Below are 115343 nucleotides of genomic sequence, written 5' to 3'. Positions count from 1 at the left end.
TATTGCCATCATTAACCACGTTAGCACTATTTATGATTGCGGAAATTGATGTTCCCGGAGAAGGTATGATCCACGTAACACCGGATGATTTAATTATGCTACAGGAGTTTTTATTTAGAGATGGGGCTTGGCTGGGAAAGTAGGGTAACCGCAAACAACTCCCCACTCGCAAATTTGCGATGGGGAGTCTTACCTTAGCGAACTATAATGCCTAATAAAATTCCGATTGCGCCAAAGTCAGCGTCACTGAATGTCGTATTAGCAATACCAATATCCCCAAGAACAGGTAATAGGAATACAGGTAGGAAGGTAATTAGTAATCCTTGAGCAAATGCACCCAAGATAGCCCCACGACGACCGCCTGTTGCATTACCAAAAACACCTGCAGCAGCACCCACGAAGAAATGCGGTACAACGCCTGGAATAATCACCGTCATATTTAATGCATACAGAACGAACATTCCCAAAACACCAGCAGCGAAACTACTTAAAAAACCGACTAACACCGCGTTTGGTGCATATGGGAAGACAACTGGGCAGTCTAAAGCCGGTTTTGCGTTAGGGACTAATTTGTCAGAGATACCTTTAAACGCAGGAACAATTTCTGCAATAACCATGCGCACACCTTGCAGAATAATATATACACCGGCAGCAAATGTAATGGATTGCATCAATGAGAACATGAACCAATTCTTGCCACCACTGACTTCGCGAACGAAATCACCGCCGGCAAATAAGCATGTAATGATAAAAATAATGAACATGGTGAAAGAGATAGCGACAGGAGTATCTCTTAAAAACAGCAAGCTTTTCGGGACATTCATATCTTCTGTTGAATGTTCTTTGTTACCGAACTTGCTACCAATGAACCCAGCTAAAACATAAGAAATCGTTGAGAAATGACCAATCGCAACGTCATCTGAACCCGTCACTTTTTTCATATAAGGGTGGGCAATTGCAGGGAAAAATACCATACAAAAGCCAACAATTAATGAACCAACAGTCACTAATAGGGTTCCTTCCATTCCTGCGGTAGCTAAGATAACCGCAATCATCATGGACATGAATAAAGTATGGTGCCCTGTAAGGAAAATAAATTTCCAGGGTGTTAAGCGAGCAATCAAGATATTGATTAGCATCGCAAAGAACATAATCATTGCCATTTCACGGCCGAAGCTTTTTTGTGCGATAGACACGATAGCTTCGTTATTTGGAACAACGCCGTTAATACCAAAGGCATGTTGGAAAATGGCTGAGAAATCGCCTAGCGAGCTGACGACTAAGCCTGCGCCAGCACCTAAGATCACAAAACCCATGATGGTTTTGATGGTGCCTTTAATACATTCAGTTACCGGTTTTTTCTGCGCGATCAAACCAATAAGTGCGATTAGGCCCACAAGAATGGCTGGCTCAGATAAAACATCCTGCATCAGAAAACGAAAAAATGACATAGTGCCTCCGCTTACATCGCACCAAGTTTTTGTAAAGCAACAGTCAGGCGCTCTTTCATTGCAACTTTATCAATCATATTTTCCAGAGCAACGATTTCACCACCAACTTGTTGAGCAACTAATTGTTCTGCAATATCGCTTGTACCAACAAAGATATCGCTTACGGTGCCTTTTGCGGAACCTAAATCTACATGGTCAACATCTGCACTGACTTGTAGATCTTTTAAAATATTCTTAATGCTCATTTCCATCATTAAGCTTGTGCCCAAGCCATTTCCACAAACAACAGTGATTTTCATAATATTTACCTTAATATCTAATTATTCATATTTAGCGATGATTTTAAGAATGTCATCTACGTTTTCTGATTGCATGATGCTGTCAATATCTTCTTGATTATCAAAAAGTTCAGCTAATTTTGCGATGGCGCCGATATGGCTATTGCTATCGGTTGCTGCGAGTACAATTAATAATTTGATTGGGTCATTGCCCTCAGAACCAAATTCAACCCCTTGTTTAAGAACGGTTAAACCAAGGGATAATTGGTTCACGCCATCTTCAGGGCGTGCGTGAGGCATGGCAATTCCTGGACCTAATACATAATAAGGACCGATTTTTTCGTGCGATTGAATTATTGCATCAACATATCTCGGTTCAATGAGTTTATTATTAATTAATGGGTTACAGGCGATTTTTATCGCTTCTTGCCAATCACTGGCTCTGTCGACGACTTGAATGACGTTAGGGGTCAGTAATGTCGTTAGCATCGGGTTGCTCCTGGTAGAGTGAAATTATTATCTTTGTAATGGTTGAATGAATAGTAGTGTTCTATGGTAGCGCTATCTAGCTGAATCTTTCATTTTCGTGATAGCGCTATCATTTTAAGAAAATATAGCGAACAAAAACAAAATGAGTACACTTGTCGGCTGATTAACAAATTCAACCTGTGGTAAGTTAATCTGAGCTGGTGATTTTTAGTGTTTCTTTAGATTTCAGAGAACCATATTGGCTATTTTTAGCTCATTTAATCTAGAACACGAAAAAAGCAAAAAAACACGCTTGATTCGAATGAAAATTGTCCATTGAAGATCAACAACCTTAGGGTTAATAATGAGTTTAGGCTAAGTAAAAGTATTACATGCAAAAAATACGAAAAAGAAAAAATACAGGGCGAGTCACGTTGCAGGATGTCGCAAAATTTGCAGGCGTTGGGTCCATGACGGTCTCTCGAGCTCTGCGTACACCTGAATTAGTATCCGACAAATTACGTGAAAAAATTAATGCTGCGGTTGAAGAACTTGGTTATATACCTAATTCTGCGGCAGGTATTTTGGCTTCTGGTCAAAGCCGTACTGTTGCTGTTTTAATTCCGTCTCTGCGTGATAATGCCAGTTCAGTTTTTCTGCAATCTTTACAAGAAGCGCTGAACAAAAATAGTTATCAAGTTGTTATTGGTAGCCATGATTACCAGCAAAAAAAAGAGTCTGAAGTTTTATCGACACTATTACAGAGTAACCCCGCGGCATTGATTATTTTTGGGGCAATAAATTCAGAAAGTGTGTCTAATTATCTAAAGAATTTAGATATTCCAGTTGTCAGTGTTGCAGGGGAGTCGAACCATCCAGTCACGTTGAATATCAAGAGTAACGTTGGTGATGCGGTTAATTTTTTAACTAACTATATGTTACAAAATGGGTATAAGAAGATAGGCTATATTGGCGCTCAAATGGACAGTAAAATGCAAAGCCAACAATTAAGTGGCTGGAACCGAGCGATGCTGACGTATAACCAAAGTGCAGATCAAAGTATTACAACGCCGTATGTTGCAACGATGGATTTTGGTCGTCAGGCAATTAGTGAGATGTTGACTCGCCAACCTGAGCTTGAAGCTGTGATTTGCAGCCATGAAATGATTGCGCTTGGCGTCATTTTTGAGTGCCAGAGACGTTTAATTCAGATACCTAAAATGTTAGCAATTGCTTGTGTTGAAGGTTCTTCAAATTGTGATCACATTCATCCATCACTGACTTCCGTGCGGATTGATTACAGTAAAATGGCTCGAGAAACAGCGAAAAGACTACAAAAATGGCTTGCTGATGTCGATTGTGATTTTGTTGAACGTAAAGAAGGAGTTGTTTTTCCGTATAAATTTGAAGCAAGACAAAGTGCGTAAAATTTAATTTATTGTTATTAATCACGTTTTATTGAATATCTTGCTTGTCCTTAGTGAATAATAGTGCGGTAACTCACTATTTTGTATAAACAATGGTGGTTTTTTTTTCTCTCGAAATAAGATTGTCGACTTGGTCACTACATCTTTTTTATTCTCTGTTAATGTATGAAAACTGCAAGTTAATGAATTCAGCTTAGCTAGAATTTTATTCAACACTTGCACTATTTTGTCATATTAGATATTCACAGGGGAAAAACAATGAAATTACTAAAAACAGTTATTTCCACTACAATTTTAGTTTCTTGCGGTGCGATGGCATCGATGACGGGTTCTGAAGTTTTAAAAGTACAGGATGGAGGAACGCCGAATAAAGCTTACACTTCAAACAAACCGACAATTAAAGTTGCAACCTATAACATTGGTAAAAATGAGTTGGCATCAGATGTCAGTAATCTCGATGGATTGAATAAGGCGATTGCGAAAATAGATGCTGATGTGATTGTTTTAACAGAAATTGATAATAAAACAGCCCGCAGTAAAAAAGTTCACCAGTTAGAAGAAATAGCTAAAGCCAATAAGATGGATTTTGCTTTTGGTAAGGCATTGGATTTTGATGGTGGAGAATATGGTGTAGGAATTTTATCAAAATATAAAATCGATAAATCTAAAGTAATTAATTTACCTTCGGGTGATGCTGAACAACGTGTTGTATTAATATCCCAGATATCAAAACCAGGTTTTGATGCGCCAATTATAGTGATGGGAACGCACCTTGATTGGCAGAAAGATCCAACCATTCGCATTGGACAGGTTCGCCATATTTTAGATGCAAGTATTGGGGATACGGATACGGGATTTGATAATATTGCGGCATCAATAAAAATATTAGCAGGGGATTTTAATTCAACAGCGAATGAACAGCCTATCCAAGAAATTCGTTATATGTGGAACCCAGTTGAATTTAAAGGTATTGATTACCGTAGCTGGCCAGCGGTAAACCCAGCGATAGATATTGACCATATTTTTACATTTAAAGGCCAAGTTTGGGATGTGAAAAATATGGAAATCCCAACAGATAGCAAAGAGTTTCAATGGTCAAGTGTTAGCGACCACCTACCTATAATTGCTGAATTAGAGCTACAAGAGCAATAGAAGTTTAACAGAAAAATTATCGATAAAAGGCCTCATTTAGTTTGTAGGCCTTTTCAACTGTAAATGCTAACTTAATTGGCTAGCAATTTTTTCCTTTCAATATACCGTTTTTCGGCTACTTCCAAATAAGACTCAACTGTTGAGTATATTTGCTGACTCTGTTCGGCTAATTGTTGCGATGCATCTAATGTTGCATCTGTCTGCTGCTTAAATACGGTAAGAAAATCTTGAATGCTATCGAAATGGCCTGCGACGTTAGCATAGTAAAATTGGTATACATAAGACTCCTGAGAGTGGCTTAGCTCTGTGTTGTTTTTGATGTTATTAGTTGCAAGTAATAGTAATTGAATATTTGTCATGGTTTACCCTTTTCTTTGGAAAACAATGCTACATGAGATAAAAAAAATATTTTGTCAAATTTGGCCGGATAATTTTATGTATTGGCTAAAAGAAGCAATTTTTACTAGGAATATTCTGTAATTTAGGTTGGTGGTATATATCAAAAATTGGATAAAAGAAGATATATCGAGAAGTTTAATAGTAAATTACTATATGGATATTGTTAAATATTCTTATGCATTTTGAGGTTGACTATTGATGTTAACTGTTTGGTATCATAACATTAACATTTCATTAATTAACTCTTTGTTTGTTTTTATCTTATTAATCAATTTGTTGTGCGTTATTGCGCTTAAGGTGGAAGCGATAACTCGGCTAATTTAGTTTGAAAAAAGAGATTAATGAACAATAGGTTAAAAATTAAGATGGCAAATGGCATGAATTAATGTATTTTTTATATCAAATTGAATTTTAAATATTTTTTGTTTTTTAATGGTGAGATCTAGCAAGGATGGCTTATTTGAAAATAACGAATATATTATAATTTAATTTTAATTTACGCTTATATTGAGTTTAAATACTCACAAAGTGAGTTAATTAACATTTAGACATGGCTATTATTAAATTGAATTGTTTTATTACATATTTGGGTTTATTTTTGTTAAGCTATGATGAACAATTAAGGCTTATTATTGTTTCTGTGTTTTGGTAAATGAAACTTCTCTAGTTCAAAAAATACAAATTGAAACAGTTAATGTTTCAAGTACTATTTATATTCTTAGTTTAATACTGGTATACTTACTCATGTGATGTGTAAAATAAAGTATAAATACGAACAGACTTTATAAATTTAATTGTGTTTATTTGCTCTGTTTGTGATGGTTATCGGAGATAGTAATTAGAAAAAACAAGCTATCTAATAAGGTATTCTTATATAGATAAGGCTGGATATTATTAAAATAATTATTATTTACTTACAATTGGCTAATGATAACTACTTAAGTGTATTTTTGGGCGGGGTGATTAGGTCATCCAGGTCAATTGGCTTGTTATTGAATAAATGAGAGCTTAAGAATATGAATATTATAAAGTTGCTCACAATTTTATTGTTAACTGGGGGCTCTTTTATTTTAGGGGTGACATTGAACTATTCCCCTACACCTGATCTTGTGAAAATGGCAAAAAGTAGTGTTGAAGACTATTTATCTTTCCCTGAATCCGCTTCATTTAAAAATGTGAAATATAATTTTATTCGCCAAACTGCGGATAAGGGTGATTTAGGCTACGTTTGTGGTGAAGTGTTTCGGGTTAAGAATGCAAGATTAGAAGGGTATAAAAAATTCATTGTGAAAGCCTATAGTGATAAACAAGGGAAGGTATCCTTGTCAATTCCTATGGTTGAGGGAGATTACGATTTAATGCCAAAAGAAATGGTTGATTCGTTATGGGCAAGATATTGTTTTTAAAACTGAGTGATAGCGTATGCCTTTTATTAAATTAAACGCAATAGGTAATACGAATCCTAAATAAAGAAAGCCGTAAGCCGGCTTTCTTTAGTATAAATATGACTCAACGTCATATTAGCGTGATTAGCCTTTTAATTCTCTAGCACATTGCTGTAAATGCAAGAAAGAGGTAAATCTTGTATCGTGGCGTGCTTTATAAGCTTCATTGGCTTGGTAGGTGAGGTCAATTGCACTAAATTGGTCCATGGCTTGTGCAACATCGTCACAGACTTTTCCTGCAACTGCACCGAGGATAGCTGAACCGAGTAAAACAGGCTCACTGGCTTGTGTTGAAATCACAGGGACACCGCACGCATCCGCAAGTAATTGGCGGATCAACGGGTGTTGGCCAGCACCTCCACTGACGACAATATTTTCAATAGCTGCACCGGATTTTGCTTGTGCTTCAATGATTTGTCGTAACCCATAGCCAATGCCACACACACCAGCAACATAGAAAGAAAGTAAATTTTCCATGCTGTTATCCATGGTTAAGCCAGCAATGACGGCTCTGGCATGAGGGTCAGCAAAAGGTGCTCGATTTCCTAAAAACTCAGGGACAACATGTATTTTTTCAGCTAGCTCAACAGACTGCGATGGTGACGATGCTTTTTCTAATACTAAATCCGCTAACATAACAGGCAAGGGTTTACCTTGTTCTTTTGCAGTGAGTTTTGCTTGTGCTGAAGCGGGGTGCAAGGAAAGTAACTGGTCAATTGCAGCACCTGCCGCACTTTGGCCACCTTCATTTAGCCACATACCTGGCACCATTGCACTGAAATAAGGCCCCCATACACCGGGTATAAATACGGGTTCTTTGGTGGTCGTCATCGTGCATGAAGATGTACCAAATACGTAGGCCATATTAGCGGTTGCATCGCCATTAACACCAACGGTACCAATACCGCCAGCATGAGCATCTATCATACCTGCGGCGACAGGAGTTCCTGCTAGTAAGCCCATTTGCTGAGCTGCGGTTTCCGTCAAGCCTTCACCACAAGGCGTTCCTGGCTCGACAATAAGCTGCCCAATACGCGCGAAATTTTCATCTGCGAGTTCAGATAACCCAATTTGTTGAAAGTAATCTGCATCCCAGCGCTTTTCATGGGCTAGATATGTCCACTTACAGGTTACCGTACAGGTTGAACGAGCCAAAGAATTAGTCGATTTCCAAGTTAAAAAATCGGCTAAATCAAAAAATTGCCATGCATTATCATAGGATTGACGTAAATTTTCTTTTAGCCATAAAATCTTAGGCGTTTCCATTTCAGGCGAAATTTTACCGCCAACATAGTTTAAAACCGGATGTTTTAATTGATTAATACGTTCAGCTTGCTCTGTCGCGCGGTGATCCATCCACACAATAATATTGCGCTCAGGGTCATTCGATGGGCTAACTGTAATTGGTTGTGTATCTGTTCCGATGACAACTAGTGAACAGGTTGCATCAAAACCAATACCAGTCACTTGTTGTGGTTTTGCTTTTGATGATGCCATTGCGTGTTTGACACAATAACAAACCGCTTCCCAAATTTCGTTACTTGATTGCTCCGCGAAATTGGCGTTGTCACGAAATAGTGTAATATCATGTTTGGCAGACGCTAACATATTGCCAGACATATCAAAGACACCTGCGCGTGCACTACCTGTACCAACATCGATACCAATAACGACTTTATCGTTATCTTTTAATGGTGCATGTGAATTATTCATTTTCCCTCCAAGGTGCTAACTGCAATGAATTGCGAGATGACAAGTTAGAGATCAACACTGTTAGGCACAATAACAAGGTCACGAATAGTGACATTACGTGGGCGAGTTAACATAAATAATACCGCTTCAGCCACTTCAATTGGTTGCATTAAGCTACCATTTGCTAAGGCTTCTTCCATTTTTTCTTTTGGCCAATCATCAAGTAAGGCAGTAACCACAGGGCCGGGTAATACCGCACCAACACGCACACCATGCTCAGAGACTTGACGGCGTGTTGAATGGACGAAGGCTTGAACAGCAAATTTTGATGCGGTGTAAATCGGTTCCCAAATCACAGGAACAACACCTGCAATTGAACTGGTGAATAACACATCGCCTGATTTTTGAGCAATAAAATGAGGTAATACCGCGCGAACACAACGGAAAGCTGCATTAATATTTAAATTTAAAACTTTATCCCATACATCAGGGTCACCTTCAGCAACGGGGCCGCCAATATAGGCACCAGCGTTAGCATGGAAAATGTCTAAACCGCCTGCTTTTTGTAAAATGGCATCTAACATTCCATCAACTTGTTCCGGTTTCATTAAATCGATAACTAATGGAATTGCATTTTCACCTAATTCTTCAACAAGTTGGTTTAATCGCTCTTCTGCGCGGTCAATTAGAACGACTTTTGCACCTGCTTTGATCAGTGTGCGTGCACATTCAAGCCCAATACCTGAGGCAGCTCCGGTAATTGCTGCGACTTTGTTTTCAATAGAAATGGCCATAATTTACTCCAATCGGATATTTTAGCGAAATGTAAGAATGAAAAGCGCCTGAAATTAATGAAACAGCAATGAGTCACGGGGATGGATAGGTGGCTACATGCGATGGGTTGATAGTATTTATTTTGCAGTATATCAACTCATGCATCATCAATTTCAATATTGCTCAATCGATGTAGCAGTATTGCGACTTTTCGACTTTGGTGTCAAGCTAGTAAAAAATGGAGATGAGAATCTGTGACAAAGATCAGACAAAATAAGAAAACAACGATCTATGACCTTGCCGAATTAGCAGGGGTTTCAGCGAGTGCAGTGAGTGCAATACTCAATGGTAATTGGCAAAAAAGGCGAATTAGCGCACAACTTGCTGAAAAAGTGATCCGCATCGCCGAAGAACAAAATTATGCAGTCAATAAGCAAGCCAGCTTATTGCGCAGTAATAAATCCAAAATAATCGGTATGTTAGTTCCGAAGTATGACAACCGCTATTTTGGTTCTATTGTCGAACATTTTGAGGAAATGGCGCGTGAAAGAGGGTTATTTCCTATCATTACCTGCACGCGGCGTGACCCTGAATTAGAAATAGAAGCCGCACGTGCAATGATTTCTTATCAGGTTGATTGGTTGGTTTCAACAGGGGCAACCAATCCGGATAAAATCACTGAAATTTGCCAAGCTTCCGGTGTCTCAACCTTGAATTTAGACTTACCAGGCTTGTTGGCGCCTTCTGTTATTTCAGACAACTATCTTGGTGCAAAAAACTTAACACAACGTATTTTAAGCAAAAATAACCCCCAGACATCAACAAATGAAGCCTTAATTTTTATTGGTGGCCGTGAACATGACCACAATACACGGGAACGTATTCGTGGTTTTATTGATGCACATAATGAAAAAGGGATCACAGTTCCACAAGAAAATATCTTGGCCTGTGGTTATGCTCCCGAAAAAGCGGAAAAAGCACTTTCACGATTTTTTGAACAGAATAACGAAGATCCACAGAAAATAGTGAAATGTGGTTTATTTATTAATTCAACTATTTCATTAGAAGGGGTTATTGATTGGTTAGGTAAAAAAGGCTATATCGGTTCGCGTCAACCTCATTTAGGCTGTTTTGACTGGGACCCTTTTGTTGCACTATTAGGTAATGACATCGAAATGGTTAAACAGGATGTGCCAACGATGCTAAATCATATTTTTAAGTTGATAGATAATGAAAATAGCAAAGCACAGTTAATTGAAGTATTACCTGTGGGCGTGGTTAAAGAGTGATGTTAAGTAAGTGCCGCTTATCGTTGATGATAAATAAGCGGCGGAAGGTTATTATTTATTCAGTGTGGTAACCAATAATTGATGGCGTTGGTTATAGAATTTTGTATAAGTCATATACCCAGCCAGTATGGTTGAAAGGCTTGCGGTACCTAACAGCATAAAAGTCACCATAATCTGGTATTTAACTGCTTGTAACGGGTCAACTCCAGCAAAAATCAGGCCAGACATCATACCCGGTAAGCTGACAATTCCTACTGTTTTGGCTGAATCCACCGTTGGGATTAATGATGCTCGGATACTGTCGCGAATAATAGCAGCAGAAGCAATTTTTGGGGTTGCCCCTAAACTTAACATTTCTTGAATTTGTTGTTGTTGGCTTGAAAACCGTTGGCCGAGGTTATTAAAGCATAATCCTACTGCAATCATGGCATTACCTGCAATCATTCCAGTGATAGGAATTACCTGCATGGGTGTAAATGCGATGGCGTTAGTTAATATTAAGATTAACAATGTAAGAAATGTACCAGAGGTAATGGCAATTAATGCGGTAACATAAATTTTATCAATATATTTGCTTCTTTTCTTAGCGTTCCAGGCGGCATTGACGCAAATAAACATCACCAAGGCAATCGTGAGCAATTCGTGATCAACATTAAAAATATATTTTAGAATGTAGCCAGCGATCAATAGTTGAATAATCGCTCGGCAAGTACTCCAGATAATATCTTTTTCAAGGGACAGTTTTTCTTTATGACTAATAAAAATAGCCACAAGGACTAACAGGATAGAAAAGGTTAATGATTCATTGGAAATAGTTGGTTGATGCACAGTGATATCCTATGATTCGTTGTGATGAACAGGAAGGGTAATAACTTCATTGGTATGAGCGATTTCATCTTGATCATGGGTTACCCATAACACGCCTATTTTTTTGTCACTCGTTAAATGATGGATAAATTCATTCACTATAATTTTGTTTTCTTCATCTAGGGCACTGGTGATTTCATCTAACAGTAAGACTTGTGGAAGAAATTGTAAGTTTCTAATAAGAGAAATACGCTGTTTTTCTCCACCGGAGAGTTCGTTGATCCCTTTATCTAAAATAGATTCATGCAGAGAAAATTGATGCAAATCACTGATGACTTTCTCTTTATTAAGCGGCAATTTTCGAATTTGATAGGGAAAAACGAGGTTGTCATACACGGTTTGTCCAAATAAGGTGGGCGTTTGAGTGCAGTATGAAACTTGCTGCCGATAAGTTTCTGGTGAGATGGTATTGATATCTTTCCCTTGAAACTGAATAGTTCCTTGAGTTGGTGAAATTAACGAGGCGATTATTTTTAATAAAGTACTTTTACCGCAGCCAGAAGGTCCTGTAATCAGTTTGAAGTCACCTGCCTGTAAGTTAATCTGCACATTATCAAGAATTGTTTTTTCCTCAATGCTATACCCAATGTTATTAAGTTGTAGTAGTAAGTTACTTTCTTCCATATTATCAATAACCTATAAATTAAATGTGCAGTATTTAGTGTGAATGATATTCATTTCAATATCTTACTCAATAACCCAGTGCTGATATTGTTTAATATCAATTTAGATATAACTAATATTATGCGCCAATTAACCGAAAATTTATAGGGGAATGAAAAAATGTATTTTTACGGAGCAGTTACAACATAGAGGGGTTTTTAGAAGATTTTTACAGTTAAAGATAAAGTACAAATATTCATTTAGATTATTATTTTGAACATATGCCCATTCGGAATTTAGTGAGGTATTTAATTTGAGAGATATCTCTTTTTTTTACATGAATAATATAGAACTTAATCGGCAATAAGATTATATTAATAATACCAAGTAATTTAATCTTCGTTTAATATTTTGCTGTCTCTCTAAGACAGCACTATATTTATTTCATCTATATATTCAATATCACATCATGATGTTAAGGAATTAAAATGAAAAAATTTAGTGGCTATAACACCAACTTTTCACTTGATGGTAAGGTCGCTTTAATTACCGGGGGAGCAGCAGGTATTGGGTTGGCGATTGCTCAACTGTATGTTGAAAAAGGGGCTAAAGTTGCCCTAATCGATAAGTCAGATAACGTAATAACGACTGCAGAGAAATTAGGCAATTCAATTGGTATTCAATGTGATATCACAAATTCTACGGCGGTTTCTCAGATGGTAGAACATGTCATTGAGCATTATGGTCGGCTAGATATTGTCGTCAATAGTGCTGGAATTGTAGCACTGGCTCCCGCTGAAAATTTAAGTGAATCCGATTGGGACTTAACCATGAACGTGAACTTAAAAGGGACTTTTTTGGTTTGCCAAGCTGCGGGTAATGTTATGATTAATAATGGAAAAGGAAAAATTATTAATATGGCATCTCAAGCGGGGGTGATTGCCTTAGACCAGCATGCGGCCTATTGTGCGAGTAAAGCGGCAATTATTGGTTTAACCCAAGTATTAGCACTGGAGTGGAGCCCGAAAGGCATACAAACTAACGCCATTTCACCAACCATTGTCATGACAGAATTAGGTAAAAAAGCGTGGGAAGGTGAAAAAGGAGATGAAATGAAAGGAAAAATCCCTGCAAGACGCTTTGCCGAACCTTCTGAAATTGCGGCATGTGCACTATTTTTGGCCAGCGATGCATCCGATATGATTACAGGTCATAATTTAGTGATTGATGGTGGCTACAGCATCCAATAATGATATTAAATCAATAATAAAAAAAGCGAGTATAATTAGATATTCGCTTTTTTATTGTTTCATGATTATTATTTAAATAAAAAATAAGCCAAATAACATAGGTATTATTTGGCTTGTAATAGGAAATTACAAAGTAGGATAACAGATATTAATTATTGCTATATCAATTAATCATTAGGTTTTAATAATGAAAGCGACATAGTAATAAGCTTTTCTACGGTGAAACCGAAATGTTTAAATAATTGGTCCGCAGGAGCCGACTCACCAAAGCTATTCATACCCATAACTAACCCATCAATTCCTACGTATTTACGCCAGTAATCACTAATACTGGCTTCTATCGCAATGCGATAGCGAACGTGATTGGGTAAAACACGCTGCTGGTATTCTAAGGGTTGTTGGTCGAAGGTATCTGTTGATGGCATCGAAATGACATTCACATTAAAACCTTGTTCTGTCAGTTGTTTCCATGCTTCAACCGCTAACGTGACTTCAGAGCCTGTCGCAATTAATAGTAATTCAGGGGCTTCACTATTACTGCGTAAAATATATCCGCCTCGAGCGATATTGGTGAGCTGTTCGGGGGTGCGCGAATACTGTATTAGGTTTTGACGGGATAACACAAGTGCTGTTGGGTTCTGTTGATGAATGATAGCCTGCTTCCAAGCCACGGCGGTTTCTACTTGGCAACAAGGGCGCCATACTGACAAATTAGGTGTTGCACGTAGTGACATAAGTTGCTCAACAGGTTGATGTGTTGGGCCATCTTCACCTAAGCCAATTGAATCATGGGTATAAATAAGCACTTGCGGTAATTTCATTAATGAGGCCATTCTCACGGCATTTTGTGCATATTCCGAGAACATCAAAAAGGTTGCCGTGTAAGGGCGGAAACCGCCGTGTAATGAAATCCCATTTGCGATGGCGGTCATACCGAATTCTCTGACACCATAATGAATATAGTTGCCAGCAGGTTGTTTATTAATCGGCAGTGAACCAGACCAATAGGTAAGATTGCTTGGGGCTAAGTCTGCGGAACCCCCGATTAACTCAGGTAAAATAGGGCCAATAATATTTAAGGTATTTTGTGATGCTTTACGTGTAGCTATCGTTGCAGGGTTATCATTTAATTTTTGAATAAAATTATCAATGATATCTGTAAATTTTTCAGGGAGTTGATTAGATAATCGTTGAGTTAGCTGCTCAGCGAGTTCTGGGTATTGTTTTGTGTATTCTCGTAATGCTTGTTCCCAACGTAATTGTTGCTCAGCACCACGTTCTAGGGCATTCCAAGGTTCATATATGTCATCAGGGATCACAAAAGGAGGGTACTCCCAACCCAGTTGTTGGCGAGTCAGAGCTATTTCATCTTGTCCGAGTGGCGCGCCATGAGAATCCGCTGTACCTGCTTTATTAGGAGAACCATAACCAATTGTGGTTCTACAGATAATGAGTGTTGGTTTCGTAGTTTGTTGGTGAGATTGTTCAATGGCCGCTTTGATTGCGGGTCTAGAATGGCCATCGACTTGGCGAATAACATGCCAACCATAGGCTTCAAAACGCTTTGCTGTATTATCAGTAAACCAACCTTGCGTGTTACCATCAATAGAAATGCGGTTATCATCATAAAATGCAATGAGCTTATTGAGTTTTAACGTTCCCGCTAATGAGCACACTTCATGGGAAATCCCTTCCATTAAACAGCCATCACCTAAAAATGTGTAGGTATAGTGGTCGACAACGGGGAAACCAGAGCGATTAAATGTAGCTGCTAGGGTTTTTTCTGCGATTGCCATACCAACCGCATTGGCGATGCCTTGCCCCAGCGGGCCTGTCGTGGTTTCAACACCGGGGGTATAGCCTAATTCGGGGTGACCCGGTGTTTTGGAATGGAGTTGTCGGAATTGTTTTAAATCATCAATGGATAACTCATAGCCTGTTAAATGAAGCAAGCTATAGAGCAGCATTGAGGCATGGCCGTTTGATAATACAAAGCGGTCACGGTTAGGCCAATGCGGGTCCGCGGGGTTGTGCTGTAAATAATCTCGCCAAAGAACTTCAGCAATATCAGCCATTCCCATTGGGGCTCCGGGGTGGCCTGAATTAGCTTGTTGTACGGCATCTATTGAAAGAAATCGAATGGCATTGGCTAATTTATTTTGTGGTTGAGTGGACATTACAAAGCTCCCAAAGTAAAAGCGCCTAAAGTAAAACTAACGTTCCCCATTTTCATACTCACTGATTCGAGCCACTTTTGGTGCCGAACGTCCTCCTTCATAATGGGAAGCCAGCCATGTATCAATAATGCTTTTTGCTAATTCAGGGCCAATTACTCGTGCACCAAAGGTAATAATTTGTGCGTCATTGCTTTTTTGAGCTCGTTCAGCGGAGTATGTGTCATGGCACAGTGCTGCACGAATTCCCGTGACTTTATTGGCAACAATGGACATACCAATTCCGGTACCACAAATTAAAATACCGCGCTGGTGCTTGCCTTGTACGATCGCAGTGGCAACCGCATGGGCAACATCAGGGTACATTTCGTCTGCAACCCCAGTGTTTAAACAGTAATCAGTCACTTCAATGTTTAGTTCTGCTAAGTGAGCTTTAATCAAATCTTTCATTTCAAATGCAGCGTCATCCGCGCCAATAGCAATAGATAGCATGATAGAGATCCTTATTGTTGAACAAAAGTTCATAAATCAATCAAATGTACTATTTAGAAAATAGGATCTTATGAACAAATAATCAATAGCTGAACATATGTTTTTATTTTTATGATGATGAATTTTGTGATCTACAGCTTTAAATTTAATTTTTTTTGCAAAAAAGGTAAAAAACAGTCGTTTTAAGGCGATTTTATGAGAATTTTTGCACTGAATCACACTTTGACACTCTCACTATGGGCAAGGATGAAGAAAAGAAGGTATGGTTAATTTGTATCTTCATTGAACTTATGTTCATTTTACAAACCGCCGAGGATAGAACTATGTGTGAACACTGTGATTCAAAAGCAACGATGAGCGCAGGCATTCCAGAAAAAATGAAAGCCGTGGTTGCTTATGCACCAAAAGACTACCGTTTAGAAACTGTCGATGTCCCTAAAATTAGTGAAGAAGAAATTTTGGTTCGCGTAGAGGCTTGTGGCATCTGTGCGGGTGATGTGAAAGCTTTTGAGGGTGCCCCTAGTTTTTGGGGAGATGCAGAACAGCCCGCTTATATCAAGGCGCCAATGATCCCTGGGCACGAATTTATTGGCCATGTCGTAGGCTTTGGGTCAAAAGTGGAAGGTTTTGCATTAGGTGATCGTGTTATTTCTGAACAAATCGTACCTTGTTGGGAATGCCGTTTCTGTAAACGCGGCGAATACTGGATGTGTGAAAAACATGACTTGTATGGCTTCCAAAACAATGTAAATGGCGGTATGGCGCAATATATGAAATTCACCAAAGAAGCCATCAACTACCATGTGCCTGTCGAGATGCCAATTGAAGACGCTATTTTGATTGAACCTTACGCCTGTTCTTTACATGCCGTGCAGCGTGCCAATGTCAAATTGGGGGATGTCGTTGTGCTTTCTGGCGCAGGAACATTAGGCCTAGGCATGATTGGGGCAATTAAAAAATCCGGTGCTGGTAAGTTAGTCGTTCTGGATTTATTTGATAAACGCCTTGAATTAGCGAAAGAATTTGGTGCTGATATCGTATTAAACCCGAAACGTGATGATGTCGACAAAATTGTCAAAGAGATGACTGAAGGTTATGGCTGTGACATTTACATTGAAGCAACGGGGGCGCCTAAATCGGTTGAGCAAGGCCTGAAGATGATCCGTAAGTTGGGTACTTTTGTCGAGTTTTCTGTATTTAAAGACCCAGTGACAGTGGACTGGAGCATTATCAGTGACCGTAAAGAACTGGATTTATTAGGTTCTCATCTTGGCCCATATTGTTATCCACTAGTGATTGAAGGTATTGGTAATGGTGATTTCCCAACCAAAGGCGTGGTGACGGATATTTTACCTTTAGATAAGTTTGCGGAAGGTTTTTCAATGATGGCGAAAGGCGACCCGCACATTAAAGTGGTTCTCGACCCGAACCTGTAGAGCTGTCGTGGGTTGAAAAAAAGACGAAATTAAAAATATAACGATAAAAATTGGACCTGAATAAATGTCACCCTACCAAGGCTTGTTATTCAGGTCCTAACCCAGCGAATAAGCACTGAGGTCAACAATATGATAATCAATAAACTGTCTAAAGTAACGGGGTTTTCACCAAAGTTACTACTTGGCTATTTTGGCGTCCTGATCTTTATGATGGGGGAAGGCCTAGAACAAGGCTGGCTGTCACCTTTTATAATTAGCCGTGGAATGAGTATTGAAGAATCTTCATTACTATTTAGTGTGTATGGTTTTTTTGCTGCTGTGGCCGCGTGGTTATCCGGCGTATTAGCTGAAATTTATACCGCTCGTCGTGTGATGATTTTTGGTTTTGTGATGTTTGTGATTGGCTCGGTTATTTTCTTATCTGTTGGCTTACCGAGTAACAGCCTGTCAATCATGATCCCGACCTATGCACTGCGTGGTTTTGGTTATCCCATGTTTGCCTACGGCTTCTTAGTTTGGGTAGCCTATGAGGCACCAATTAAAAAATTGGGCTCTGCTGTCGGGATCTTCTGGTTCGTTTATAGCGGCGGGCTGGGTGTTTTAGGGGTGATGTATTCGAGTTATGCGCTGCCAGTGTTAGGTGAAATGGCAACGTTATGGAGTGGACTGATTTTTGTCACTATCGGGGCATTTATTGCTATTGCACTTAACCGCAACAAAGCGGGAGATACACCAGAGGCACCGAAAGAAAAAGTATCGCTCAGCTATGTATTCAAAGGGATCACTATTGCGTTTGAGAACCCAAAAATTGGTTTAGGTGGCATTGTTCGTACCATTAATACCTCGGCAGCATATGGTTTTGTGATCTTTATGCCAATGTTTCTTGCTGACTTTGGTTTTTCCCGCACAGAGTGGTTACATATCTACGCAGCACTTTGGACAGTGAACATTGCTTTTAATCTGATCTTTGGTGTTGTCAGTGACCGCATCGGTTGGCGCAATATTGTAATTTGGTTTGGTTGTGTCGGCTGTATGCTTTGTACCTTAATGTTTTACTACGTGCCTTATTATTTTGGGCACAGTTATACCCTGATGATGATAGCCGCTGGCTTATTTGGTGCGTGCCTCGCAGGATACGTACCACTTTCAGCCATCATGCCGAGTTTAGCGCCTGAAAATAAAGGTGCTGCCATGTCAGTCCTTAATTTAGGCGCCGGTTTAAGTACGTTTGTCGGGCCTGCACTTGTTGGGCTCTTTATTAGTAGCGTAGGTGCGTTTGGCGTGATTTGGATTTTCTCGGGGCTCTATTTATTTAGTGCGATATTGATGAAATTTATTACTGTGCCGGAAGAATTACTTGAACAGTCGGCAAAGATGCAGCTAACACCAGAAAATAAGTAAAAGAGGGAATTATGAACAGAATCATTAATGAACCTGATCTTGTTGTTGAAGATGCAATTCAAGGCTATTTGAAAGCGCACCCTGAATATTTTGCACAAACAGATAACGCGCGGGTTCTAAAATACCCAAAAGCACCAATACAAGGGAAAGTGGGCATTGTCACTGGTGGTGGTTCAGGTCATGAACCTGCGTTTTTAGGCTACGTAGGTGAAAATATGCTAGATGCGGTGGCGATTGGCGAAATTTTCTCCTCGCCAACGGCTGGGGCATTTTTAGATGCGTTCAAAGCCGCAGACAGTGGGGCAGGCGTTGCTTGCTTATATGGTAATTACGCGGGCGATAACATGAACGTTAAGATGGCGATGAAAAAAGCCGAAAAAGCGGGTATGCAAGTCAAAACCGTGGTCGCTACCGATGACGTCGCTTCAGCACCTGCCAGTGAAAAAGAAAAGCGTCGCGGCGTTGCGGGTGAAATTCTTATGTGGAAAGTGGGTTCTGCCGCAGCAAGTAAAGGCTATGATTTAGACGGTGTGATTAATGCGGCACAAAAAGCGATTAATAACTGCCACTCTATTGGTGTTGGGCTAACGTCTTGTACCATACCTGCGGTGGGTCATCCCAATTTTCATATTGAAGATGGGATGATGGAGCTCGGTATTGGTCATCATGGTGAACCAGGCATTGAAATTATGCCAATTCAATCCGCAGCGCAAATGGCAAAAACCATGTTAACGCCAATTTTAGATGATATGCAGGCAAAGCAAGGTGATGAAGTTGTCGTATTAGTTTCAGGGTTAGGTGCCACTCCCGTGATGGAGCTGTACATCTACTATGCAGAGGTTGAAAAACAACTCAGTGAGAAAGGTGTGCGTATTGTTCGTAACTATGTTGGTAACTACTTTACCTCATTAGAAATGATGGGGGTAACACTGACATTAATGAAAGTGGATGATGAATTGAAAACGTTGATGGATGTTCCTGCGTATTCATTGGGTTTAACACAGGTCAAATAAGGAGACAACTATGCAAGTTATTTCAACGGGCAACGGTAAGGAAATTACCCTTGATTTAGTGAACATTATTGTTTCTAACCGTGAATATCTAAGCGAAATTGATGGTGCAATAGGGGATGGAGACCATGGCATCAATATGGCGAAAGGCTTCAACTTATGTGCTAAAGCAATTGCAGACCGTGAATTATCACTCAGTGAAGGGTTTGAAGAAATTTCTGATGCGTTGATGGAAGGCATTGGTGGTTCAATGGGGCCACTTTATGGCAGCTTCTTTATGGGGATGTCAGACAGCATTTCAGGGAAAAATGCGTTATCACAACAAGATTTCCTCGCTATGTTAAAAAATGGGTTATCTGAACTGCAAGATATCAGTAGCGCGACAGTGGGGGACAAGTGCTTAATGGATACATTGATCCCCGCAGTTAATGCTTTTGAAGAGGCAACAAAAGCAGGAAAAAACTTTAAACAAGCGCTTGATGCGATGCAGGCCGCCGCCGTTGCAGGCCGTGATTCCACGGTAGATTTAGTGGCTAAAATTGGCCGTGCAAGCCGCCTTGGTGAGCGTTCAAGGGGCGTGTTAGATGCAGGCGCGACTTCTTGTTGTTTATTATTATGTCAATTAGCGCAAAGTGTTGAAAAACAGAGCGCATTAACCAATGCATAATTGTTTTATATAACTCTTTTCGTGGATATATAGACAAAAACTATTGCTATATATCCACTCTCTTTTATAACTCACTTATTAATTGCCACTAGAAACGCTATACTAAAACCTTATCATCCTTGTTGCGATTAACACCAATAAAGAGGAAACCACTATCTTATGGATAGATCACAAACATCTTCCGAAATCGAGCTACTGACTGAAATTGCGATAGCTTATTATCGTGATGAAATTACTCAGGAAGAGATCGCCAATAAGTTTGGTATATCGCGAATTAAGGTAGGGCGCTTACTTAAGCGAGCAAAAGAAGAAGGGATTGTTGAGATCAATGTTCGCTATCACCCTATTTTTAGCACTCAGCTAGAGCAACAGCTACTTTCTCGCTTCCCGATTTCCCGTGCGTTGATTGCCCTCGACCATCCCGATGAAGAAGAACAACGCTACCAAGTTGGCACATTAGTCGCTAATTATTTATCAACAACATTACGAGACAACATGATAGTCACGGTCGGCCAAGGCCGCAATGTTGCGGTAGTGGCTGATAGCGGTGGGGCAGTTCCTGAAAAAGATTGCCGTTTTATTTGCGGAATTGGCGGAACCCACCGGCCGGGAGATTCCATCAATGCGGACCATATCAGCCGCCGCTTAGCGAAGAAATTTGGTGGAACCAGTGAAACTTTATACGCGCCTGCCTATGTTGAAAATAATGAATTAAAACAATCATTTATGAAAAACGGCACCATTAAGGAAACGCTCGATCGCGCCCGTAAAGCGGATATAGCCCTAATTGGTATTGGCGATATGAATGAAGACAGCTATATGGTCAAACTAGGTTGGTTTACACCGCGTGAAATTGTTGATGCGAGTTTAAATCAAGGGGTAATTGGCGATATTGCCGGTTATGATTTTTTTAATGCGCAAGGGCAGCATGTTGATACAGTGATGAATGACAGAGTGATTGGCCTAAGCATAGACGAACTCAAGAAAATCCCTTGTGTAATAGCGATTGCTTCCGAATCCTCTAAGGCTATGGCCATTATGGGGGCACTGCGTACGGGAGCGATTGATATTATCGCAACGAGTGCGAGTAATGTGCGGACGATTTTGAAGATGTCCCAATAGCTCGTCATACTTCAAGCTGTCGCGTTGTTGACTACGCTCATTCGCATTAGTCACATACTTGTGTATGCTCCTAACGACTCATTCACTTGTGTAATTAGAATCATTCATGCCATCTATTATAAAATGGGTTTACATAACCTAATGAGTTACCTTATTATTTTAAAATATATATGGGAGATGGCATTCCTCCATTTTACAAAACCGCCCGTAGAGGGCTAATGATGCCTACGTTAACCTATTGATTAGATAGGGTACGTAGGTATTATGTGCCCTAATTTAGGGCATAAATGATCTATACTCGTCATACTTCGAGTATAACTGGGAGACTTTCCTTTCATTTATCCCGCCAAACATTAAAGGAAGTTTCTATGTATGCCTCATTATTTGCAATAGCGATTGGTTCAGTGCTTGGCGGATGGCTAAGATGGTTTGTTAGCTTAAGACTCAATCACCTTTACCCAAACATTCCACTAGGCACTGTCGCGGTCAATTTGCTTGGTGGCTTTGTCATTGGCTTTGCCATTTCGTATTTTGCCAATGCAAATATTAGTCCTGCCTATAAATTATTCATTGTGACGGGTTTCTGTGGTGCATTTACCACCTTTTCGACCTTTTCACTCGAAGTGCTGGTGCTAATCCAAGAAGGTAAATTGGGCTTCGCCATTAGTACCATCGCCATCCACGTAATTGGGGCGTTGATTTTTACCTTACTCGGTATGCTGTGCCATAACTGGCTGACACAGGGATAATTTATTTATTTGCTAATAATTGATGTGCAGTGGCTTCATCGGTCACTAAGCCTGTTACCCAACTGCCATTCATAACAGCTTGAATTGCTTTTGTTTTGTGCGCGCCACCCGCAAATGCGATCACAGGCTTATTCGGGGAGGGGAACAGTGGTACACTGGTGTGAGTGTCATCCAAAGTTGTAGAAAGTCGCTCGCCATTAGCTTGGATAAAATGCCCCAATAACTCCGCGGCTACTCCTTTTTCTAATAGCATTTCCAATTGTTCATCTGTGACAAAACCTTCGGAATTGAGTGGACAGCCTTTGCCGACTTCACCAATACCAATAAAGGTAATATCTGCATTCAGGGCTTTTTCCGTGACTTCCTTATACACGCGATGTTGGCACCACATTGCTTTATCTTCTGGGCTATCGGCGTACAGTGGCGCAGGTAGAATATAGTGTCGGCATTGTAATTTTTCTGCAAAACGTAATGGAATATCATAGCGTGTTGCTGAGCTATCACGGGCAATAGCGCCTATTAATGAAACACATTGGTGCTGGGAGGTTTCTAGGTAAGGAAGGGCATCAATAATACTGCGTAATGTTCTACCTGAACCAATACCAATAATTTGAGGCTTATCGGGGTCGATTAATTGTTCCATGAGCTCAGCACCGGCCACTGAAATCATATCGAGCGTCGCTTCTGTATCAAGTTGCCCTGACGGGACAACAAAGCAATGTGTTAGGTGATACTTTTGCTGGATTTCATTAGCGAGTCTTAAACACTCCGTAATAGGGTGCGTGATTTGCACCTGAACCATACCTTGTTCTTTTGCTAGAGAAATAAGGCGTTGGGCGACTTGTCTCGATAGCCCAAGTTCATGTGCAATTTCCTGTTGTGTTTTGCCTGCCACAAAATATAGCCATGCCGCACGTGCAGCTTGTTCCATTTTTTTTAATTCTTTCTGCATGGACATTCTCCTGCTGGTTTCGCTTATTGTAATTCTGGGCAATTGTTTATTAAAAGGGCAAAAGTCAATACTGTGAGCATTATCGCAGTAATTGTGATCAGATTGAAACTAAAATATAACAAACGGGCATATGCCCAAAAAAATAGCAATTATTTAATTTTAGGTTAAGGAGTCACAATGCTAAAGCAGAAATCAGTGTGGATGCACATCGGTGCTGGGTCATTTCATCGTGCTCACCAAGCGTGGTATTTGCACCGTTTGATTCAACAAGGGGATGATAGTTGGTCAATTGCCTTAGGGAATATTCGCAATGATGCGAATGCATTGCTTGATAACTTAACCAAGCAAAATGGGGAATATACCCTTGAAACAGTCTCACCTGAAGGTGAGCGTCATTATGAAAAAATTACTTCAGTGCGCAAAGTATTACATTGGGATGAGAATTTAAGCCAATTAGTGGAACAAGGCTGTGATAAAGCAACACGTGTTATTGCTTTCACGGTCACGGAGGCGGGCTATTATTTAACCCCACAGCATGAATTAGATGCAGAACAGCCAGACATTAAAGCCGATTTAACGGGCAGAATGAGCACAATATACGGTGCATTAACACAAATTTTACGCGCACGTTTAGCGGCTCATGGTGAACCTGTCACTTTGTTAAACTGTGATAATTTGCGCCACAATGGCGAACGGTTTAGACACGGCTTTTTATCGTTTCTACAATTAAAAGGTGAAACTGAGCTATACCAATGGGTGAAAGAAAATACGCGTTCGCCGAACACTATGGTTGATAGGATCACGCCTCGCCCAACACCAGATGTTGCTGAGCGTGTTAAACAGCAAACGGGTTGGGATGATAAAGCACCTATCATGGGAGAAGCATTCATTCAGTGGGTGATTGAAGATGACTTTATTAATGGACGTCCTGCATTAGAAAATGTCGATGTAGAAATGGTTGAGTCCGTTTTACCGTGGGAAGAAGCGAAAATTCGTATTCTGAATGCAAGCCACAGTTGCATTGCTTGGGCAGGAACCTTAATCGGTTTGAGCTTTATTGATGAAAGCACCCGCCAATCTGCTATCAAACAAATGGCATGGAATTATGTGACGCAGGATGTGATCCCGTCATTGTCACCAAGCCCCCTTGATTTAGAACAATACCGTGATGTAGTACTCGCGCGCTTTAGTAACCCGTATATTCAGGATACTAATCAACGTGTTGCTGCCGATGGTTTATCAAAAATTCCGGGTTTTATCACGCCAACTTTACAAGAATGCTATCAGCGCCAGCAGACTCCGGCGGCGACGGCTGTACTACCCGCTTTATTTTTCGTGTTTTTACAGCGTTGGGCTCGTGGTGAATTACCTTATGAGTATCAGGATGGTGTGCTGGATGTCGAGCTATATCAAAAAATGATGAATAGTAGTGATGCATTGTCGCAATTTGTCTCCAGTGAAATGCTATTCGCTTCACTTGCTCATGCTACCGAATTCCACGAATTGATGAGCAACACCGTTGAAAAAGTTGAAAATTGGCTCAAGTCACCTCAACAACCTCTGTAAGGAGAAAGGCGATGTACCTCGGAATTGACTTAGGCACTTCAGAACTTAAGGCTGTATTAATTAATGCTCAGGGTGAAATTGTTGCCTCAAGCCATATGGCATTAACAGTACAAAGGCCACATTCTCAGTGGGCCGAGCAATCGCCAGATAGTTGGTGGGAAGCCACCAATGCGGTTGCCGCTACCTTGCGCCAAAAAGCCCCAGAAGCATGGGCGGCAGTAAAAGCGATTGGCTTATCGGGCCAAATGCACGGTGCGGTATTATTAGACAGCCAGCACCAAGTACTTCGCGACTGTATTTTATGGAATGACACCCGCAGTGCGAAGGAATGTGAATGGCTCATGGAAAATCACCCTGAGTTTCTAACGATTGGCGCTAATTTAGTGATGCCAGGTTTCACAGCACCTAAATTATTGTGGGTTGCACGTCATGAGCCTGAAATATTCAAACAAGTTGCCAAAGTGTTGCTTCCTAAAGATTATTTACGTTGGAAAATGACCGGTCAATTTATCAGTGATATGTCTGATGCTTCAGGCACATTGTGGCTGGATGTGGCTAAGCGTGATTGGTCAGATGAATTATTAGCGGCAACTAATCTAACGCGTGAACAAATGCCGGCTTTAGTTGAAGGAGCTGAAAAAAGTGGTGTGTTACGGGCCGATTTAGCTTCGCAATGGGGTTTAAGTGCAGATGTGATTATTGCTGGTGGAGGGGGGGACAATGCAGCCTCTGCAGTGGGCGTTGGCGCAATTAATGATGGCGATGCTCTGATTTCTTTGGGGACATCTGGTGTTATTTTTGTGGTTAATAATCAACTACAAGCAGCACCACATCAGGGTGTCCATGCTTTTGCTCATGCATTACCAAATCGCTGGCACCAAATGAGTGTGATGTTAAGTGCCGCCAACTGTTTACGGTGGCTTTGCCAACTTCTTTCTACAACTGAAAATCAGCTAATGGAGGAAGTGGGGAAATTGACCGATGACCAGAAGAAGCTAGCGCCTGTATTTTTGCCTTACCTCTCAGGGGAAAGAACGCCTCATAATGACCCCTACGCAATGGGCTCATTTTTTGCGTTAAGAAATGAAACAACGCGTGCTCAGCTTGGTTATGCGGTGATTGAAGGTGTGACCTTCGCCCTGGCGGATGGCATGCAGGTTTTAACGCAAACAGGAACGCAAATTAGTCGGTGTAGCTTAACGGGGGGAGGAGCACGTAGTCCTGTTTGGGCGCAGCTGATTGCTGATGTTATCGATATACCAATTGTGACCCACCCAGCGAGTTCATCGGGAGCTTTAGGTGCGGCTCGTTTGGCATGGCTGGCGGACGGCGGTAATACAGAAACCGTGTGCCAAAAACCAGAGGTGTTAAGTACCTATTTACCGCAGAAACAGTACCAAACTTGGTTAAATCAACGGCTTGATGCTTTCCGTTTATTATACCAACAGCAAAAACAAGCAAGGGAATTATTGCCACAGTAGGCGAGTGTGGCGGTGTTTCCCTACACATCACCGCCACAGCTATCTCTTCGCGATTGATTAAAATAACAAAATTAAAATGAGGAAACTGCAATGGAACAGAAGCAGTATTGGCTTGGTCTACCTAAGCATTTGTTCTGGGGTTTTATTGCTATCGCTATTTTTATGAGTGGTGATGGCTTTGAAATGGCTTTTCTATCAAAACATATTACTGATTTAGGGTTTACACCGGCACAATCAGCGATGGTATTTACTGTCTATGGCTTAATGGCCGCTGTTGCGGCGTGGGCATCTGGTGTTGTGGCTGAAATTATCACCCCCCTAAAAGCCATGATGATCGGGTTCATTCTCTGGATTGTCATGCATGCATTGTTTATGGCGTTCGGTCTGGGCATGAAAAGCTATACCTTGATGCTACTATTTTACGGCATTCGTGGATTAGCTTATCCATTGTTTATTTATTCATTTATGATGATGTTGGTGCAAGTCATTCCTCGAGCACATCTTGCTGCCGCTACCGGTTGGTTCTGGGCGATGTATTCTGTCGGAATTGGTGTCATTGGTAGCTATTTACCTAGCTTTTCAATCCCAATGATGGGGGAAACGGGAACATTATGGATGGCAATTGGTTGGGTCGCTATTGGTGGCGCAATTGCTTATTTTAGCCTGCGTCATATTCCAGTTGATCGCTCTAAAGTTAATTTACCAATGAAAGATAAAATGGCCGAGTTATCCCGAGCTGCGACTATTTTATTCACGAATAAAGATATCTTTATGGCGAGCCTGATCCGGATTATCAACACAATTTCATTGTTTGGTTTTGCGATTATCATGCCATTATTATTTGTTGACCGCTTAGGGTTCACCATCTCTGAATGGTTACAGATTTGGGCCGTTTTCTTCTTTGTGACTATTTTTACGAATATTTTTTGGGGAATTGTTGGTGAACATATTGGTTGGGTTCGCCAGGTCAGATGGTTTGGTTGTTTAGGAATGGCAATATCCAGCTTAATGTTTTACTACTTACCCGTTTATTTTGGTCATAATTTTGCCATCGCATTAATACCTGCCATTTTATTGGGTATCTTTGTGGCTGCTTTTGTTCCAATGACTGCGGTATTCCCAAGTATTGAGCCACATCATAAAGGTGCTGCAGTTTCGATTTATAACCTTTCTGCGGGGTTAAGTAATTTTGCCGCACCAGCAATTGCCAGTTTAGTATTGCCTTTCTTTGATATTGTGGGTGTAGTGTGGGCCTATACAGGTTTGTATATCTTTGCAGGGATACTGACATTCTTTATTAAAGTGCCACAACCCGGTTTTGAAAATAATCGTAAAATAAAACCAGCTAAGGTGGCGACTGAACAACAAACCAGTCATTAATTTACTTTACCTAATATCATCAAGCCCTGTAGATAGTGAATTATCTATGGGGTTTTTTCTTTATTTAATTCACCTCTATTATTGAGACAAACTAAATTGGACATGAAGGGATATCGTCCTTTTCAAGGGTAATATAAAGAGAAACGGTTTAAAAATAAAATAAAGTAGAATGTTTTATATAAATAGAAATCTGAATCATATTTATAAGGTGATTTTTCATCTTATTGCGATAATTATTGAAAATACAGCGCTGGACAATAGAATATAATTTCATAGATTAAAAAAACAACTATAGTCGATTTGTTTATAAATAATTACTTAAATGACATAAAATATTAACTTCTAAACCTGCATTTAGAGAATATTAAGGTGCTTGTCCCACTTCAATGTTATATCTGACTATTTAATTCATAGCTTCCCTTTATTCCAAGCTGTTTAAATCCGGTTTTACTCTCTATACATCTGAATTTTCGGTGTTATGATGAATTTTGTTGCAAATTCGTGTGTTTGCAGCGAAATACTCTCTATATTGGTGTTTTATTGCGCCAAATAAAATTTATAATCCAATCTTAATTAAAATTAATAGTTTGTAATACTAAAAAATAATCTAATAAAAAAAGATAATTGCGGGGAAAAAGTTATGTCACAGATGTTAGCTCTGTTTCTGATAGTAGGGATATTATATATAGGGGATGCTATAGCCGTTAGAACTAAGGCGTGGATCCCATCTGTATTTGTATGTGCAGTGCTCTTCCTTTTAGGTTATTGGACTATTTTCCCGAAAGATATTGTGAGTATTGCGGGTATTCCTCAGGTGGTTGCGGTTACCTTGATGTATTTGTTAATTACAAATATGGGGACCTTATTATCGCTAAAAGAATTATTGCGCCAATGGAAAACCATTCTTATCTCTTTAGCTGGGATTCTAGGCATCATTTTATTAACCTTTATTGTTGGTATAACTTTATTTGATTTAAATACGGTATTAGTTGCAGTTCCTCCGTTGGTTGGTGGTATTGTTTCTTCGTTAATTATGTCAAAAGGTGCTGCGGAGGCAGGTCTTGTTGACCTTTCGGTTTTCGCAATTTTAATTTACGTCATGCAGGGGTTTGCAGGTTATCCATTAACTGCGGTGATGCTAAAAAAAGAAGGACGCCGAGTTTTAGAAAAATATCGCAATGGCCAATGGCAAGAAACCTTAACGGTAGACGGGGCAAAAGAGGTCGAAGTTAAAACGGTGGTACCTGAAGATGAAATGCCACGTATGTTTAAAAAAATCCCTAATCACTATAACACGAGCTATTTTAAGTTCTTACGCTTAGCTGCGGTAGGCTATTTGGCTTATTTGGCCTCATCTTATGCTGCCCCTTATGTCAGTATTAGCCCATTTGTATTGTGCTTATTATTTGGTGTTATTGCTTCTTCATTGGGTTTCTTAGAAAGACAGCCGTTACAAAAAGCTAATGGCTTTGGGTTCGCAATTATGGCCTTAATGTTGTTTATTTTTGATACATTAAACCACGCAACCCCCGATATGTTATTACGCCTAGTTTATCCGATGGTGGTGTTAATTAGTGCAGCGGTTATTGGGATGTACCTTGCATCTTGGGTGGTTGGTAAAATATTAGGCGTCACCAAAGAAATGGCATTTGCTGTTGCGCTAACTGCGTTATATGGCTTTCCAGCTGACTACATTATTACTAATGAAGCGATCAACGCGTTAACGAAAGACGAAAAAGAACGCCAAGTATTAACTGGCCATATGTTAGGGCCAATGCTAGTTGGTGGCTTTATTTCTGTGACCATGGTTTCTGTCGTATTAGCAGGTATTATGGTGGCTTATATTGTTCCAATTGCAGGGTAAAAATAATGGAAACAAGTACTTCAAGAATTCAGCGCCATTTAGAACAATTGGCAGAATACACCGCAACGCCGGGTCAGGGTACTACGCGGATGAGCTATAGCGAACAAGATAAACAAGCGCGTGATTATCTAAAACAAGAAATGCGCGCCTTAGGATTACACGTTCGTGAAGATGCTATCGGCAATATTTATGGGCGCTTAGAAGGCCAACAACCGGATTTGCCTGCAGTCATAGTCGGTTCACATTTTGATTCGGTCCCTCACGGTGGGGCATTTGATGGTCCTGCGGGAATTGTCGCCGGTTTGGATGTTGTGGCGCGTATTCGCGAACAAAATTTAACACCGAAATATCCCTTAGAAGTGATTGCGTTGGTTGAAGAAGAAGGTACCAGTTTTGGTCGTGGTTTGATGGCTTCGAGTGTAATAACCGGCCTGATTGGTACGAAAGAATTATATCAGTTAAAGGATAGGCAAGGCGTGAGTGCTGCTGCACGCATGGCCGCAGCTGGGTTCAATGCAGACAATGCAGCGCAAGCAGTTCTTAATCCTAAAAATGTCAAAGCGTTCTTAGAGCTACATATCGAACAAGGCCCAGTGTTAGAACAGGCGAATGAAGATGTAGGGATCGTAGAAACTATCGTAGGCATCAGCCAGTTAGAAATTAAATTGACAGGTAAAGCAGGCCATGCAGGTACCACACCGATGAATATGCGAGCCGATGCATTAGTGTGCGCTAGCCAAATCATTAGCCAAATCCCTGCGCTAGCAACGGCAGTGGGGGATAATACGGTGGCGACTGTGGGGCGGTTAGCGGTATTGCCGAATGGGGCTAATGTCATCCCAAGCGAAGTCACTTTTAGCGTTGATATTCGTTCCAAAAATGATATTGCGTTACGTAAGGTTATTGAGCAAGTTATTGAGTTAACTGAGCAAGTTAGCAATTCATTAGCTATTTCAAGCGATATTGTTCAGCCGTTATATGTTCAGCCAACGGAGCTCAATAGTGATATTCATCAACTGATGCAACAACATGCTAGCGACCAAAACTTACGTTTTCGTTCAATGGTCAGTGGCGCAGGGCATGACACTATGATTTTTGCAGGTATTACTCAAACAGGATTGATATTTGTGCCAAGTCGTAATGGGTTAAGCCATCATCCAGATGAATGGACGGATTATGCACAAATTGCAAGAGGTGCAGATGTGATGTTTGCTACTGTTAAGTCATTAATAGAATGCTAATTAATAAATAAACCAGGTAAATCATCTGGTTGTGTAATAGGGTAAAAAGGTAGAAAAATGATCAACAAAACAATTACAGCGGCAATCAAAAAACACACACCGGAAATGATTGCTTTTCGTCGTGATCTACACGCTCACCCTGAACTACCGTTTGAAGAAATACGTACTACAAAACGTATTGCAGAAGAATTAGACAAAATTGGAATAGCGTATCGATTAACCGAACCGACAGGTGTTATTGCTGAAATTAAAGGCGGTAAGCCAGGTAAAACAGTTGCTCTGCGTGCAGATATAGACGCATTACCCGTTTTGGAATTGAACGATTCATTAGAATATAAATCGACTATTGAAGGTAAAATGCATGCTTGTGGCCATGATGCGCATACGGCAATGCTATTAACCGCAGCTAAAGCGTTGTATGAAGTACGTGAAGAATTAGCCGGTAATGTGCGTTTGATTTTCCAACCCGCAGAAGAAATTGCTCAAGGCGCATTAGCCATGATCAAACAAGGCGCAATCGAAAATGTGGATAACGTTTTTGGTATGCACATTTGGACAACCACACCATCAGGAAAAGTATCTTGTAATGTGGGAGGCTCTTTTGCTTCCGCAGATTTACTAAAAGTCACCTTTAAAGGCCGTGGTGGTCATGGTTCTATGCCAGAGGCCACCATTGACGCTGCGGTTGTTGCTTCTGCATTTGTCATGAATTTACAAGCGATTGTTTCCCGTGAAACGTCTTCTTTAGACTCAGCCGTGGTCACGATAGGTAAAATGGATGTCGGGACACGTTTCAATGTTATCGCTGAAAATGCAGTATTGGACGGCACGGTACGTTGTTTTGATATCGAAACTCGTAACCGTATCGAAGCTGCGATCCGTCGTTATGCAGAGCATACAGCGGCTATTTATGGGGCGACTGCGCATGTTGATTATATCTATGGGACATTGCCTGTTATTAATGAGGAGCGTAGTGCGCTACTGGCTCAGTCAGTGATTTCACAAGCTTTTGGTGAACAAGCTCTGATTAATGAAAGACCGACACCGGGCGGTGAAGACTTCAGCTTCTACATTGAAAATATCCCAGGGTGCTTTGCTTTGTTAGGCACAGGAAATGCCGAAAAAGACACTCAATGGGCGCATCATCATGGCTGCTTTAATATTGATGAAGACACGATGGCGACAGGGGCTGAACTTCATGCGCAATATGCGTGGAGTTATTTACAGCAACAGGAATTTTAATTGAGTATGTTAATGCTATTAGGGCTAGTTATTTTGCCAATGCCGGGGTTACCACTAGCCCTACTGCCTATTTATTTTGCCTATTAAGATTGGTTAAAACTGCGAATAGCGGCCTATTGTATGGCTGCTATTTGTCGTGATGAATAAAAATAGCTTCTCTTAAACGCTGTTGTTGTTCAAAACGTTGTTCTTGGTTGATTTGCTGATCATGGGATAGCTGCATTAGCATTTCATTCATATTATGAACTGAGCTTTCTTCAATCAGTTGATTTATTTTTTCAACAATTTCATCATAGTAGGACATAAAGCAGGCTCCAATTAATATTCACTAAAGTTATCATAACGCAAAATTTAATGGGTTAGATAGGTGATTAATTCTGTTTATCGATCACCATAACTGCCATCGTATTGGGTTCTAAGGCTCGCATTATATGCGGCTCATCTCCGGGGTAGTGAATATAGTCCCCAACCTGTAACTCAACAGGGTTATCCAATGGGCCGACTAACGCTCTGCCGGACATAATAATGATGTGCTCGCTGACACCATGCATATGAGGCTCTGAAATACGGTCACGACCGGGCTGGGCAACCACAGTATAAATATCACGTCGCGAATCAGCAGGGGCTGATGAGAGCAAAAAGGCCAAATAGTTCGCGTGTTCAGCGCTGACCGGTATCGCCTCCCCATGACGGATCACAGTGACAGCCTCTTGTTTTTCTTCAATTAATCGCGCAAAAGGAATGTCTAAAGCCACACAAAGTGCCCATAAAGTTTCAATGCTTGGGTTACCGCTACCAGATTCCAATTGAGAAAGTGTAGATTTAGCGATACCGGCTTTGCGAGATAGTTCTGATAGGGATAGCCCGCTTTTTTGTCTTTCACGACTAAGGGCTTTCGAAATCAACTCAATGGGCGGGGAAGGTAGATTCAATGTTAATTTTCCTATTTAGATTGCACTTTATACTATCTATCGACATAATGAACGAATGTATTATATATCGAACGGTCTAGGGATGCTAACTTCAATAAGCTCAACATTAAATCATAGCACAGTGAAAAATATAGCTCTTGTCTGTTTTGCTGACTTAATTGTCGGCATTTCTTATGGCGCATTAGCGCTTTCGCAAGGTTTTGATTGGTGGGTACCACTTACTTTATCTATTTTAGTGCTCGCAGGGGCGTCTGAGTTTTTGTTTATTGGTGTTATTTTTGCAGGAGGTAGCCCGCTTTCTGCTGCACTTGCGGGGTTGTTAGTCAATTCACGACATATCCCTTTTAGTTTTGCAACTAACGAATTAACGGGGAAAGGAGCGAAGTCATTACTGGGCTACCATATTATGAACGATGAGAGTGTTGTATTTGGTTTAGCACAAGAAACTGAATCAGAAAAACGCGCAGCTTTTTGGTTGTGTGGGATAGGTATTCTATTGTGTTGGCCAATAGGGGTCGTGATAGGTGAGGTATTGGGTAGCTTTATTAGTGATACGCATATATACGGGATGGATGCGATGTTTCCTGCAATCATTTTAGCGCTTTCATTGCCTGCGTTATCGGATAAACGCCTGCGGTTAACTGCCATTATTGGTGCAGTTATTGCGGTTGCAACCACACCAGTATTACCCGCGGGGATCCCTGTATTACTGGCATTATTGAGCTTGGTTATTTATATAAGGAAATAATAATGACAAATAACCCATGGTTAATTATTAGCGGTATTTTGTTGTTGGCGGCAGGTACTTATTTAATGCGAGCGTCAGGTGCTTTGTTGCGCGGCCGAGTGGTACTTTCTGAAAATAGTAAAATGTTATTTTCAGCAGCAGCCATTGTCATTTTATTCTCAGTGGCAGCGACGTCGACATTATTTTCCGGTGATGAGATTTCTGATTGGCCTAAAATTGTAGGCGTGCTGGTAGCAGGGGTACTAACGTGGTTTAAAAAGCCATTTATTATCATTGTTTTGTCAGCTGCGATTGTGACTGCGTTACTTAGGTTATTCTAAATAAGGTTATTCTAATTAGAGTTAATCTGAATAGCGCATATTTATATAGCTTATATAAGCTAGAGCAGATAAAAAAGTGACCCCGACTTGAAGAGAGTTGGGGTCACTGAAATTTACTCAGTGAGATCTTTTATTGTTTCAGAAGAGCCATTTTTTTGGACAGAGGCAATCCCTTTTAGCGCAGATTGCTTGGAAGCATACATTTCACTTTTAGCAATCACTTCATGATTTGCTGCTTTTAAAACGAAATAGTAAGGCTGAGCAACGTCTTTAGTGGATTTTTTTAATTCAAAATACCCCATGTTAAGCTCCTGATTTTCTATTGAAAGGATGTCAAACAAAGTGTTAATAGGTAGCTGATATTAACAATCTGCTTGAATTAAGATTAGTCGCTATTAGGTGTTATTACTAGGGGAAAAGATTCAATTCGGATAAACTTTTTTTAAAAAAAAAGCCTCTGGGAAGCAGAGGCAATCGTAGGATATATAGAACTCTTTATTATCTGACTAAAATATCGGCTTTTTCTTGTAACAGCTATCTGGTTGTACTTATCGATATAAAAGGTTTTGCCGATAACTTCATTAATCCTCATTGATACTAACTGTTACTTTGCAGTTGGAGCACCAATTGGTTCTGGTGTTGGCATGGTATTCATTGGTTTAAATTCAGGGACTTCCATCACTGTAACTTTGACAATATAGCGTTTGCCATCTTCAATTTTAGGCGCACTATTGGCCAGTTTTTTTACAGTTTCATTCGGTGTCGTCGTTTGTTCTGCAACGCTGTATACCATATTGTGATGGTTACCCATGTGCTGACGAGGCATTTTTTGGTTCACACCATTTGCTGCCGCAGTAAAACCGACGGTTAATAATGCTAAGGCTAATAAGCTTGTATTTAATTTTTTCATTTCAGTTTCCTCTGTATTGGTGATGAGCAAATCATTGACCAATTCATTTCGTCTCGCAATTGCTTTTACCTCCCCTGACGGAAGCTCCATAATTACTGCACTTTTTATTCAAGCTTATTCCATAATTTTTATAAAACAGTAGGTTAGTAGACGATAATTTACATTTTTAGACCACTTGTGCTAATGCAAATTTCAGTGCTGGAGACATCAAAGGGGATAGTCTAGGATGGTAAGTTAGGTTCAACAAAACTCTAACAAAGTGAGTGTGTATGTCAGATAAAAAAATTTCCCTTTCGTTGCTCGACCTTGCACCAATCATTCAGGGTTCGACAGCGAAAGAGGCCTTTGCTCATTCTCTTGATATTGCCCAACTAGCCGAAAAACTCGGTTATCATCGTTATTGGCTTGCGGAACACCATAATATGACAGGGATTGCAAGTGCGGCCACCTCGGTATTAATCGGCTATCTTGCTGCTAATACGCGCACTTTACGTTTAGGTTCTGGTGGTGTCATGTTACCGAATCATTCACCGTTGGTGATTGCAGAGCAATTTGGCACGCTAAATACACTTTACCCTGAACGTATCGATTTAGGCATAGGGCGTGCACCAGGAAGTGACCAACGGACGATGCAAGCTTTACGTCGCCATATGAACACGGATATCGATAATTTCCCGCAAGATGTAGCGCAAATTATTAATTGGTTTGATGCCATAAACCCAGATCCAGCAGTGCGTCCAGTACCGGGGTTTGGCGAAAAAATTCCAGTTTGGTTGCTAGGGTCGAGTTTATACAGTGCAAGGTTAGCTGCGCAGATGGGGCTCCCTTTTGCTTTTGCCTCTCATTTTGCACCTGATTTGCTATTACAAGCGTTGGATGTTTATCGTGCTAATTTCCAGCCATCGCAGAGACTACCTAAGCCGTATGCAATGGTTTGCATCAATATCATTGCCGCAGAGACTCAACGTGAAGCGGAATTTTTATTTACATCGATGCAGCAAGCCTTTGTCATGCTACGTCGTGGCCAACCCTCTCAACTTCCTGCACCAGTCGAGAGCATGGAAAACATTTGGTCACCTGCCGAGGAATTTGGTGTTCAACAAGCATTAGGGATGTCACTGGTAGGGGATAAAACCAAGGTACGCCATGGGTTGGAAACGATATTGAGGCAAACTCAAGCGGATGAAATTATGGTTAATGGCCAAATTTTTGATCATCAAGCTCGTTTGCACTCTTTTGAATTAGCGATGCAGGTAATGAACGAAATTATGTAATGTATATAGCTGAGCGGTTAACACCAGTGCAAGGACGCATTTTTCAGACTTGATGCAAAAAAGAGATAACCCAGAAAAATCTGGGTCATTGACGGCTAGCAAGCTATTTGTGGTTGATGAGGCTCTAAGGGGGGTAAACCGTGAGCAGCACGCGCTCTATCGCAGGCTTCGTTGTAAACACCGTCCTGCCAAGATTGTTCGAACTCACGACACGGTGTGGGTCTTTGTGCATAAATCGAACAAGACACACACTCACCAATAGTGCCCTCTAAAGCAGTACAGCGGGTATTTTGTTTTTGATTGGTGCCATGCATACAACTCATAAATGGGGTAATTTGCTCAGTTAAATGTTGTGGTACAACACCACCGCCACTTTCTGCCTCAGCCCAATAAAAAGAGACACGAAAATAGGCACAACATGCACCGCAGCTTACACAAGGGTTTTCAGAAGACGCAGTTTTTAGGATATGGACATTATTAGTCATATTAAAAAACCATAAATGATGTTGATAAAATACCCATAGGAAATGGGTTGACGCAACACAAGCAGGAAGCTCAAGAAAACGTTGCTCAGGCTTTATTATCTTACGTAATTCCAGTTTATTGCAATATTATTTAGCACAAAAAACTGGTTTTTTTAATGTTCACCAAGATTAATAAAATTGACGTATTTGTGATAACCATAAAAAAACCTGCCAGAAGGCAGGTTTTTGTTTGAACTATGATGACAAATTAAACGTGTTTTAAATCTGCGTCATCATTTTGGTTGAATATCGCTTTATCGGTTTCACCCATCAATTGGCTAGTGACAGTACCTGCTGTCATTGAACCACTGACATTCAACGCAGTACGGCCCATATCAATTAATGGCTCAACTGAGATTAACAGAGCAACTAATGTGACAGGTAAGCCCATTGCGGGTAGTACAATTAACGCTGCAAAAGTTGCACCGCCACCAACACCAGCAACCCCTGCTGAACTGATAGTAACAATACCGACTAATGTCGCAATCCACAGTGGATCGAATGGGTTGATTCCCATTGTCGGTGCTACCATTACCGCTAACATTGCAGGGTAGATACCTGCACAACCATTTTGCCCAATCGTTGCACCAAAAGATGCTGAGAAACTAGCAATGGACTCAGGGATACCAAAACGACGTGTTTGTGTTTCAATATTCAGTGGAATACTTGCTGCACTTGAACGACTCGTGAATGCAAAGGTTAACACTGGCCCAGCTTTTTTAAAGAATTTAATCGGGTTTAAGCCTGTTGTCGCAACTAAAATACCGTGTATGACAAACATAATGCCTAATGCAACATAAGAGGCAATAACAAAGGTTCCTAAGTTGATGATGTCATGTAAGTTTGAACTTGCTACAACTTTAATCATCAGCGCCATCACACCATACGGCGTTAAACGCATTACTAAGCGAACTAATTTCATTGCCCAAGCTTGCATAACATCAATTGCAGCTAAGGCTTTTTCACCACGCTCTTTATCATCTTTAAACAATTGTAGTGCGGCAACGCCGAGGAAGGCAGCAAAAATAACGACACTAATAATCGATGTTGGATTTGCTCCAGTTAAATCCGCAAATGGATTTTTTGGAATAAATGATAAAATTAATTGAGGTACGGTTAAGTCAGAAACTTTCCCAATATAATTGCTTTCTATTGCAGATAAGCGAGCAGTTTCAGATTGACCTTGAACTAAACCTTCTGCGGTCAGGCCGAATACATTGGCAATTAAAATACCAACTAACGCAGCAATAGCAGTGGTAAATAACAAAGTGCCAATTGTTAAAAAGCTAATTTTACCCAGTGAAGAGGCTTTATGTAATCTTGCCACCGCACTTAGAATTGAAGCAAATACCAATGGCATAATCACCATTTGTAATAGCTGCACATACCCATTTCCGACAATATTAAACCACAGAATGGAGTCTTTTACCGTTTGGTGGCCACTACCGTACACGAGGTGCAGTATTACCCCATAGGCAACACCGAAAACCAGACCGACTAAAACTTTTTTAGATAGGCTCCAGCCTTTAGCCCCTAGTTTTGCCAACAGTATTAGTAGTGCTACAAAGCCGAGCACATTAATAATTAGAGGAATATTCATTCCGAACTCCAAATCATATTTTTATAAGGTGTGTTACTTGCCCTTTAATCCTTATTTGTTATAAGGATTTAGTTACTTCAAACAACTGGTTATATGTTATCAGCTGATAAAACACATTTCTTATACCAAAAAGTAATAAGATAGTATTATTCATACTTACATTATATGACAAAACTATAAATTATGTAGGGAAGTATGTATCTATTTGATTATGAATGTATTTTATAATCACATCAACGTGATTATAAAAATCGAATTGGTAACCTGCGGGTAATAAGCAGGCACAAACGGTCAAAATAATGGCAACAAAGCGTTCTCCACGTTGGCTATTTTTACCGCGGATCATGGGAAAACAAAAACGTTGGGGGAGTGGCCATAGTAACGGTACCCCCGAAGGCGTGAGCATATCGGCGACTAGATGGCTGATATAACCCAATAAAAAGGCTTGGATAATATCATTTGGGATTGCCCATTCTTTAGGTACCCATTGATAACAAGAAATCATCAATAGAAACCATGCAACTAGGCTATGAGTAAACCCACGGTGCCCACAAAGCTTGGAAATGGGTAATGAGAAAATCCGCAGTAATCGACCAGGAATTGAGGAGGGGTGGTCAATATCGGGCAATAATGCGCCTAATAAGGCTCCTGGAACCATGTGCAGCCAATCACCATGAGCAATCTCTGGGGTGATTTGAAGTTTATGAGCCATTATTAAAGAGGCGACGGAAAAAAGCAGATGCCCTTCAGCTGTCATGGTGGATAAAATACCATCTGTTTATCTATACAGTTGATTGGCAGTATAAAGTGTTTGAAAAGAATATGATAGTACTAGAAAGGTAAAAAAACTCTTATTTATTAGCAGATAAGGAAAGGATTTTATAAATTAACACAATTCCCCTACCTAAGTTAGATAGGGGAGAACACTTCTTAGACACACAAAGTATTCTTAACGTAAATGTTCAGCCTTTAAGTCATTCAGTGAGGCTAGTTTGATATCGGCTAAACCAAAGCGCGGATCATTAAAATGCTTGCTGTCAGGTACCACAATTGAACGCATTCTGGCCGCTTTTGCAGAAATCATACCGTTAAATGAATCTTCTAATGATGCGCAATTGACCGGTTTAGTTGATAACTCAGCTGCTGCTTTAAGATAAACTTCAGGATGAGGTTTACTCAAGGGCAAATCAGCCGCAGAAATAACCGCAGAGAAATAATCACGAATATCCAGAAGATTTAAAACTTTTTCCAACATGTATAAAGGAGAAGCAGAAGCCAGGGCAATTTTTAAATCCATTGAACGGCAAAGTTCCATGGCATGTTGCACACCGGGTAGAATAGGGCGAGTTTCTTCAACTAAGCCAACAACACGGTCAATGATGCGTTGTGTGGCTTCTTCTTGGCTGCATCCTTGCCAAGGGGAAGCGTGGTACCAAAGCTCCACCACATGGTCAATACGTAAACCTAAGGTATCAGGCAGGGTATCAGCAATTGAAACGTCGACACCCAATTGTGAAAAAATCTCAAGTTCAGCCTGTGCCCAAAAAGGTTCCGAGTCGATCAGTAAACCATCCATATCAAAAATGACCGATTGGATGGGAAGATTATGGTACATGTCAAAACTCCATTCATGTCGTATCTATTAACGAAGGAGCAATGATATCAGTAAACAGGCTTCAAGCGTATTACTTGAGGTCAGTATTAGGGCAATATTGAAGAATTATCGGACAGCATGAAGTAAAAATATAATGATAATTAATAACCATACTATTTTGATTAGTCTGAAAGTCTAAATATTGTTATCAATTATGAATTGAAATTTGGAGACGATGACTTTTTTCAGCTATGATTAGCGTTGAAAAATCATTGTAAAAATTTATCAAAAATTATAACGCTGAGGAAAAGCAGTAATGAATTACCATAATGCCAATTATGTCGCAATCGGCAAACGTATTCTGGGTTGGGTTGTTTTTCTGTTAGCATTAATTTCGACATTGGCGTCTTTAATTAAACTGGCTGGCATGAAGGGGCTTGCAGGTGAAGGGATCAATGCAGTCGCTAATGATTTTATTAAATTAATGGCGGAAATGGCCCGTCAAACTACGCCTTTCCTAAATTTCTTTTGGAATAACTCACCAGTACCTCAAGTTGCTAATGGGTTTTCTGGCAGCAATATCGGCTTTATCATCATTTTTATTTTTATTTTTGTTGGGCTTGCATTAAGTGCATCAGGTTTGCGCATGTACCGACAAATTAAGTTTATCCGTGAAAGCTTAGAAGACCACGTGATTATAGAAAAAGCAAAAGGCATAGACATCTCAAAAGAAGAACTAGAAGCTAAGGTAACTATTCCACGTCACACCATTTTCTCTCAATTTTTTCTTCTTTATTTTTGGCCAATTGTATTGGGGGTTGGCTTGTATTTTCTTCTACGCTTCCTTAACTGGTAATTTTCGTCATACTTCGAACCCTAGCTGTGTTGGCTTCTTTTGGCTAGTCGGGGCTCATACTTGTGTATGTTCCCCAAACTATCCTCAATTGCCGCCTTGCCACGGATCGAATTATTTAGAAAATTAAATTTCCGTCATATGTCACGTTATGAGGGTGTTGGCTGCGTTTAGCTACTCGGGTCACATAATTATGTATGCTCTCCCCGAGATATCTGCACTTGCCGCCTACTCATAACGCGAATTATTTAGAAAATTAATTATTCGTCGTACTTAATATTAAAAAGCAGGAGTTTATTTTTCGCTGAGTAGGCTATCAATAATTGTCTGCGCTTGGTGGTAGCTTCTTTCATTACCAAAGATATGGGCTTGATTGAGTAAATAATATAACTGATAGATTGGTTGCCTATCTAAAAATCCATTTGGGAATGGCCAAACACTTTGGTAGCCATCGATAATTTGGATCGGAAGTTCTTGATATAACGGTAACATCGCAATATCACATTCTCTATCGCCCCAATAACAGGCGGGGTCATACAGTACTCCTTCAATATTTTGAGTGATAGCACAGTTTGCTGGCCATAAATCACCATGTAATAAAGAAGGTTGTGGTTGATGTCCTGCAAGTTTGTCCTTAACAATATCGACAATTTGCTGAATATCGCTAAATACCATTCCTTTTTCGGAGGCGAGTTGTAATTGTAAGCCAATACGCTTTTCTGCAAAAAATGAATTCCAACGCTTTTCCCAGCCATTAGGCTGTACAATTGTGCTTAGCATTGTATCAAAATCAAACCCGTAACTAGGCTGCTCTTCCCATTGATGTAGACGTGCTAGTTGTTGACCAAAATGCCATGCATTGGTGTTATCGAAAGGTTTTAGAGGGAAATATTCGAGCAGAAGAAAACTATGGTGCTTATTACTGCCAACACCGTAAACCTTAGGAACGGTTATAGTTTGGCTTTTAGCGAGCATTTCAAGTTGTTCAGCCTCTTGTTTAAATAAAGGCAAAAACTCACGCCGATTTTGTTTAATGAACACGGTGTGTTCGCCATAGTCAATTCTTAACGTATGGTGAATATCACCACCAGAGAGAATGACTTTGTTACGTAGCTCCGCCTCACCTAAGTGTTCACTTAATAAACGACACATTGCTTGCCACATGACTCACCTCGCTCTGCTTTGGTCTTCATTAATATAATACTATAGCGGCAGTTTAGGAATTAACAGTGATAATTGCTTAAAAAGAAGCCGCTATCACGAAATAGTTAATTAATTATCAGGTTGATAACTATAATCAGAGAGTGACTCAAATTTAACGTGTGACGAACCAAATGAGAATGTTCAAATAATTGGAAATAAGTAGCTACAGAACTCACATTATCAGCGAGAAGCCTAGCAATGAAAGTTTATGAGGGATAAGTAGGGGCGGGATTAACGTTGTACGACGAAAATGCGTTAAAACATTAGGCTGGTAGTAAGTATTGATTGTTTTAATAAAAAGCTGAACTACGAATTTGTGAGTTCAGCTTTTTACTTTTAGAGCATTCAATTATCAGGCTGTATGCATACTTTGTGGGTTAGCTTGCCCTTTTTTGCGGGCTAATACGATTTTGCTATACAGTAATGCAATCACAAAATACACAGCCTGTGTAACAACGATAGTTGGTCCGGTTGTTGCGTTGATGTGAAAACTCAGGATAGTCCCAATAACGCTCGATGTTACCGAAGCAATGATAGCGACGATGAGCATTTTCCCAAAACTACGGCATAACACAAAAGCAATGATGCCTGGGGAAATTAGCATTGCAATCACCAAAATAATACCAACTGCTTGCAATGAAGCAACAATGGTGAGAGCGAGTAGCGATAGCAAGCCATAATGGATTAACTTCACAGGCAAGCCAATGACTCGTGCTTGGTTAGGATCAAAGCAATACAACATGAAATCCTTACGTTTCAGTAGGATAATTGCAATGGTTACCCCTGCAAATAGTAATATTTGTTTAAACTCGCTATCGGTTATCCCTAAAATATCACCAAATAGAATATGCGTAAGGTGCTGTTCGGTATCTATTTTAGCAAACATAACCAAGCCGATAGCAAACATGCCTGAGAAGACGATACCCATCACCGTATCTTCTTTTATACGGCTATTTTCCTTTAAATAACCTGTAGCCACAGCACAAAACAAGCCAGATGCAAATGCCCCTATCGCTAATGGGATACCGAGTAAAGAAGCAATAATGATCCCCGGTAAAACGGCATGGGAAATTGCATCGCCCATCAATGACCAACCTTTCAATACTAAAAAGCAAGAGAGGATAGCGCATACCGTTCCGCTGACAATGGCTGTAATCAATGCTTTTTGCATAAAGGGAAATGCAAACGGAGCCATCAGTAAGTCAATGAAATCACTCATGAGATGCTCCTTGTTGGTGTGATTGGTGCAGCCGGGCGACTTCCTGTTTGGCTTTACGTTTTGAGGCAAAAATACCGTGCTTAGGTGCAAAGAAAAATGCCAGTAGGAAAATAATGGTTTGTAAGGTGACTATTAAGCCTCCTGTAGCACCATTAAGGAAATAACTGATATAAGCACCAACAGCACTGGTTACGGTACCAATCGTGACTGAAATAATGAGTAAGCGTTTAAATTGGTCGGTTAATAAATAGGCAGTCGCACCTGGTGTGACGACCATCGCAATCACAAGGATTGCGCCAACTGTTTGTAAAGCAGCAACAGTACACGCACTTAATAATGTGAAGAAAATAATTTTTAGGCGTAGAGGATTCAAACCTATTGAGCGTGCATGGCTTTCATCGAAAAAAACGGCTAATAAATCTTTCCATAAGCACAACAGGATAATAAATGAAACGCCGATAATAATTTCTACTTGTAATACGTCAGAATCCGCAATACCTAAAATATTACCAAAAATAATACTTTGTACATTAACAGATGTTGGATTCAATGAAACAATCAACAAACCTGCCGCGAAAAAAGTAGAAAAGATAAAGCCAATAACAGCATCTTCACGTAAACGAGTTAGATGCTTTATTAATGTCATGGCAAGTGCCGCAAGGATCCCGGTAAAAAAGGCGCCTGCCGCATAGGGTAAACCTAAAGCATAAGCACCCGCCACCCCAGGAACAACGGAGTGGGAGAGGGCATCTCCCATCAATGACCAGCCTTTCAACATCAAATACGCCGATAAGAATGCACAGACAGCACCAACAATGGCACTGACCCAAATGGCTTTTATCATAAAATCATATTCAAAGGGCTGTAATAACATCTCAATCATTCGGAACCCTTAGCTTGGTTTTTTCGAACGGGTGCATCATGGTCATGACCATAGAATACAGCCGCTCTTTCATCATCGGTAATGACGGTGACAGAGCGCGGGTCATCATCGTCATGAAGCTCTTGACCAGACAGGTTAATATGACGCAATACACCACCGAAAGCTTGTTGCAGGTTTCGTTGCGTAAATGTCGTTTCAGTAGGCCCGCTCGCTAAAACAGTGCGATTGATTAAGATAACATGGTCGCAGAACTCAGGCACACTGCCCAAGTTATGAGTTGAAACGAGAATGAGATGGCCTTCGTCACGCAAACTACGTAGCAGGTCAATAATGGCATTTTCGGTTTTAACATCAACCCCAGTGAAGGGTTCATCGAGGAGTAAAACTTTACCTTCTTGTGCGAGCGCCCGCGCTAAAAAAACTCGTTTTTTCTGGCCTCCTGAGAGCTCGCCTATTTGTCGATGCTCAAGCCCTGCAAGGTCAACTCGCTCTAATGCCATTTTGACAGCGTCTTTATCGGCTTGTTTAGGGATGCGAAAAAAACCCATTTTGCCATAACGACCCATCATCACGACATCAGAAACGAGAACGGGAAAATTCCAATCTACTTCTTCTGTCTGTGGGACGTACGCAATCACGTTTTCTTTAAGCGCGGTTTTTATCGGTTGATCATTTAATGTCACACTGCCAGAAGATGGGGTGACAAGCCCCATAATAGTTTTAAATAGCGTTGACTTACCACTACCATTTACGCCAACTAAGGCACAAATAGAGCCACCAGAGATAGTAAAGCTTGCGTCATAGATAGCGGTGTGACCATTATTATATGTCACAGTCGCATCATCGACGATAAGATTCGGGTGTTCGAATTGACTTGAGTGATTCATATTACTGTGAAAATCCTTTCGCTATCGTGTCTACAGTCGTATTTAAAAGGTCAATATATGTTGGTACTGGGCCATCAGCAGTTGAAAGTGAGTCTACATATAATACGCCACCGTATTTTGCCCCTGTTTCTTTACTGACTTGGCGAGCCGGTTTGTCAGAAATTGTACTTTCACTGAATACTACAGGGATGTTGTATTTACGGACAGTATCAATTACCTTTTTTACTTGTTGAGGAGAGCCTTGCTCTTCCGCATTGATTGGCCATAAGTAGACTTCTTTAAAGCCGTAATCATTAGTTAAATAGCTAAATGCGCCTTCACTTGAGACTAACCAACGTTCATTTTCAGGAATGCGATTTAAGCGTTCACGCAAAGGGGCGTCAAGCTCAGCAATTTGTTGCGCATATTTTTTTGCATTGGCATTATATGTTTCAGCATTTTCAGGGTCATATTTGACCAGAGCTTGACGAATATTTTCAATATAAATCTTAGCATTAGCAGGAGACATCCATGCATGTGGGTTCGGGTTGTCTTTATACTCACCTTCACGGATTGGCATTGGCTCAATACCTTCAGTGACCACGACAGCAGGGACATTTTTAAAGTTTTCAAAGAAACGTTGGAACCACACTTCCAAATTCATCCCATTCCATAAGATTAAATCTGCGTCATAGGCTTTCATGATATCTTTAGGTGTCGGTTGATAACCGTGAATTTCTGCTCCAGGCTTTGTTATAGACTCGACAATTGCCGCGTCTCCAGCTACATTTTGAGCGATATCTTGAATAATAGTAAAAGTGGTTACGACTTTAAACTTTTTAGCAAAAGCAGGCTGACTAAAAAAGATGATTGCTATCAAAGCAAACATACTAGTTAGTAAAGGTGCAGATAACCGAGATACGTTCTTCTTCATAAAAGTTGACCCTGACATTATTGGTTTAGCGTTTATTAACATACAGTTGTTAAGGTTTATAACAATTATATTTTATATCTCAATTGATAATGATTATCAATATCAATTGAGAAAAATAAATATAAAAAGTGTGGAATAGCATTATTTGTCATTATAGGCTTCTAAGTCCCATGGTTATTTGTATGACTAAAACACGTCCTGAAGTAAAAGTTAAGTAAAAATTATTTTATTTTTCTTAGGATTAGTTATTCTGCCATCGGCTTTCATCGCAGAGGATTCGACAGTGAAAAAAATAATTGGCGGTACTTTTGTGTTACTGCTACTTGCAGGTTGTTCAAGCGAACCAGATAGGCCTATAACAAAACAGCGAATGTTAGAGCCTACCGGGCCAATAACAGCACAAAATACGGTATTTCCAAGAACGCCTTTTGATGAATTTATTCGTGACTCTGCGGCTCGTTACAGTGTTGATGAAACTTTAATTAGAGCGATTATTGAGGTCGAATCTAACTTTAGACCTGAAGTTGTCAGTAAATCCAATGCAATAGGTTTGATGCAGATTAAAGCTTCGACAGCAGGACGTGACGCCTATCGTTACCAAGGGAAATCGGGGGAGCCGAGTTCTCGTGACCTAAAAGATCCACAAAAAAATATCGATATTGGTACAGCTTATATTCGTATTTTAAGGGAACAGCACCTTGCGGGAATAAGCCATCCTCAGACATTATATTATGCAACGGTTGTTGCTTATGTGAATGGGGCTGGAGCGTTATTAAGAACGTTTGATAATGATAAAGGTCGGGCGATAGCGATGATTAATCGCTTATCACCGGAAGAGTTTTATCAGCATGTACAAACAAAGCACCCTGCACCGCAAGCTCCACGCTATTTGTGGAAAGTCAAAAATGCTTACAATGCACTAGCGATGTCTTATTGATATTCTCTCATTAAGTGTGGGAGTTGCGCGACAATTTCAACAATGCCGTTGATAACAAACTGCACTCCCATACAGATTAATAAGAACCCCATCACCCGCGCGATAGCATCAATACCACTGTTTCCAAGCCACCTCATGATAGAAGTTGCGCCTCTTAAACCAATCCAAACGATAAGACTTGCAATAAAAAAAGTAATCACGGGGGCAACTTTTAAGACCCATGGAGCAAAACTCACATTACCTTGTAATGATGCAGTGGAGCTGATGATCATCGCAATAGTTCCCGGGCCCGCAGTACTTGGCATTGCAAGGGGAACAAAGGCAATACTAGGTGATTCTTGGCGTTTTTTGGGGACATTTGGGTCATCAAGCGCATTGGTGGTCTGGTCTTCTCCTACATCACTACTAGGGAATAGCATGCCAAAGCCAATAAATGCCACAATTAATCCTCCGGCAATTCGCAGCCCTGGGATTGATATTCCAAATGTGTTCATGACTAATTGGCCTGCATAAAAAGCGATTGTCATGATTGCAAATACATAAATAGAGGCCAACAGCGATTGATGATCACGCTGTTCTTTTGTCATATTAGCAGAGATGCTTAGCATGACCGCAATTGCAGTTAAAGGGTTGGCAAGAGGAAGTAACAGTACCAGGCCAATACCAACGGCTTGAAATAGCTCAAAAAAGTTTGTCATGGAAGTTAGATTCAAGCTCCTGATTAATGTGAATAAAACACCTTATCCCAAATGATAGCAAAATTTCTTATAGATCTGTAGGTTAGCATTTATATCTAGTAAGGTGTTTTGTGGTAGGAGTACTGCGACAGTACTGATGAGTAAAAGTCAGTATTATTAATTTGTAGATAATTGGAGTTGTTCACATTAACTGTGGATAACCGTGGCCTTGAACTGTGAGTAACTTGTTTTTTTTGTTAAATAACAATTGGATGAGTTGTTGTGGTAAAAGTATTCAATTTTTATAGGCAAAAAAAAACCTTTTTATAGGGGGATAAAAAGGTTAAGGGCATTTCGTAACAGGTTGTCATTAAGTTGATATGGAATGTAGTATATCTGCTGCAATGTTATTTACTGATAATTTATGTAAATTCATTAAAAGAATTCAATGTAACAGACAACCCAAGAGTAAAAAAATATGTTAAACGGAATCAACCATTTAACTTTAGCGGTAACTGACTTAGATAAAAGTATTAGTTTTTATCAATCACTACTTGGTATGAAGTTACATGCGAGTTGGAAAAAGGGCGCCTATATTTCCTGTGGCGATTTATGGTTATGTTTATCATTAGATACAACTCGCCAATTTTTGTCCCCAGAAAAAACGGATTATACACACTATGCCTTTAACGTTGATGCGAAAGACTTTCTTATCGTTGTTGATAGGCTAATGCAAGCGAATGTCATTGTCTGGAAAGAAAATAAAAGTGAAGGAGATTCTTTTTATTTTCTTGATCCGGATGGCCACAAATTAGAATTACATGTAGGCGGTTTATTACAACGCTTAAAGAGCTGCCAAGAAAAACCGTATGAAGAAATGAAATTTTATTAAAAAGAGTTATGGATTTCTTTACAAAGGATTTTTAGTTTTAAAAATAGCTTTACGCAGAGTTGTATATCCTATTTTCAGTTAATTTTGAGTAATAGGAAAAAGAATGAAAAAACTTATAGCGACATTAGCCGGAGCGTCTATGCTATTAGTTTTGGCAGCCGCCATGGTACTAATCGTTTTTCCTCAGCAGTGGAAGCAAAGTATTTATCCGAATATATCTCAAGTCTTACCAACTTCACTCAGTGCTATTTTACCGCAGAGTTTAGCCAGTAATGATATTTGTAATAGCTTAGAGGATAACCTGCAAAGTTTTGCTAACTATCTTAAAGTGAATCAGGATATCGTTGATGTAAAAGGAATGAATAGCTTAGATGAACAACTGGCTAATATTCAAACCAGAATTGATTCTATGCCAAGTGATGTCCGAAATTTAGTTTGCCAGCAGGAATACAGTAAATTAGAAGGTTTAAAAAGTGTGTTTTCATTAGGTTCCAGTAACTAATCTTTTTGCAGTTAATATTACCCCTCTATCTATTCTTCCGCTCAAATTTATATATTCATATATGTTATGCTAATAACATCATGTTGGCTTAAGGGTAATGTAATGAATATATTTAAATTGCCATTATTGAATTGGTTAGTGGCTAATGGCATTGCGGTTTATTTTCTTTTCAGGCAAGGTCTTTTAGACTGGACATTTTCTGGTTGGATGGGAATTTTAGGTATATTAGTTGCGCTGGAGAGTGTGAGTTGGGTCGCGACGAGTCTTTACTACTTTTATAAACATAAAACATCACCAAACCCTACGGTTAAGGCAACGCATTTAGTCACTAATGGGCCTTATCGATTTTCACGTAATCCGATGTATTTAGCTTTTACATCAATGAGCTTGGCTTTAGCTTTTTTCTCGCACTCTTCTTACTTTTTGGTCGCAGGGCTAGTATTTTGGCTGATTACTGATTTATATACGATCCCACAGGAAGAGCGTTTTTTATCTGCATCATTTAAAAATGAGTGGGAAGATTACAGTAAGCAAACGAGACGTTGGTTATAGATTAGTAGAAATGAGACGCTTTATCATTTAATCTGTTTTGTATACTACAAAATTTATACAAAATATATTAAGGATAATAATGAACTATCAGGTTGCGCCATTTTGGATATATTCGGGTAAGCTCGCGTGTTTTATAGTGATTAGCGTATTTTTTGCTTTTTTTTCGGTAAGTGGTTTTATGCTTTATTTATTTACCGTTGGGATTGTTTGGGCTGTCGTAGTCTCATTTAAAATTCATGGAATGAAAGAAAAAGGAATAATCTTAAAAAATAGCGATGTTTCTGATTGGATGGTATATGTGAATGGTATTCCAGTCCAAGAAAGAAGACAAACTCTGTCCAATCCCTGTTTTGCAACGATACAGCATGCGAAGTCATTCTTTAGTATTGCCTTTATTATTCGGGCGCTAATTCAAATTATCTTTTGTGTCTATTTATTTTGGCAAATAGAGAAATTAGATAACATTTTTGTACTATTATTCGGGTTAATTGCCACGTCCTACATCGTTTATTCATTATGGCAATCAATTCAATCGGTTATCATTCTTCAACAAAATAAGATAATCAGTGAAGAGTTAATCGCACCTAGTGGATCCCGTTGGTATCGTGTGTTTTTCAAGCAAAAAGAAAAACTATTTCCTGCATTGGATAACTTATTCATCATTTAATCGGGAAGGCGTTGATTTTTCATATGAAGAAGAACAATTCACGGTATTACGCTATCACCATAAAATAGGTCTGTGTTATCATTAGCAGTTGAGTTGCTCACGATGTAACGAAATAGGGCGTTTTAAGTTTCCCATATTTGTGTACATATCTTGCATAGTGAAGTGAGAAATCGTTAGTAACGTATTGATTTATAACTTTGGAATAATCAAGCAAGTGATCTTTCGTGTGGGTCACCACTGCTGATAAGGATTTTTTAATGCCTGTTATTACTCTTCCTGATGGAAGTCAGCGTCAGTTTGACCATCCCGTTTCTGTGATGGATGTTGCTCGAGACATCGGAGCGGGTTTAGCTAAAGCCTGTATCGCGGGTCGAATTAATGGCGAACGCGTTGATGCATGTGAAATAATTGAACATGATGCAAATGTATCCATTATTACGAGCAAAGATGAAGACGGACTCGAAATTATTCGTCACTCTTGTGCTCACCTGTTAGGCCATGCAATCAAACAATTATGGCCAAACACTAAAATGGCGATTGGGCCGACTATCGACAATGGTTTTTACTATGATGTTGATTTAGACCACATGCTGACCCAGGAAGACTTGGAAAAGCTTGAAAAGCGCATGCTTGAGCTTGCCAAAACAGATTATGATGTGGTGAAAAAACGTGTTTCTTGGAGCGAAGCTCGTGAAACATTTGTGGCTCGAGGCGAAGACTATAAAGTTGAAATATTAGATCAAAATATTAGTCAAGATGACCGCCCTGGTTTATATCATCACGAAGAATATGTTGATATGTGTCGCGGTCCACACGTACCGAATATGCGTTTTTGCCACCATTTTAAACTACAAAAAGTGGCTGGTGCATACTGGCGTGGTAACAGCGATAACAAAATGCTGCAACGTATTTACGGCACCGCATGGGCTGATAAAAAACAATTGGCAGCCTATTTATTACGTTTAGAAGAAGCAGCTAAACGTGACCACCGTAAAATTGGTAAACAGTTAGATTTATACCATATGCAAGAAGAAGCGCCGGGAATGGCATTCTGGCATAATGACGGTTGGACAATTTTCCGTGAACTGGAAACCTTCGTACGCACTAAACTGAAAGCTTATAATTATCAAGAAGTGAAAGGGCCATTTATGATGGACCGCGTATTATGGGAAAAAACAGGTCACTGGGATAACTATAAAGACGCTATGTTCACGACGTCATCTGAAAACCGTGAATATTGTGTAAAACCAATGAACTGCCCAGGTCACGTACAAATTTTTAACCAAGGTTTGAAATCATACCGTGACTTACCATTGCGTATGGCAGAATTTGGCAGCTGTCACCGTAATGAGCCATCAGGTGCATTGCACGGCTTAATGCGTGTGCGTGGCTTTACTCAGGATGATGCACATATCTTCTGTACTGAAGAGCAAATCTTAAGTGAAGTTACTAGCTGTATTGAAATGATTTATGATGTTTACGCAACTTTTGGTTTCGAAAAAATTGTTGTAAAACTATCAACCCGTCCTGAAAAACGTATCGGTACTGACGAGATGTGGGACAGAGCGGAAGAAGACTTAGCCAACGCCCTGAAATCAAAAGGTATTGAGTTTGAATACCAACCAGGTGAAGGCGCATTTTATGGCCCGAAAATTGAGTTTACACTGTATGACTGCCTTGACCGTGCATGGCAATGTGGTACTGTCCAGTTAGACTTCTTCTTACCGGGTCGTTTGACAGCTTCCTATGTAGGTGAAAACAACGAACGTATCGTTCCTGTTATGATCCACCGTGCAGTGTTAGGTTCACTAGAACGCTTCATTGGTATCTTAACAGAAGAGTATGCAGGCTTTTTCCCAACATGGTTAGCACCACAACAAGTGGTTGTAATGAACATTACTGATAGCCAAGCAGACTATGTTCAAGAATTAGTAAGCAAGCTGCAAAGTGTTGGCATTCGTGCGAAAGCGGACTTACGTAACGAGAAAATCGGCTTTAAGATCCGTGAGCACACACTGCGTCGCGTCCCTTACATGTTAGTATGTGGTGATAAAGAAGTTGAATCAGGTAAAGTCGCTGTTCGTACCCGTCGTGGTAAAGACTTAGGCAGCCTTGATGTCAACGAATTCATGACAAAACTGCTTGAAGAGATCCGCAGTCGTCAACTCAATCAGATGGAGGAATAAGGTATTAAAGGCGGAAAAAAACTCCCAACAGCGCGTCCAAATCGTATTAACGATGAAATTCGCGCAACAGAAATCCGTGTCACTGGTTTAGACGGTGAGCAACTTGGTGTTATGAGTGTGCGTGAAGCCCTCTTTAAAGCAGAAGAAGCTGGTGTTGACTTAGTCGAGATCAGCCCAAATGCTGAACCACCGGTTTGTCGTATCATGGATTACGGTAAATATCTTTATGAGAAAAGCAAATCTCAGAAAGAACAAAAGAAAAAACAAAAAGTTGTTCAAGTGAAGGAAATTAAATTCCGTCCAGGAACAGACGAAGGCGACTACCAAGTTAAATTACGTAGTCTAATTCGCTTTTTGGAAGATGGTGACAAAGCTAAAGTGACACTGCGTTTTCGTGGTCGCGAAATGGCTCACCAACAGATTGGCTTGGAAGTGCTTAACCGCATCAAAACCGATCTGGATGAACTGGCATCTGTTGAATCATTCCCATCAAGGATTGAAGGACGCCAGATGATCATGGTATTGGCACCAAAGAAAAAATAATTAAGCCAGTATGGTTATAGCGAAGTAATTGCTAGAGTCTAGCAGCGCTCATTTTGGGCGCTGCTTCTCTGTTTTATCCGAGTTTTCTTTTTATTAATGATGAAAGTAATCTCATAGTAGCTAAGATACGGGTGTATTTTATGTCTTGCTATTTGCTTCATTAATGAATAAAGATAATTACGTCAAAGCAATATTTGGCCTCAATAGCCAAGTTTTCAAACAGTTCAGTGTGATTTATTGCAAGATTTACTTGAGTAATCCGGCAATAAGCATTAAAATCCGCGGTCGAATCACTTTGTCAGTGCATAGCGCATGAAGACAAACACAGAATATCGTACACACGTCAGGTATTAACTATTGAGTGACGAGTGTATTTGCTTGAGAGAAGCAAATCTCTTTATCCAATTGGAGGAATGAAGTATTAAAGGCGGAAAAAGAATCCCAACAACACGTCCAAATCGTATTAATGATGAAATTCGTGTTCCAGAGGTCCGTTTAACGGGTTTAGACGGTGAACAGTTAGGCATCATGAGCGCACGCGAAGCGCTTGAAAAAGCTGAAGAAGCAGGTGTAGACCTAGTTGAAATTAGCCCAAATGCTGAACCGCCAGTTTGTCGTATTATGGATTACGGCAAATTCCTTTATGAGAAGAGCAAATCTCAAAAAGAGCAAAAAAAGAAACAAAAAGTTGTTCAGGTGAAGGAAATTAAATTCCGCCCTGGTACAGATGAAGGTGATTATCAGGTCAAACTACGCAACCTGACTCGCTTTCTGGAAGATGGTGATAAAGCTAAAGTTACACTACGTTTCCGTGGTCGTGAAATGGCTCACCAGCAGATTGGTCTGGAAATGCTTAATCGCATCAAAGCTGATCTGGAAGAGCTGGCATCCGTAGAGTCTTTCCCTTCAAGAATTGAAGGGCGTCAGATGATCATGGTGCTGGCACCGAAGAAGAAATAATTAGGCCTGCAAGTAATATTCATTTATAGCAATATAGATGTTATTCGCCTAGTTAATTCGTAGTTAATCACAATGCGAAGTTGGAAATAAAAGAAATGCCAAAGATTAAAACTGTACGTGGCGCAGCAAAGCGCTTTAAAAAAACTGCAGGCGGTGGCTTTAAGCGTAAGCATGCAAACCTTCGTCATATCCTGACTAAAAAGTCAACTAAGCGTAAACGCCATTTACGTCCGAAAGGAATGGTATCTAAGGGCGATCTGGGTCTGGTAGTAGCTTGCCTGCCTTACGCATAAGTAAACAATTTAGTTAATTAAGATAAAAGACGATAGGAGATAGCTATGGCTCGCGCAAAACGTGGTGTAATCGCACGTGCACGTCACAAAAAAATTCTGAAGCAGGCGAAAGGTTACTATGGTGCACGTTCACGTGTTTACCGCGTAGCGTTTCAGGCGGTAATCAAAGCTGGTCAATACGCTTACCGTGACCGCCGTCAACGTAAACGTCAGTTCCGTCAACTGTGGATCGCACGTATTAACGCTGCGGCTCGTCAGAATGGTCTGTCTTACAGCCGTTTCATTAATGGCTTGAAAAAAGCTTCAATTGAAATCGACCGTAAGATTTTAGCAGACATCGCAGTTTTCGATAAAGCAGCATTCACTGCTTTAGTTGAAAAAGCGAAAGGCGCTTTAGCTTAATTGTTTGCTTGAAAAGAGGAGGGTAACTTCCTCTTTTCATTTATAGCTATTTGTGTTAATACTTTAGACTCAGATAGTTATTAGGAATTTATTCTATGCATTTTGTGATTTTTCGTTTCTTTTTTTACTTTAGCACCTGAATTTCGGGGGCTTTTGCGCGTAAATAGAAAGAAGAAATGAAAAGTTACGCTAAAGCCTCCTTAGGGAGGCTTTTTTGTTTCTAGTTTTAAATTAAGTGCAGTAAAATCAGTTAAGTATTCATTCATTACCAAATAGAATGTGAAGCTTAAAATATATAGTGAATAACTAGCAAAAAGACCAAGCGGTCATAAAGGGGAAACAATGCCACATCTCGCTGAGTTGGTTGCACAGGCAAAAGCAGCCATTGAACAGGCCCAAGATGTTGCTACGTTGGAGTCAGTGCGTGTTGAATATTTAGGCAAGAGCGGCCATTTCACACTACAGATGAAAACGTTGCGTGATCTGTCTGCTGAGGAACGTCCAGCAGCAGGGGCTGTGATAAATGAAGCTAAAGTACAGGTTCAAGATGCACTGAACGCCCGTAAGGACGCGATGCAAGCTGAAATTCTTAATGCACGTCTAGTGTCAGAAAAAATTGATGTGTCATTACCAGGGCGTCGTATGGAAAATGGTGGGTTACACCCAGTCACCCGTACAATTCAGCGAATTGAAGAGTTTTTTGGCGAATTGGGTTTCTCTGTAGAAACAGGTCCAGAAATCGAAGATGACTACCATAATTTTGATGCGCTAAATATACCTGCTCACCACCCCGCGCGTGCGGACCACGATACTTTTTGGTTCGATGCAAAACGCTTACTGCGTACGCAAACATCGGGTGTGCAAATCCGTACAATGAATGGCCAACAACCACCAATTCGTATCATTGCCCCAGGTCGTGTATATCGTAATGACTACGACCAAACGCATACACCTATGTTCCATCAAACAGAAGGCCTGATTGTTGATAAAGATATCAGCTTTACCAATCTAAAAGGCACATTACATGATTTTTTGAATAACTTCTTTGAAGAAGAAGTCCAAGTACGTTTCCGCCCATCTTATTTCCCATTCACAGAACCTTCAGCAGAAGTTGACGTTATGGGTAAAAATGGTAAGTGGTTAGAAGTATTAGGTTGCGGAATGGTGCATCCAAATGTATTACGCAATGTAGGTATTGACCCAGAAGTCTATTCAGGTTTTGCATTTGGTATGGGAATGGAGCGCTTAACAATGCTGCGTTACGGTGTTTCTGATCTACGTGCATTCTTCGAAAATGATCTTCGTTTCCTCAAACAGTTTAAATAAGGCGGGTCTATCTCATGAAATTCAGTGAACTATGGTTACGCGAATGGGTGAACCCGGCGATCAGTAGTGAAGCATTATCAGAACAAATCACGATGGCAGGTTTGGAAGTTGACGGTGTAGATGCGGTTGCTGGCCAATTTCACGGCGTTGTTGTCGGTGAAGTGGTTGAGTGTGGTCAACACCCAAATGCAGACAAACTGCGTGTTACAAAAGTTAACGTGGGTGGTGAGCGTTTATTAGATATCGTCTGTGGTGCACCAAACTGCCGTCAAGGTTTGAAAGTAGCAGTTGCTACCGTGGGTGCGGTATTGCCCGGTGATTTTAAAATTAAAGCAGCAAAATTACGTGGCGAGCCTTCTGAAGGTATGCTGTGTTCTTATTCTGAGCTGGGTATTTCCGATGATCATAGCGGAATTATTGAATTGCCGCAGGATGCCACTATCGGTACCGATATTCGTGAATATCTAAAACTTGATGATAATGCGATTGAAATCAGCATTACACCTAACCGTGCAGATTGCTTAAGTATTCTTGGGGTTGCACGTGATGTCGCAGTTATTAATAAATTAGCGTTAAATGAACCAGTTATTAATGCTGTATCTGCGACAACAAAAGATACATTCCCAATTCGAGTCGAAGCGCCAAATGCGTGCCCACGTTTTTTAGGGCGAGTGATCAAAGATATTGATGTTTCAGCACCGACACCAATGTGGATGAAAGAAAAGCTACGTCGTGGTGGAGTCCGTTCTATTGACGCTGTTGTGGATATTACCAACTACGTTTTATTGGAATTGGGCCAACCTCAACACGCCTACGATCTAGACCGTTTAGACGGTGCTATTGTTGCTCGTATGGCTAAAGATGGTGAGAAACTGGTTCTTCTTGACGGTAGCGAAGCAACATTGAAATCAGACACCTTAGTAATCGCTGATGAGTCTAAAGCACTCGGGATCGCGGGTATTTTTGGTGGTGAGCACTCAGGCGTTAATAACGAAACCAAAAATATTTTATTAGAGTGTGCGTTTTTTGACCCATTATCGATTACAGGCCGCGCACGTAACTACGGTTTACATACCGATGCTTCACACCGTTTTGAACGCGGTGTTGACCCACAGTTGCAGTTTAAAGCGATTGAACGTGCAACCTCACTGATTGTGGATATTTGCGGTGGGGAAGTGGGTGAAATCATTGATGTCACCAGTGAACAGCATTTACCGAAAGCAGCCAATATTAAGCTGACGCGCAATAAATTAGACCGTTTGATCGGCTACTTTATTGAAGATGAGTTAGTCACTGATATTTTGACGCGTTTAGGATGTAAAGTCACGGTTTCGGCTAACACATGGGATGTTGTTGCTCCAAGTTGGCGCTTCGATATGCAAATCGAAGAAGATTTAGTGGAAGAAGTCGCGCGTGTTTATGGCTATAACAGTATTCCTGATGTGCCACTGCGTGCCGACCTGGTCATGACTAATCATAAAGAAGCTAACTTACCTTTAAAACGTATTAAAGCGATGTTAGTTGACCGTGGTTATCAAGAAGCAATTACATATAGTTTTGTTGATCCTAAAGTTCAAGCTTTACTGCACCCACAACAAGACGCATTGATTTTACCTAACCCGATTTCTGTCGATATGTCAGCGATGCGTTTATCGCTGTTGACTGGTTTATTAGGAACGGTTGTCTATAATCAGAATCGTCAACAAAATAGAATTCGTTTATTTGAGACAGGTCTGCGCTTTATTCCTGATAATCAAGCAGAATATGGAATCCGTCAGGAACCAATGCTTGCAGGGGTCATCACAGGCAATAGATTTGAAGAACATTGGTCATTAGATAAACAAGTTGTTGACTTCTTTGACTTAAAAGGTGATCTTGAAGCTGTTTTTGAATTGACTGGGAAACTAAATCAAATTACATTTAAATCTGAGGCACACCCTGCATTGCATCCAGGTCAAAGTGCTGGGATTTATCTGGAAAATGAACACATTGGCTTTATTGGTGTGGTCCACCCAGAATTAGAACGCAAACTCGATTTAAATGGTCGTACGGTGGTGTTTGAGGTTCGTAGTGATGCGATAGCACAACGTGTCATCCCTGAAGCTAAGGCGATTTCGCGCTATCCATCGAACCGCCGTGACATCGCTGTAGTCGTGCCAGAAGATGTGGCCGCTGCTGAAGTTTTAGCAGAGTGTAAAAAAGTTGGCATAAATCATATAGTTGGCATAAACTTATTTGATGTGTACTGTGGTGAAGGAATAGCAGATGGCTACAAGAGCCTTGCTATCAGTCTTGTCTTCCAAGATACCCAACGTACCATGGAAGAAGAAGAGATCACTGCTACCGTTGATCTGTGTATTGCTGCGTTAAAACAGCGATTCCAAGCCTCCTTGAGGGACTAAACCTATGGCGCTTACTAAAGCTGAAATGTCAGAAAATTTGTTTGAAAAACTGGGTGTTAGCAAACGTGATGCTAAAGACCTTGTCGAAACTTTCTTTGAAGAGGTTCGCCTTTCCTTAGAAAATGGTGAGCAAGTAAAATTATCTGGATTCGGTAACTTTGATTTACGTGATAAAAATCAACGTCCCGGACGTAACCCAAAAACTGGGGAAGATATTCCAATTACTGCACGCCGTGTTGTTACTTTCCGCCCAGGCCAAAAATTAAAAAGCCGTGTAGAAAAAGCAACACCGAAAGAGTAATTATATCGTTTGATATAGAAAAAGACCGCCTAGGCGGTCTTTTGTTTTTAAGAATTTTAAGCGTGTAATTTAGTGTGAATCAATATCTCAATAAAGGTAATCATTCTATTATTTAATAGGATATTTTCTTTCGAAGGTGTTTTAAATTGTTCTGCTAATAGCCTCGGCGCTACGCATATAGCAAGGTTTTTTGCATCCATTTTTGTTGCTGGGTTTTTAGCAATATCAGCCAAAAGTGAGATAAGCATGTTGAATGGTAATGTCGGTGTTTCCCAATTAATTCTGGTTTTTGTATTGGCTAATATAATTTTTTCTTTTTCGCCAGTAATCCCATTATTTTTCATAAATTCGATAACATCTCGCTGATTTTGAAGAGCATCGCTTAAAGCTCGGTCAGGCGATTTGTTCAAGAAATCGGTGGAATAATCTTGCTTGTCCATGATCTGTCCAAATAATTCTTTATAAGCCAAAGTCATGGATGGTAGGCTGATATTATGTTCATCAATAAATTTTTGAGTAAGTTGCTTACCTGAATTTAAACGTTCAAAGATATTATTCATATCTGTTTTCTTACCTGAAAGTCTGAAGATTCCTTCAGTTGACGCAAACTCAGGATGTAGCCGAATTGCCTTATCTAATTTATTGAACTGATGATGCTTTTTTTGTTCTTCATAAGTTGTTTTTTTTTGAGCTTTAATCGCATTTCTATTTTCTATATATTTCAATATAATATCTATATTATTGGTTGCGGATTGTAATCGATCTTTTTGTATATTTTCAGTTTTTGAAATAATATCCATGCTAATTGAAAGGTTATCGGCATCGTTACTAGTTTTAGGCATGTGAGTGCTATGAGCTTTAATGTTATCTGAACGATATATTGGGTTCTCATATACTTTAAATTTGGTTTTGTTGCTAAATAGCGGATAACAGAATATTTTATTACACATGAATTTTATTTGTTGCCAAAATGAAGGCGGCTTAGGCTCTTGGACAAATGGATTAGTCATTTGTGAGGGAGTTTTAATGGGCAACTTAGTTGAAATGCTCATAGTGTTCCTTTGGTTTTGTGGTTGATGAAGCTCTAATTATCATAGGTAGTTGTTATCGTATTTCTTTCATAAATAGATATAATCGAGAATTCACAACGCTATTTTAAATATTATTAACATAATGAATAATCACTTAATAAATCTTCAAAAAAATCAGCTTCGCTCTGATATGCGATTAGTTATTGTGCTAATAATTTTATTAGTAGTCACCGCAGTGATTGCATTAAGCGTGGGTGAAATTCATCTATGGCCAAATCAATGGATGAATGACACTGCACAACTTTTTGTCTGGCAAATTCGCATTCCCCGCACACTAGCGGTCATTGTCATTGGCGCAGCTCTTGCAGTCACAGGGGCTATAATGCAAGCTTTATTTGAAAACCCTTTAGCAGAACCAGGCTTATTAGGGGTTAGCAATGGTGCGGGTGTTGCAGTGGTGCTGACTGTATTATTATCATCAGGTGTGACGCATTATTGGCTATTAAGTGTTAGCGCGATTATAGGGGCTTTATTATTTACCTCCATATTGCTTTACTTTGCTCGTCGTAAGAACTTGAATAATTCGAGTTTATTGCTTGTTGGGGTTGCACTTGGTGTGATTAGTGGGGCTTGTATGACATGGATGGTGTATATGAGCAGTAACCTTGATTTGCGGCAGTTACTGTATTGGATGATGGGGAGTTTTAGTGGGGTTGATTGGCGTCAAATTGGCCTTGTTATTGGCTGTTTACCGTTTTTAATTTGGGTGCTCTTCCAAGGTAATATACTGAATTATCTTTCATTAGGTACAGTACAAGCTTATCAATTAGGAATCTCAGTCCATAAATGGCGCGTGATATTAATTATTATTAGTGGTGTATTAATTGGCCTCAGCGTCGCTATTGCGGGTGCGATTAGTTTTATTGGTTTGGTTATTCCTCATATATTGCGATTAAGTGGTTTAACAGATAACCGAGTATTATTAGTTGGTTCTGCTGTAGCAGGGGCATTAGGGTTATTAATTGCAGATATACTGTCTCGGTTATTAATCGACAATGCTGAAGTTCCTATTGGTGTTATTACGGCCACCTTAGGGGCACCGATATTTATTTTCTTGTTAATTCGTCACCAACAATGGCGGTAGAAGTGATGGATAACAAATTAATTATTGATATTAAAAATATTACCGTCGATACTCGATTGATTAATGTTTCAGCTCAAGTGCGGGCTGGAGAACAAATTCATCTATTGGGTGCGAATGGGGCGGGGAAAAGTACATTATTAGCTGCGATAAGCGGTTATTTACCTGTAGGCGGCGATATTTTAATTGATGGCCGAAGTATACGGCAATATCGTATTGCACAATTAAGCCAACAGCGTGCTTATCTTTCACAATTAGTTAGTTACGTTCCTATACTCAAAGTTTTTCAATACTTTGGCCTTTTTTCACCTGACACCTTGTTTTCCAATGATATTTTTGAGCGCTTATGTTCAGATTTTCAACTGACATCATTATTAAGTAAACCTATTAGCCAACTCTCGGGTGGAGAATGGCAGAGGGTTCGAATTACAGCCGCATTTTTGCAGGTTTGGGATAAACAGCAATGCAAGGGAAAATTCATATTATTGGATGAGCCGACCAATAATTTAGATATTATTCAGCAAGCGATGCTTGATAAATGGATTAAATATTTTTGTGATTGCTTAGGAACCGTTATAATGAGTGGTCATGACCTTAGTCATTCATATAAAAATGCATCTTGTATTTGGATGATGAAACAAGGACAGTTAGTCGCAATAGGGAAACCAGAGTGCATAATGACAGAAAATAATTTATCTGACATATTTATGTCTGAAATTAAGTTAAGTCACAGTACATCTCATCAAGTGTGGCAGGTTATAAATTTAGCGGATAAGCAATAAGTTGTTTTTATCACACATTTTTACATGATAATCCCGCAATGTTTGCAGGTGTTGAGGTTCGGTTAAAGTATAATTAACTAGAATATTCTATTCACAATGAAAACTAGGCTATTAACAATATGAGCAATTTCTTACCATTTTCAAAACCAGCAATTGGTGATGAAGAGGTCAAGGCAGTAGAAAACGTTCTGCGTTCAGGCTGGATAACAACAGGCCCACAGAATCATCAGCTAGAAGACGATTTTTGTAAGCGTTATGGCTGTAAACATGCAATTGCATTGTCATCAGCTACTGCAGGCATGCATGTTGTATTAATGGCATTGGGTATTGGTCCTGGTGATGAAGTCATCACGCCTTCTCAAACATGGGTATCTACAATCAATATGATTGAGTTGCTTGGGGCAACACCGGTCATGATTGATGTTGATCGTGATACATTAATGATCCAACCTGATGCCGTAGAAAAAGCGTTAACAGAAAAAACAAAGGCTATTATCCCAGTACACTATGCGGGAGCTCCTTGTGATCTTGACGCATTGCGTTTGATTGCTCAAAAAGCCGGTGTAGCATTAATCGAAGATGCGGCACATGCCGTGGGTACTCGTTATAAAGATGAGTGGATTGGCGAAAAGGGAACGTCTATTTTTTCTTTTCATGCCATCAAAAATGTCACCTGTGCGGAAGGGGGATTAGTCGCAACAGATGACGATGAACTTGCTCAGCGTGTACGTACACTCAAGTTTCACGGTCTAGGGGTTGATGCGTTTGATAGACAAATGCAAGGCCGTAAGCCGCAAGCCGAGGTTGTTGAGCCCGGTTTTAAATATAATTTATCAGACATTCACGCCGCGATTGCAGTGGTGCAGTTATCACGAGTTGAGCAATTAAATCAGCGTCGTGCGGAACTTACAGCTCGTTATCGTGAGTTACTGAAAAATTCTCCTTTACAAATGTTGAGTGTCCCTAGTTACTCTCATTTACATGCAAATCATTTATTTATGGTACGTGTCGATAAAGCAGCATGCGGTATTGATCGCGATACATTCATGGAAAAATTGAAAGAGCATGATATTGGAACAGGGTTGCACTTTCGTGCCGCGCATACACAAAAATATTATCGCGAAAAATACCCTGAGTTAGTTTTACCTGAATCAACATGGAATAGCGCCACATTGTGTTCGTTACCTTTATTTCCCGATATGACTGATGCAGATGTTGAACGGGTCGTTAAAGCTGTAGAAGCAGTTCTTTTGGAGTCAAAATAGTGTCACACGCAGATGAATTTGATGAGATTAAAAAAGTCTCAGTGGTTATCCCTGTCTATAATGAAGAGCAGAGTTTACCGCAATTGTTAGAACGTACTATCAAGTCATGTAAACAATTAACTCAATCCTATGAATTAATTCTAGTTGATGATGGTAGTAGCGATCGTTCAGCACAAATGCTTACAGAAGCCGCAGAAAATCCAGATAACCACGTTATTGCAATTATTTTAAACCGTAACTATGGGCAGCATTCTGCTATTATGGCGGGTTTTAACCAAGCTGATGGCGACTTAGTGATTACTTTGGATGCGGATTTACAAAATCCACCAGAGGAAATCCCACGTTTAGTGCAAACAGCTATGCAAGGTTATGATGTAGTTGGTACGCGCCGTGCGAATCGCCAAGACTCTTGGTTTCGCAAAACAGCCTCTAAAATGATCAATGCGATGATCACAAAAGCGACAGGGCGTTCAATGGGAGATTACGGCTGTATGTTACGTGCATACCGCCGTCATATCATTCAAGCTATGTTGCAATGTCATGAAAGAAGTACATTTATTCCTATTTTGGCAAATACATTTGCACGTAGAACCATTGAAATTGATGTAGCGCATGCAGAACGCGAGTTTGGTGATTCTAAATACAGCTTTATGAAGCTGATTAATTTAATGTATGACTTATTAACATGCCTGACTACAGCGCCACTACGTTTATTGAGTGTTGTAGGAAGTATTATCGCTGCTGGCGGTTTTTTATTAGCGGTATTGTTAATTGCATTGCGTTTAATTTTTGGCGCAGAGTGGGCAGCAGATGGCGTATTTACTCTGTTTGCAGTACTCTTTATGTTTATTGGTGCACAATTTGTTGCCATGGGGCTACTGGGCGAATACATCGGTAGGATCTACAATGATGTGCGCGCAAGACCTCGTTATTTTATTCAAAAAGTCGTTGGAGCAGATGCGAAATCCGACAAAAATCAGGAAGAAGACTAATGAAAGCTATTGTTTTTGCCTATCATGATATTGGCTGCGTAGGGCTAAAAGCGCTTGAAAAAGCAGGTTTTGATATCCAAGCAGTGTTTACACACACTGATGACCCAAATGAAAACCACTTTTACTCCTCAGTTGCGCGTTTAAGTGCTGACATGGAGCTTCCTGTTTTTGCGCCTGAAAACGTTAATCATCCATTATGGATTGAACGTATTCGCGAAATGAAACCTGATGTGATTTTCTCTTTCTACTATCGTGATATGTTAAGTGAAGAGCTGTTAGCTATCGCGCCTAAAGGTGCGTTTAATTTACACGGCTCATTGCTACCTAAATACCGCGGTCGTGCACCTATTAATTGGGCATTATTAAAAGGTGAAAGCGAAACTGGTGTGACCTTACATAAAATGGTAGCTAAAGCTGACGCTGGCGATATTATTGCTCAAGAAAAAGTGGTGATTACCGATACAGACACTAGCCTAACTTTACATGCGAAAGTACGTGAAGCGGCGGAAGTTTTATTGAATAAAACACTGCCATTAATTGAAGCTGGTAGCTACAAATCTGTTGCACAAGATGAAAGCCAAGCAACATATTTTGGTCGTCGTACCGCTGAAGATGGTTTGATTAATTGGAATAATAGCGCAAAAGAAGTTAACTGCTTAATTCGTGCAGTAACTGAACCTTACCCAGGTGCGTTCACTTATTTAGGCGCACGTAAAATGGTTATCTGGCGCGCACGCGTTTTAGATGATAACCAAGGTAAAGCAGCTGGTACGGTACTTTCGAGTGACCCACTGCGTATTGCTTGCGGGCAAGGCGCTATCGAAGTGATTAGCGGCCAAAGCGAGACTGGTTTATATATGCAAGGTAGCCGCCTTGCTAACGAAATGGGTATCGTAACTGATGTCCGTGTTGGAGCAAAACCAACAGCACAAGTTAAACGCCGCACACGTGTTCTTATTTTAGGTGTGAATGGGTTTATTGGTAACCATTTAACGGAGCGCCTATTAAAAGACGGTAACTACGATATTTATGGTATGGATATCGGTTCTTCTGCGATTGAGCGTTTTATTGGTAACCCACGCTTCCACTTCATTGAAGGTGACGTTAGCATCCATACAGAATGGATTGAATACCACATCAAAAAATGTGACGTTATTCTGCCTCTGGTTGCGATTGCAACGCCAATCGAATATACCCGTAATCCATTACGCGTTTTCGAATTAGACTTTGAAGAAAACTTGAAAGTTGTACGTTACTGCGTGAAATATAACAAACGTATTATCTTCCCATCGACGTCTGAAGTTTATGGTATGTGTGATGATAAAGAGTTTGATGAAGACGAGTCACGCTTAATCGTCGGCCCAATCAATAAACAACGTTGGATTTACTCAGTTTCTAAACAATTACTTGACCGAGTGATTTGGGCATACGGTGCGAAAGAAGGTTTAAAATTCACCTTATTCCGTCCATTCAACTGGATGGGGCCTCGCTTAGATAGCTTGAATTCTGCACGTATTGGTAGTTCGCGTGCGATTACTCAGTTAATTCTAAACTTAGTTGAAGGTTCGCCAATTAAACTGGTTGACGGTGGTGCACAAAAACGTTGCTTTACAGACATTAAAGACGGTATCGAAGCGTTATTCCGTATTATCGAAAACAAAGATGGCAAATGTGATGGTCAGATCATCAATATCGGTAACCCAACTAACGAAGCGAGTATTCGTGAATTAGCAGAAATGTTGTTGGAAAGCTTCGAAAAACACCCTCAACGTGGGAAATTTCCTCCATTTGCAGGCTTCCGTGAAATCGAAAGCAGCAGCTATTATGGCCAAGGGTATCAAGATGTTGAACACCGTAAACCAAGTGTTGAAAATGCACGTCGTTTACTGGATTGGGTCCCAACTATCGATATGAAAGATACCATCGAAGAAACATTAGATTTCTTCTTACAAGGTGCAGTTGAAGAGTTAGGTAGTAAAGACTAATGAAAAAAGTTGGCTTGAGAATTGATGTGGATACCTACCAAGGTACCTTGAAAGGGGTTCCACAGCTACTCAACGTGCTTAAAGAGCATAATATCCAGGCCAGCTTTTTCTTCAGTGTAGGACCCGATAACATGGGGCGCCATTTATGGCGCCTTTTGCGTCCTAAATTTCTGTGGAAAATGCTTAGGTCGAACGCTGCATCCCTTTATGGGTTAGATATCTTATTAGCGGGCACAGCATGGCCGGGTAAAAAAATTGCTAAAGATTTAGGTTATTTGATGAAACAAACTTTGGATGCTGGTCATGAAGTTGGCTTACATGCGTGGGATCATCAAGGTTGGCAGGCTAAAGTTGCCAAATGGAGCAAACCGCAACTAACTGAGCAAGTTAAGTTAGGGGTGGATGCGCTGGAGAAAGCCATTGGACACCGAGTGACTTGTTCTGCCGTTGCTGGTTGGCGAGGTGATGAGCGTGTGTTGGAAGTTAAACAAGCGTTTAACTTTGACTACAACAGTGATTGTCGTGGTAAATACCCATTTAGGCCAATTTTAGCCGATGGCTCACTCGGGACGGTTCAAATCCCTGTCACACTGCCGACTTACGATGAAGTCGTAGGGACAGTCGTGAGTGATGATGCATTTAATGATTTTATTCTTCAAGCAATTAAAGAAGATCAAGGCGTTCCAGTTTATACTATCCATACAGAAGTGGAAGGAATGTCCAAATCGGAACAATTTTCACAATTATTGGAACGAATTACACAAGAAGAAATCCAATTCTGTACATTGAGTGAATTACTGCCAGACAATTTGAATTCATTGCCCAAAGGGCGTGTGGTGAGGGCACCATTCCCCGGACGTGAAGGCTGGCTAGGCTGCCAAGAAGAGGAATAAGCAACCTATGTTGAATAACCGAGCGAGCAAAGTAGGAGCCTCTCTGCTGGCTCTTTTTTTTATCCTAACCTATTTGTTGCCGTTGAATAGTCGTTTACTTTGGCAACCAGATGAAACGCGATACGCAGAAATTAGCCGTGAAATGTTACAGCGTGGCGATTGGATTGTTCCTTACATGCTGGATGTACGCTATTTTGAAAAACCAGTGGCAGGTTACTGGATAAACAATATTAGCCAAATGATCTTTGGTGAAACTAATTTTGCTGTTCGCTTTGGTTCGGTTTTTTGTATTCTTCTCAGTGCATTACTTGTCTATCGTATGGCAAAGATGATGTGGCGTAATAACCACGTTGCCTATGTTGCAAGCCTCATTTATATCTCGATGTTCTTAGTGTTTTCCATCGGGACCTACAGTGTACTCGACCCAATGTTGTCTTTATGGATAGCGGCAAGTATGTTTTGTTGCTTGTGGGCAATGAAATCGAGGGAAGTAAAGTCCAAATTAGCGGCGTGGCTTTGTCTTGGGCTAGCTTGTGGCATGGCATTTATGACCAAAGGCTTTTTAGCCCTTGCTATTCCAGTGATTGTCATGCTGCCTGTCACAATCTATCAAAAGCGGTTTCTTGAGCTACTCAAATATGGGCCGCTTGCAATAATTTCTGCGGTTATTATCAGCTTGCCATGGGCTTTGGCGGTTGCAAAACAAGAGCCTGATTATTGGCATTATTTCTTTTGGATTGAGCACATTAAGCGGTTCACGGCAGATGATGCTCAGCATATCGCACCGTTTTGGTATTATATTCCGATTATTATTCTTGGCGCTATTCCATGGGCAGGGCTGTTACCCGGTGCTATCATGAAAGGTTGGAAAGAACGTAAATCTAGTCCTGATATGTTTTTCTTACTGTGCTGGTTTGTTGTTCCCGTCATCTTTTTCAGTATTTCCCGCGGTAAGTTACCAACGTATATGTTGCCGTTTATGGCGCCATTGGCATTGCTTATGGCAAAGTATGGGGTTGACTGCGTTCGTAGTGGTAAAATGAAAGCATTGAAAGCTAATGGGATTATTAATGTTGTATTAGGGATCGCTGCGGTTATAGCGGTAATTGTCGTGAGCACAGTGATCAAAAAGCCGTTATACGAACCTGATGAATGGTCAAAAATGGTGTTAGGTGTCGTTGCCTTTTCTATTTGGGCGATTATCGGTTACCTATGTACGGTATTAAATGCGAAATATTGGTTATGGGCCGCATCGTGCTCTTTGGCCGTGAGTTTGTGTATTGGCAGTGCTCTGCCGAACAACACCATCGATTCTAAATTACCTCAAAACTTTATTCATCAAAATCATGATTTACTGATGAATAGCAAATATCTGATGGCAAGTAATGTTGGGGTCGCAGCCGGTCTTGCTTGGGAAACTCAAAATTCCAATATCTATTTATACAATAGTAGTGGAGAGTTAAGTTATGGGTTGGAATATCCAGATAGCCAACATCGCTTAATAAAACCGGACCAGTTTGCACAATGGCTGACAAAAGCACGTAAAGAAGGGCAGGTAACTGTTGTCTTTTTATTAGGCCGTAAAGAAGGTCTGCCAGATATTCCTAAGCCAGATGAAGTTATTAAAAATTCACGTATGGCGATTGTGGTTTATCATCAACAATGATTGCACAACTATTACTGTTATTGCTGGTTAGCGTTTTGACCTGTATTGGACAAGTGGCTCAAAAGCAAGCCGTCGTCAATTGGCAGAGTAATAAAACCAATAAAACAGCATCAGCCCTTCGGTGGTTGGTGCTGGCGGTTTTCATGCTAGGGCTTGGCATGTTGTTTTGGTTGAAATTATTGGAAACCATGCCGCTAAGTATCGCGTATCCAATGCTAAGTATTAATTTTGTGTTAATTACGCTAATTGGCCAGTTTGTTTATAAAGAACAAACTGGGCTCAACCACTGGTTAGGGGTTGCTGCCATTATGTTTGGTATTTTGCTAATGAGTATCAGCGTATGAACAAGGGTTATTTATGGGTGATTGGCAGTGCGTTATTAGTTACAGTCGCTCAACTGAGCTTAAAAGCAGGGGTAGTTGAATTACCCTCATTCGCACTTGGCTGGCATTGGCTGCAATTGGATTGGTTACTCGCTAATACTACTAGTTTAGGAATTATTTTTTTAGGGTTAGTTTGTTATGCGTTATCGATGTTATGTTGGCTATTAGCATTAAAATATATAGCATTGAATAAAGCTTATCCGCTTATTAGCTTAAGCTATGTTTTCGTTTATTTATTAGCAGTTTTCTTACCTTGGTTTAATGAACCTGCTACAGGGTTAAAGGCCATTGGTATCTGTTTTATTTTATTAGGGGTATGGCTAATTAGCCGACCTAATAAATCATCAAGTGATAGAATAGAATAATTTCTTAGTTGCTTATATTATAGTCTTCACGCACTATAATATAAGCAAGTTATCGTAATCAGATAGATAAATAAGGTGCTTTATGGTTATTAAAATACAACACCTGCCACTATTATTGTGTTTAGTTTTAATTGGTTGTTCATCGACATCCGTTAAAAGAACGCCACCACCGCCGCTAAAAACACAGTTATCTGATCCAATTATGACGATAGCGCAATTAAAAGACCAACTCGAGCAGTGGTATGGTACGCCTTATCATTATGGCGGCATGAATCAAAATGGTGTTGATTGTTCCGGTTTTGTCTATCGCACATTTAATGATCGCTTTGCCATTCAATTACCTCGTACAACGGTAGATCAAACTCAATTAGGCACACGGATTGATAAATCAGATTTGATGCCAGGGGATTTGGTGTTCTTTAAAACAGGTTCAGGAGAGAATGGATTGCATGTGGGTATTTACGATACCGATAATACATTCATTCATGCATCAACGAGTAAAGGGGTGATCCGTTCATCAATGGACAACGTTTATTGGCGAAAAGTGTTTTGGCAGGCAAGGCGTATCTAAATTCGCTATTTTCTTTAGTGATTATGCTATCTTAAGGGCAAGTTTTGTTTTAAGGATAGCCTAATGTCAACAGTACGTTTACTCATCTCTGAATCCTACGATCCTTGGTTTAACCTTGCGGTTGAAGAAACCATTTTCCGACAAATGCCAACCGACCAACGTGTTATGTTTCTTTGGCGAAATGCTGATACGGTGGTTATAGGGCGTGCACAAAACCCGTGGAAAGAATGTAACACTCGGAGGATGGAAGAAGATAATGTTCGTTTAGCACGGCGTAGTAGCGGTGGTGGGGCTGTTTTTCATGATTTAGGTAATACTTGTTTTACGTTTATGGCAGGAAAACCGGAATATGACAAAACAGTTTCTACACAAATTATTGTCGATGGATTGGCACTTGTCGGTATTAACGCACAAATCTCTGGCCGTAATGATTTAGTTTTAGAGACTGAAAGTGGTCCGCGAAAAATATCGGGTTCTGCATACCGAGAAACGAAGGATAGAGGTTTTCACCACGGAACCTTGCTGATTAATGCAGATTTAAGTCGCTTAGCAAACTATCTGAATCCAGATCCGAAAAAATTACAGGCAAAAGGAATTACGTCAGTGCGTTCTCGTGTGGCTAATTTATCTGAGCTTGTCCCCAATATTTCTCATGAAATTGTTTGCGAAGGAATAATTAAAAGCTTTTTTAATTACTTCGGCGAAACGGTCGCTGCTGAGTATATTTCCCCTGAAAAACTACCTGATTTGCCAAATTTCACAGACACCTTTGCAAAACAAAGTAGTTGGGAATGGAATTTTGGGCAAGCCCCGGCTTTCTCTCACTATTCAGATACCCGTTTTCCTTGGGGGGGAATTGAGTTTCATTTTGATATCGAAAAAGGTGTGATAAACCGCTGTCAGTTTTTTACGGATAGTTTAGACCCATCCCCTTTAGAGTGGCTGAGTGAGCAATTGACAGGTAAAGCGTATCAGGCAGAAACAGTACGTGCATTGAGCAAAGAGATGGTTGTGAAATGGCCGCAATTGCAGGAACAGTTGGCTGATTTGGAAAACTGGTTAGCCCATGAATTAAGTTAAAAAAAGAGCCGACATAGTCGGCTCAGACTGCGGATAAACATTTATGTTTAGCTGCGGTCTAATAGGTTATTGAAAATAAAAGAGGAAAATCAATTTTTTGATTTTCGACTGATAACACAAAGCGAGAAAAATCACACTTTTATCTTGCTTTGCCAACAACCTTGAGCCGACATAGTCGGCTCAGACATAGACTTCAAAATTACAAATAACTAATAGGAAGGGATGTTCTAAAATAATTAGTTATGACAACTACAGGTCATAAAATTTTTGCATTCAGGCAATTCACCTGATTGGCGAAATTTTGCAGGCGTTGTATCAAAGTGCTTTTTAAAGATACGGGTAAATGTCGCCTGTGAGCTAAAGCCATATTGCAATGCGATGTCAAGAATAGGTAAGTTACCTTCACGTAATGATTTAGCTGCTTCTAATAAACGACGTTTACGGACGTATTCGCCAAGCGTGCAACCTTTCATTTCTTTGAAAACACGCTGTAAATGCCATTTTGAATAACCGCTTTTATCGGCAATTGTGTCGATTTTGATGCCTTCATTGCGTTGCAACTGACTTTCAAGCCATTTAACAATATCGTTGACTACACTTTCTGACATATTTACCTCCTACTCAAGTAGGCTATTGTTCATTAATAACTAATAATAACTCACGAAATTAGGGTCTATTCTTCCTGTTTTTCCGATATATCGATAGGCCAAACGTGCGGTTTTTAAATGAGAATAGCTATTAGTACAATAGATATTGATAAAATTAACATTTTAAACATTCATTATTGTATGTTTAAAATTGTTTTAATTCAAATAATTATGTTATTTTTTTGTTTTACTAGGTGAGTTGAAGGCGTTTTTTTTGTTATGTTCAAAAAAATTGTTCAATCTATTCGAAATTATTAACCAAGTAAATAATTGAAAAATTATTGTTCCATTTGTAATCGTTTTTATATAACAATAAACAGGAAATTCCGAGGTAATTGTCATGGTGGGAAATCTCTGTAATGACAATATTTGCAGGGTTAATAACTAATATAAACTACAAGTAAAACGCTTTATGCGGTTAATGGAGGATTATTCTCTTTCCATATCAAAAAGTGGCTTATGTCGCTGTCGTGAATTAATGAAGCAAAGGGTTCTATGGTAAATTTCATCTCTAACTTAATCACAATATTTGCTTAAAAAGTATTCGGAAATTTACCATTAGAAGCCCAACAATTTTTTAATACTTTTTATTATAAGCGAGATATAGAAAGAATTTGTTTACTCCATTCTATTTGTTCTGGCGTACCTTCTATACGTTGCCCATACATTTGAATAAGTTGATTACCTTGCTTATCAAAGACCTCTAAACTAGTTACAAACCCATCTTTAGTCGGTTTTCGAGTCACCCAGCATTCGGAGATACCATTTTCAATGAAATGCAATTGAAAGTTATGACCAGAAATATTGAGCGAATTATTTTTTGTTAACTCTTTTATTTTGCCAGTAAAAATCTGAACACAGCCACGATTTCCGACAAAAAGCATCACCTCATTTTGTGCTTGGTATGCAAGAGAAAGCAGATCAGATAAGGCGGTGGTAGGAACTTGCCATGCTAATTCTTGGCTAACCGCACGGAAAACTTGCTGAAGACTTAAATTATGTTTTTGTAAAATTCCAAAAAACTGGTGCACATTAGTCATATCTCGCCATTGTTGTTCTAGCTCAGTGGCTAGTTCTTGACTAATTTCTTGTGTTGAAGGTGGGAGAATTTCTTTTGGTACAATAGGTAAGTTATCCAGCGAAGCATAGCGTTCAACAATAGCCTGCCACTCAGCCATATCCGTTTTATCTGTAGCATAAACCTGATGTAATGCGTCCCCATGCTTATCAAAAAATTGCATACTATGGCGTAGCCCTGTTGAGGTTTCTTCAACAAGAGCAAAAGTGGAATCCCATTGTGCAAAAAACATGCGTAAATCGAGTGCTTTAGGATTTAAAAATAGCCCGCCATGGTGACTAAACCGCGGGTTACTATACTCACCGGTTTGAATACTGATGGCATAGTTATTGCGTGTTATTCCCTTCGCTTGGCCGATAGAGACTAAATTTTGCAAGATATCTGCCGGTTTTCCTGATAATCGAAGGACTTTCTCATTTCCTACACGGCAATGAACTAGTTGTGCTTCTGAAACCTGAAGTAAGGCAGCGATTTTGTGAGGGCATAAGTTAGAATGTGATTTTTGAATTTGTTGGTAATCATTGTAGAGGTTTGAGTTCACAAATTTTTCCTTGAAAAATTAAGATTGCCGGGAGAAAGTCATCAACTGATTTGTTTTATTTTAAATACTAGCCAAACCAGTTGATAACATGCGATTTTTAATGCGTTACCATGAGTAATTTACGTTAAGGTGGAAATTTCGACCTTCCTGAGGAACACCCATTGAAGAAACATATTGTTTATCGAATGCGTTCTTCATCGTTAGTGTTGAGCTGAGGCCTTTAATAAATTGGTCGGCTTGATAGTTGAGATAAAAATCATGCAGGCTATAACCTGCCTGTTGAATAACCTCTTTGTGGTAGCGGTCTAAGCCTTTATCCGATTTATGGTGTGATAACTGGTATTTTACATTACCTTCAAATGCAGTTTTTCCCGTAAATTCGCCGATCCAGCCGATATTGACTCCTGTCTCAAGTACGGGAGCATTGAAGCGAGCAACTAGGGTTTCAGGACGTATTGATGAAAGGGAATAATGTGAGCCATCTTCATTACCTTGGGTTAGGTTGTGACTGAGATTAAGCTCAAACCATTGTGTTTTGTAATGGATAAAACTATCAAATCCGCGAATAGTGGCAGAAGGTATATTTACAAAATAAAGTTCTTTCGGAAAATGTTCGGTTCTAAACTTTCTTATGTTAAATATTTCTTCGTATTCTCCTTCAAGAGCAATGTGGTCTTTGGCTTTTGTATAGAAATAAGTTGAACCAAAATGTAGAGAGTCCCTCGCTATTAGCAGATCATCGAAACTGAGTTTTACCCCTGCTTCTATAGTTTTATTGACTTCCGGTAGTAATTCCGGGGAAGGGCGGAAGTCTGATTTCATTCCGATGAAAGGGATCGTGAAATGATTTGAATTGTTATACAGCTCGCTCATGCGTGGGGTGCGGTAACTTTCCGAATAAGAAGAAAAAATATTTACCCAGTGTTGTGGGGTGGCACTGACAGCAAAACGTGACGACCAATTAGTATGAGCATTTTTAGCTATGCGCGTGCTATCTGTTTGATATCGTGTAAAACGAGTGCCCGCAGAGAACGTGATAGGTAAGTGTTGTAATGTCATGTCATTGACTAGCCAACCTGAAGTATTAGTTAATGACGCTGCCGGGTAGCTAATCGCATATTGGTTTGATTTTTGTTGTTGTGCGTAATACTCAACTCCACTTTGGATATGATGATTTGCCCAGCGATACATTGGAATGGTGAAGCTATTGGCGAATTTAGTTCCATAGGTGTATTGATTTCGCCTTTCTGTACCGTACTCTTTGGGTTTTGTGGTGATCTTGACCGTGTCAGTTTGGTCTAGAGATAAATCACTATAGTAAATATCCCACTCAGCCTGCCAGTTAACGCTATTTTTAGGGGTAAAGTATTGGCTTATCGCGACATCAAATTGGCGACTGTTTCTTTCATGTGGTGTATTCGGATAACGCTCTTTGGTTGTTGGTTTACTGGGTTGTTTCACCCCTAAGCTTTCATTGCGATAATCTTTTAACTGAATTGCTAAAAGGTAAGAGGGAGTCGCTGTCCATGTGGTTTTTAGCATCCAATTATGAATATTTTCATGATTATCGATGTGTGCAAAATCAGGTGAGCCAATCAAATTTTTCTTGCGTTGACTGTAGCTGATTAATGTATCAAGAGTGTTGAGACGGCCGAATAGTGTTCCTCCTGCATAGTAACTATGTTCATTGTGATCTATACCGCTGAAAATACGGCCACCTAGATTTTGATTGGGTTTCAAAATATCAGTAGCATTTAATGTTTTGAAAGAGACTACCCCCGCCAAAGCGCCACCGCCATGGTGTACCGAAGAGGAACCTTTATGGATATACACCTTTTTTACTAAAGTTGGGTCAATAAATGTTGCATCATATAGGCCTGAATTAAAGTCCTGAGTGATATTATCAACGGTTACTTTTACGCCTCGGGGATCATAGCCCCGCATTTGAATACTTTGCCCATAAGTACTATTGGAACCAGAGACAAACACCCCAGGTTGGCCTTTTAATAAATCAAGGGCGGATGTGGCGGCTTGCTGTTCGGGGGCTTGGGCATCAATAACCTCAACATTCTCTGCAACAGCAATTTTTTCTAAGTCATAAGGTGAGGTAGAAACGTGAATAATGTCGCGGGTATCCGTTGTTGACACTGCTTTTGCGGGTAATAAATTTTCAGCTAAGGCTGTGTTGTTAAACCCTGTCATTATAATGGTAGCTGCAATAGCGGAGAGTGGTATTTTATGTTCTTGATGAGTTGATGTAGGCATCGATTTAAACAGCATAGGAAATCCTTTCCTTTGGTTTCAAAATTTGCTGGCTGCCTGGATAAAATCTCTGGGTGGCATGCAATAAGTGTTCGCGTAGCGTATTTATTTGTTAGAACTATTTAGCACTGTAATGTTGTAGCGGATAGTCGGGCTGGGCTACAGGAAACCGAACGCATAAATTAGTTCGTAGTGAGAATTATTATCGTTAGTGTGGGGTGGGTCAAGACTTTTTTGGATTAAAATTCTATTTTATTTAATTAATTAGAGTATTATATCGTTTTAATTATGTTTAAATAATAATTATTTCTGATTTAAATATAAAGAAGCCCTTTAGTAAACGAAACTAAAGGGCTTGTAATAGAAGAATTTTGGAATTATTGGGTTTATTTAAAGCGTGATTCAACAGCTTGAGCAAGAATTTCAATAAGTTGCTCGGTGTCTTCCCAGCCAAGGCATGGGTCGGTAATTGATTGACCATAAACCAAAGGTTGGTCAGAAACCACTTTTTGCGTGCCTTCAACCAAGAAGCTTTCTGCCATTACACCACTGATAGCGGTAGAACCATCTTTTATTTGTTCAGCGATATCTCGAGCAACTTCGAGTTGTCGACGGTGAATTTTTTGGCAATTACCATGGCTGAAATCGACCACTAAATGCTCTGGTAATTCAAATTTACGTAGTTTGTCACAAGCTGCGGCTAAGTCACCGGCAGTGTAATTAGGTTGTTTACCCCCACGCATAATGATATGACCATGTGGATTACCACTAGTTTGGTAAATGGTCATTTGCCCATTTTTATCTGGTGATAAAAACATATGCTGTGCCTTTGCAGCTCTTATTGCATCAATGGCAATATTAATATTACCGTCTGTGCCATTTTTGAAACCAACAGGACAAGATAATGCGGATGCCATTTCACGGTGAATTTGGCTTTCTGTTGTGCGAGCACCTATTGCTCCCCAACTAATCAGATCTGCAATATATTGCCCGGTGACCATATCAAGGAATTCGGTTGCCGTGGCTAACCCTAATTGGTTAACTTCAATTAATAATTTACGAGCTAACCGGATACCGGTATTAACTTGGCAAGAATTATCAAGGTTTGGGTCAGAAATTAACCCTTTCCAACCCACGACAGTACGTGGTTTCTCAAAGTAAGTTCGCATGACGATTTCTAAACGGTCTTGATGATGCTCTCTTAATGCGTTTAATTTTTTAGCGTATTCAATAGCCGCATCGATGTCATGAATCGAACAAGGGCCAACAATAACCAGTAAACGCGGGTCTTGACCGGATAATATTTGTTCTATGCGTTTGCGTGACGCTGTCACGTTTTCAGCGACTTTTTGGGAAATAGGAAACTCATCAGCGAGAGTTTGTGGGGTAATTAAGCTATCCACTCTCGCAGTACGTAATTCATCAGTTTTGTGCATTTTCTTTCTCAAAGAACTTTAATAGGCGTATGCCCTATAAGTGATTAAGATCACAATAAACGAATGTGGCGTAATTTCAACCTCCAACTTAGCTGGAATGAATATTTTTTTTATTTGTATTCATTAAAAGATTCGTCTTTGTAAGCCCATGGTATCAATCACTTTTGCGGAAATTTCTTCAACAGAGTAGTTAGTTGTATTTAAGTAATTGATTTTATTTTGTCTAAATAAAGCTTCAACTTCAGCTATCTCAATACGACATTGCCTTATGGAAGCATAGCGGCTATTTTCACGGCGCTCTTCACGGATGGCAGCTAACCGTTCAGGGCTAATAGTTAAACCGAACAATTTATGCGTATATGGGCGTAATGCGGCTGGTAACTGTAAGTTATCCATATCGTCAGCCGTAAATGGGTAGTTTGCAGCTTGGATACCAAATTGCATCGCTAAATAGAGACTTGTTGGTGTTTTGCCACAACGTGAAACCCCTATCAGTATCACTTGGGCTTGATCCAGGTTTCGTAACGAAATCCCATCGTCGTGAGCCAGTGTATATTCAATGGCAGCGATACGTGCATCATATTGATTCATATTCTGCATAGATAAACCATGGGTTCGGTTAAGTTTGGGTTCAGGTTCTAGGCCGACTTCTTTTTGAATCGGGGCGACTAAGCTCTGAACGATATCTTGGCAGAACCCGGCACTTTGAGTGATGATTTGCTTTACTTCGGGGGAGATAATCGAATAGAACACCAAAGGGCGCAATTGCGTTTCTTGGAAGATAATATCAATTTTTTGTTTAATTTCCTGCGCGCGAGCTTCGCTTGTGACAAACGGCAGAGTATAAGAAATAAATGACAGCGGAAATTGAGAAAGTACGGCATGCCCCAAAGTTTCAGCGGTGATCGCTGTTCCATCAGAAATAAAAAAAACAGTGCGTTGAACTTGGCTTGCCATATTATTCATTGCTCCTAATTCGGTCATCATTATTTGTCTCTTATTGTATTTATCACTGGATATTGGGAGATATTATCTTTGTTTAAAGTTTAAAAATTAGTTTATAGGGGGAACTATAGCCATTTTTTGAACGATTTTTAGAACAAAAAAGTTTTCTTCAGTGATGGAACGATTCACCAGTCCATCTTCTCTTAGCGTCTGTGCTAGTCTATTTCACGAGGCGAATTTTCGCCAACGAGATTTTTTACGATTTGTACTCTGTCACTAAATTGCTATAAAAGGATCGCTTTCAATGTCCACAAATGGCCTCACTCCGTGTAATGTACTTTGGTATAACCAATTAGGGATGAATGATGTTGACCGTGTTGGGGGCAAAAATGCTTCTCTCGGTGAAATGATCACTAACTTATCTGATCTGGGAGTATCCGTACCTAACGGTTTCGCGACAACCGCACAGGCGTTTAATGATTTTCTGGAGCAGAGCGGTGTAAATCAGCGCATTTATAACCTGCTAGATGAAACGGATATTGATGATGTGAACCAACTGGCTGTAGCAGGTGCTCAGATCCGTCAATGGGTGATTGATACACCGCTGACGAAGGAGTTGGAACAAGATATTCGTGATGCATTCGCGCAACTGTCAGAAGGTGAAGCGGAAGCCTCATTTGCTGTCCGTTCATCGGCAACGGCTGAGGATATGCCTGACGCTTCGTTTGCAGGGCAACAGGAAACATTCCTTAACGTTCAAGGGATAGACGCAGTCTTAGTTGCGATTAAACACGTTTTTGCTTCATTATTTAATGACCGTGCGATTTCATATCGCGTTCACCAAGGTTATGACCACCGCGGTGTAGCACTTTCTGCGGGTGTTCAACGCATGGTACGTTCAGATTTAGCCTCGTCGGGTGTCATGTTTACGATTGATACTGAATCAGGTTTCGACCAAGTTGTATTTATCACTTCTGCGTATGGTTTAGGTGAAATGGTGGTACAAGGCGCCGTGAACCCTGACGAGTATTATGTCCATAAACCAACGTTAACCAGCAACCGCCCTGCGATTGTACGTCGTACACTGGGCTCAAAAAAATTACAAATGGTGTATGCCAATAGTAAAGAGCACGGTAAACAAGTACAAATCGAAGATGTGCCAGAGGCTCTACGCAATCGTTTCTCTTTGGCTGATCACGAAGTTGAAGAACTTGCACGTCAAGCTTTACAGATTGAAAAACACTACGGTCGCCCAATGGATATCGAGTGGGCAAAAGATGGTCATAATGGGCGTTTGTATATTGTTCAAGCAAGGCCAGAAACCGTTCGTTCTAATCAACAAGTGATGGAGCGTTACCAATTAAAACAACAAGGACAAGTTTTAGTTGAAGGGCGTGCAATTGGTCATCGTATTGGCTCAGGGGCGGTTAAAGTTATTCATAACTTGAGTGAAATGGATAGAATTCAGGCGGGGGATGTACTCGTTACCGATATGACCGACCCTGATTGGGAGCCAATCATGAAAAAAGCGGCTGCGATTGTTACCAATCGTGGTGGACGCACCTGCCATGCTGCGATTATCGCTCGTGAGTTAGGTATTCCAGCCGTTGTCGGTTGTGGTGATGCGACTGACCGTTTGCAAGAAGGCCAAGAGGTGACTGTCTCTTGTTCTGAAGGCGATACAGGCTTTGTATATGAAGGTAAACTTGCATTTGAAATTCACAGCTCTGAAGTGAGTGATATGCCAAGTCTAGATGTCAAAATTATGATGAACGTCGGTAACCCTGACCGTGCATTTGATTTTGCTTGTTTACCTAATGAAGGCGTGGGCTTAGCTAGGCTTGAATTTATCATCAATCGTATGATTGGTGTTCACCCAAGAGCGTTGCTGGAATTTGATAAGCAATCTCCTGAGCTACAAGCAGAAATTCGCCAAATGATGGCAGGTTATGATGACCCGATTGAATTTTATGTCGGTAAATTAACCGAAGGAATTTCGACTTTAGCCGCAGCCTTCTGGCCAAAACGCGTTATTGTCCGTTTATCTGACTTCAAGTCAAACGAATATGCCAACTTAGTCGGTGGGGATATTTATGAACCTGAAGAAGAAAACCCAATGTTAGGTTTCCGTGGTGCAGGGCGCTATGTGTCTGATAGCTTCCGTGCCTGTTTTGCATTGGAATGTGAAGCGGTTAAACGTGTTCGTAATACCATGGGCCTAACAAATGTTGAAATCATGATCCCATTCGTTCGCACGGTTGCACAGGCGGAAGCCGTAGTTGCAGAATTGGCTAAACATGATTTGAAACGTGGTGAAAATGGCTTAAAAGTTATTATGATGTGCGAAATCCCATCAAATGCTTTACTGGCTGATCAATTCCTCGAACATTTTGACGGTTTCTCTATCGGTTCGAATGATATGACTCAGTTAACATTAGGTCTTGATAGGGACTCGGGTGTTGTTTCTGAATTATTCGATGAACGAAATGATGCCGTGAAAGCGATGTTATCCATGGCAATACAGGCTGCAAAACGCCAAAATAAATATGTAGGCATTTGTGGGCAAGGGCCATCCGACCATCAAGATTTCGCTCAATGGTTGGTTGATGAAGGTATTGATAGTTTATCTTTAAACCCTGACACCGTTGTGCAAACATGGCTAACGATAGCTGAAAATCAATAACTATTTAGTTTTTTAATTATCAAGGCTGAATGTGAATAGCATTCAGCCTTTGTGTTTACTTAATCAAAGCTACCTATTATAGAAATTGATAACTTCTATAATAGGTAGTTTGATATTAAATAGTTTTGAATAAGTGGTTGTGTAATGCTTTTTAGGCATAAACAAACAATAAGCTAAATATAATTACCCTTATTATGCGTATTAAATTTAACAGGCAAGTATATGCTAAATAAGAGTAACGTAAGTTAATTAATTATATAACGCCAAAGGAGTATTATAACGGATAATAATGACAAAAATTGATGTTAATCAATAATTATAAAGTGATGTTCTGATTATGACATGAATAGTATTCATATTAAATAAAGATAAAAAAAAAGCCTATCATGGGCTGACAGGCAAAGACTACACACAGCAATTCAGTTAATAAAGCAACGCCTAAAGGGGGAAGGGCGCGGCTTCTTAGATTCATATGATTCAATAATTGAATATTAAACTATTCATATTATACAATCATTAAGAACACTCTCAATATTAATATTACTCATTGTTACTTAAAGAGAATTAATTCAATAGATTTATGTTAACATAAATTAGACTAAATACTAACGTTAGAATGTTAAATATTGTTTCTAAATATTAATGGAACTAGATTTATTAAGTTCGCAAGCATGTATAGCTTAAACATACCTGCGACTAATTGGAGGTATACTACTTTTTAATCGAAAACTCTTCCTCTAGAAACTTTTCAGTTTCTGTTAAGTCTTCATTCGGAACAGCGACTTCGTTCATCCAAGCTTTTAATAAGCTGTAAGAAACTGCTAATACAACCGGGCCGATAAACAAACCAATCATACCAAATGATAAAATTCCCCCAATAACACCAACAAGGATTAGAACCATGGGTAAGTCTGCGCCCATTTTAATTAACCATGGGCGAAGAACGCCATCCATAGTAGCGACAACGGCAGCCCAAATAGCCAAGATGATCCCCCAGGTCGTATCACCTGTCCAAAATAGCCATAACACGGAGGGGATCATGATTAATAAAGGCCCTAATTGAGCCACACAGCAAATAAACAATAGAACAGTCAAGATTGCTGCGTAACCGATACCAGAAAGAGCGAGGCCAATGCCACCGACAATGGCTTGAATGAGTGCAGTCACAACAACACCTAACGCAACGGCTCGAATAGATTGTGCGGCTAATACGACAGCTGCATCTCCACGGATCCCTGCAAGACGCACAGCAAAGTGGCGGATACCAACCATGACTGATTCGCCTTTAAGATAGAGTAAACCACTAAACAGCAGCATTAACATCAAGTGAAAAACAAATCTTCCTGCACTAATAGCTTGTGTGGCAAACCAACCTGCGGCTTGGCCAAAGTAGGGTTGAATTTTGGCAAGTAAAGCATTACCCCCACTGGCAACTAAGCTATGCCATGCATAGTAAATTTTTTCACCTACCATCGGGATAGTATTTAGCCATTCTAAATCAGGCAGCGTTAGGCTTGATGGTGATTTAGCTAAATCAATAAGTGGAGTACTATTTTCAATAATACTGCCAATTAGGATACCTAATGGGATAACGAATAATAGTAATATAAGAAGAACCATCACTAATGCAGCTAACCAGCGCTTGCGCCATAAGCGAGCTTCGAGTCTTAATAATAGTGGCCAAGTTGCAATTACCATCATTCCCGCCCATACAAAGCCAAGAATAAATGGATTAAGTACCCAAAAACAGGCTGCTATCATTAAAACGATGGATAATAGGCCGAAAATAAGTTTGGGAAGATCCAAGCGTTTTTGAGATTTTTCCATTAATGATTGATCCTTTGCAAATGAAAATTCTGCGTGTCTAGCAAATTTTTAGGTGAAAATAACGTAATTATTTTTCACGGTTAAAAAAAACAATATTGTGATATGGTTCATGATGACAATGTCATCAGCGGCTGTGCTGTCTTTACAGGCTGTGAAGATAACTCATCATAGACCTCAGACACTATTGTGCAACTTAAAATAAAGATAGTACATAACGAGTAATGCGAACACTAAACAACAAGAGTCATCGTTAATAATGATCCCGCGTATATCAGAAGCTCCTCATCTTAGTCATTTAGTTATTGAGTTCTTGCATGAGCTACAAGAACACGGTTTTACTGGGGATAACGGCACCAGCTATGCTGAGCGTTTATCCATGGCGACAGATAATAGTATTTACCAACTATTACCCCAAGCGGTTGTGTTTCCGCGTTCGAGTGCAGATGTACAAATAATCACTCGGCTTGCGGGGCAAGCGAAATTTCGTGAGCTTAGCTTTACCCCTCGGGGAGGGGGAACGGGAACTAATGGGCAATCCTTAACCGAAGGGATTGTTGTGGATATGTCCCGTTATATGAATCGAATTTTAGAAATAAACCCAGAGCAAGGTTGGGTTAAGGTTGAAGCAGGGGTCATCAAGGACCAATTAAATCAATATCTCAAGCCTTATGGCTATTTCTTTTCACCGGAGCTATCTACCAGTAACCGAGCAACGCTAGGTGGAATGATCAACACTGACGCATCAGGCCAAGGTTCATTAGTCTATGGTAAAACCTCTGATCACGTGTTAGGCGTTAAAGCCATGGTTTTAGGGGGAGAATGCTTAGATACGCGCGCTATGCCTATCGAACTCGCCCAAACGATTGCATCAGAAGATTCTACAGTGGGGCGTATTTATAAAACGGTGTTAGAGCGCTGTTTAGAGCAACGTTCTCTAATTGAAGAAAAATTTCCCAAATTAAATCGTTTCCTGACAGGGTATGATTTACGTCATGTGTTTAATGATGAGTTAACTGAATTTGACCTTACTCGCATTCTCACTGGTTCAGAAGGCTCTCTTGCTTTTATCACTGAAGCAACATTGGATATTACGCCACTTCCTAAAGTACGTCGTTTAGTGAATGTGAAATATGACTCATTTGAGTCTGCACTGCGTAATGCCCCCTTTATGGTACAAGCCAAAGCGCTATCAGTTGAAACTGTAGATTCAAAAGTGCTTAACCTAGCGAAAGAAGACATCGTTTGGCATTCTGTTAAAGCCTTAATTACGGATGTGCCAAACAAAGAAATGTTAGGGTTAAACATCGTTGAATTTAGCGGCGATGATGAAGATGAAATCAATCAATTGACTGAAAGCTTGTGCCAACGCTTAGATGAATTAATGGCGAATAATCAAGCTGGGGTGATTGGCTATCAAACTTGCCATGATCTTGAAGATATTACGCGTATTTATAACATGCGTAAAAAAGCCGTGGGGCTGTTGGGTAACAGTAAAGGTGCGGCGAAGCCAATTCCATTTGTTGAAGATACCTGCGTTCCTCCTGAGCATCTTGCTGATTATATAGTGGAATTCCGTGCGTTATTAGACAGTCATAACTTAAATTATGGCATGTTTGGTCATGTGGATGCAGGAGTATTACATGTTCGTCCAGCGCTGGATATGTGCGATCCACAACAAGAAGTATTGATGAAACAAATTTCTGATGAAATTGTTGCATTAACTGCTAAATACGGTGGGTTGTTGTGGGGGGAACATGGGAAAGGTTTTCGTGCACAATATAGTCCTGAATTTTTTGGTGATGAGCTATACGGTGAGTTGCGCAATATCAAAGCGGCATTTGACCCCGATAACCGCTTAAATCCGGGTAAAATTTGCCCACCTGCGGGGTTGGATGCACCGATGAAGCAGGTTGATGGCATCAAACGAGGAACGTATGACCGACAGATACCAGTCCAAATGCGCCAAGAATTCCGTGGTGCAATGGAGTGTAATGGTAATGGGCTGTGTTTTAATTTTGATGTGAAGAGCCCGATGTGTCCATCCATGAAGGTGAGTGGTCAACGAATTCATTCTCCAAAAGGCCGTGCGACACTTGTTCGTGAGTGGCTAAGGCTATTAGCTGAACAAGGTGTTACACCAGAACACCTTGAAAAGGGCATTACACAAGACCAACCGTCATTGCGTGGGCTGATAGAAAAAACACGTAACACTTGGCGCGCTAAACAAGGTGATTATGACTTCTCTCATGAAGTGAAAGCCTCAATGGCAGGATGTCTTGCCTGTAAAGCCTGCTCAACGCAATGCCCAATTAAAATTGATGTCCCATCATTTAGAGCTAAGTTTTTAGCGTTGTATCATGGGCGTTATTTGCGTCCTATTCGCGATTATATTGTTGCAAATGTTGAAGCGAGTGCACCTTTATTTTCCAAAGTGCCCGGCGTATTTAATTTCTTTTTGCGTCAACCGGTGGTGCAAAAACTGAGTCAACATACTATCGGTATGGTGGATTTGCCGTTGTTCTCTCAACCAACATTAAAACAAGAACTTTCAGGTCATGCAGCGGTTTCTGTCACGCTTGAACAACTTGAAAGTATGACGGATTCACAACGTGAAAAACATGTGCTGGTGGTTCAAGACCCTTTCACTAGTTATTACGATGCCAAAGTGGTGGCAGATTTTGTCCATTTAATTGAGAAATTAGGTCTTAAGCCTGTGTTGCTACCGTTCTCGCCGAATGGAAAAGCACAACACATCAAAGGCTTTTTAGCGAAGTTTGCTAAAACGGCTCGTAAGACGGCAGATTTTTTAAATCGAGTGGCAAGATTGCAGTTGCCAATGGTCGGTGTTGACCCCGCACTAGTACTTTGTTATCGCGATGAATATCATGAAATTTTAGGCAAAGACCACTGCCAATTTACGGTGATGTTAGCGCATGAATGGTTAATGACATTGCCTGAACCACACAATGTGCAAACCACATCGACCCAGCCGTGGTATTTTTTCGGTCATTGTACTGAATCAACGGCTTTACCTAATAGTGCGAATCAATGGGCGGTGTTATTTGCACGCTTTGGGCAAACATTAAATAATGTTAGTGTTGGCTGTTGTGGCATGGCTGGGACTTATGGGCACGAAGTGGCCAATCTTGAAAATTCAAAAGGAATATATAACTTATCGTGGAAGGAGGCGATGTCTTCTTTGCCAAAAGAACGTTGTTTAAGTTCAGGTTATTCCTGTCGTAGCCAAGTTAAACGCATGGAAAATGTATCGATAAAACATCCGATTCAAGCGCTGCTGGAGATAGTTTAATGATTTGGAAACGTCAATTTAATTTGCAGCAACTCGCTGAAATGTCAAAAACCTGCATGTTAGGGCATCTCGGTATTGAAATCACGGCAATTGGCGATGATTATTTAGAGGGGATAATGCCTGTTGATCATCGCACCAAACAGCCTTTTGGGTTATTGCATGGCGGTGCTTCTGTTGTATTAGCTGAATCCTTAGGTTCAATTGCGGGTTATATGTGCTCGGAAGGAGAACAAAAGGTGGTCGGGTTGGAAATCAATGCCAATCATGTTCGTGCTGCTCGCTCAGGGGTTGTTAAGGGTATTTGTAAACCTATCTATTTAGGGCGCCGTCAGCAGGTATGGAATATTGAGGTTTTCAATGAGCAAGGCAAATTGTGTTGTACTTCTCGCCTGACAACCGCCGTATTATTTGAATAATAACCATTTTAATTGCAGGGTTTTTTGGCTAAGGAAAGGTCAGAAAACCCGATAAAACCCTTTATTTTGTATGGTTTTATGCCCATTCTTTCTATAAATTCATTTTTTATCAAGTTAATTAAGTTGTATAATAAATGCACCTTTATTAATTTGTGTCATTAAGTGTATTATTTAGTACAAATTTAAATAAAAAACACAACTCTACTTATTTATTGTTTATCAATGGGTTAAGCTTGTTTTTTTGTAATTTTGTTTGTTTTATAATCTGAAAATGAACAAAAAAAGAGCTATAATAGCTATAACCTCTTAAAACAAATGGTTGAAGTCAATTAGCTAATCATTACCATAGGGTAGGCAGAGTTAATCTCCTGATAACAGGCTGAAAAGCCATAAGAAATGTGGGGTCAATATGACTGACGGTGTAGAGACATTTTCATTTGATGAAAACAATTGGCAGGGAGTTAGCCTGACACAAAGCGCTGCAAAACAAATCAAAAAATTGATGGTGCAAAACCCAAATACAAAAGGGCTTTCACTCGGCGTAAAACAGTCTGGCTGCGCAGGTTTCGGTTATGTGTTTGAAATGATCGAAAACCCAACAGACCAACACCTGTTATTTGAACTCGATGGCGCACACCTTTATGTGCCAAAAGAAGCAATGCCATTTATTGATGGCACAGTCGTTGATTTTGTCCAAGAAGGGCTGAATCAAATTTTCAAATTTAATAACCCGAAAGCCCAACATGCCTGTGGGTGTGGTGAAAGCTTCGGCGTTTAACATGTGAAGTCAGATTATGTCACAGAGCAATGTAGAAGTTGGCGATGATGTTCAAAGCTGGCTTGATGACCAGCGTTATAAAGAAGGCTTCTTTACCGAAGTCGCAACGGATGAAATGGCGAAAGGCATTAACGAAGATGTTATTCGTGCAATTTCAGCTAAACGTAATGAGCCTGAGTGGATGCTCCAATTCCGTCTTGATGCCTTTAATCACTGGAAAGGCATGGAAGAACCTCATTGGCTTAAAGCAAATTACCCAAATCTCGATTACCAAGACTATAGCTATTACTCTGCGCCATCTTGTGGCTCATGTGATGATACCTGTGGTTCGCAATCTGGTGCTACACAAGGCACAGGTGTGGCGGAAACCAATAATTATTTAACGGCTGAAGTTGAAGAAGCCTTTAACCAATTAGGCGTTCCTGTACGTGAAGGGAAGGCCGTTGCGGTTGACGCCATTTTTGACTCGGTCTCAGTATCTACAACTTACCGTGATGACTTAGCGAAACATGGTGTTATTTTTTGTTCGTTTAGTGAGGCTATTCAAGAATACCCTGAACTGGTACAGAAATATCTCGGGTCAGTCGTTTCGAGCCATGATAACTTTTTTGCTGCATTAAATGCGGCAGTGGCTTCAGATGGTACCTTTGTGTATGTACCAAAAGGCGTACACTGCCCAATGGAGCTATCAACGTATTTTAGGATCAACGCAGCCAAAACCGGCCAGTTTGAGCGCACGATTTTAATTGCTGATGAAGGTAGCTATGTGAGCTATATCGAAGGGTGTTCTGCACCTGTTCGTGATAGTTATCAGCTCCATGCGGCGGTTGTTGAAGTTATTATTCATAAAGATGCCGAAGTTAAATATTCGACTGTCCAAAACTGGTTCTCCGGTGGAGATAGCGAAGCCGGTGGGATCCTAAACTTTGTGACTAAGCGTGCATTGTGTGAAGGTGATAATTCAAAAATGTCATGGACACAGTCAGAAACTGGCTCTGCCATCACATGGAAATACCCAAGCGTTATCCTTAAAGGAGACAACTCTGTCGGTGAATTTTACTCCGTTGCATTAACGAACGGCAATCAACAAGCGGATACAGGAACGAAAATGATCCATATCGGGAAAAATACCCGTTCAACGATCATTTCTAAGGGTATTTCTGCAGGTAAAAGCCAAAACAGTTATCGCGGTTTAGTGAAAATTCTACCGAGTGCACATAACGCTCGTAACTTTACCCAATGTGACTCTATGTTAATTGGCACCCAATGTGGTGCACATACATTCCCATATGTGGAAGTTAAGAATAATACGGCACAACTTGAACATGAAGCGACAACCTCACGTATTGGGGAAGACCAGTTATTTTACTGTTTACAACGTGGTATCAGCGAAGACGATGCAATTTCAATGATTGTAAATGGTTTCTGCAAAGATGTGTTCTCGGAGCTTCCATTAGAATTTGCCGTAGAAGCACAAAAATTACTGGCGATCAGCTTAGAGCACAGCGTTGGCTGATCCTAATCGAGTTTATTTGCGCTAAAGCGCTAAAGGCATGTAAATATGTTAAGTGTTAAAGATTTACACGTGAGTGTAGAAGGTAATGAGATTTTAAAAGGGTTATCTCTGGAGGTAAAACCAGGGGAAGTTCACGCCATTATGGGGCCAAATGGCTCTGGTAAAAGTACATTATCCGCCACACTTGCTGGCCGCGAAGAGTATGAAATTGATAGCGGTGAAGTGACGTTTAAAGGTAAAGACCTATTTGCACTAGATCCAGAAGAGCGTGCAGGGGAAGGTGTTTTCCTTGCATTCCAATACCCTGTTGAAATTCCAGGGGTCAGTAACCAATTTTTCTTACAAACGGCAGTCAATGCGGTTAGAGAATATCGTCAGCAAGAAGCATTAGATCGTTTCGATTTTCAAGATTTTATTGAAGACAAAATCAAATTATTAGAAATGCCAGAAGATTTACTTGCACGTTCTGTCAACGTAGGTTTCTCCGGTGGTGAGAAAAAACGTAATGATATCTTGCAGATGGCAGCTCTAGAGCCTCAATTGTGTATTCTCGATGAAACTGACTCTGGTTTAGATATTGACGCGTTGAAAATTGTGGCTAATGGCGTGAATTCATTACGTTCGCCTGAGCGTTCTTTTATCATCGTAACCCACTATCAGCGTATTTTAGATTATGTGAAGCCTGACTTTGTCCACGTGTTATATCAAGGGAAAATCATCAAATCAGGTGATTTCAGTTTAGCGAAAAAACTGGAGGAGCAGGGTTATGGCTGGCTTATTGACCAACAGTGAAAGAGCACAAAAACGTGCGGAAGTTGCGAAGCTTAACGAGCAAGCAATGTCACGTTTTTCTGAATTATTTGAACTACGACATGGTGCGAATTCTCAACATGCTAAAACCCATTGGGAAATAGCAAAACAAGTTGGTTTACCTGTGTTTCGCCATGAAGATTGGCACTATACTCCACTAAATACTGTACTTGAGACTCAGTATCGTTTTAGTGATGGTGATGTTGTAGCACAAGACTGCGAAGCACTGGCTCTGCCAATTGATGCATATCGCCTTGTTTTAATTGATGGGCGTTATAGTTCTGCATTGAGCTCTATTGATATGGGGCCATTCCAAGTGGCTTTGCTTGATAACCAAGACTTGCTTCCTTCGCCTGTAAATAGCGAGATTTTTTTGCATTTAACCGAAAGCTTGGCGGTACAACCTTTAGTCGTCCACCTTGCAGCAAATAAAATAGCAAAAAAGCCATTATACTTGCTTAATATTTCAACAGGTAGTGGCGATAAACAGGCCACCAATATTAGCCAGTATCGGTACCATTTAACGTTAGATGCAAACAGTAAAGCCCAAGTTATTGAGCATTATGTTAGTTTGAATGAGCAAAGGCACATGACTGGTAGTCGTTTAACAGTTGAAGTCGGTGATAACGCAGACTTTAGTCACTTTAAGTTAAATGTTGAAAATGGCCAAGCTCAGCATTTTGCTCACAATGATATTGTTATTGGGCGCGATAGCCGTGTGAAAAGTACCAGTTTTTTACTTGGCGCATTATTAACACGAAACCATACAAGTGCTCGCCTTGACGGTGAAAATACTGAGTTTGAACTCAACAGTATACTGCTGCCTAAAGGCAATGAAATTGCTGATACTCGTACGTATTTAGAGCACAATAAAGGTTACTGCAATAGCCGTCAATTACATAAAGTGATTGCGATGGATAGCAGTAAAGCTGTCTTTAATGGCATGATCAAAGTCGCACCCAACGCATTAAAAACAGATGGTCAAATGACTAACAACACATTGTTGTTAGGTGAAAAAGCAGAAATTGATACTAAACCTCAGCTTGAAATTTATGCAGATGACGTAAAGTGTGGTCACGGTGCAACGGTCGGTCGTATTGATGACGAACAACTGTTTTATCTGCGCTCAAGAGGAATTGAGGGTAAGGCAGCAAAACATATGATTATTATCGCATTTGCTGCGGAACTTACAGAATCTATTGAATCGGAAGAGTTAAAACACGCTGTGATGGCAAACATCCGCCAGCGCTTAGCGGAGGTTTAATATCCATGCTATTCAATGTCGCTTCAGTAAGGCAGGATTTTCCTGCCTTATCACAGTCAGTCAATAATCATCCGCTGGTTTATTTAGATAGCGCCGCAAGTGCACAAAAGCCTTTGCAAGTTATTGAAAAAGAAAGTGAGTTTACGTTACATCAGTATGCCGCGGTTCACCGCGGTATACATACTCTCAGTGCAAATGCGACGACAATGATGGAGGAGGTTCGTCAAAAAGCCGCCGCTTTCATTCACGCAGCTTCAAATGAAGAAATCGTGTTTGTTAAAGGCACAACGGAAGGTATTAACCTTGTTGCAAATAGTTTTGGTCGAAAGTATTTCCATGAAGGGGACAATATTGTCATCACTGAAATGGAGCACCATGCGAATATTGTACCTTGGTATATGTTAGCTGAGGAAATTGGCTTTGAAATTCGAATTATCCCAATTTCTGACGATGGTAGACTGCAATTAGATGTATTAAATGATGTCATTGATTCACGTACGCGATTATTGAGCTTTACACATATCTCTAATGTATTGGGAACAGTTAATCCCGTACAGGATATCATTAAACAAGCCCGAGCGATTGCGGCTTCAAAAGGTGGAGAGATCGCGATATTGGTCGATGGCGCGCAAGGTGCAATGCATCAGCAGGTTGATGTGCAAGCCTTAGACTGTGATTTCTATGTGTTTTCAGGGCATAAGTTATATGGCCCGACAGGTATTGGTATCCTTTATGGCAAAAAAGCTATTTTGGATATGATGCCACCATGGGAGGGCGGTGGGGCAATGATCCGTCAAGTCAGCCTGACCAAAGGGATCACTTTTGCTGATGCGCCATGGCGCTTTGAAGCAGGAACACCGAACGTTAGCGCAATTATTGGGTTAGGGGCGGCATTCGATTATTTAAACGCACTTAATTTACCTGATGTATTTGCTCATGAAGCTGAAGTAATGGCATATGCTTCTAAGAAATTGCAAGAAATACCATCAGTTATATTATATGGCAATGACCAACGGGAAGGCGTTTTGGCGTTTAATTTAGGCCAGCACCATGCCTATGATGTGGGTTCTTTTCTAGATAGATATGGTATTGCTATCCGTACTGGCCATCACTGTGCTTTACCATTAATGGAACATTATCACGTTCCTGCTATGTGCCGTGCTTCTGTGGGGATATACACCACGAAAGAAGAAATCGATTCTTTATACAATGCGTTACAGCGCATTAAAAAATTGTTAGGCTAAGCACATAAGAAATATATGGTAAAGGAACTGAGCATGCCCGCATTACCCGATGAAAATAAGTTATTACGTAATTTCTCCCGTTGTCAGGACTGGGAGGAACGCTATCTCTATATGATAGAGCTAGGGGGACGTTTACCTGAACTCTCAGAGGTACAAAGAAGCGATAATAATTTAATCGCAGGGTGCCAAAGCCAAGTGTGGATTGATATGCAAAAACAAGCAGACGGGACAATTACGTTTGCAGGTGATAGCGATGCAGCAATCGTTAAAGGGTTAGTTGCTATTGTGATTATCCTTTTTCAAGGCAAAACGGCGCAACAAATACTCGCACTCGATGTGAAGTCATTTTTTGAACAACTTGCATTGGAGCAACATTTAACACCTTCGCGAACTCAAGGTTTAAATGCGATGATCCGTACAATTTTATCGCGTGCGGCACAATTAGTATGATCCTACCGAGGGAGCATTATGCTCCCTTGAGGTTGTTGACAAAGCGGGATAAAAGCGTGGTTTTTCCCGCTTTGTGTTATCAGCCGAAAATCAATAAATTGATTTTCCTAATTTATTTTCAATAACCTATTAGACTTGCTGCCAAACATAATATGTTTGGCAGCAAGTCTGCAGGGAGCTTTATGCTCCCTTACTTATTTTACTTCTTGGTTATTATTTTTATTCGACCAGTCCATTAAAGTGATTGTATTTGGCTATCATAAAAAGACTACTACCTTATTAATACTTAATAAAAATATTTAATTAGTATTAAAGATATGAAGGATAGTTGCTATTATGAACAATAATCATTGAATTATTGTAAGAACACTATTTTCCTTGGAGTAGGTATGAAAAGAGTTTTGACGGTGGCAAGTTTATTTGTCATGAGCGCCTTATTGGCTCCAGCTCAAGCAAAAGAATATCCATTACCTGACAGTAACACTCGTCTTATCGGGGAAAATTACACGTATATCGTCCCCAATGATGGGCGACCATTGGAGGCCATTGCAAGTGAGCACCAAATCGGTCTACTCGGTATGCTTGAAGCAAACCCAGGAACAGACCCGTACCTTCCTGAAGCGGGTAAAGAACTCATCATTCCAGCACAAATGTTGTTACCATCAACACCAAGAACGGGAATTGTGATTAACCTGGCGGAGCTGCGTTTATATTATTACCCTGCGAACAGTGAGGAAGTGATTGTTTATCCTATCGGTATCGGCCAGTTAGGTCGCGACACACCTGAAATGGTGACTTCAGTAAGTCAGTCAATTAAAGATCCTACATGGACACCAACGGCGAATATCCGTAAAAATTACGCTAAAGAAGGTATAACTCTTCCAGCCGTCGTTCCAGCAGGGCCTGAAAATCCAATGGGCTTGTATGCATTACGCCTAGCGTATGGGCGTGGTGAATATCTGATACACGGCACTAATGCGGATTTTGGTATTGGTATGCGAGTGAGCTCCGGTTGTATTCGTTTACGTCCTGATGATATCGAAGCATTATTTAAAACAGTACCAAAAGGAACTCGTGTCCAAGTTATTGATCAGCCTGTCAAATACTCCAAAGAAACTGATGGCAGTTATTACATTGAGGTGCATCAGCCATTGTCACGAACAAGCGGTGATGACCCACAAACCATGCCAATCAAGCTGTCTGACGATTTCAAGCGTTTTCTAGAAAATGAAGGGATTGATAAGGCTTTAGTGGAAAAAGAGCTAGCAAGGCGTTCTGGTATGCCTGTGCGTGTAAATAATGATCAGAGTAATGGTATCCCTGAAGATGAAACACAACACCAAGGTTTAGTACCTATTGAGCCATTCTCGATTTCACAGCCAGAACCCATCTATGACGGTAAAGTTGGGGCCTTGCTACCTGCGAAATACCGCTCTTCTGTTGTAACTCAATAACCCTGACCAAATAATAAGGGCCTATTTTCATAGGCCCTCATAAATGCTACTAGCTTCAAAGAAGGATCTTTAAGACTAGATTATCGCCAAATCGAACTTATTTTTTGTAAGTACGAACTTGGTTATCCAGACGTTGGTTAGCACGTGCTGCTTCTTCTTGAGCTGTCTGTACGTCAGAGCGCAGAGACTGAACGTCGTTGCTCAGTTGATCAACTTTACCATTCAGAGTTTGCACATCTGAAGAGAGTTTTTGCACTTCAGTGCTGTTAGAACAACCCGCTAGTAATGCTGAAGCTAATACGATAGAGCCCAGTACAATTTTAGTACGAATCATTATTTTACCCTCTAGATTGATTTATCTTGAAAATATAAAAAAGCAAGTCACCAAACAATAGAGCTAAGCTTGTTATCTTAAAGCTTGCTATATCCCTTTAAAACAACCTAATGAAAATTAGGGTATGGCACTTACTATGTCTTATGCTAGTACTAAATATGAAGTTTTGCTAGAAATACTTTATATTTAGTACTAGGAAAAAGAAGAAAAATTTAAATTAAGATCAATGAAGGTTGTTATTTGACCAATTTAAGTGGGGTTTATGATATTACACTTAAAATGCAATAAGATATTTACTAGAGAAAAGTAAATAAAGGGATAGTTACATCAAGGCAGCACTAAATGTTAAATCTAAATAAAAAGGCCGATAGCTAAAATAATCACTATCGGCCTTTTAGAAGACAATTAAAGACTAATTAAAGTACGTGAACTGAAGATGTATTGGTTGTTCCGCTTTGTACTAATGCGCCAGAGACCATTACAACCGCATCACCAGAAACAGCTAAGCCACTTTCTAGAGCTGCGCGTTTACCTTCACGATAAAAGTCATCTGTAGAAGTAAAACCACCAACTATCATTGGGATCACACCTTTAACTAACAGTAACTGGCGTGCAGTTTCTTCATTGGTAGTTAACGCTAAGATTGGTGCAGTAGGGAAATACTTACGGACAGACTTAGCCGATTTACCGCCATAAGTTGCAACAACGATTAATGGGACATCTAATTTTTCAGACATTTCCACCGCACCACGACATACAGCCTCAGTGACACGTAGGCGTTGGCTTGGTTTTTGGTTATCGATGCGAGTTTGCATTACACGGTCTGTACGCTCACAGATAGTTGCCATAATAGTAACAGCTTCTACCGGGTATTTACCTTTAGCACTTTCACCAGACAACATAACCGCATCAGTGCCATCTAAAATAGCATTGGCAACGTCACCCGCTTCTGCGCGAGTAGGGCGTGGGTTTTTGATCATTGAATCAAGCATCTGGGTTGCTGTGATCACGACTTTGCGTGCTGCAACACATTTTTCAATCATCATTTTTTGTGCAAAAATAACTTCTTCAACTGGGATTTCAACGCCTAAATCACCACGAGCGACCATGATGCCGTCAGAGGCTTCTAAAATCTCATCAAAGTTATTTAAACCTTCTTGGTTTTCAATTTTAGAAATAATTTGGATGTTCTCGCCACCGTGTTTTTTCAGGTGAGCTCGAATTTCTTCAACATCTGAGCGCTTACGAATAAATGAAGCAGCAACAAAATCAACACCTTGCTGGCAACCAAAGACTAAGTCTTCTTTATCTTTTTCTGCTAATGCTGGAAGGCCAATTGAAACGCCTGGCAGGTTAACCCCTTTTTTCTCACCGAGGTCACCGTTATTTAAAACTTCACAAACAACTTCAGTTGCAGTGACATTAGTTACTTTCATACCAATTAAGCCATCATCAACTAATACGGTATTGCCAACTTTCAAATCTGAAGTTAAACCCGCATAGGTCACCGCAACTTTATCTTTATTACCTACCACAGAGGTATCGGTAGTAAATGTAAAAGTTTGGCCAGCAACGAGAGAAACGTCGTTACCACCTTCCAATTTCATGGTGCGGATTTCAGGCCCTTTAGTATCTAGCAAAATAGCAGCTTGTTTACCTGTTTTTGCACAAACAGCGCGAAGGTTTTTGATACGTTGACCGTGTTCTTCGTAGTCACCGTGAGAGAAATTGAGACGCATGACGTTCATGCCTGCATCAAGGAGTTGGGTCAGTTTTTCTTCTGATTCGGTTTTTGGACCGATAGTACAAACAATTTTGGTTTTTTTCATGGCAGTCTATCTAATGTTATAAAGGAAATCGGTATTGCCGCCGATGCTTAGTACATTTAATAAGTCGTGCGCAGGGTAAATTTTGTTGCGCAACTCATTTATAAGAATAGGCGACAGTCTGGTGTTTAATGCATTTTTACACTTAAATTTGTCACATTTTGATTCTTATTATAGTGTAGATGACAAATTCAATTAAAGCTAACGTATTGATTTATTACTGTTGAAACCTTTCAGCCAATGTGAGTATTATAGACAACAAAAAACTGTGAGACAAATCAAATTTTATTAAATTAAAAGAAGAAGGCGTTCAGATCAAAAATTCAGTTGATATTAGGCTGTTAATTTGTTGCGCAACAAAATAAGGGAATAATAATAGACAATCAAGAGAAATTTTAGTGGGGTAGGAAGATAAATTAAATGGTGCGTCCGAGTAGACTCGAACTACCGACCCCCACCATGTCAAGGTGGTGCTCTAACCAACTGAGCTACGGACGCACTGAGAGACTTGATTTGTGTTAATTTGAAATGGTGCGTCCGAGTAGACTCGAACTACCGACCCCCACCATGTCAAGGTGGTGCTCTAACCAACTGAGCTACGGACGCGCTGAAAATTAACATTGTGTTCACTAGAAATGGTGCGTCCGAGTAGACTCGAACTACCGACCCCCACCATGTCAAGGTGGTGCTCTAACCAACTGAGCTACGGACGCATCTAAAAGTTATCTAGGTGACAACGGGGATGAATATTAACGTTATGAAGTTCATCTGGCAAGGGGAAAATGTATTTTCGTGATAGTTTGCTCGTATTTAAAACTATCTGGTGCGAAATACATCTTCTCCCATAATAAAAAGCTTAAAAAACCGTCGATTAGCGCGCTGAACGAAGTAAAACAACATCCTCTGTCTGCTTATGGATCCACATAATTCGTGTCGCCATTCCTATTGCAGCCGCACTCAAACCAATAATAAAGCCAATCCAGAAGCCTTTAGGCCCCATCGCCGGTGCAATGATATCAGTTAACGCTAAGATATAGCCGGAAGGTAAGCCAAGTAACCAATATGCAGTGAAGGTAATAAAGAAAATAGAACGCGTATCTTTATAGCCACGTAAAATGCCCGCACCAATAACTTGCACAGAGTCTGACAACTGATAAATAGCGGCGTATAGCATTAAACTACTAGCTAAAACAACCACCTCGGGGTTTTTGTTATACATCATTGCAATCGGCTCACGGAAGACGGCTGTGAGAACCGCGGTAAAACAAGCGACCATTAAGCCAACAGCAATGCCAGTATAAGATGAAACTTTAGCCGCTTCAGTTGATTTCTGTCCCAAGTTGTAACCTACGCGAATGGTTGCAGCTATTCCTAATGATAATGGGAACATAAACATCACAGAGCTGAAATTCAACGCAACTTGGTGACCAGCTACTGCGACAACACCTAATGGAGCGACTAGCAGTGCAACGACAGCAAATAAAGTGACTTCAAAGAAAAGTGCCAGACCAATTGGTGTACCTAACACAATAATTCGCTTCAAGATTAATGGATTTGGCGATGTGAAAGAGAGTGTAGGGCGAATATCACGCTGCGCAGTAGCACGTTTCACATACCATCTCATCATCAGACACATAGCCCAATACACTGATGCGGTGGCGACACCGCAACCAACACCACCTAAAGCGGGGGCACCAAAGTGACCATAGATAAAGATATAGTTAATGGGAATATTAATCATTAAGCCGAGAAAACCAATCACCATCCCCGGCTTGGTTTTTGAAAGCCCTTCACATTGGCTACGATATACTTGATAAAATAAGTAGCCTGGCGCACCCCACATAATAGCATGTAAAAAACGGACAGATTTATCCGCCAATTCTTTATCAATATGGGGCATATTACTAATAATTAGCTGACTATTATAAAGAAGGCACATAATACCTAAGGCTAAAAGTAGCGCTAACCACAGGCCCTGCTGAATTTGGTCACCAATTAAGTTACGACGACCTGACCCATTCATTTGTGCAACGATTGGGGTTAATGCCATTAAAATCCCTTGGCCAAAAAGAATAGCTGGCAGCCAGATGGAAAAACCAACTGCAACTGCGGACATCTCAATTTCACTAACGCTTCCAGCCATAACTGTATCCACAAACCCCATCGCAGTTTGTGAAAATTGAGCTAAAACGATAGGAATACCAAGTGCCAACAAGCTACGCGCTTCTGTAAAATATTTCTGCACGCATACACCTTTGTAATAAAAGCAAGTAAGAGGAAAAAAATTAGAAAAATAAGTGAGTTACTTAAAACTCATTGATTATTAAAAACCGCTCATTCTATCCCGTTTCTAAATAGATTCCAATAATGATATGGTAACAAACTATAAAAGAGCATTTTCAAGCCTAATATATTACTGAATATAAGGTTTATTATCGTGTTGTTTACCACTCAAATAGGATAGATCTCTAAAAATTCTGATGTAAACTGAGTCTATTAATCCACTACACTGAGAATCATTATGTTTACAGGCATTGTTCAAGCGACTGCTCCTATTATTGAAATTACAGAAAGAGCCAACTTTAGAACTCATGTAATGAAGTTTACCCCAGAATTGCTGAAAGGTTTAGAAACAGGGGCCTCCGTTGCGCATAATGGTTGTTGTTTGACGGTAACAAAAATTGATGGCGAAAGAGTCAGTTTTGATCTAATTAAAGAAACCCTGAGATTAACTAATTTGGGGGAATTGCAAGAAGGTGATGTTGTTAATATCGAACGTGCCGCAAAATACGGTGACGAAATAGGTGGGCATGTTGTTTCTGGTCATATTATGACAACCGCTGAAATTAGTAAAATCTTCACATCTGAAGATAACCATCAAATTTGGTTGTCAATTCATGATAAACCATTAATGAAATACATTTTACATAAAGGCTTTGTAGCGATTGATGGCATTAGTTTAACTGTCGGTGACGTGATCAATAATCGTTTTTGTGTGCATCTCATTCCTGAAACATTAGAGAGAACAACATTAGGTAAAAAACGTTTGGGTGATAAAATAAATATTGAGATAGATCCACAAACTCAGGCGATTGTTGATACTGTTGAGCGTGTTTTAAATCAAAAAGAACAAGAAAGATTATTACAACAAGCAGAAGAATTGGCTGACGCAGCAAAAACAGAGTAAATAGGCATGCAAAGTAATAACCGTGTTTCGTGCTTGAAAGATAAATAGCGGCATAAACAGTCAGGTAGGCTATAGCAATAATGGTTTATGCTATAGCCTGAATGAAACACGTTCAATCTTTGTTTCTTGAATGTAGGTTATGAAGTTCTATTAAATAAAGATGATTAAAATTCTCAAAAATGACAACTAGCTCTAGCTTTCATTATTAATAGATCATCTTTCACTAAAATTGACAGAAAAGCTGGCGTTATCACGTTCAATTGCTTCAACTAATCGCCTGAAATGAGGGCTATTTTTATGCATCTCTAATGCCTGAGTGTCTTCCCATTCCTCGAAAACAATGTAACCATTCTCTTTAGCCATAAGATCATATTGAATGCATCCTTTCTCTCGGCGGCTTAGTTTTGCTAAGTCACGAACGATTTCTTTCGTTAAATACCCATCCGTCCTTTCTGTTGTAATTTGGGCATACACAACAATACTCATTCCGTTCTCCTTATGTATTAAGAACTATCTTAATGGGTACTTAGTTTTTGTATTGTAAAAAAGCGAATAACTCGATTTTAAAAATGCCGACGGCGTCATAGTAAAGTATCTTTTAAAATCACGGTAAAAGTGGGATTGATCATAATAGCCTGTTTCAAACCAGCGGTAGGTGTCTTGTTCTACTACCATACTTTTTAAAACATGCTCTAAGCGACAATTGATCTGGTACCTTTTTGGCGTAATACCGTATTCTTTTAGAAACTCTTTTTGAATGACACGTACATGTAAGCCTGTCTCTTCGGCAATTTCAGTGATTTTTTTAGTTGGGTTACGATATAGCAACTCTAAGATTTCATCTATGAAATGAGGTTTTTTCTTGGCTTTTGTCTTATTAAAACACTCTAACAGCTCTTTAAATGAAGAATTAGCTAAAGCTTCAAACCAGCGGTCTTCCCATATGCCACTCAATGCGATGGGTTTATCCGTATAATTTAGTGTGCTTTGAGGTAGTAAAAAACGTAAGGCATCATGACGAATACGTAATACCATGACTTTAGAATGATTGGGGCTAGCAGTAAACGTATTAACCCTAGGAATAATAAGTTGGTATGAGTCTGCGACTGAGTCGCTCTCTGTTGTCATGCAAAAAGCATCTGATGAAACCCAGATTTCAGCACCAGTTCCAGGGAAAATTTTAATTGCCTCTGTAAACTCTTTGATTATCAAAATAGAACTAACAAAGGATTTTAATTCATCTGGTGGATAATACTGTTTTAACATCATTTTTGAGCACTCATTATTTAATGTCGCAATGATAACGTTTTTTAACAAGAAAATTAACCAAGAAATATCTATATCTTAGTAGATGACAAAATAAAAGCCTTATTTTTTAGTGAAATCCGCTTTGAATAAAGAAAATTGATGAGAGAATATTAGGGGTTGTAAGTTAAGAATAATGGGTTATATAGCAACATACTTAATAAATATTACCGTATCCTCACAAGTGCTATACACTGAAGGAACATTTTCTTGAATTCACTAAAATAAAAACCATGCCGAGTCTTATCGGCATGGTTGATTCAGTAAACTACACTTTATGAATTCGCTTGGTAATCGACTTGCTTAAGAGTTTGATTGTTTTTGCTGGCACAACGTTGCATAAAATAGCCAATGGCCATTGGAATAATTGTGACTGCCATGACCCCGGTTGTTGCCAACAATGGATCGAAGGTCAAGGCAGAAACAAGTAGGCTTGCTAAAAAACATAGCCCTAATTGTAAGGCATTTTGTAACGCAGCTGCTTTACCACTCGCACTAGGAAATGTATTTAGTGCTTTAGATACTGCAATTGGGTAAGAGGCTCCATTCATTGCTGCCATAAAGCAGAATGGGATCAAGATCATGGTTAATGATGGTGTGGTATAGATAGCCATGATAAATAAAATGGACATGCTTAGCGCGTAACCAAGAAGTAACAATGGAAATATTGTTTCTGCTCGGATTTTTGCTAATAAAATACGGCAGCCATATCCACCAATAATGAAGGCTAGAGTTTGTGGAATATAACTCAAACCAATATCAGCAGGATTGAAGCCCATATTGCGTAAAATAAAGGGAGAACCTGTTAGCCAAGCGAAGAAACCTGCACTACAGGATGCATAAACTAGTACGTTGCCGCTGAAAACAGGGGAACTGAGCAAATTTGAGAAAGAAATCTTAGCTTGTGGTTGGTTGTCATCAGTTATTGTTTTAACTGAAACATTTTTCAAAAAGAGCGTTGGTAATAAAAGTAATATACCCACCGCCATTAGGATCAGGAAAATTGCTTCCCATGTTTGGTGCTCAAGAACCCATGCACCTAATAATGGCGCTAAAGCAGGGGATAGCGCGACTAGCGGCATAATAGAAGCAAAAACTTTTTGGGTATTTGCTTCATCATAGCGGTCGATAACTAGTGCTTGCCACAAAACAGCCGCGGAGCAGACTCCAAACGCCTGTAAAAAACGTAGTGTTAATAGCTGTGTTGCGGTTTCCACCCAATAAATAGCTAAGCTACTTAAAATGAAAATAGTTAAGCCCACAATGAGAACAGGCTTACGGCCAAGTTTGTCTGATAATGGCCCCCATAATAGCTGAGCGAAGGCAAAACCAGCTAAAAAGATACTGAGAGAAGCACTGATCGCGCCTTCGGATGTATGCAGGGTGTCTTGCATAGCACCAAATGCAGGTAAATACATATCAATGGCTAAAAACCCCAGCATGCTAAGTCCTGCAAGGTACACCATAAATCCAGGGGCGTTTTTTTTCACAGTATTCGACATAATTATTACTTATCTGATATTTAAAAAAATGTTAATGATGACGCCATTGTATAGGCTATTTTTTTAGGTTGTGAAACGGTAATATTTGGATCTTGCTATCAAAATTTTTGAAAGGAGAAGTTATGTGGTCTGCGCATGCACTCGAAGTGATTGATGCAGTTGCTCGAACTGGAAGCTTTAGTGGTGCTGCTGAAGAATTGCACCGTGTACCTTCTGCAATCAGCTATACCGTTAAGCAAGTTGAAGAATGGCTTGCGGTTCCTCTGTTTGAGCGTCGACATCGTGATGTTGTGCTAACGGAAGCTGGGGCGATATTTATTAAGGAGAGCCGTTCTGTTATCAAAAAAATGACAGATACTCGTCACCAGTGTCAGCAAGTTGCGAATGGTTGGCGTGGTCAATTTAGTATTGCCGTTGATTGTATTGTCAAACCACAGCGGACAGAACAGCTAATTCTTGATTTTTATCGTCATTTTCCTGATATCGAACTCTTTATTCATCCAGAGGTGTTTAATGGGGTGTGGGATGCACTTGCTGATGGGCGTGTAGATGTTGCGATTGGTGCGACTCGAGCATCTCCAATTGGTGAAAGGTATAGTTTCCGTGATATGGGTTTTATGTCGTGGATGTGTGTTGCAAGCCCAGAGCACCCATTAGCCAGAATAGGTGAAAAACTGACCGATGATCAAATGAGAGAGTACCCTAGTTTGTGCCTTGAAGATACTTCACGTAACCTACCCAAACGTGATACTTGGGCTCTTGATAACCAGCGTCGGCTTGTTGTGCCTTACTGGGAAAATGGCTTAGCTTGTTTAGTTAATGGGTTATGTGTTGGGATGGTACCTGAGCATCGAGCGGCTCCGCTTTGTGAAAACGGCCAATTAGTTGAACTATCATTAGCGCAGCCTTTTCCACCCAGTCCTTGCTGTTTAACTTGGGTGGAAAATAATACATCACCAGCGCTCAGCTGGTTGTTAGATTACCTTGGCGATAACGAAACGCTTAACGCAGAGTGGCTTTCAACCTAGTTATTCGTACTATCGGCGGTAATCGATAAATGGACCATCTGCAACAGAACGACGTTCTACAAGGCGAGGGTGGACTTCGATTGTTTGAGCATCTTCGCGCTTATTGACGATACGATCGAGCAGCATTGTGAAGGCCATTTGCCCTAAACGCTCTTTGGGTTGGTGGATTGTGGTCAATGCCGGTGTAAAATAGCGCGCATTTCGCACATTATCATAGCCAATGATTGAAATATCTTGTGGAACACGTAATCCCATTTCATCAGCGGCACAAATTGCTCCCATTGCCATGATATCACCACCACAAAATACAGCGGTAGGGCGCTGTTTATGGCTTAAAATTTGCGTCATTGCTTTATAGCCAGACTCAGGTTCGAAATCCCCCTGAACTATCCATTCTTCTTTTAGTGTAATTTTGGCCTCTTCCATTGCTTTTTTGAAGCCAGTTAAACGTCCAATACCTGTATTTCTTTCAAGTGAACCAGGGATCACTCCAATATCGCGATGCCCACGGTCAATTAAATAGCGACCTGCTAGGTATCCACCATGGAACGAGTTATCAATAATGCTATCTGTAAAATCGCCACGAGAAGTTCCCCAGTCCATGACTACCATTGGGATATTGCGGTAATCTTCTAGCATACCAATTAAGGTATCAGGGTACTCGGAACACATCACAAGTAAGCCATCAACGCGCTTTTGTGCTAGCATCTGTAAATACGCTTTTTGTTTTCCCAAATTGTTATGAGAATTACAAAGAATCAGCGTATAGCCTTTTTCATAACAGCTATTTTCAACAGATTCGATCACCTCAGCGAAGTAAGGCGCTTCACTGGAAGTTGCTAACAACCCAATCGACTTTGTGTGGTTAACTTTTAAACTACGGGCAACCGCACTTGGCGAATAATTGAGCTCTTTAATTGCAGCCCAAACCGCAGCCTTAGTGTCATCAGCTACAAAGCGCGTTTTATTAATAACATGGGATACGGTTGTGGTAGATACGCCAGCGCGCTTCGCCACATCTTTAATCGTTGCCATGGGGGAAAAAAACTCCTGACCAATAACCGGTCTCTATAAGAATTCTTGTTAAAAAATTACCTGCATATTGATGCATTGATCCTTTGCTGGCAATAATTTAGCGATTTGTTGTCGATTTTGTCTGATCTAGCGCAAAAACGAAAGAAATAATTGATGTTATAACATGTGATATAGACACTAGTTTTACTTTTTTGGATATGTATACTTAATAACCTTTATTGTTTCATGGTTATTTATTAATTCAATTACATTAGAATGAGAGGAACTCATGGATACAGATGTTAAATATGGATTGCTTGCTGCGCTGGGCTCATTAGCATTAATTATCTTTCTTGCTGCGCATATTTTCTGATTTTATTTCAGCCTTGAGTAGGGTGAATTTAAAAGGGCGAGTATATCTCGCCCTTGCAGTATCTAAACTTAGCAACAAGCAGAAATTGTTATGCTAAATTTTCTTCCACAAATTTCCAGTTAACCAGTGCCCAGAAGTTTTCTAAATATTTAGGGCGAGCGTTACGGTAATCGATATAGTAAGCGTGCTCCCAAATATCAACAGTTAACACGGGCTTATCATCACCAGAAATAGGTGTTGCAGCGTTAGATGTATTCACTATAGCAAGGCTACCATCTGCTTTTTTCACCAGCCATGTCCAACCTGCACCAAAATTTTTGGTTGCTGCATCAGTAAATTGAGCTTTAAATTCAGCGAAAGAACCGAATGATTTATTGATTGCATCAGCTACTTTACCTGTTGGTTCACCACCTGCATTTGGCGCTAAGCAATTCCAATAGAAAGTGTGATTCCAAACTTGTGCTGCGTTGTTAAAAACTCCGGCTTCAGAAGTTTTGATAATTTCTTCTAAAGATTTTCCTTCAAAGTCAGTGCCTTTGATTAGGTTATTTAAGTTAACAACGTACGTGTTATGGTGCTTACCATAGTGATATTCTAAGGTTTCAGCTGAGATATAAGGTTCTAAAGCATCTTTTGCATACGGTAAAGCGGGTAGTTCAAATGACATTGCGTACTCCTTGATTGCTTTTATATCAAAAAACTTAGGGTGTTTGCTCTTAAAATGAGCGAAATAGTCGGTTACTGCTTATCATTAGAGTTTCGCCTATCGGCGATATGATATTTAATATATTAATGATAACACGTTAAACCTTACAAAGGTAAAGGTAATAGCGTTACTCAAATGTTAACAAATAAATAGGGGAGTTACACATAGAAATCATATGGATATTCCGAATAGATGACCTGAATATATCAAATATGCATTTTTAACTAGAAATAGCTGCTTGTTTGACTTAGGTAAAGAGAAGATAGAAAAGATGCCTTTTTACTTTTTGGAATGCTATAGTAATGCCCCTATAAAACTGGCATATTGTATGAAACAATTCAGTTTCTTATTATATCAGTCAATGTATTCTGTTAAGTTGCGGTAGACTCTCAGTTACCGGCTGACTGCAAACCTGCATCTTTGTTTTAAGGAAGTTAAAAATGACAACTATTGAAAGAATTGAGCGCCAAATTAAAGAAAACCCAATTTTATTATATATGAAAGGCTCTCCTAAACTTCCGAGCTGTGGTTTTTCTGCTCAAGCAGTACAAGCTCTGTCTTCTTGTGGTGAGCGTTTTGCTTATGTTGATATCTTACAAAACCCAGATATTCGCGCTGAATTGCCAAAATACGCAAACTGGCCGACTTTTCCACAATTATGGGTGGATGGTGAGCTGGTCGGTGGCTGTGATATCATCATGGAAATGTTCCAGCGTGGTGAGCTCCAGTCTCTAATCAAAGAAACTGCGGATAAATATCGTCCAGCAGATGAAGCTAGCGCAGACTAAATTAAGCCACAAATAAAAGACGTAAAAACCGTATTTGACGAAGGCATTTTTGCTTTACATCAAATACGGTTTTTTCTGTCATGGTGATTTACTAAAAGATTATTGACTGTCTTCAATAATTGGCCAACCACCCAATTTTTTCCACTTATTAACGATTTCACAAAATAGCAAAGCCGTGCGATTCGTATCATACAGTGCGCCATGAGCTTGTTTACCATCGAATGGGATACCCGCAGAAACACAAGCTTTTGCCAGAATTGTTTGACCAAATACAAGGCCACTCAGTGCTGCAGTATCGAAGGTCGCAAATGGATGGAAAGGATTACGTTTTAAACCTGCTCGCTCGGCCGCATTCATGACAAAGCTGTGATCAAAATTAGCATTATGAGCGACAATAATTGCGCGATTACAATCTGTGTTTTTCATTCCTTTGCGAATGACTTTAAATATCGCATGAAGGGCGTCATATTCGCTAACAGCACCGCGTAGAGGGTTTGTTGGATCAATTCCGGTGAAGGCAAGAGCGGACGGTTCAAGATTCGCCCCTTCAAAAGGTTCTACATGAAAATGCAATGTTTCATCCATGGAGAGCCAGCCGTCTTTATCCATTTTTAAGGTGATGGCAGCAATTTCTAACAGGCCGTCAGTTTTTGCATTAAACCCACCAGTTTCAACATCAATAACGACAGGATAGTATCCCCTAAAGCGGTTCACTAGGGCGTTTGGATTGTTTTTTTCAGACATTAGGACTTTCGATTTTAGTTTTCTAGTTGGATGACATTATGCCAAAACCAGTAAAAATTTGCAGGTAAACGGTGATAGAAGTTTAGGTGCTAAGTTAGGTACCTAAACTTCTAAATCATATCGCGAATTAATGGCCTAAGCCTTTACTTGCGCTTTTATTTTCGATCAGTTCAATTTTATAACCATCAGGATCTTCCACAAATGCAATCACAGTGGTTCCGCCCTTAACAGGGCCCGCTTCACGTGTGACGTTTCCACCTGCGTTACGGATATCATCGCACGTTTTTGCAACATCATCGACGCCTAGAGCGATATGACCATATGCATTACCCATATCGTATTGGTCAACACCCCAGTTATAGGTCAGCTCTATGACGGCGCCTTCACTTTCATCGCTGTAACCAACAAACGCGAGAGAGTATTTATACTCTGTGTTTTCACTCGTTCTTAATAAGCGCATGCCTAACACTTTTGTGTAAAAATCAATAGAACGCTGCATATCAGTAACACGTAACATAGTATGGAGTAAGCGCATTTTAAACCTCTTAGAATCAGCCTGAATCGATTTACCTATTAATATAACGTGCTTAAATTAATAAATACAATGATTACAGTTTGTTTTTTGAACAAATAATGGTAATACTCATTTTTAGGAGTATATCACAGATTTAATGTGATTTTTTCTTTTGAAGGGGAAACTTATGGCCGAACAACTTGAATTTTTTGAGATCCCCAGCCCTTGCCGTGGTATTTGTCAAAGTAATGAGCAAGGTTATTGTCGAGGTTGTTACCGCACTCGTGATGAACGCTTTAATTGGCTAAAATTCTCGGATACTGAAAAACGAAATGTACTTCGTTTATGTCGCCAACGCTATTTAAGAATATTAAATAAAAAACCAGATCAAGAAAAAATCATCGATAAGCAACAACGACTCTTTTAATCCCCAGCTTCTTAAATTTCATTAGGAATAAAACAAATGTTTTATTCCTAATGTGAATTAATTCAACTGGAATTAATGATAAGCTATTTATTTCTTGGTTTATATTTCAATGAAATTTTATTTATTAAAAATTAGTATAGGTTAAATCAAAATGACTGTAATTAACATGATTTTAAGATTAACTATATTCATTTGTTTTTTAAAGGTTTATTTGTCGTTGTTTTTTTTATTGTTATTCATGACTACTATAAGAGGTAAAATAGATAGATCAAAAAGGAGAGTGCGGCTATTCTTATTAATAAGATAATTGATAGGTTATCTTATTAAGCCTGGATTGAGATAATGGATGAGTTTGCGAAGTATTAATGGGAGTTATACCACATAATAAACCAGTCATTATAACTAGAAATAGGTATTTAATAGCTAATGTATAAATAAAAAGTTGTAAATATAAAAGGAAATTAATATATAATTCAAAAAATAATATGAAGACGGTATGTTTTTTAGACATTATAATTATATAAAGGAGGGTAAATTGGAATCACAAATTGGGACAGAGTTATCACGTGTTGTTCGCATGTGGAGAGCATTAATCGACTATCGTTTGAAGCCTCTTAAACTCACACAGACACATTGGGTTACATTACATAATATAAGTCAACTACCACCTGAACAATCACAAATACAGTTAGCGAAAGCGATTGGTATTGAACAGCCTTCATTAGTAAGAACTCTAGATCAGTTGGAGGAAAAAAAACTTATTTCTAGGCATACTTGCACAAATGATAGGAGAGCTAAAAGAATAAAATTAACTGAAGAATCTGAACCTTTTATTAAAACTGTAGATCAAGTCATAAATAATACGCGTCTAGAAATATTGAATAACATTAGCCAAGATGAGCTTTATCAGTTGTCACAATTACTTCTGAAGCTTGAAAAGAATATTTTAAGACTGCAAAATGATTCTTGATGTGAAAATAATATGACTAGCTAATAAATGATATGCTAATTATTAAATTGGTAATAAAAATAATTGGATCATGCAATTTTTATAGGGTAATAATAGGATGAGCAATCACACTCGGTTATTTTTCTTGTTGAATGATTGCTGTGAAATATAATTAAAGTTGTAAATTGTATGTCTTGACGTTGCTTTTGTTTTTTTTATTAGCTAATTCATTGGTGTGTATTAATTAATAACAAACAATTGATTAGAGGGGATAGGCTAAAATAAGTTTATTGGTTTGAAAGCAAGGCATTTATGTGTAAACAAGAATTTACATTACTTAAAAGCCATGCATGATAAATATAAAATATGATTATCAAACATAAAGTTATTATATTATTCAGCAATATTTTTATAAGAAATGCTCACCGGCAATAGCCGGTGAGCATACCTAATTTAGTAACCGTAAGATTATCGAGGAGATACAGTAACGGTATTTCCGCTATTCGCAATCATAACGCGTTGACCATTACGGAAGGTGTTTGGGTCTTGTTTTTGAACTACAACAATGTTTTTGCCGCTATCGAGGCGGATTTCTAATTGAACACCTTGGCTTCTATTTAATGCGCCTTGAGCTTCTTGGCCAGCTAAGCCACCAGCGATAGCACCCGCAGCAGTTGCTAATGTGTTACCTGTCCCACCACCGATAGTGTTACCTAATAACCCACCAAGTACTGCACCACCAATGGCGCCAATTACGTTGCCGTCTTCACCAGCTTGAATAGTCACAGGGCGAGCATTCAGAACAGTACCATAAGTCACAGTCTGTACCTGTTTCGCATCCTTGGCTGAAATAGTATCACCAGAAAGCGTACTGGTATTGACACAGCCTGATAAAGCTGCAACTGCTACAACACCTACAAAAACTTTCTTAAGCATAAGAACTCCTATGAGATTTGCTGTCTGTGGCACTAACATAGCATCGTATATTTGTTTTCACCATAAACACAACAAGTATCAAAATAATGGTATTAAAAAGCGATGGTTAGATTACCGATATTGATTTAAATAAAGTGTAAACACTAGGTAAAATATCTCAAATTCGCGATTATTTCATTCAATAAGGCACTCTTTGTTAAATATTCAATAGGGTAGTCAGCTTATGAGCATCTTTTCGCACCCGTTGCCAAACAGAAATAAGGTGTTAAAACTTTAGCTGAGGTACAGAACCGTAATGCCGAGCTGATAAATATATTATGTACCATTATATTGGAAATGAAAATTTCAGGTATTACAAAACGTCTTTTTTATTTGGGTTGTCTAGCAATTTTGAGTTTTAAAGCATTTATTTATTATTCCTGCGAAGCGCGCCGAGAAATTGCATCGAATTGTTGACAAAATTTGTCATCAAAGCACAATCTTTTGTAGTCGAGCGTTGTAAAGTTAATGTGCACTCTGAAGGAACAAGAATAATGATGAAATCAGGTCGTTACATAGGGGTTATGTCAGGAACTAGCCTAGATGGTGTTGATGTCGTTCTTGCTGCAATTAGTGACAAATTTGTCGCAGAGCAATCCAGTTTGAGTGTTGCATTTCCTATTGGATTAAAAAAAAGAATTTTAGATATATGCCAAGGACAAGTAACAACGCTATCAGAGGTTGGTAAAATTGATAGAGAGCTAGGCTCTTTATATGCAGATGCAATAAACCAGCTTCTTACTCAAACAGGGCTAACATCCGAAGATATCATTGCCATTGGTTGCCATGGTCAAACTGTTTGGCATGAGCCTGATGGCGAGCAACCTTTTACTATGCAGTTAGGTGATAATAACCGTATTGCGGCTTTAACGGGGATCACAACGGTAGGTGATTTCCGGCGAAGAGATATGGCTTATGGGGGGCAGGGGGCACCTTTAGTTCCTGCATTTCATTTAGCTGTTTTAGGGCATTCTACAGAAAAACGAATTGTACTAAATATTGGTGGAATAGCTAATGTGACAGCTTTGTTACCTGGTGCTTATGTCAAAGGCTATGACACTGGACCTGGCAATATGTTAATGGATACCTGGAGTTGGCGTATTAAGCAAAAGGCATTCGATAAAGATGGTGAATGGGCCAGTCGTGGTCAAGTTGACCATGCATTACTAAAAGCGATGCTAAGTGACCCATACTTTAGGCGTTCATCACCGAAAAGTACGGGGCGAGAGTATTTCAACACACAATGGTTAGAACAGCATTTGGCTCATTTTCCTTCAATTTCAGTCGATGATGTGCAAGCAACGTTGTGCGAATTGACAGCAGCCTCTATTGCAGAGCAAGTGTTACTATGTGGCGGTTGTGAGCGTTTGATAGTCTGCGGTGGCGGAGCAAAAAATATCTTTTTAATGCAGCGGATGGCAGCCTTACTGCCTGGGATTGAAGTGGCGCCAAGTGATAAATTTGGTCTGAGTGGGGATGATATGGAAGCTTTGGCATTTGCATGGTTAGCTGCTCGAACCATTTCTGGGCTTTCAGGGAATTTGGCTTCTGTAACTGGTGCAAGCCAAGAAACTGTGCTTGGGGCGATATACCCTAAAAATAGCAATAAAAAATAATTGTGGTTAAGGATGCAAAAATGAACGAACTAGGTGAGATTGATCTCGCAGCAGTACGTCGAGAATACACAAAAGGTGGGTTAAGACGCCATGATTTAACACCAAACCCATTGACCCTTTTCGAACTATGGATGAAGCAGGCATGTGAAGCTCGTTTGAGTGATCCAACAGCCATGTGTGTTGCTACGGTGGATGAAACCGGGCAACCCTACCAGCGTATCGTACTATTAAAACATTTTGATGATAAAGGCCTTGTATTTTATACCAATTTAGGTAGCCGAAAAGCGCAGCATTTAGAAAAAAACAATAAAATTAGCCTGCATTTTCCATGGTATCCATTAGAGCGCCAAGTTAATTTCATAGGCGTTGCCGAACGTTTAAACCCTATTGAAGTAATTAAATATTTTCATAGTCGGCCAAAAGATAGCCAAATTGCAGCATGGGCATCAGCGCAATCTTCTAAAATTTCTGCGCGTGGTATTTTAGAAGGGAAATTCTTAGAGCTAAAACAAAAGTTTAAGAATGGTGACGTCCCACTACCCAGTTTTTGGGGGGGATATCGAGTGGTATTTGATAGTGTTGAATTTTGGCAAGGTGGTGCCCACCGTTTGCATGACCGTTTTTTATACCAGCGAGAAGAGAGTGGCTGGAAAATTGACAGATTAGCCCCTTAGGATCATGTTTTTTAGCTGGCACTTAATTGATATGCGCTTTATGCTATAGCTTCATTTAAGAAAACTGACAAATTACACTGGTGAGTTTTTGACAAACCTCTCAAACTTACTGGTCATTTAAACCAATATAGATAGACAAAATACAACTGATGGAGTCATTGATGTCTAGCAATAACCTGATTAAACAATTGCAAGAGCGGGGCCTCGTTGCCCAGGTAACGGATGAGGATGCGTTAGCAGAGAGACTGGCGCAGGGCCCTATCTCTCTCTATTGTGGCTTCGATCCTACCGCTGATAGCTTGCATTTGGGACATCTGGTTCCTTTGCTGTGTTTAAAACGATTCCAACTAGCCGGGCACAAGCCTGTGGCGTTGGTCGGTGGCGCAACGGGCCTTATTGGAGATCCGAGCTTTAAAGCTACTGAACGTAAATTAAACACCACAGAAACCGTTCAAGAGTGGGTAGAGAAAATTCGTAACCAAGTTTCACCATTTCTAAGTTTTGATTGCGGTGATAACAGTGCACGCCTTGCTAACAACTATGATTGGTTTGGCAAAATGGATGTACTGACTTTCTTGCGTGATATTGGTAAGCACTTTTCTGTTAACCAAATGATTAACCGTGAGTCTGTTAAGCAACGCTTAAATCGTGATGACGTTGGTATCTCTTTTACTGAGTTTGCTTATAACCTTTTACAAGGTTATGACTTTGCAAATTTGAACAAAGAGATGGGTGTGGAACTGCAAATTGGTGGTTCTGACCAATGGGGTAACATCACTTCTGGTATCGATTTAACTCGCCGTCTACACCAAAACCAAGTATTTGGCATGACGGTACCTTTGATTACCAAAGCAGACGGTACTAAATTCGGTAAAACTGAGGGTGGTGCAGTTTGGTTAGACTCCAAGAAAACTAGTCAATATAAATTCTACCAGTTCTGGATCAACACTGCAGATGCCGATGTTTATCGCTTCTTAAAATTCTTCACATTTATGGAAATAGATGAAATTAATGCACTGGAAGAAGAAGATAAAAACAGCGGAAAAGCGCCTCGGGCTCAATATGTATTGGCAGAATTAGTCACTAAACTGGTACATGGTGAAGAAGGGCTTGCTGCTGCAAAACGTATTACTGAAAGCTTATTCTCTGGTGCAGTATCTGATTTAACTGAAGCTGATTTTGAACAATTAGCTCAAGATGGTATTCCTTGTATTACCTTAGAAGCAGGTGCTGATTTACAGCAAGCTTTAGTAGATTCAGAGTTAACGCCTTCTCGTGGGCAAGCAAGAACGGCAATTAGTTCTAACGCGGTATCTATTAATGGCCAGAAACAAACTGAGCCAATGTATGTCTTCTCTGATGCAGACCGCCTGTTTGGGCGTTATACATTGATCCGTCGCGGTAAGAAAAACGACTGTTTAATTAATTGGAAATAGCTCTGACTAACCTTTGTAATATCAGCCCGGAATCTTCCGGGCTATACTCGTCATAATTCAAACTGTATTGGTGTTGACTTCGCTAGGCTCTCTGAATTGCATACTGATGTATGTCCTCGGCTTATTTTCTTATGTCACCTATATATGACTTGGATTATTTGGAGTGTATTCATATTTGCAATGGGTAATCACTGATTTCTCTTCATTCGACATAACAATTTTTTGGGTTCTCAATGAAAAGCGTATTATCAATTCAATCCCATGTTGTTTTCGGCCATGCAGGAAACAGTGCTGCTGCATTTCCTATGTGCCGAATGGGCGTAGATGTGTGGCCACTCAATACCGTACAATTTTCGAATCATACACAGTACTCACAATGGACTGGAAGTGTCTTTCCAGCGCAGCACTTAACCGATATCGTTGATGGTTTAGCTAAAATCCATAAATTAGAAATTTGTGATGCTGTATTAAGTGGCTATATTGGGTCTGCAGAGCAAGGGAATGATATTCTTGCTATCGTGCAAAGAGTAAAAGCAGCAAACCCCCAAGCCCTGTATTTTTGTGATCCAGTCATGGGGCATCCTGAGAAGGGTTGTATTGTTGCTCCTGGGGTTGCTGAATTCCTTTGTGAGCGCGCACTGGCTGCTAGTGATGTCATCGCACCAAATTTACTAGAACTAGAAACCTTAACGGGTAGAACCATTAAAAATGTCGACGAGGCCGCGCAAGCTGCCCGTGAATTGTGCCACAAAGGCCCTAAAATAGTGCTTGTTAAGCATTTAAATCGTGCGGGATATCGTGCTGATCGTTTTGAGATGATTTTGGTTACTGCGGAACATAGCTGGCATGTTAGTCGTCCATTAGTTGATTTTGGTGAAAAACAACCTGTTGGTGTTGGTGATTTGACCAGTGGTTTAATGTTGGTTAACTTATTGAAAGGTGAGCCTTTAGATAAGGGATTAGAGCACGTCGCAGCTGCGGTATATGAAGTGATGATAAAAACCAAAGAAATGGAAGAATACGAATTACAACTCGTTGCTGCTCAAGACAAAATGGTTAACCCAAAACATAATTTCTGTGCAACACAATTAGATTAAATTGATTTGTATTATCAAAGATAGCGCTCTACTGAAAGAGCGCTATTTTACAGATTAGATTAGGCCTTCCGCTTTTAATGCGTCTTGAACATTAGGGCGTTTAGCTATTTTAGCACTGTAATCTTGCAGGTGGTTTAAGCTAGTCAAATCAAGCCCAACGTGTTTTGCCCAATTACTAACCGTAAATAAATAGGCATCAGCGACACTAAAAGTATCTCCAGCAAAGAAAGCTTGTTTAGCGAGCACGCTATCAACATACTCAAACTTATTAAACAATACCTTACGGACAGTATCTTTATACTCTTCTGGTGTCCCTGGAGTGAATAAAGGTGAGAACGTTTTATGTAGCTCTGTTGAAATAAAATTCAAGGCTTCTAGTTGGTGATAACGCTTCATCGAACCTGGAAGTGCGATCAGGTTACGATCCGGTTTTTGATCCGCAATATATTGAACAATAACAGCACCTTCAGTGAGTTGTTCGCCATTATCTAGCACTAAGGTTGGTACCTGTCCTTTTGGGTTTATTGCTAAAAAGTCTTCACCTTTCTCAGTCTTTTTTTCTTTTATATTCACTCGCTCAATACTGAAATCTAAACCAGTTTCACGCAGAATGATGTGGGGAGAAAGTGAGCAAGCACCGGGAGCGTAATATAATTTCATCATAAAACTCCTAAATTGTTGGATTGGCATTCATATAGCAAATAAACACATATCATTTAAGTATATCATTACTTTTTGTTAACGAATTGCCATCAGGTGCGAGTTAAAAAATAAAACCTAAAATCGGATGGAAAGTATCGTTAATATTAATAGGTAGTGTAAACCCAGCGCTTAAAACTATAAAAAATAAAAATGCATAAATCTAAGATAGTTACCTTATGTAGGGGATAACTATTTTGTTAAACTCCTCGCCTTGTCTTATGAAAAAAAACATACAAAATAATAAAAAATTAGGTGAGTAAATAAATGACCAGTTTGTGTCAAAAATTGAATGTGTTAGGGAAATTAGACCAAATTTTAATGGCACATCAACCGAATAATAGCCATGGCATTAAACGTTTTCTATTAGAGTTTTGGTTTTTCGGTTTAATTAATGCTCGTTCTTGTTTATTCGCTGGTTTTTTCTTTCTGGCGCTATTTTTGGTACCAGCTAAAGGGCTAATTGGCATCCCTCGCTATGACTTGTTATTGATTTTTGCAGTTGCCTTTCAAGCCTTGTTAGTGTGGTCAAAACTGGAAACCTGGGATGAGTTAAAGGCTATTTGTGTTTTCCATTTAGTTGGTTTTATGATGGAGTTGTTTAAAACGTCAGCAACGATTGGATCATGGCAATATCCAGATGAAGCTTACACTAAGCTTTGGGGAGTTCCTTTATTTACTGGCTTTATGTATGCCGCTGTAGGGAGCTATATCATTCAATCTTGGCGATTTTTTAAAGTAAGAATTGAACACTATCCACCCTATTGGATGGCAACATTAGTTGCATTAGCTATTTATATTAATTTTTTTAGCCATCATTATATTGATGATTATCGCTGGTATTTAGCTGCATTTATTATGGGGTTGTATGCCCGTAGTGTGGTTTTTTATACTCCGCTAGATAAAGAACGAAAAATGCCATTATTGCTCGCATTTATGCTAATTGGCTTTTTTATTTGGTT

At 39.9% G+C, this 115343-nt stretch carries 110 protein-coding genes, 3 tRNA genes, 1 pseudogene, 1 riboswitch and 1 other annotated feature (2 of these 116 running past the window's edge); of the genes and pseudogenes, 67 read left to right on the top strand and 47 right to left on the bottom strand.

Annotated features, from left to right (window positions below):
• Positions 1–143: pseudogene (locus P3L37_RS11555) on the top strand (hypothetical protein); its annotated part reaches 100 nt to the left of the window's first position; the annotation flags it as partial.
• A 51-nt stretch (positions 144–194) separates the two neighbouring features.
• Here P3L37_RS11555 and P3L37_RS11550 read toward each other — a convergent pair.
• The 3 genes from P3L37_RS11550 to P3L37_RS11540 are packed head-to-tail and all read right to left on the bottom strand — an operon-like array spanning position 195 to position 2218.
• Positions 195–1451, bottom strand: a complete 1257-nt coding sequence (locus tag P3L37_RS11550; RefSeq protein WP_036958647.1) for a PTS ascorbate transporter subunit IIC — start codon at positions 1449–1451, stop codon at positions 195–197.
• A gap of 11 nt (positions 1452–1462) precedes the next feature.
• A complete protein-coding gene (locus P3L37_RS11545; RefSeq protein WP_004910231.1) occupies positions 1463–1750 on the bottom strand; it encodes a PTS sugar transporter subunit IIB in 288 nt (95 codons plus the stop codon).
• 21 nt (positions 1751–1771) lie between these two features.
• Positions 1772–2218: a PTS sugar transporter subunit IIA gene (locus P3L37_RS11540; protein WP_109911223.1), complete on the bottom strand. Its 447-nt coding sequence runs from the start codon at positions 2216–2218 to the stop codon at positions 1772–1774.
• A gap of 371 nt (positions 2219–2589) precedes the next feature.
• Here P3L37_RS11540 and P3L37_RS11535 point away from each other — a divergent pair, with 371 nt between their 5' ends.
• Both P3L37_RS11535 and P3L37_RS11530 read left to right on the top strand, forming a co-directional pair.
• Positions 2590–3624 (top strand): LacI family DNA-binding transcriptional regulator, encoded by a 1035-nt coding sequence (locus P3L37_RS11535; protein WP_272667305.1) that lies wholly within the window; start codon positions 2590–2592, stop codon positions 3622–3624.
• Positions 3625–3882: 258 nt separating this feature from the next.
• Complete coding sequence (locus tag P3L37_RS11530; RefSeq protein WP_109911225.1) at positions 3883–4776, top strand: endonuclease/exonuclease/phosphatase family protein; 894 nt, start codon at positions 3883–3885, stop codon at positions 4774–4776.
• 71 nt (positions 4777–4847) lie between these two features.
• Here the strand turns inward: P3L37_RS11530 and P3L37_RS11525 are convergent, their stop codons facing one another.
• Positions 4848–5135 (bottom strand): hypothetical protein, encoded by a 288-nt coding sequence (locus P3L37_RS11525; protein ID WP_004910245.1) that lies wholly within the window; start codon positions 5133–5135, stop codon positions 4848–4850.
• Between the two features lie 1056 nt (positions 5136–6191).
• Between P3L37_RS11525 and P3L37_RS11520 the strand changes: the two genes are divergently transcribed.
• Entirely contained in the window at positions 6192–6581 is a 390-nt protein-coding gene (locus P3L37_RS11520) for a hypothetical protein (protein WP_004910246.1), read from the top strand.
• 123 nt (positions 6582–6704) lie between these two features.
• Here the strand turns inward: P3L37_RS11520 and P3L37_RS11515 are convergent, their stop codons facing one another.
• Positions 6705–8333, bottom strand: coding sequence for an FGGY-family carbohydrate kinase (locus P3L37_RS11515; protein WP_004910248.1), 1629 nt, complete (start codon positions 8331–8333; stop codon positions 6705–6707).
• A gap of 44 nt (positions 8334–8377) precedes the next feature.
• Positions 8378–9106, bottom strand: a complete 729-nt coding sequence (locus P3L37_RS11510) for an SDR family oxidoreductase (protein ID WP_004910250.1) — start codon at positions 9104–9106, stop codon at positions 8378–8380.
• A 234-nt stretch (positions 9107–9340) separates the two neighbouring features.
• Between P3L37_RS11510 and P3L37_RS11505 the strand changes: the two genes are divergently transcribed.
• Entirely contained in the window at positions 9341–10375 is a 1035-nt protein-coding gene (locus tag P3L37_RS11505) for a substrate-binding domain-containing protein (RefSeq protein WP_109911226.1), read from the top strand.
• Between the two features lie 51 nt (positions 10376–10426).
• Here P3L37_RS11505 and fetB read toward each other — a convergent pair whose 3' ends face one another.
• Both fetB and fetA read right to left on the bottom strand, forming a co-directional pair.
• Positions 10427–11203, bottom strand: a complete 777-nt coding sequence (gene fetB, locus P3L37_RS11500) for an iron efflux ABC transporter permease subunit FetB (RefSeq protein ID WP_004910254.1) — start codon at positions 11201–11203, stop codon at positions 10427–10429.
• A 9-nt stretch (positions 11204–11212) separates the two neighbouring features.
• Positions 11213–11866, bottom strand: a complete 654-nt coding sequence (gene fetA, locus P3L37_RS11495; RefSeq protein ID WP_004910255.1) for an iron efflux ABC transporter ATP-binding subunit FetA — start codon at positions 11864–11866, stop codon at positions 11213–11215.
• 467 nt (positions 11867–12333) lie between these two features.
• Between fetA and P3L37_RS11490 the strand changes: the two genes are divergently transcribed.
• The gene (locus P3L37_RS11490; RefSeq protein ID WP_004910258.1) at positions 12334–13095 is read left to right on the top strand and encodes an SDR family oxidoreductase; all 762 of its coding nucleotides are present in this window, start codon (positions 12334–12336) and stop codon (positions 13093–13095) included.
• A 167-nt stretch (positions 13096–13262) separates the two neighbouring features.
• Here the strand turns inward: P3L37_RS11490 and tkt are convergent, their stop codons facing one another.
• Both tkt and rpiB read right to left on the bottom strand, forming a co-directional pair.
• Positions 13263–15272: a transketolase gene (tkt, locus tag P3L37_RS11485; protein ID WP_109911227.1), complete on the bottom strand. Its 2010-nt coding sequence runs from the start codon at positions 15270–15272 to the stop codon at positions 13263–13265.
• Between the two features lie 36 nt (positions 15273–15308).
• Positions 15309–15761 (bottom strand): ribose 5-phosphate isomerase B, encoded by a 453-nt coding sequence (rpiB, locus tag P3L37_RS11480; RefSeq protein ID WP_109911228.1) that lies wholly within the window; start codon positions 15759–15761, stop codon positions 15309–15311.
• A 323-nt stretch (positions 15762–16084) separates the two neighbouring features.
• Here rpiB and P3L37_RS11475 point away from each other — a divergent pair, with 323 nt between their 5' ends.
• The 6 genes from P3L37_RS11475 to crcB all read left to right on the top strand — a co-directional run bounded on the left by P3L37_RS11475 (position 16085) and on the right by crcB (position 22146).
• Entirely contained in the window at positions 16085–17197 is a 1113-nt protein-coding gene (locus P3L37_RS11475) for an MDR/zinc-dependent alcohol dehydrogenase-like family protein (RefSeq protein ID WP_004910265.1), read from the top strand.
• Between the two features lie 129 nt (positions 17198–17326).
• Positions 17327–18598 carry an MFS transporter gene (locus P3L37_RS11470; RefSeq protein WP_109911229.1) on the top strand — a complete coding sequence of 424 codons (1272 nt, stop codon included), beginning with the start codon at positions 17327–17329 and terminating at the stop codon, positions 18596–18598.
• Positions 18599–18609: 11 nt separating this feature from the next.
• The gene (locus tag P3L37_RS11465; RefSeq protein WP_004910269.1) at positions 18610–19611 is read left to right on the top strand and encodes a dihydroxyacetone kinase subunit DhaK; all 1002 of its coding nucleotides are present in this window, start codon (positions 18610–18612) and stop codon (positions 19609–19611) included.
• A 10-nt stretch (positions 19612–19621) separates the two neighbouring features.
• Positions 19622–20275 carry a dihydroxyacetone kinase subunit DhaL gene (gene dhaL / locus P3L37_RS11460; protein ID WP_109911230.1) on the top strand — a complete coding sequence of 218 codons (654 nt, stop codon included), beginning with the start codon at positions 19622–19624 and terminating at the stop codon, positions 20273–20275.
• Positions 20276–20434: 159 nt separating this feature from the next.
• The gene (locus tag P3L37_RS11455) at positions 20435–21397 is read left to right on the top strand and encodes a sugar-binding transcriptional regulator (RefSeq protein WP_004910275.1); all 963 of its coding nucleotides are present in this window, start codon (positions 20435–20437) and stop codon (positions 21395–21397) included.
• Positions 21398–21561: 164 nt separating this feature from the next.
• Positions 21562–21632, top strand: a riboswitch (Fluoride riboswitch).
• A 133-nt stretch (positions 21633–21765) separates the two neighbouring features.
• Positions 21766–22146, top strand: coding sequence for a fluoride efflux transporter CrcB (crcB, locus tag P3L37_RS11450; protein ID WP_004910278.1), 381 nt, complete (start codon positions 21766–21768; stop codon positions 22144–22146).
• Between the two features lies 1 nt (position 22147).
• On the opposite strand, the gene P3L37_RS11445 is transcribed toward crcB, so the two are convergent.
• Entirely contained in the window at positions 22148–23098 is a 951-nt protein-coding gene (locus P3L37_RS11445; protein ID WP_004910281.1) for a sugar-binding transcriptional regulator, read from the bottom strand.
• 177 nt (positions 23099–23275) lie between these two features.
• On the opposite strand from P3L37_RS11445, the gene dalD reads away from it, so the two are divergent.
• The 6 genes from dalD (at position 23276) to P3L37_RS11415 (ending at position 31872) form a co-directional block, all read left to right on the top strand.
• Positions 23276–24664 carry a D-arabinitol 4-dehydrogenase gene (gene dalD, locus P3L37_RS11440; RefSeq protein WP_104872953.1) on the top strand — a complete coding sequence of 463 codons (1389 nt, stop codon included), beginning with the start codon at positions 23276–23278 and terminating at the stop codon, positions 24662–24664.
• Between the two features lie 11 nt (positions 24665–24675).
• Complete coding sequence (gene xylB / locus P3L37_RS11435; RefSeq protein WP_110731872.1) at positions 24676–26145, top strand: xylulokinase; 1470 nt, start codon at positions 24676–24678, stop codon at positions 26143–26145.
• A 90-nt stretch (positions 26146–26235) separates the two neighbouring features.
• The gene (locus tag P3L37_RS11430; RefSeq protein ID WP_004910288.1) at positions 26236–27525 is read left to right on the top strand and encodes an MFS transporter; all 1290 of its coding nucleotides are present in this window, start codon (positions 26236–26238) and stop codon (positions 27523–27525) included.
• A gap of 640 nt (positions 27526–28165) precedes the next feature.
• A complete protein-coding gene (locus P3L37_RS11425) occupies positions 28166–29389 on the top strand; it encodes a hypothetical protein (protein ID WP_109911234.1) in 1224 nt (407 codons plus the stop codon).
• A gap of 5 nt (positions 29390–29394) precedes the next feature.
• The gene (locus tag P3L37_RS11420) at positions 29395–30630 is read left to right on the top strand and encodes a Zn-dependent hydrolase (RefSeq protein WP_109911235.1); all 1236 of its coding nucleotides are present in this window, start codon (positions 29395–29397) and stop codon (positions 30628–30630) included.
• Positions 30631–30687: 57 nt separating this feature from the next.
• Positions 30688–31872: an amidohydrolase gene (locus tag P3L37_RS11415; RefSeq protein ID WP_004910295.1), complete on the top strand. Its 1185-nt coding sequence runs from the start codon at positions 30688–30690 to the stop codon at positions 31870–31872.
• A 127-nt stretch (positions 31873–31999) separates the two neighbouring features.
• Here the strand turns inward: P3L37_RS11415 and P3L37_RS11410 are convergent, their stop codons facing one another.
• Positions 32000–32176: a DUF2526 family protein gene (locus P3L37_RS11410; protein ID WP_004910298.1), complete on the bottom strand. Its 177-nt coding sequence runs from the start codon at positions 32174–32176 to the stop codon at positions 32000–32002.
• A gap of 67 nt (positions 32177–32243) precedes the next feature.
• Positions 32244–32804, bottom strand: coding sequence for a helix-turn-helix domain-containing protein (locus P3L37_RS11405; RefSeq protein ID WP_004910302.1), 561 nt, complete (start codon positions 32802–32804; stop codon positions 32244–32246).
• 82 nt (positions 32805–32886) lie between these two features.
• Between P3L37_RS11405 and P3L37_RS11400 the strand changes: the two genes are divergently transcribed.
• Together P3L37_RS11400 and P3L37_RS11395 are read left to right on the top strand one after the other, a co-directional pair.
• Positions 32887–33552 (top strand): AzlC family ABC transporter permease, encoded by a 666-nt coding sequence (locus tag P3L37_RS11400; RefSeq protein ID WP_004910304.1) that lies wholly within the window; start codon positions 32887–32889, stop codon positions 33550–33552.
• 2 nt (positions 33553–33554) lie between these two features.
• Positions 33555–33872 carry an AzlD domain-containing protein gene (locus P3L37_RS11395; protein ID WP_004910308.1) on the top strand — a complete coding sequence of 106 codons (318 nt, stop codon included), beginning with the start codon at positions 33555–33557 and terminating at the stop codon, positions 33870–33872.
• A gap of 113 nt (positions 33873–33985) precedes the next feature.
• Here P3L37_RS11395 and P3L37_RS11390 read toward each other — a convergent pair whose 3' ends face one another.
• Positions 33986–34174, bottom strand: coding sequence for a YegP family protein (locus tag P3L37_RS11390; protein WP_004263611.1), 189 nt, complete (start codon positions 34172–34174; stop codon positions 33986–33988).
• 302 nt (positions 34175–34476) lie between these two features.
• The gene (locus tag P3L37_RS11385) at positions 34477–34872 is read right to left on the bottom strand and encodes a hypothetical protein (protein WP_109911236.1); all 396 of its coding nucleotides are present in this window, start codon (positions 34870–34872) and stop codon (positions 34477–34479) included.
• A 179-nt stretch (positions 34873–35051) separates the two neighbouring features.
• On the opposite strand from P3L37_RS11385, the gene P3L37_RS11380 reads away from it, so the two are divergent.
• A complete protein-coding gene (locus P3L37_RS11380; protein ID WP_109911237.1) occupies positions 35052–36056 on the top strand; it encodes a luciferase-like monooxygenase in 1005 nt (334 codons plus the stop codon).
• A gap of 95 nt (positions 36057–36151) precedes the next feature.
• Here P3L37_RS11380 and P3L37_RS11375 read toward each other — a convergent pair whose 3' ends face one another.
• From P3L37_RS11375 to hxpB, 4 genes are all read right to left on the bottom strand, one after another.
• The gene (locus P3L37_RS11375; RefSeq protein WP_004910319.1) at positions 36152–36541 is read right to left on the bottom strand and encodes a YkgJ family cysteine cluster protein; all 390 of its coding nucleotides are present in this window, start codon (positions 36539–36541) and stop codon (positions 36152–36154) included.
• Positions 36542–36788: 247 nt separating this feature from the next.
• Positions 36789–38180, bottom strand: a complete 1392-nt coding sequence (locus P3L37_RS11370; protein WP_004910323.1) for an L-cystine transporter — start codon at positions 38178–38180, stop codon at positions 36789–36791.
• Between the two features lie 181 nt (positions 38181–38361).
• Positions 38362–38937, bottom strand: a complete 576-nt coding sequence (locus P3L37_RS11365) for a metal-dependent hydrolase (RefSeq protein WP_109911238.1) — start codon at positions 38935–38937, stop codon at positions 38362–38364.
• A gap of 192 nt (positions 38938–39129) precedes the next feature.
• Positions 39130–39795 (bottom strand): hexitol phosphatase HxpB, encoded by a 666-nt coding sequence (gene hxpB / locus P3L37_RS11360; protein WP_109911239.1) that lies wholly within the window; start codon positions 39793–39795, stop codon positions 39130–39132.
• A gap of 295 nt (positions 39796–40090) precedes the next feature.
• Between hxpB and P3L37_RS11355 the strand changes: the two genes are divergently transcribed.
• Entirely contained in the window at positions 40091–40630 is a 540-nt protein-coding gene (locus P3L37_RS11355; protein WP_004910331.1) for a YniB family protein, read from the top strand.
• Between the two features lie 291 nt (positions 40631–40921).
• Here the strand turns inward: P3L37_RS11355 and P3L37_RS11350 are convergent, their stop codons facing one another.
• The 5 genes from P3L37_RS11350 to P3L37_RS11330 all read right to left on the bottom strand — a co-directional run bounded on the left by P3L37_RS11350 (position 40922) and on the right by P3L37_RS11330 (position 45732).
• Positions 40922–41791, bottom strand: coding sequence for a fructosamine kinase family protein (locus P3L37_RS11350; protein WP_117162014.1), 870 nt, complete (start codon positions 41789–41791; stop codon positions 40922–40924).
• A gap of 391 nt (positions 41792–42182) precedes the next feature.
• Positions 42183–43049, bottom strand: a complete 867-nt coding sequence (locus P3L37_RS11345) for a metal ABC transporter permease (RefSeq protein WP_042851806.1) — start codon at positions 43047–43049, stop codon at positions 42183–42185.
• The gene (locus P3L37_RS11340) at positions 43042–43932 is read right to left on the bottom strand and encodes a metal ABC transporter permease (RefSeq protein ID WP_109911241.1); all 891 of its coding nucleotides are present in this window, start codon (positions 43930–43932) and stop codon (positions 43042–43044) included. Before P3L37_RS11340 ends, P3L37_RS11345 begins: the two co-directional genes overlap by 8 nt.
• Positions 43929–44819 carry a manganese/iron ABC transporter ATP-binding protein gene (locus tag P3L37_RS11335; RefSeq protein ID WP_109911242.1) on the bottom strand — a complete coding sequence of 297 codons (891 nt, stop codon included), beginning with the start codon at positions 44817–44819 and terminating at the stop codon, positions 43929–43931. Before P3L37_RS11335 ends, P3L37_RS11340 begins: the two co-directional genes overlap by 4 nt.
• Position 44820: 1 nt before the next feature.
• The gene (locus P3L37_RS11330; RefSeq protein ID WP_004910339.1) at positions 44821–45732 is read right to left on the bottom strand and encodes a metal ABC transporter substrate-binding protein; all 912 of its coding nucleotides are present in this window, start codon (positions 45730–45732) and stop codon (positions 44821–44823) included.
• Positions 45733–46015: 283 nt separating this feature from the next.
• Here P3L37_RS11330 and P3L37_RS11325 point away from each other — a divergent pair, with 283 nt between their 5' ends.
• On the top strand, positions 46016–46669 hold the full coding sequence (locus P3L37_RS11325) for a transglycosylase SLT domain-containing protein (protein WP_109911243.1): 654 nt from the start codon (positions 46016–46018) through the stop codon (positions 46667–46669).
• Here the strand turns inward: P3L37_RS11325 and P3L37_RS11320 are convergent.
• Entirely contained in the window at positions 46663–47367 is a 705-nt protein-coding gene (locus tag P3L37_RS11320; protein WP_004910345.1) for a MarC family NAAT transporter, read from the bottom strand. The two genes, P3L37_RS11325 and P3L37_RS11320, sit on opposite strands and share 7 nt — an antisense overlap.
• A gap of 457 nt (positions 47368–47824) precedes the next feature.
• Between P3L37_RS11320 and fos the strand changes: the two genes are divergently transcribed.
• The 13 genes from fos to ihfA all read left to right on the top strand — a co-directional run bounded on the left by fos (position 47825) and on the right by ihfA (position 58372).
• Positions 47825–48238 carry a fosfomycin resistance glutathione transferase gene (fos, locus tag P3L37_RS11315; RefSeq protein WP_109911244.1) on the top strand — a complete coding sequence of 138 codons (414 nt, stop codon included), beginning with the start codon at positions 47825–47827 and terminating at the stop codon, positions 48236–48238.
• A 103-nt stretch (positions 48239–48341) separates the two neighbouring features.
• Entirely contained in the window at positions 48342–48740 is a 399-nt protein-coding gene (locus P3L37_RS11310; protein ID WP_004910352.1) for a hypothetical protein, read from the top strand.
• Positions 48741–48842: 102 nt separating this feature from the next.
• Positions 48843–49292 carry a methyltransferase family protein gene (locus tag P3L37_RS11305; protein WP_004910353.1) on the top strand — a complete coding sequence of 150 codons (450 nt, stop codon included), beginning with the start codon at positions 48843–48845 and terminating at the stop codon, positions 49290–49292.
• A gap of 79 nt (positions 49293–49371) precedes the next feature.
• Positions 49372–49959: a hypothetical protein gene (locus tag P3L37_RS11300; protein ID WP_109911245.1), complete on the top strand. Its 588-nt coding sequence runs from the start codon at positions 49372–49374 to the stop codon at positions 49957–49959.
• Positions 49960–50216: 257 nt separating this feature from the next.
• The gene (thrS, locus tag P3L37_RS11295; RefSeq protein ID WP_004910357.1) at positions 50217–52145 is read left to right on the top strand and encodes a threonine--tRNA ligase; all 1929 of its coding nucleotides are present in this window, start codon (positions 50217–50219) and stop codon (positions 52143–52145) included.
• Positions 52146–52148: 3 nt separating this feature from the next.
• Positions 52149–52688, top strand: a complete 540-nt coding sequence (gene infC / locus P3L37_RS11290) for a translation initiation factor IF-3 (protein ID WP_071524538.1) — start codon at positions 52149–52151, stop codon at positions 52686–52688.
• A 420-nt stretch (positions 52689–53108) separates the two neighbouring features.
• Complete coding sequence (gene infC, locus P3L37_RS11285; protein ID WP_071524539.1) at positions 53109–53648, top strand: translation initiation factor IF-3; 540 nt, start codon at positions 53109–53111, stop codon at positions 53646–53648.
• Positions 53649–53743: 95 nt separating this feature from the next.
• Entirely contained in the window at positions 53744–53941 is a 198-nt protein-coding gene (gene rpmI, locus P3L37_RS11280) for a 50S ribosomal protein L35 (protein ID WP_004263702.1), read from the top strand.
• 45 nt (positions 53942–53986) lie between these two features.
• Complete coding sequence (rplT, locus tag P3L37_RS11275; protein ID WP_004263714.1) at positions 53987–54343, top strand: 50S ribosomal protein L20; 357 nt, start codon at positions 53987–53989, stop codon at positions 54341–54343.
• Between the two features lie 89 nt (positions 54344–54432).
• Positions 54433–54562: a sequence feature (Phe leader region), on the top strand.
• A complete protein-coding gene (gene pheM / locus P3L37_RS21400) occupies positions 54439–54483 on the top strand; it encodes a pheST operon leader peptide PheM (RefSeq protein WP_123382177.1) in 45 nt (14 codons plus the stop codon). Its footprint overlaps the feature before it by 45 nt.
• Before the next feature lie 123 nt (positions 54563–54685).
• Entirely contained in the window at positions 54686–55669 is a 984-nt protein-coding gene (pheS, locus tag P3L37_RS11270) for a phenylalanine--tRNA ligase subunit alpha (protein ID WP_109911246.1), read from the top strand.
• A 14-nt stretch (positions 55670–55683) separates the two neighbouring features.
• Complete coding sequence (gene pheT, locus P3L37_RS11265) at positions 55684–58071, top strand: phenylalanine--tRNA ligase subunit beta (protein ID WP_109911247.1); 2388 nt, start codon at positions 55684–55686, stop codon at positions 58069–58071.
• A gap of 4 nt (positions 58072–58075) precedes the next feature.
• Positions 58076–58372: an integration host factor subunit alpha gene (gene ihfA / locus P3L37_RS11260; RefSeq protein WP_004263721.1), complete on the top strand. Its 297-nt coding sequence runs from the start codon at positions 58076–58078 to the stop codon at positions 58370–58372.
• Between the two features lie 56 nt (positions 58373–58428).
• Here the strand turns inward: ihfA and P3L37_RS11255 are convergent, their stop codons facing one another.
• Positions 58429–59424, bottom strand: coding sequence for a RhoGAP domain-containing protein (locus P3L37_RS11255; protein ID WP_109911248.1), 996 nt, complete (start codon positions 59422–59424; stop codon positions 58429–58431).
• Between the two features lie 121 nt (positions 59425–59545).
• On the opposite strand from P3L37_RS11255, the gene btuC reads away from it, so the two are divergent.
• From btuC to P3L37_RS11200, 11 genes are all read left to right on the top strand, one after another.
• Entirely contained in the window at positions 59546–60547 is a 1002-nt protein-coding gene (btuC, locus tag P3L37_RS11250) for a vitamin B12 ABC transporter permease BtuC (RefSeq protein ID WP_110731875.1), read from the top strand.
• A gap of 5 nt (positions 60548–60552) precedes the next feature.
• Positions 60553–61326, top strand: coding sequence for a vitamin B12 ABC transporter ATP-binding protein BtuD (gene btuD, locus P3L37_RS11245; protein WP_231136937.1), 774 nt, complete (start codon positions 60553–60555; stop codon positions 61324–61326).
• A gap of 119 nt (positions 61327–61445) precedes the next feature.
• Positions 61446–62591: a UDP-4-amino-4-deoxy-L-arabinose aminotransferase gene (gene arnB / locus P3L37_RS11240; RefSeq protein ID WP_109911251.1), complete on the top strand. Its 1146-nt coding sequence runs from the start codon at positions 61446–61448 to the stop codon at positions 62589–62591.
• Entirely contained in the window at positions 62591–63583 is a 993-nt protein-coding gene (gene arnC / locus P3L37_RS11235) for an undecaprenyl-phosphate 4-deoxy-4-formamido-L-arabinose transferase (RefSeq protein WP_004910377.1), read from the top strand. Before arnB ends, arnC begins: the two co-directional genes overlap by 1 nt.
• Positions 63583–65568 carry a bifunctional UDP-4-amino-4-deoxy-L-arabinose formyltransferase/UDP-glucuronic acid oxidase ArnA gene (gene arnA / locus P3L37_RS11230; RefSeq protein WP_272667303.1) on the top strand — a complete coding sequence of 662 codons (1986 nt, stop codon included), beginning with the start codon at positions 63583–63585 and terminating at the stop codon, positions 65566–65568. Before arnC ends, arnA begins: the two co-directional genes overlap by 1 nt.
• A complete protein-coding gene (gene arnD, locus P3L37_RS11225; RefSeq protein WP_110731876.1) occupies positions 65568–66461 on the top strand; it encodes a 4-deoxy-4-formamido-L-arabinose-phosphoundecaprenol deformylase in 894 nt (297 codons plus the stop codon). Before arnA ends, arnD begins: the two co-directional genes overlap by 1 nt.
• Before the next feature lie 7 nt (positions 66462–66468).
• Positions 66469–68127, top strand: coding sequence for a lipid IV(A) 4-amino-4-deoxy-L-arabinosyltransferase (gene arnT / locus P3L37_RS11220; RefSeq protein WP_109911254.1), 1659 nt, complete (start codon positions 66469–66471; stop codon positions 68125–68127).
• A complete protein-coding gene (gene arnE, locus P3L37_RS11215; RefSeq protein WP_004910381.1) occupies positions 68124–68471 on the top strand; it encodes a 4-amino-4-deoxy-L-arabinose-phosphoundecaprenol flippase subunit ArnE in 348 nt (115 codons plus the stop codon). Before arnT ends, arnE begins: the two co-directional genes overlap by 4 nt.
• A complete protein-coding gene (gene arnF, locus P3L37_RS11210) occupies positions 68468–68875 on the top strand; it encodes a 4-amino-4-deoxy-L-arabinose-phosphoundecaprenol flippase subunit ArnF (protein ID WP_117161977.1) in 408 nt (135 codons plus the stop codon). The genes arnE and arnF overlap by 4 nt, the downstream gene beginning before the upstream one ends.
• An 82-nt stretch (positions 68876–68957) precedes the next feature.
• Entirely contained in the window at positions 68958–69446 is a 489-nt protein-coding gene (locus P3L37_RS11205; RefSeq protein WP_004910384.1) for a C40 family peptidase, read from the top strand.
• Between the two features lie 63 nt (positions 69447–69509).
• A complete protein-coding gene (locus P3L37_RS11200; RefSeq protein WP_109911255.1) occupies positions 69510–70526 on the top strand; it encodes a lipoate--protein ligase A in 1017 nt (338 codons plus the stop codon).
• A 236-nt stretch (positions 70527–70762) separates the two neighbouring features.
• Here P3L37_RS11200 and P3L37_RS11195 read toward each other — a convergent pair whose 3' ends face one another.
• The 5 genes from P3L37_RS11195 to P3L37_RS11175 all read right to left on the bottom strand — a co-directional run bounded on the left by P3L37_RS11195 (position 70763) and on the right by P3L37_RS11175 (position 77477).
• Positions 70763–71134: a helix-turn-helix domain-containing protein gene (locus P3L37_RS11195; protein WP_004910390.1), complete on the bottom strand. Its 372-nt coding sequence runs from the start codon at positions 71132–71134 to the stop codon at positions 70763–70765.
• 629 nt (positions 71135–71763) lie between these two features.
• On the bottom strand, positions 71764–72792 hold the full coding sequence (locus P3L37_RS11190) for a hemin-degrading factor (protein ID WP_272667301.1): 1029 nt from the start codon (positions 72790–72792) through the stop codon (positions 71764–71766).
• A gap of 105 nt (positions 72793–72897) precedes the next feature.
• Entirely contained in the window at positions 72898–75072 is a 2175-nt protein-coding gene (locus tag P3L37_RS11185) for a TonB-dependent receptor domain-containing protein (RefSeq protein WP_110731878.1), read from the bottom strand.
• 368 nt (positions 75073–75440) lie between these two features.
• A complete protein-coding gene (locus tag P3L37_RS11180) occupies positions 75441–76490 on the bottom strand; it encodes a 3-deoxy-7-phosphoheptulonate synthase (protein WP_110731879.1) in 1050 nt (349 codons plus the stop codon).
• A 123-nt stretch (positions 76491–76613) separates the two neighbouring features.
• Positions 76614–77477: a pyruvate, water dikinase regulatory protein gene (locus P3L37_RS11175; RefSeq protein ID WP_110731880.1), complete on the bottom strand. Its 864-nt coding sequence runs from the start codon at positions 77475–77477 to the stop codon at positions 76614–76616.
• A 262-nt stretch (positions 77478–77739) separates the two neighbouring features.
• Here P3L37_RS11175 and ppsA point away from each other — a divergent pair, with 262 nt between their 5' ends.
• Positions 77740–80118 (top strand): phosphoenolpyruvate synthase, encoded by a 2379-nt coding sequence (gene ppsA / locus P3L37_RS11170; protein ID WP_109911260.1) that lies wholly within the window; start codon positions 77740–77742, stop codon positions 80116–80118.
• A 711-nt stretch (positions 80119–80829) separates the two neighbouring features.
• On the opposite strand, the gene ydiK is transcribed toward ppsA, so the two are convergent.
• A complete protein-coding gene (gene ydiK, locus P3L37_RS11165) occupies positions 80830–81945 on the bottom strand; it encodes an AI-2E family transporter YdiK (RefSeq protein WP_109911261.1) in 1116 nt (371 codons plus the stop codon).
• 256 nt (positions 81946–82201) lie between these two features.
• On the opposite strand from ydiK, the gene P3L37_RS11160 reads away from it, so the two are divergent.
• From P3L37_RS11160 to P3L37_RS11120, 9 genes are all read left to right on the top strand, one after another.
• Complete coding sequence (locus P3L37_RS11160; RefSeq protein WP_109911262.1) at positions 82202–85255, top strand: FAD-binding and (Fe-S)-binding domain-containing protein; 3054 nt, start codon at positions 82202–82204, stop codon at positions 85253–85255.
• Positions 85255–85671, top strand: a complete 417-nt coding sequence (locus tag P3L37_RS11155) for a hotdog fold thioesterase (protein ID WP_109911263.1) — start codon at positions 85255–85257, stop codon at positions 85669–85671. Before P3L37_RS11160 ends, P3L37_RS11155 begins: the two co-directional genes overlap by 1 nt.
• A 409-nt stretch (positions 85672–86080) precedes the next feature.
• Positions 86081–86449: a Fe-S cluster assembly scaffold SufA gene (gene sufA / locus P3L37_RS11150; RefSeq protein ID WP_004910405.1), complete on the top strand. Its 369-nt coding sequence runs from the start codon at positions 86081–86083 to the stop codon at positions 86447–86449.
• Between the two features lie 16 nt (positions 86450–86465).
• Positions 86466–87965, top strand: coding sequence for a Fe-S cluster assembly protein SufB (gene sufB / locus P3L37_RS11145; protein WP_109911264.1), 1500 nt, complete (start codon positions 86466–86468; stop codon positions 87963–87965).
• Between the two features lie 45 nt (positions 87966–88010).
• The gene (gene sufC, locus P3L37_RS11140) at positions 88011–88757 is read left to right on the top strand and encodes a Fe-S cluster assembly ATPase SufC (protein ID WP_109911265.1); all 747 of its coding nucleotides are present in this window, start codon (positions 88011–88013) and stop codon (positions 88755–88757) included.
• Positions 88732–90039, top strand: a complete 1308-nt coding sequence (sufD, locus tag P3L37_RS11135; protein ID WP_109911266.1) for a Fe-S cluster assembly protein SufD — start codon at positions 88732–88734, stop codon at positions 90037–90039. The genes sufC and sufD overlap by 26 nt, the downstream gene beginning before the upstream one ends.
• Positions 90040–90044: 5 nt before the next feature.
• Positions 90045–91283 (top strand): cysteine desulfurase SufS, encoded by a 1239-nt coding sequence (gene sufS, locus P3L37_RS11130; RefSeq protein ID WP_109911267.1) that lies wholly within the window; start codon positions 90045–90047, stop codon positions 91281–91283.
• Positions 91284–91316: 33 nt separating this feature from the next.
• Complete coding sequence (gene sufE, locus P3L37_RS11125) at positions 91317–91733, top strand: cysteine desulfuration protein SufE (RefSeq protein WP_004910417.1); 417 nt, start codon at positions 91317–91319, stop codon at positions 91731–91733.
• A gap of 389 nt (positions 91734–92122) precedes the next feature.
• Complete coding sequence (locus P3L37_RS11120) at positions 92123–93187, top strand: L,D-transpeptidase family protein (protein WP_004910418.1); 1065 nt, start codon at positions 92123–92125, stop codon at positions 93185–93187.
• 97 nt (positions 93188–93284) lie between these two features.
• Here the strand turns inward: P3L37_RS11120 and P3L37_RS11115 are convergent, their stop codons facing one another.
• The 6 genes from P3L37_RS11115 to P3L37_RS11090 all read right to left on the bottom strand — a co-directional run bounded on the left by P3L37_RS11115 (position 93285) and on the right by P3L37_RS11090 (position 97592).
• Positions 93285–93521 (bottom strand): major outer membrane lipoprotein, encoded by a 237-nt coding sequence (locus P3L37_RS11115; protein ID WP_004263789.1) that lies wholly within the window; start codon positions 93519–93521, stop codon positions 93285–93287.
• 416 nt (positions 93522–93937) lie between these two features.
• Entirely contained in the window at positions 93938–95350 is a 1413-nt protein-coding gene (gene pykF, locus P3L37_RS11110; protein ID WP_004910422.1) for a pyruvate kinase PykF, read from the bottom strand.
• Between the two features lie 418 nt (positions 95351–95768).
• Positions 95769–95845, bottom strand: a tRNA-Val gene (locus P3L37_RS11105).
• 31 nt (positions 95846–95876) lie between these two features.
• A tRNA-Val gene (locus P3L37_RS11100) sits at positions 95877–95953 on the bottom strand.
• Between the two features lie 30 nt (positions 95954–95983).
• A tRNA-Val gene (locus P3L37_RS11095) sits at positions 95984–96060 on the bottom strand.
• A gap of 158 nt (positions 96061–96218) precedes the next feature.
• Complete coding sequence (locus P3L37_RS11090; protein ID WP_004910423.1) at positions 96219–97592, bottom strand: MATE family efflux transporter; 1374 nt, start codon at positions 97590–97592, stop codon at positions 96219–96221.
• A 276-nt stretch (positions 97593–97868) separates the two neighbouring features.
• Between P3L37_RS11090 and P3L37_RS11085 the strand changes: the two genes are divergently transcribed.
• On the top strand, positions 97869–98534 hold the full coding sequence (locus P3L37_RS11085; RefSeq protein ID WP_004910425.1) for a riboflavin synthase: 666 nt from the start codon (positions 97869–97871) through the stop codon (positions 98532–98534).
• Positions 98535–98747: 213 nt separating this feature from the next.
• On the opposite strand, the gene P3L37_RS11080 is transcribed toward P3L37_RS11085, so the two are convergent.
• The 3 genes from P3L37_RS11080 to punC form a co-directional block, all read right to left on the bottom strand.
• Positions 98748–99020 carry a putative quinol monooxygenase gene (locus P3L37_RS11080; protein ID WP_004910428.1) on the bottom strand — a complete coding sequence of 91 codons (273 nt, stop codon included), beginning with the start codon at positions 99018–99020 and terminating at the stop codon, positions 98748–98750.
• Positions 99021–99044: 24 nt separating this feature from the next.
• Positions 99045–99803, bottom strand: a complete 759-nt coding sequence (locus P3L37_RS11075) for a helix-turn-helix transcriptional regulator (protein WP_226537834.1) — start codon at positions 99801–99803, stop codon at positions 99045–99047.
• A 311-nt stretch (positions 99804–100114) separates the two neighbouring features.
• Positions 100115–101341 carry a purine nucleoside transporter PunC gene (gene punC, locus P3L37_RS11070; protein ID WP_109911268.1) on the bottom strand — a complete coding sequence of 409 codons (1227 nt, stop codon included), beginning with the start codon at positions 101339–101341 and terminating at the stop codon, positions 100115–100117.
• Positions 101342–101463: 122 nt separating this feature from the next.
• Between punC and punR the strand changes: the two genes are divergently transcribed.
• Positions 101464–102369: a DNA-binding transcriptional activator PunR gene (punR, locus tag P3L37_RS11065; RefSeq protein WP_004910433.1), complete on the top strand. Its 906-nt coding sequence runs from the start codon at positions 101464–101466 to the stop codon at positions 102367–102369.
• Positions 102370–102378: 9 nt separating this feature from the next.
• Here the strand turns inward: punR and purR are convergent, their stop codons facing one another.
• Positions 102379–103404, bottom strand: a complete 1026-nt coding sequence (gene purR / locus P3L37_RS11060) for an HTH-type transcriptional repressor PurR (RefSeq protein ID WP_004910435.1) — start codon at positions 103402–103404, stop codon at positions 102379–102381.
• Positions 103405–103844: 440 nt separating this feature from the next.
• On the bottom strand, positions 103845–104423 hold the full coding sequence (gene sodB, locus P3L37_RS11055) for a superoxide dismutase [Fe] (RefSeq protein WP_110731882.1): 579 nt from the start codon (positions 104421–104423) through the stop codon (positions 103845–103847).
• A gap of 479 nt (positions 104424–104902) precedes the next feature.
• On the opposite strand from sodB, the gene P3L37_RS11050 reads away from it, so the two are divergent.
• A complete protein-coding gene (locus P3L37_RS11050; RefSeq protein ID WP_004910439.1) occupies positions 104903–105250 on the top strand; it encodes a Grx4 family monothiol glutaredoxin in 348 nt (115 codons plus the stop codon).
• Between the two features lie 99 nt (positions 105251–105349).
• On the opposite strand, the gene rnt is transcribed toward P3L37_RS11050, so the two are convergent.
• Both rnt and gloA read right to left on the bottom strand, forming a co-directional pair.
• Positions 105350–105994 (bottom strand): ribonuclease T, encoded by a 645-nt coding sequence (gene rnt / locus P3L37_RS11045; RefSeq protein WP_004910441.1) that lies wholly within the window; start codon positions 105992–105994, stop codon positions 105350–105352.
• A 127-nt stretch (positions 105995–106121) separates the two neighbouring features.
• Positions 106122–106529 carry a lactoylglutathione lyase gene (gloA, locus tag P3L37_RS11040; protein WP_004910442.1) on the bottom strand — a complete coding sequence of 136 codons (408 nt, stop codon included), beginning with the start codon at positions 106527–106529 and terminating at the stop codon, positions 106122–106124.
• 166 nt (positions 106530–106695) lie between these two features.
• Here gloA and P3L37_RS11035 point away from each other — a divergent pair, with 166 nt between their 5' ends.
• Entirely contained in the window at positions 106696–106935 is a 240-nt protein-coding gene (locus P3L37_RS11035; protein WP_004910445.1) for a DUF1289 domain-containing protein, read from the top strand.
• A gap of 535 nt (positions 106936–107470) precedes the next feature.
• Positions 107471–107905, top strand: coding sequence for a transcriptional regulator SlyA (gene slyA, locus P3L37_RS11030; RefSeq protein WP_109911336.1), 435 nt, complete (start codon positions 107471–107473; stop codon positions 107903–107905).
• A gap of 447 nt (positions 107906–108352) precedes the next feature.
• Here the strand turns inward: slyA and P3L37_RS11025 are convergent, their stop codons facing one another.
• Positions 108353–108820 carry a glycine zipper 2TM domain-containing protein gene (locus P3L37_RS11025; RefSeq protein ID WP_004910448.1) on the bottom strand — a complete coding sequence of 156 codons (468 nt, stop codon included), beginning with the start codon at positions 108818–108820 and terminating at the stop codon, positions 108353–108355.
• 533 nt (positions 108821–109353) lie between these two features.
• On the opposite strand from P3L37_RS11025, the gene anmK reads away from it, so the two are divergent.
• The 4 genes from anmK (at position 109354) to pdxY (ending at position 113682) form a co-directional block, all read left to right on the top strand.
• Entirely contained in the window at positions 109354–110475 is a 1122-nt protein-coding gene (gene anmK / locus P3L37_RS11020; RefSeq protein ID WP_109911270.1) for an anhydro-N-acetylmuramic acid kinase, read from the top strand.
• A gap of 20 nt (positions 110476–110495) precedes the next feature.
• Positions 110496–111149 (top strand): pyridoxamine 5'-phosphate oxidase, encoded by a 654-nt coding sequence (pdxH, locus tag P3L37_RS11015; RefSeq protein WP_004910451.1) that lies wholly within the window; start codon positions 110496–110498, stop codon positions 111147–111149.
• A 161-nt stretch (positions 111150–111310) separates the two neighbouring features.
• Positions 111311–112585: a tyrosine--tRNA ligase gene (tyrS, locus tag P3L37_RS11010; RefSeq protein ID WP_109911271.1), complete on the top strand. Its 1275-nt coding sequence runs from the start codon at positions 111311–111313 to the stop codon at positions 112583–112585.
• Positions 112586–112818: 233 nt separating this feature from the next.
• Positions 112819–113682: a pyridoxal kinase PdxY gene (gene pdxY, locus P3L37_RS11005; RefSeq protein ID WP_004910455.1), complete on the top strand. Its 864-nt coding sequence runs from the start codon at positions 112819–112821 to the stop codon at positions 113680–113682.
• A 54-nt stretch (positions 113683–113736) separates the two neighbouring features.
• Here the strand turns inward: pdxY and gstA are convergent, their stop codons facing one another.
• Positions 113737–114342 carry a glutathione transferase GstA gene (gene gstA, locus P3L37_RS11000; RefSeq protein WP_004910457.1) on the bottom strand — a complete coding sequence of 202 codons (606 nt, stop codon included), beginning with the start codon at positions 114340–114342 and terminating at the stop codon, positions 113737–113739.
• 306 nt (positions 114343–114648) lie between these two features.
• Here gstA and P3L37_RS10995 point away from each other — a divergent pair, with 306 nt between their 5' ends.
• On the top strand, positions 114649–115343 hold the 5' portion of the coding sequence (locus P3L37_RS10995; RefSeq protein ID WP_042851575.1) for a DUF817 domain-containing protein. It continues 172 nt past the right edge of the window; 695 of the gene's 867 nt are visible here — the first part of the coding sequence; it begins with the start codon at positions 114649–114651; the stop codon falls past the right edge of the window.

The sequence above is a fragment of the Providencia sp. PROV114 genome (genome assembly GCF_032704305.1).
Classification (GTDB): Bacteria; Pseudomonadota; Gammaproteobacteria; order Enterobacterales; family Enterobacteriaceae; genus Providencia; species Providencia rettgeri.
This window is presented reverse-complemented; position numbering and strand designations above follow the sequence as displayed.

Coding starts and splice junctions, on each gene's coding strand:
- P3L37_RS11400 (WP_004910304.1), top strand. CDS start 32,887: ATGCTAACTTCAATAAGCTCAACATTAAATCATAGCACAGTGAAAAAT.
- P3L37_RS11205 (WP_004910384.1), top strand. CDS start 68,958: ATGGTTATTAAAATACAACACCTGCCACTATTATTGTGTTTAGTTTTA.
- P3L37_RS11455 (WP_004910275.1), top strand. CDS start 20,435: ATGGATAGATCACAAACATCTTCCGAAATCGAGCTACTGACTGAAATT.
- pdxH (WP_004910451.1), top strand. CDS start 110,496: ATGAACGAACTAGGTGAGATTGATCTCGCAGCAGTACGTCGAGAATAC.
- P3L37_RS11470 (WP_109911229.1), top strand. CDS start 17,327: ATGATAATCAATAAACTGTCTAAAGTAACGGGGTTTTCACCAAAGTTA.
- P3L37_RS11370 (WP_004910323.1), bottom strand. CDS start 38,180: ATGAATATTCCTCTAATTATTAATGTGCTCGGCTTTGTAGCACTACTA.
- P3L37_RS11160 (WP_109911262.1), top strand. CDS start 82,202: ATGATCCCGCGTATATCAGAAGCTCCTCATCTTAGTCATTTAGTTATT.
- P3L37_RS11185 (WP_110731878.1), bottom strand. CDS start 75,072: ATGCTGTTTAAATCGATGCCTACATCAACTCATCAAGAACATAAAATA.
- pdxY (WP_004910455.1), top strand. CDS start 112,819: ATGAAAAGCGTATTATCAATTCAATCCCATGTTGTTTTCGGCCATGCA.
- P3L37_RS11175 (WP_110731880.1), bottom strand. CDS start 77,477: ATGATGACCGAATTAGGAGCAATGAATAATATGGCAAGCCAAGTTCAA.
- P3L37_RS11075 (WP_226537834.1), bottom strand. CDS start 99,803: ATGATGTTAAAACAGTATTATCCACCAGATGAATTAAAATCCTTTGTT.
- sufB (WP_109911264.1), top strand. CDS start 86,466: ATGTCACAGAGCAATGTAGAAGTTGGCGATGATGTTCAAAGCTGGCTT.
- arnA (WP_272667303.1), top strand. CDS start 63,583: ATGAAAGCTATTGTTTTTGCCTATCATGATATTGGCTGCGTAGGGCTA.
- sufD (WP_109911266.1), top strand. CDS start 88,732: ATGGCTGGCTTATTGACCAACAGTGAAAGAGCACAAAAACGTGCGGAA.
- ppsA (WP_109911260.1), top strand. CDS start 77,740: ATGTCCACAAATGGCCTCACTCCGTGTAATGTACTTTGGTATAACCAA.
- P3L37_RS11415 (WP_004910295.1), top strand. CDS start 30,688: ATGATCAACAAAACAATTACAGCGGCAATCAAAAAACACACACCGGAA.
- P3L37_RS11345 (WP_042851806.1), bottom strand. CDS start 43,049: ATGAGTGATTTCATTGACTTACTGATGGCTCCGTTTGCATTTCCCTTT.
- P3L37_RS11420 (WP_109911235.1), top strand. CDS start 29,395: ATGGAAACAAGTACTTCAAGAATTCAGCGCCATTTAGAACAATTGGCA.
- P3L37_RS11155 (WP_109911263.1), top strand. CDS start 85,255: ATGATTTGGAAACGTCAATTTAATTTGCAGCAACTCGCTGAAATGTCA.
- crcB (WP_004910278.1), top strand. CDS start 21,766: ATGTATGCCTCATTATTTGCAATAGCGATTGGTTCAGTGCTTGGCGGA.
- P3L37_RS11180 (WP_110731879.1), bottom strand. CDS start 76,490: ATGCACAAAACTGATGAATTACGTACTGCGAGAGTGGATAGCTTAATT.
- ihfA (WP_004263721.1), top strand. CDS start 58,076: ATGGCGCTTACTAAAGCTGAAATGTCAGAAAATTTGTTTGAAAAACTG.
- P3L37_RS11515 (WP_004910248.1), bottom strand. CDS start 8,333: ATGAATAATTCACATGCACCATTAAAAGATAACGATAAAGTCGTTATT.
- btuD (WP_231136937.1), top strand. CDS start 60,553: ATGGATAACAAATTAATTATTGATATTAAAAATATTACCGTCGATACT.
- anmK (WP_109911270.1), top strand. CDS start 109,354: ATGATGAAATCAGGTCGTTACATAGGGGTTATGTCAGGAACTAGCCTA.
- P3L37_RS11310 (WP_004910352.1), top strand. CDS start 48,342: ATGAAAAAACTTATAGCGACATTAGCCGGAGCGTCTATGCTATTAGTT.
- P3L37_RS11355 (WP_004910331.1), top strand. CDS start 40,091: ATGAATTACCATAATGCCAATTATGTCGCAATCGGCAAACGTATTCTG.
- P3L37_RS11490 (WP_004910258.1), top strand. CDS start 12,334: ATGAAAAAATTTAGTGGCTATAACACCAACTTTTCACTTGATGGTAAG.
- P3L37_RS11375 (WP_004910319.1), bottom strand. CDS start 36,541: ATGACTAATAATGTCCATATCCTAAAAACTGCGTCTTCTGAAAACCCT.
- P3L37_RS11335 (WP_109911242.1), bottom strand. CDS start 44,819: ATGAATCACTCAAGTCAATTCGAACACCCGAATCTTATCGTCGATGAT.
- fos (WP_109911244.1), top strand. CDS start 47,825: ATGTTAAACGGAATCAACCATTTAACTTTAGCGGTAACTGACTTAGAT.
- purR (WP_004910435.1), bottom strand. CDS start 103,404: ATGGCAACGATTAAAGATGTGGCGAAGCGCGCTGGCGTATCTACCACA.
- P3L37_RS11445 (WP_004910281.1), bottom strand. CDS start 23,098: ATGCAGAAAGAATTAAAAAAAATGGAACAAGCTGCACGTGCGGCATGG.
- P3L37_RS11550 (WP_036958647.1), bottom strand. CDS start 1,451: ATGTCATTTTTTCGTTTTCTGATGCAGGATGTTTTATCTGAGCCAGCC.
- hxpB (WP_109911239.1), bottom strand. CDS start 39,795: ATGTACCATAATCTTCCCATCCAATCGGTCATTTTTGATATGGATGGT.
- sodB (WP_110731882.1), bottom strand. CDS start 104,423: ATGTCATTTGAACTACCCGCTTTACCGTATGCAAAAGATGCTTTAGAA.
- P3L37_RS11340 (WP_109911241.1), bottom strand. CDS start 43,932: ATGATTGAGATGTTATTACAGCCCTTTGAATATGATTTTATGATAAAA.
- P3L37_RS11035 (WP_004910445.1), top strand. CDS start 106,696: ATGGCCGAACAACTTGAATTTTTTGAGATCCCCAGCCCTTGCCGTGGT.
- arnF (WP_117161977.1), top strand. CDS start 68,468: ATGAACAAGGGTTATTTATGGGTGATTGGCAGTGCGTTATTAGTTACA.
- arnE (WP_004910381.1), top strand. CDS start 68,124: ATGATTGCACAACTATTACTGTTATTGCTGGTTAGCGTTTTGACCTGT.
- thrS (WP_004910357.1), top strand. CDS start 50,217: ATGCCTGTTATTACTCTTCCTGATGGAAGTCAGCGTCAGTTTGACCAT.
- dalD (WP_104872953.1), top strand. CDS start 23,276: ATGCTAAAGCAGAAATCAGTGTGGATGCACATCGGTGCTGGGTCATTT.
- sufC (WP_109911265.1), top strand. CDS start 88,011: ATGTTAAGTGTTAAAGATTTACACGTGAGTGTAGAAGGTAATGAGATT.
- P3L37_RS11425 (WP_109911234.1), top strand. CDS start 28,166: ATGTCACAGATGTTAGCTCTGTTTCTGATAGTAGGGATATTATATATA.
- arnT (WP_109911254.1), top strand. CDS start 66,469: ATGTTGAATAACCGAGCGAGCAAAGTAGGAGCCTCTCTGCTGGCTCTT.
- ydiK (WP_109911261.1), bottom strand. CDS start 81,945: ATGGAAAAATCTCAAAAACGCTTGGATCTTCCCAAACTTATTTTCGGC.
- P3L37_RS11380 (WP_109911237.1), top strand. CDS start 35,052: ATGTCAGATAAAAAAATTTCCCTTTCGTTGCTCGACCTTGCACCAATC.
- P3L37_RS11330 (WP_004910339.1), bottom strand. CDS start 45,732: ATGAAGAAGAACGTATCTCGGTTATCTGCACCTTTACTAACTAGTATG.
- P3L37_RS11050 (WP_004910439.1), top strand. CDS start 104,903: ATGACAACTATTGAAAGAATTGAGCGCCAAATTAAAGAAAACCCAATT.
- arnD (WP_110731876.1), top strand. CDS start 65,568: ATGAAAAAAGTTGGCTTGAGAATTGATGTGGATACCTACCAAGGTACC.
- tkt (WP_109911227.1), bottom strand. CDS start 15,272: ATGTCCACTCAACCACAAAATAAATTAGCCAATGCCATTCGATTTCTT.
- arnB (WP_109911251.1), top strand. CDS start 61,446: ATGAGCAATTTCTTACCATTTTCAAAACCAGCAATTGGTGATGAAGAG.
- pykF (WP_004910422.1), bottom strand. CDS start 95,350: ATGAAAAAAACCAAAATTGTTTGTACTATCGGTCCAAAAACCGAATCA.
- P3L37_RS11085 (WP_004910425.1), top strand. CDS start 97,869: ATGTTTACAGGCATTGTTCAAGCGACTGCTCCTATTATTGAAATTACA.
- P3L37_RS11465 (WP_004910269.1), top strand. CDS start 18,610: ATGAACAGAATCATTAATGAACCTGATCTTGTTGTTGAAGATGCAATT.
- rplT (WP_004263714.1), top strand. CDS start 53,987: ATGGCTCGCGCAAAACGTGGTGTAATCGCACGTGCACGTCACAAAAAA.
- P3L37_RS11525 (WP_004910245.1), bottom strand. CDS start 5,135: ATGACAAATATTCAATTACTATTACTTGCAACTAATAACATCAAAAAC.
- pheS (WP_109911246.1), top strand. CDS start 54,686: ATGCCACATCTCGCTGAGTTGGTTGCACAGGCAAAAGCAGCCATTGAA.
- P3L37_RS11350 (WP_117162014.1), bottom strand. CDS start 41,791: ATGTGGCAAGCAATGTGTCGTTTATTAAGTGAACACTTAGGTGAGGCG.
- fetA (WP_004910255.1), bottom strand. CDS start 11,866: ATGGAAGAAAGTAACTTACTACTACAACTTAATAACATTGGGTATAGC.
- P3L37_RS11540 (WP_109911223.1), bottom strand. CDS start 2,218: ATGCTAACGACATTACTGACCCCTAACGTCATTCAAGTCGTCGACAGA.
- punR (WP_004910433.1), top strand. CDS start 101,464: ATGTGGTCTGCGCATGCACTCGAAGTGATTGATGCAGTTGCTCGAACT.
- dhaL (WP_109911230.1), top strand. CDS start 19,622: ATGCAAGTTATTTCAACGGGCAACGGTAAGGAAATTACCCTTGATTTA.
- tyrS (WP_109911271.1), top strand. CDS start 111,311: ATGTCTAGCAATAACCTGATTAAACAATTGCAAGAGCGGGGCCTCGTT.
- P3L37_RS11530 (WP_109911225.1), top strand. CDS start 3,883: ATGAAATTACTAAAAACAGTTATTTCCACTACAATTTTAGTTTCTTGC.
- P3L37_RS11385 (WP_109911236.1), bottom strand. CDS start 34,872: ATGGAGCTTCCGTCAGGGGAGGTAAAAGCAATTGCGAGACGAAATGAA.
- P3L37_RS11390 (WP_004263611.1), bottom strand. CDS start 34,174: ATGGGGTATTTTGAATTAAAAAAATCCACTAAAGACGTTGCTCAGCCT.
- P3L37_RS11430 (WP_004910288.1), top strand. CDS start 26,236: ATGGAACAGAAGCAGTATTGGCTTGGTCTACCTAAGCATTTGTTCTGG.
- sufE (WP_004910417.1), top strand. CDS start 91,317: ATGCCCGCATTACCCGATGAAAATAAGTTATTACGTAATTTCTCCCGT.
- P3L37_RS11545 (WP_004910231.1), bottom strand. CDS start 1,750: ATGAAAATCACTGTTGTTTGTGGAAATGGCTTGGGCACAAGCTTAATG.
- rpiB (WP_109911228.1), bottom strand. CDS start 15,761: ATGCTATCTATTGCTATTGGCGCGGATGACGCTGCATTTGAAATGAAA.
- P3L37_RS11305 (WP_004910353.1), top strand. CDS start 48,843: ATGAATATATTTAAATTGCCATTATTGAATTGGTTAGTGGCTAATGGC.
- P3L37_RS11520 (WP_004910246.1), top strand. CDS start 6,192: ATGAATATTATAAAGTTGCTCACAATTTTATTGTTAACTGGGGGCTCT.
- P3L37_RS11535 (WP_272667305.1), top strand. CDS start 2,590: ATGCAAAAAATACGAAAAAGAAAAAATACAGGGCGAGTCACGTTGCAG.
- P3L37_RS11365 (WP_109911238.1), bottom strand. CDS start 38,937: ATGACAGCTGAAGGGCATCTGCTTTTTTCCGTCGCCTCTTTAATAATG.
- P3L37_RS11120 (WP_004910418.1), top strand. CDS start 92,123: ATGAAAAGAGTTTTGACGGTGGCAAGTTTATTTGTCATGAGCGCCTTA.
- P3L37_RS11025 (WP_004910448.1), bottom strand. CDS start 108,820: ATGCTTAAGAAAGTTTTTGTAGGTGTTGTAGCAGTTGCAGCTTTATCA.
- punC (WP_109911268.1), bottom strand. CDS start 101,341: ATGTCGAATACTGTGAAAAAAAACGCCCCTGGATTTATGGTGTACCTT.
- xylB (WP_110731872.1), top strand. CDS start 24,676: ATGTACCTCGGAATTGACTTAGGCACTTCAGAACTTAAGGCTGTATTA.
- P3L37_RS11510 (WP_004910250.1), bottom strand. CDS start 9,106: ATGGCCATTTCTATTGAAAACAAAGTCGCAGCAATTACCGGAGCTGCC.
- P3L37_RS11080 (WP_004910428.1), bottom strand. CDS start 99,020: ATGAGTATTGTTGTGTATGCCCAAATTACAACAGAAAGGACGGATGGG.
- P3L37_RS11475 (WP_004910265.1), top strand. CDS start 16,085: ATGTGTGAACACTGTGATTCAAAAGCAACGATGAGCGCAGGCATTCCA.
- P3L37_RS11320 (WP_004910345.1), bottom strand. CDS start 47,367: ATGACAAACTTTTTTGAGCTATTTCAAGCCGTTGGTATTGGCCTGGTA.
- P3L37_RS11200 (WP_109911255.1), top strand. CDS start 69,510: ATGTCAACAGTACGTTTACTCATCTCTGAATCCTACGATCCTTGGTTT.
- gstA (WP_004910457.1), bottom strand. CDS start 114,342: ATGAAATTATATTACGCTCCCGGTGCTTGCTCACTTTCTCCCCACATC.
- P3L37_RS11410 (WP_004910298.1), bottom strand. CDS start 32,176: ATGTCCTACTATGATGAAATTGTTGAAAAAATAAATCAACTGATTGAA.
- sufS (WP_109911267.1), top strand. CDS start 90,045: ATGCTATTCAATGTCGCTTCAGTAAGGCAGGATTTTCCTGCCTTATCA.
- gloA (WP_004910442.1), bottom strand. CDS start 106,529: ATGCGCTTACTCCATACTATGTTACGTGTTACTGATATGCAGCGTTCT.
- P3L37_RS11395 (WP_004910308.1), top strand. CDS start 33,555: ATGACAAATAACCCATGGTTAATTATTAGCGGTATTTTGTTGTTGGCG.
- sufA (WP_004910405.1), top strand. CDS start 86,081: ATGACTGACGGTGTAGAGACATTTTCATTTGATGAAAACAATTGGCAG.
- P3L37_RS11255 (WP_109911248.1), bottom strand. CDS start 59,424: ATGAGCATTTCAACTAAGTTGCCCATTAAAACTCCCTCACAAATGACT.
- P3L37_RS11300 (WP_109911245.1), top strand. CDS start 49,372: ATGAACTATCAGGTTGCGCCATTTTGGATATATTCGGGTAAGCTCGCG.
- P3L37_RS11115 (WP_004263789.1), bottom strand. CDS start 93,521: ATGATTCGTACTAAAATTGTACTGGGCTCTATCGTATTAGCTTCAGCA.
- btuC (WP_110731875.1), top strand. CDS start 59,546: ATGAATAATCACTTAATAAATCTTCAAAAAAATCAGCTTCGCTCTGAT.
- rnt (WP_004910441.1), bottom strand. CDS start 105,994: ATGTCTGAAAAAAACAATCCAAACGCCCTAGTGAACCGCTTTAGGGGA.
- rpmI (WP_004263702.1), top strand. CDS start 53,744: ATGCCAAAGATTAAAACTGTACGTGGCGCAGCAAAGCGCTTTAAAAAA.
- pheT (WP_109911247.1), top strand. CDS start 55,684: ATGAAATTCAGTGAACTATGGTTACGCGAATGGGTGAACCCGGCGATC.
- P3L37_RS11195 (WP_004910390.1), bottom strand. CDS start 71,134: ATGTCAGAAAGTGTAGTCAACGATATTGTTAAATGGCTTGAAAGTCAG.